General features: G+C 65.5%; 98 protein-coding genes and 1 riboswitch (2 of these 99 running past the window's edge). Of the genes, 54 read left to right on the top strand and 44 right to left on the bottom strand.

Annotation, left to right across the window (positions count from 1 at the left end; genetic code table 11):
- The 19 genes from Q4S41_RS12945 to Q4S41_RS12855 form a co-directional block, all read left to right on the top strand.
- Positions 1-57, top strand: the 3' portion of a protein-coding gene (locus Q4S41_RS12945) for a nucleotide-diphospho-sugar transferase (RefSeq protein WP_305031540.1). 981 nt of this gene lie to the left of the window's left edge; 57 of the gene's 1,038 nt are visible here — the last part of the coding sequence; the start codon falls outside the window, past its left edge; its stop codon occupies positions 55-57.
- Positions 54-1,328, top strand: coding sequence for a glycosyltransferase family 4 protein (locus Q4S41_RS12940; RefSeq protein ID WP_305031539.1), 1,275 nt, complete (start codon positions 54-56; stop codon positions 1,326-1,328). The genes Q4S41_RS12945 and Q4S41_RS12940 overlap by 4 nt, the downstream gene beginning before the upstream one ends.
- 40 nt (positions 1,329-1,368) lie before the next feature.
- Positions 1,369-2,208 carry a glycosyltransferase family 2 protein gene (locus Q4S41_RS12935; RefSeq protein ID WP_305031538.1) on the top strand — a complete coding sequence of 280 codons (840 nt, stop codon included), beginning with the start codon at positions 1,369-1,371 and terminating at the stop codon, positions 2,206-2,208.
- Between the two features lie 74 nt (positions 2,209-2,282).
- Positions 2,283-3,182: a hypothetical protein gene (locus Q4S41_RS12930; RefSeq protein WP_305031537.1), complete on the top strand. Its 900-nt coding sequence runs from the start codon at positions 2,283-2,285 to the stop codon at positions 3,180-3,182.
- A 767-nt stretch (positions 3,183-3,949) separates the two neighbouring features.
- Positions 3,950-6,985 (top strand): Ig-like domain-containing protein, encoded by a 3,036-nt coding sequence (locus Q4S41_RS12925; RefSeq protein WP_305031536.1) that lies wholly within the window; start codon positions 3,950-3,952, stop codon positions 6,983-6,985.
- Between the two features lie 501 nt (positions 6,986-7,486).
- A complete protein-coding gene (locus Q4S41_RS12920) occupies positions 7,487-8,884 on the top strand; it encodes an exopolysaccharide biosynthesis polyprenyl glycosylphosphotransferase (protein ID WP_305031535.1) in 1,398 nt (465 codons plus the stop codon).
- An 80-nt stretch (positions 8,885-8,964) separates the two neighbouring features.
- Positions 8,965-9,831, top strand: a complete 867-nt coding sequence (locus Q4S41_RS12915) for a WecB/TagA/CpsF family glycosyltransferase (protein WP_305031534.1) — start codon at positions 8,965-8,967, stop codon at positions 9,829-9,831.
- Positions 9,832-9,841: 10 nt separating this feature from the next.
- The gene (rfbF, locus tag Q4S41_RS12910; protein WP_369811296.1) at positions 9,842-10,762 is read left to right on the top strand and encodes a glucose-1-phosphate cytidylyltransferase; all 921 of its coding nucleotides are present in this window, start codon (positions 9,842-9,844) and stop codon (positions 10,760-10,762) included.
- A 67-nt stretch (positions 10,763-10,829) separates the two neighbouring features.
- The gene (locus Q4S41_RS12905) at positions 10,830-11,927 is read left to right on the top strand and encodes an NAD-dependent epimerase/dehydratase family protein (RefSeq protein WP_305031533.1); all 1,098 of its coding nucleotides are present in this window, start codon (positions 10,830-10,832) and stop codon (positions 11,925-11,927) included.
- A 69-nt stretch (positions 11,928-11,996) separates the two neighbouring features.
- Positions 11,997-12,584 carry a dTDP-4-dehydrorhamnose 3,5-epimerase gene (gene rfbC / locus Q4S41_RS12900; protein ID WP_305031532.1) on the top strand — a complete coding sequence of 196 codons (588 nt, stop codon included), beginning with the start codon at positions 11,997-11,999 and terminating at the stop codon, positions 12,582-12,584.
- A gap of 62 nt (positions 12,585-12,646) precedes the next feature.
- The gene (locus Q4S41_RS12895; RefSeq protein WP_305031531.1) at positions 12,647-13,297 is read left to right on the top strand and encodes a hypothetical protein; all 651 of its coding nucleotides are present in this window, start codon (positions 12,647-12,649) and stop codon (positions 13,295-13,297) included.
- Between the two features lie 87 nt (positions 13,298-13,384).
- On the top strand, positions 13,385-14,719 hold the full coding sequence (locus tag Q4S41_RS12890) for a class I SAM-dependent methyltransferase (protein WP_305031530.1): 1,335 nt from the start codon (positions 13,385-13,387) through the stop codon (positions 14,717-14,719).
- Between the two features lie 56 nt (positions 14,720-14,775).
- Positions 14,776-16,113: a DUF4910 domain-containing protein gene (locus tag Q4S41_RS12885; RefSeq protein WP_305031529.1), complete on the top strand. Its 1,338-nt coding sequence runs from the start codon at positions 14,776-14,778 to the stop codon at positions 16,111-16,113.
- A gap of 5 nt (positions 16,114-16,118) precedes the next feature.
- On the top strand, positions 16,119-17,492 hold the full coding sequence (locus Q4S41_RS12880; protein WP_305031528.1) for a glutamate-1-semialdehyde 2,1-aminomutase: 1,374 nt from the start codon (positions 16,119-16,121) through the stop codon (positions 17,490-17,492).
- A 62-nt stretch (positions 17,493-17,554) separates the two neighbouring features.
- Positions 17,555-18,358: a class I SAM-dependent methyltransferase gene (locus tag Q4S41_RS12875; RefSeq protein WP_305031527.1), complete on the top strand. Its 804-nt coding sequence runs from the start codon at positions 17,555-17,557 to the stop codon at positions 18,356-18,358.
- Positions 18,359-18,532: 174 nt separating this feature from the next.
- Entirely contained in the window at positions 18,533-19,642 is a 1,110-nt protein-coding gene (locus tag Q4S41_RS12870) for an ATP-grasp domain-containing protein (protein WP_305031526.1), read from the top strand.
- A 265-nt stretch (positions 19,643-19,907) separates the two neighbouring features.
- Positions 19,908-24,590, top strand: coding sequence for an InlB B-repeat-containing protein (locus Q4S41_RS12865; protein ID WP_305031525.1), 4,683 nt, complete (start codon positions 19,908-19,910; stop codon positions 24,588-24,590).
- A gap of 42 nt (positions 24,591-24,632) precedes the next feature.
- Positions 24,633-26,111 carry a DUF4886 domain-containing protein gene (locus Q4S41_RS12860; protein WP_305031524.1) on the top strand — a complete coding sequence of 493 codons (1,479 nt, stop codon included), beginning with the start codon at positions 24,633-24,635 and terminating at the stop codon, positions 26,109-26,111.
- A gap of 105 nt (positions 26,112-26,216) precedes the next feature.
- Positions 26,217-27,164: a GDP-L-fucose synthase family protein gene (locus tag Q4S41_RS12855; RefSeq protein ID WP_305031523.1), complete on the top strand. Its 948-nt coding sequence runs from the start codon at positions 26,217-26,219 to the stop codon at positions 27,162-27,164.
- 141 nt (positions 27,165-27,305) lie between these two features.
- On the opposite strand, the gene Q4S41_RS12850 is transcribed toward Q4S41_RS12855, so the two are convergent.
- The 4 genes from Q4S41_RS12850 to Q4S41_RS12835 form a co-directional block, all read right to left on the bottom strand.
- Positions 27,306-28,643: a T9SS type A sorting domain-containing protein gene (locus Q4S41_RS12850; protein ID WP_305031522.1), complete on the bottom strand. Its 1,338-nt coding sequence runs from the start codon at positions 28,641-28,643 to the stop codon at positions 27,306-27,308.
- A gap of 148 nt (positions 28,644-28,791) precedes the next feature.
- Positions 28,792-29,802: a glycosyltransferase gene (locus Q4S41_RS12845; protein ID WP_305031521.1), complete on the bottom strand. Its 1,011-nt coding sequence runs from the start codon at positions 29,800-29,802 to the stop codon at positions 28,792-28,794.
- Between the two features lie 27 nt (positions 29,803-29,829).
- The gene (locus tag Q4S41_RS12840; protein ID WP_305031520.1) at positions 29,830-31,059 is read right to left on the bottom strand and encodes a glycosyltransferase family 61 protein; all 1,230 of its coding nucleotides are present in this window, start codon (positions 31,057-31,059) and stop codon (positions 29,830-29,832) included.
- Between the two features lie 571 nt (positions 31,060-31,630).
- Positions 31,631-32,353 (bottom strand): LuxR C-terminal-related transcriptional regulator, encoded by a 723-nt coding sequence (locus Q4S41_RS12835; protein WP_305031519.1) that lies wholly within the window; start codon positions 32,351-32,353, stop codon positions 31,631-31,633.
- A 406-nt stretch (positions 32,354-32,759) separates the two neighbouring features.
- Between Q4S41_RS12835 and Q4S41_RS12830 the strand changes: the two genes are divergently transcribed.
- Positions 32,760-33,449 carry a universal stress protein gene (locus tag Q4S41_RS12830; protein WP_305031518.1) on the top strand — a complete coding sequence of 230 codons (690 nt, stop codon included), beginning with the start codon at positions 32,760-32,762 and terminating at the stop codon, positions 33,447-33,449.
- Here Q4S41_RS12830 and Q4S41_RS12825 read toward each other — a convergent pair.
- From Q4S41_RS12825 to Q4S41_RS12815, 3 genes are all read right to left on the bottom strand, one after another.
- Positions 33,446-34,153 (bottom strand): Crp/Fnr family transcriptional regulator, encoded by a 708-nt coding sequence (locus Q4S41_RS12825; RefSeq protein WP_305031517.1) that lies wholly within the window; start codon positions 34,151-34,153, stop codon positions 33,446-33,448. The genes Q4S41_RS12830 and Q4S41_RS12825 overlap by 4 nt on opposite strands.
- 120 nt (positions 34,154-34,273) lie before the next feature.
- On the bottom strand, positions 34,274-34,507 hold the full coding sequence (locus tag Q4S41_RS12820; protein ID WP_305031516.1) for a hypothetical protein: 234 nt from the start codon (positions 34,505-34,507) through the stop codon (positions 34,274-34,276).
- Positions 34,508-34,852: 345 nt separating this feature from the next.
- Complete coding sequence (locus Q4S41_RS12815) at positions 34,853-35,323, bottom strand: hypothetical protein (RefSeq protein WP_305031515.1); 471 nt, start codon at positions 35,321-35,323, stop codon at positions 34,853-34,855.
- Between the two features lie 771 nt (positions 35,324-36,094).
- On the opposite strand from Q4S41_RS12815, the gene Q4S41_RS12810 reads away from it, so the two are divergent.
- The 5 genes from Q4S41_RS12810 to Q4S41_RS12790 all read left to right on the top strand — a co-directional run bounded on the left by Q4S41_RS12810 (position 36,095) and on the right by Q4S41_RS12790 (position 40,500).
- A complete protein-coding gene (locus Q4S41_RS12810; RefSeq protein ID WP_305031514.1) occupies positions 36,095-37,540 on the top strand; it encodes a BON domain-containing protein in 1,446 nt (481 codons plus the stop codon).
- 39 nt (positions 37,541-37,579) lie between these two features.
- Complete coding sequence (locus tag Q4S41_RS12805; protein WP_305031513.1) at positions 37,580-38,404, top strand: universal stress protein; 825 nt, start codon at positions 37,580-37,582, stop codon at positions 38,402-38,404.
- A gap of 79 nt (positions 38,405-38,483) precedes the next feature.
- Positions 38,484-38,807: a phosphoribosylpyrophosphate synthetase gene (locus Q4S41_RS12800; protein ID WP_305031512.1), complete on the top strand. Its 324-nt coding sequence runs from the start codon at positions 38,484-38,486 to the stop codon at positions 38,805-38,807.
- Positions 38,808-38,865: 58 nt separating this feature from the next.
- Positions 38,866-39,624 (top strand): MlaE family ABC transporter permease, encoded by a 759-nt coding sequence (locus tag Q4S41_RS12795; RefSeq protein WP_305031511.1) that lies wholly within the window; start codon positions 38,866-38,868, stop codon positions 39,622-39,624.
- 168 nt (positions 39,625-39,792) lie between these two features.
- Positions 39,793-40,500, top strand: coding sequence for a phosphatase PAP2 family protein (locus Q4S41_RS12790; RefSeq protein WP_305031510.1), 708 nt, complete (start codon positions 39,793-39,795; stop codon positions 40,498-40,500).
- On the opposite strand, the gene mgtA is transcribed toward Q4S41_RS12790, so the two are convergent.
- The 3 genes from mgtA to Q4S41_RS12775 form a co-directional block, all read right to left on the bottom strand.
- A complete protein-coding gene (mgtA, locus tag Q4S41_RS12785; RefSeq protein WP_305031509.1) occupies positions 40,386-43,034 on the bottom strand; it encodes a magnesium-translocating P-type ATPase in 2,649 nt (882 codons plus the stop codon). The two genes, Q4S41_RS12790 and mgtA, sit on opposite strands and share 115 nt — an antisense overlap.
- Positions 43,035-43,069: 35 nt before the next feature.
- Positions 43,070-43,636: a hypothetical protein gene (locus Q4S41_RS12780; RefSeq protein WP_305031508.1), complete on the bottom strand. Its 567-nt coding sequence runs from the start codon at positions 43,634-43,636 to the stop codon at positions 43,070-43,072.
- A 110-nt stretch (positions 43,637-43,746) separates the two neighbouring features.
- Positions 43,747-44,595, bottom strand: a complete 849-nt coding sequence (locus Q4S41_RS12775; RefSeq protein ID WP_305031507.1) for a universal stress protein — start codon at positions 44,593-44,595, stop codon at positions 43,747-43,749.
- 490 nt (positions 44,596-45,085) lie between these two features.
- Between Q4S41_RS12775 and Q4S41_RS12770 the strand changes: the two genes are divergently transcribed.
- Entirely contained in the window at positions 45,086-46,873 is a 1,788-nt protein-coding gene (locus Q4S41_RS12770) for an SBBP repeat-containing protein (protein WP_305031506.1), read from the top strand.
- Positions 46,874-46,975: 102 nt separating this feature from the next.
- On the opposite strand, the gene Q4S41_RS12765 is transcribed toward Q4S41_RS12770, so the two are convergent.
- Positions 46,976-47,209 carry an erythromycin esterase family protein gene (locus Q4S41_RS12765; protein WP_369811299.1) on the bottom strand — a complete coding sequence of 78 codons (234 nt, stop codon included), beginning with the start codon at positions 47,207-47,209 and terminating at the stop codon, positions 46,976-46,978.
- Between the two features lie 191 nt (positions 47,210-47,400).
- Between Q4S41_RS12765 and Q4S41_RS12760 the strand changes: the two genes are divergently transcribed.
- The 11 genes from Q4S41_RS12760 (at position 47,401) to Q4S41_RS12710 (ending at position 57,123) form a co-directional block, all read left to right on the top strand.
- The gene (locus Q4S41_RS12760; RefSeq protein WP_305031505.1) at positions 47,401-48,036 is read left to right on the top strand and encodes a phosphoribosyltransferase; all 636 of its coding nucleotides are present in this window, start codon (positions 47,401-47,403) and stop codon (positions 48,034-48,036) included.
- Between the two features lie 255 nt (positions 48,037-48,291).
- Positions 48,292-48,705, top strand: a complete 414-nt coding sequence (locus Q4S41_RS12755; RefSeq protein WP_305031504.1) for a hypothetical protein — start codon at positions 48,292-48,294, stop codon at positions 48,703-48,705.
- 74 nt (positions 48,706-48,779) lie between these two features.
- Positions 48,780-49,607: a universal stress protein gene (locus tag Q4S41_RS12750; protein WP_305031503.1), complete on the top strand. Its 828-nt coding sequence runs from the start codon at positions 48,780-48,782 to the stop codon at positions 49,605-49,607.
- Between the two features lie 170 nt (positions 49,608-49,777).
- Entirely contained in the window at positions 49,778-50,533 is a 756-nt protein-coding gene (locus tag Q4S41_RS12745) for a porin family protein (protein WP_305031502.1), read from the top strand.
- A gap of 120 nt (positions 50,534-50,653) precedes the next feature.
- Positions 50,654-52,264, top strand: a complete 1,611-nt coding sequence (locus Q4S41_RS12740) for a sensor histidine kinase (protein ID WP_305031501.1) — start codon at positions 50,654-50,656, stop codon at positions 52,262-52,264.
- Entirely contained in the window at positions 52,242-52,376 is a 135-nt protein-coding gene (locus Q4S41_RS12735) for a hypothetical protein (protein WP_305031500.1), read from the top strand. Before Q4S41_RS12740 ends, Q4S41_RS12735 begins: the two co-directional genes overlap by 23 nt.
- Positions 52,377-52,508: 132 nt before the next feature.
- Positions 52,509-52,934, top strand: a complete 426-nt coding sequence (locus Q4S41_RS12730; RefSeq protein ID WP_305031499.1) for a Crp/Fnr family transcriptional regulator — start codon at positions 52,509-52,511, stop codon at positions 52,932-52,934.
- 155 nt (positions 52,935-53,089) lie between these two features.
- A complete protein-coding gene (locus Q4S41_RS12725) occupies positions 53,090-53,995 on the top strand; it encodes a coproporphyrinogen III oxidase (protein ID WP_305031498.1) in 906 nt (301 codons plus the stop codon).
- Positions 53,996-54,101: 106 nt separating this feature from the next.
- Positions 54,102-55,058, top strand: coding sequence for a 1-phosphofructokinase family hexose kinase (locus tag Q4S41_RS12720; protein WP_305031497.1), 957 nt, complete (start codon positions 54,102-54,104; stop codon positions 55,056-55,058).
- Positions 55,059-55,128: 70 nt separating this feature from the next.
- Positions 55,129-56,235 (top strand): alcohol dehydrogenase AdhP, encoded by a 1,107-nt coding sequence (gene adhP / locus Q4S41_RS12715; RefSeq protein WP_305031496.1) that lies wholly within the window; start codon positions 55,129-55,131, stop codon positions 56,233-56,235.
- A gap of 15 nt (positions 56,236-56,250) precedes the next feature.
- Positions 56,251-57,123, top strand: coding sequence for a universal stress protein (locus Q4S41_RS12710; RefSeq protein ID WP_305031495.1), 873 nt, complete (start codon positions 56,251-56,253; stop codon positions 57,121-57,123).
- A 74-nt stretch (positions 57,124-57,197) separates the two neighbouring features.
- Here Q4S41_RS12710 and Q4S41_RS12705 read toward each other — a convergent pair whose 3' ends face one another.
- The 15 genes from Q4S41_RS12705 to Q4S41_RS12635 form a co-directional block, all read right to left on the bottom strand.
- Positions 57,198-58,199, bottom strand: a complete 1,002-nt coding sequence (locus Q4S41_RS12705; protein ID WP_305031494.1) for an MlaD family protein — start codon at positions 58,197-58,199, stop codon at positions 57,198-57,200.
- 175 nt (positions 58,200-58,374) lie between these two features.
- The gene (locus Q4S41_RS12700; protein ID WP_305031493.1) at positions 58,375-59,160 is read right to left on the bottom strand and encodes an ABC transporter ATP-binding protein; all 786 of its coding nucleotides are present in this window, start codon (positions 59,158-59,160) and stop codon (positions 58,375-58,377) included.
- 12 nt (positions 59,161-59,172) lie between these two features.
- Positions 59,173-59,931, bottom strand: coding sequence for an MlaE family ABC transporter permease (locus Q4S41_RS12695; protein WP_305031492.1), 759 nt, complete (start codon positions 59,929-59,931; stop codon positions 59,173-59,175).
- A 165-nt stretch (positions 59,932-60,096) separates the two neighbouring features.
- Positions 60,097-62,502, bottom strand: coding sequence for a phosphoenolpyruvate synthase (gene ppsA, locus Q4S41_RS12690; protein WP_305031491.1), 2,406 nt, complete (start codon positions 62,500-62,502; stop codon positions 60,097-60,099).
- Between the two features lie 137 nt (positions 62,503-62,639).
- Positions 62,640-65,081: a cation-translocating P-type ATPase gene (locus Q4S41_RS12685; protein ID WP_305031490.1), complete on the bottom strand. Its 2,442-nt coding sequence runs from the start codon at positions 65,079-65,081 to the stop codon at positions 62,640-62,642.
- Between the two features lie 178 nt (positions 65,082-65,259).
- The gene (locus tag Q4S41_RS12680; protein WP_305031489.1) at positions 65,260-66,150 is read right to left on the bottom strand and encodes a universal stress protein; all 891 of its coding nucleotides are present in this window, start codon (positions 66,148-66,150) and stop codon (positions 65,260-65,262) included.
- A 26-nt stretch (positions 66,151-66,176) separates the two neighbouring features.
- Positions 66,177-67,037 carry a universal stress protein gene (locus tag Q4S41_RS12675; protein WP_305031488.1) on the bottom strand — a complete coding sequence of 287 codons (861 nt, stop codon included), beginning with the start codon at positions 67,035-67,037 and terminating at the stop codon, positions 66,177-66,179.
- Positions 67,038-67,097: 60 nt separating this feature from the next.
- Positions 67,098-67,922 (bottom strand): universal stress protein, encoded by an 825-nt coding sequence (locus Q4S41_RS12670; RefSeq protein ID WP_305031487.1) that lies wholly within the window; start codon positions 67,920-67,922, stop codon positions 67,098-67,100.
- 21 nt (positions 67,923-67,943) lie between these two features.
- A complete protein-coding gene (locus tag Q4S41_RS12665) occupies positions 67,944-68,165 on the bottom strand; it encodes a hypothetical protein (protein WP_305031486.1) in 222 nt (73 codons plus the stop codon).
- A 15-nt stretch (positions 68,166-68,180) separates the two neighbouring features.
- Positions 68,181-69,662, bottom strand: coding sequence for a BON domain-containing protein (locus Q4S41_RS12660; RefSeq protein ID WP_305031485.1), 1,482 nt, complete (start codon positions 69,660-69,662; stop codon positions 68,181-68,183).
- A 336-nt stretch (positions 69,663-69,998) separates the two neighbouring features.
- Positions 69,999-71,507 (bottom strand): L,D-transpeptidase family protein, encoded by a 1,509-nt coding sequence (locus Q4S41_RS12655; protein ID WP_305031484.1) that lies wholly within the window; start codon positions 71,505-71,507, stop codon positions 69,999-70,001.
- Positions 71,508-71,542: 35 nt separating this feature from the next.
- Positions 71,543-74,251: a cation-translocating P-type ATPase gene (locus tag Q4S41_RS12650; RefSeq protein WP_305031483.1), complete on the bottom strand. Its 2,709-nt coding sequence runs from the start codon at positions 74,249-74,251 to the stop codon at positions 71,543-71,545.
- Between the two features lie 21 nt (positions 74,252-74,272).
- Positions 74,273-75,289 carry a 2-hydroxyacid dehydrogenase gene (locus tag Q4S41_RS12645; RefSeq protein ID WP_305031482.1) on the bottom strand — a complete coding sequence of 339 codons (1,017 nt, stop codon included), beginning with the start codon at positions 75,287-75,289 and terminating at the stop codon, positions 74,273-74,275.
- Between the two features lie 243 nt (positions 75,290-75,532).
- Positions 75,533-77,044: an amidohydrolase family protein gene (locus tag Q4S41_RS12640; protein ID WP_305031481.1), complete on the bottom strand. Its 1,512-nt coding sequence runs from the start codon at positions 77,042-77,044 to the stop codon at positions 75,533-75,535.
- Positions 77,045-77,085: 41 nt separating this feature from the next.
- Positions 77,086-78,483 carry an MBL fold metallo-hydrolase RNA specificity domain-containing protein gene (locus tag Q4S41_RS12635; protein WP_305031480.1) on the bottom strand — a complete coding sequence of 466 codons (1,398 nt, stop codon included), beginning with the start codon at positions 78,481-78,483 and terminating at the stop codon, positions 77,086-77,088.
- A gap of 157 nt (positions 78,484-78,640) precedes the next feature.
- Here Q4S41_RS12635 and Q4S41_RS12630 point away from each other — a divergent pair, with 157 nt between their 5' ends.
- The 4 genes from Q4S41_RS12630 to Q4S41_RS12615 all read left to right on the top strand — a co-directional run bounded on the left by Q4S41_RS12630 (position 78,641) and on the right by Q4S41_RS12615 (position 83,259).
- Positions 78,641-79,459 (top strand): universal stress protein, encoded by an 819-nt coding sequence (locus Q4S41_RS12630; protein WP_305031479.1) that lies wholly within the window; start codon positions 78,641-78,643, stop codon positions 79,457-79,459.
- Positions 79,460-79,603: 144 nt separating this feature from the next.
- Positions 79,604-80,302, top strand: coding sequence for a glycosyltransferase family 2 protein (locus Q4S41_RS12625; RefSeq protein ID WP_305031478.1), 699 nt, complete (start codon positions 79,604-79,606; stop codon positions 80,300-80,302).
- A 145-nt stretch (positions 80,303-80,447) separates the two neighbouring features.
- Positions 80,448-81,905, top strand: a complete 1,458-nt coding sequence (locus Q4S41_RS12620; RefSeq protein WP_305031477.1) for a cellulose synthase family protein — start codon at positions 80,448-80,450, stop codon at positions 81,903-81,905.
- Positions 81,895-83,259: a glycosyltransferase 87 family protein gene (locus Q4S41_RS12615; protein WP_305031476.1), complete on the top strand. Its 1,365-nt coding sequence runs from the start codon at positions 81,895-81,897 to the stop codon at positions 83,257-83,259. The genes Q4S41_RS12620 and Q4S41_RS12615 overlap by 11 nt, the downstream gene beginning before the upstream one ends.
- Here Q4S41_RS12615 and Q4S41_RS12610 read toward each other — a convergent pair.
- The 6 genes from Q4S41_RS12610 to Q4S41_RS12585 all read right to left on the bottom strand — a co-directional run bounded on the left by Q4S41_RS12610 (position 83,222) and on the right by Q4S41_RS12585 (position 87,486).
- Positions 83,222-84,088, bottom strand: a complete 867-nt coding sequence (locus Q4S41_RS12610; protein ID WP_305031475.1) for a hypothetical protein — start codon at positions 84,086-84,088, stop codon at positions 83,222-83,224. The genes Q4S41_RS12615 and Q4S41_RS12610 overlap by 38 nt on opposite strands.
- Positions 84,089-84,249: 161 nt before the next feature.
- Positions 84,250-84,786, bottom strand: coding sequence for a rhodanese-like domain-containing protein (locus Q4S41_RS12605; RefSeq protein ID WP_305031474.1), 537 nt, complete (start codon positions 84,784-84,786; stop codon positions 84,250-84,252).
- Between the two features lie 41 nt (positions 84,787-84,827).
- Positions 84,828-85,160 carry an arsenosugar biosynthesis-associated peroxidase-like protein gene (locus Q4S41_RS12600; protein WP_305012396.1) on the bottom strand — a complete coding sequence of 111 codons (333 nt, stop codon included), beginning with the start codon at positions 85,158-85,160 and terminating at the stop codon, positions 84,828-84,830.
- Positions 85,161-85,333: 173 nt separating this feature from the next.
- A complete protein-coding gene (locus tag Q4S41_RS12595) occupies positions 85,334-85,873 on the bottom strand; it encodes a heme NO-binding domain-containing protein (protein ID WP_305031473.1) in 540 nt (179 codons plus the stop codon).
- Positions 85,874-86,009: 136 nt separating this feature from the next.
- A complete protein-coding gene (locus Q4S41_RS12590) occupies positions 86,010-86,918 on the bottom strand; it encodes an anti-sigma factor (RefSeq protein WP_305031472.1) in 909 nt (302 codons plus the stop codon).
- A gap of 7 nt (positions 86,919-86,925) precedes the next feature.
- A complete protein-coding gene (locus tag Q4S41_RS12585; protein WP_305012399.1) occupies positions 86,926-87,486 on the bottom strand; it encodes an RNA polymerase sigma factor in 561 nt (186 codons plus the stop codon).
- A 214-nt stretch (positions 87,487-87,700) separates the two neighbouring features.
- Between Q4S41_RS12585 and Q4S41_RS12580 the strand changes: the two genes are divergently transcribed.
- A complete protein-coding gene (locus Q4S41_RS12580) occupies positions 87,701-89,098 on the top strand; it encodes an NAD-dependent succinate-semialdehyde dehydrogenase (RefSeq protein ID WP_305031471.1) in 1,398 nt (465 codons plus the stop codon).
- 101 nt (positions 89,099-89,199) lie between these two features.
- On the opposite strand, the gene Q4S41_RS12575 is transcribed toward Q4S41_RS12580, so the two are convergent.
- Positions 89,200-89,553, bottom strand: coding sequence for a winged helix-turn-helix transcriptional regulator (locus Q4S41_RS12575; protein WP_305031470.1), 354 nt, complete (start codon positions 89,551-89,553; stop codon positions 89,200-89,202).
- A gap of 107 nt (positions 89,554-89,660) precedes the next feature.
- Between Q4S41_RS12575 and Q4S41_RS12570 the strand changes: the two genes are divergently transcribed.
- Positions 89,661-90,419 carry an SDR family NAD(P)-dependent oxidoreductase gene (locus Q4S41_RS12570; RefSeq protein ID WP_305031469.1) on the top strand — a complete coding sequence of 253 codons (759 nt, stop codon included), beginning with the start codon at positions 89,661-89,663 and terminating at the stop codon, positions 90,417-90,419.
- A 38-nt stretch (positions 90,420-90,457) separates the two neighbouring features.
- Positions 90,458-91,081 (top strand): NADPH-dependent F420 reductase, encoded by a 624-nt coding sequence (locus Q4S41_RS12565; RefSeq protein ID WP_305031468.1) that lies wholly within the window; start codon positions 90,458-90,460, stop codon positions 91,079-91,081.
- Between the two features lie 305 nt (positions 91,082-91,386).
- Here the strand turns inward: Q4S41_RS12565 and Q4S41_RS12560 are convergent, their stop codons facing one another.
- The 3 genes from Q4S41_RS12560 to Q4S41_RS12550 all read right to left on the bottom strand — a co-directional run bounded on the left by Q4S41_RS12560 (position 91,387) and on the right by Q4S41_RS12550 (position 94,505).
- Positions 91,387-92,154, bottom strand: coding sequence for a YdcF family protein (locus Q4S41_RS12560; RefSeq protein WP_305031467.1), 768 nt, complete (start codon positions 92,152-92,154; stop codon positions 91,387-91,389).
- Positions 92,155-92,331: 177 nt separating this feature from the next.
- Positions 92,332-92,688, bottom strand: a complete 357-nt coding sequence (locus Q4S41_RS12555) for a thioredoxin family protein (RefSeq protein WP_305031466.1) — start codon at positions 92,686-92,688, stop codon at positions 92,332-92,334.
- A 59-nt stretch (positions 92,689-92,747) separates the two neighbouring features.
- Positions 92,748-94,505, bottom strand: a complete 1,758-nt coding sequence (locus tag Q4S41_RS12550; protein WP_305031465.1) for a DUF885 domain-containing protein — start codon at positions 94,503-94,505, stop codon at positions 92,748-92,750.
- A 216-nt stretch (positions 94,506-94,721) separates the two neighbouring features.
- Between Q4S41_RS12550 and aspA the strand changes: the two genes are divergently transcribed.
- The 4 genes from aspA to Q4S41_RS12530 all read left to right on the top strand — a co-directional run bounded on the left by aspA (position 94,722) and on the right by Q4S41_RS12530 (position 98,541).
- On the top strand, positions 94,722-96,128 hold the full coding sequence (aspA, locus tag Q4S41_RS12545) for an aspartate ammonia-lyase (RefSeq protein WP_305031464.1): 1,407 nt from the start codon (positions 94,722-94,724) through the stop codon (positions 96,126-96,128).
- Positions 96,129-96,240: 112 nt separating this feature from the next.
- On the top strand, positions 96,241-97,113 hold the full coding sequence (locus tag Q4S41_RS12540; protein WP_305031463.1) for an alpha/beta hydrolase: 873 nt from the start codon (positions 96,241-96,243) through the stop codon (positions 97,111-97,113).
- Positions 97,114-97,185: 72 nt separating this feature from the next.
- On the top strand, positions 97,186-97,422 hold the full coding sequence (locus tag Q4S41_RS12535) for a hypothetical protein (protein ID WP_305031462.1): 237 nt from the start codon (positions 97,186-97,188) through the stop codon (positions 97,420-97,422).
- A 99-nt stretch (positions 97,423-97,521) separates the two neighbouring features.
- On the top strand, positions 97,522-98,541 hold the full coding sequence (locus Q4S41_RS12530) for an aldo/keto reductase (RefSeq protein ID WP_305031461.1): 1,020 nt from the start codon (positions 97,522-97,524) through the stop codon (positions 98,539-98,541).
- Positions 98,542-98,629: 88 nt separating this feature from the next.
- Here the strand turns inward: Q4S41_RS12530 and Q4S41_RS12525 are convergent, their stop codons facing one another.
- On the bottom strand, positions 98,630-99,355 hold the full coding sequence (locus tag Q4S41_RS12525; RefSeq protein WP_305031460.1) for a Bax inhibitor-1/YccA family protein: 726 nt from the start codon (positions 99,353-99,355) through the stop codon (positions 98,630-98,632).
- A gap of 115 nt (positions 99,356-99,470) precedes the next feature.
- Here Q4S41_RS12525 and Q4S41_RS12520 point away from each other — a divergent pair, with 115 nt between their 5' ends.
- On the top strand, positions 99,471-100,934 hold the full coding sequence (locus tag Q4S41_RS12520) for a DNA/RNA non-specific endonuclease (protein WP_305031459.1): 1,464 nt from the start codon (positions 99,471-99,473) through the stop codon (positions 100,932-100,934).
- 9 nt (positions 100,935-100,943) lie between these two features.
- Here Q4S41_RS12520 and Q4S41_RS12515 read toward each other — a convergent pair whose 3' ends face one another.
- The 6 genes from Q4S41_RS12515 to rsmA all read right to left on the bottom strand — a co-directional run bounded on the left by Q4S41_RS12515 (position 100,944) and on the right by rsmA (position 106,333).
- Complete coding sequence (locus tag Q4S41_RS12515; RefSeq protein ID WP_305031458.1) at positions 100,944-101,888, bottom strand: hypothetical protein; 945 nt, start codon at positions 101,886-101,888, stop codon at positions 100,944-100,946.
- Positions 101,889-102,020: 132 nt separating this feature from the next.
- Entirely contained in the window at positions 102,021-102,821 is an 801-nt protein-coding gene (locus Q4S41_RS12510) for an alpha/beta hydrolase family protein (protein WP_305031457.1), read from the bottom strand.
- Between the two features lie 133 nt (positions 102,822-102,954).
- Positions 102,955-103,794, bottom strand: a complete 840-nt coding sequence (locus tag Q4S41_RS24585) for a nuclease A inhibitor family protein (protein WP_369811294.1) — start codon at positions 103,792-103,794, stop codon at positions 102,955-102,957.
- A 154-nt stretch (positions 103,795-103,948) separates the two neighbouring features.
- Positions 103,949-104,425 carry a transcription elongation factor GreA gene (greA, locus tag Q4S41_RS12495; RefSeq protein WP_305031456.1) on the bottom strand — a complete coding sequence of 159 codons (477 nt, stop codon included), beginning with the start codon at positions 104,423-104,425 and terminating at the stop codon, positions 103,949-103,951.
- A 101-nt stretch (positions 104,426-104,526) separates the two neighbouring features.
- On the bottom strand, positions 104,527-105,492 hold the full coding sequence (locus tag Q4S41_RS12490; RefSeq protein ID WP_305031455.1) for an NAD(P)-dependent oxidoreductase: 966 nt from the start codon (positions 105,490-105,492) through the stop codon (positions 104,527-104,529).
- Between the two features lie 16 nt (positions 105,493-105,508).
- Positions 105,509-106,333: a 16S rRNA (adenine(1518)-N(6)/adenine(1519)-N(6))-dimethyltransferase RsmA gene (gene rsmA, locus Q4S41_RS12485; protein ID WP_305031454.1), complete on the bottom strand. Its 825-nt coding sequence runs from the start codon at positions 106,331-106,333 to the stop codon at positions 105,509-105,511.
- Positions 106,334-106,516: 183 nt separating this feature from the next.
- Positions 106,517-106,630: riboswitch (SAM riboswitch) on the top strand.
- A 321-nt stretch (positions 106,631-106,951) separates the two neighbouring features.
- Between rsmA and Q4S41_RS12480 the strand changes: the two genes are divergently transcribed.
- The 5 genes from Q4S41_RS12480 (at position 106,952) to Q4S41_RS12460 (ending at position 114,851) form a co-directional block, all read left to right on the top strand.
- Positions 106,952-107,689, top strand: coding sequence for a phosphoadenylyl-sulfate reductase (locus Q4S41_RS12480; protein ID WP_305031453.1), 738 nt, complete (start codon positions 106,952-106,954; stop codon positions 107,687-107,689).
- 96 nt (positions 107,690-107,785) lie between these two features.
- Positions 107,786-108,700 carry a sulfate adenylyltransferase subunit CysD gene (gene cysD, locus Q4S41_RS12475; protein WP_305031452.1) on the top strand — a complete coding sequence of 305 codons (915 nt, stop codon included), beginning with the start codon at positions 107,786-107,788 and terminating at the stop codon, positions 108,698-108,700.
- 161 nt (positions 108,701-108,861) lie between these two features.
- Positions 108,862-110,103: a sulfate adenylyltransferase subunit 1 gene (locus tag Q4S41_RS12470; protein WP_305031451.1), complete on the top strand. Its 1,242-nt coding sequence runs from the start codon at positions 108,862-108,864 to the stop codon at positions 110,101-110,103.
- Positions 110,104-110,379: 276 nt separating this feature from the next.
- Positions 110,380-113,271: a TonB-dependent receptor gene (locus Q4S41_RS12465; protein ID WP_305031450.1), complete on the top strand. Its 2,892-nt coding sequence runs from the start codon at positions 110,380-110,382 to the stop codon at positions 113,269-113,271.
- A 47-nt stretch (positions 113,272-113,318) separates the two neighbouring features.
- Positions 113,319-114,851 (top strand): TSUP family transporter, encoded by a 1,533-nt coding sequence (locus Q4S41_RS12460; RefSeq protein ID WP_305031449.1) that lies wholly within the window; start codon positions 113,319-113,321, stop codon positions 114,849-114,851.
- A gap of 123 nt (positions 114,852-114,974) precedes the next feature.
- Here the strand turns inward: Q4S41_RS12460 and Q4S41_RS12455 are convergent, their stop codons facing one another.
- On the bottom strand, positions 114,975-115,343 hold the 3' portion of the coding sequence (locus Q4S41_RS12455) for a hypothetical protein (RefSeq protein WP_305031448.1). It continues 72 nt past the right edge of the window; 369 of the gene's 441 nt are visible here — the last part of the coding sequence; its start codon lies beyond the right edge, outside the window; the stop codon is at positions 114,975-114,977.

The raw sequence follows: 115,343 nt of genomic DNA, 5'->3' as shown, positions 1-115,343 counted from the left end.
GCCAAGGCCACCATGTCCACCTCGTCCTTCGTCACTGTCGAAGCTGCTTCGAAATGAAAATCCTGCTTTCGGCTTATGCCTGCGACCCCACCCACGGCGGCGAAGGCGGCAATGGGTTCAACTGGGCGTGGGAAATGGCCAGCCTCGGCCACGAGGTGTGGTGCCTCACCACGCCCTGGGGCCAGGCCGCCATTCGGGCCGAAATGCGCGCCCGCGCCGCCAACCCCACCACCGGGCGCCTGCACTTTCTGTTTGTGAAGGTGCCGGGCTGGGTGGAATTCCTGTACCGCTGGCAATTTGGGGTGTACCTGCACTACATGGTGTGGCAGTACGAAGCCTGGCGGGTGGCGCGGCCCCTCGACCAGCGCGTGTGCTTCGATTTGGTGCACCACGTCACCTTCGGCAGCCTGCAGTTTGCCTCCTGGCTGTGGCGGCTGGGCCGGCCGCTGATTTTTGGGCCCGTGGGCGGCGGGCAGCGGGCCCCCTCGCTGCTGCGCTGCTACCTGCCCGATTGGTTCAAGACCGAAACCCTGCGCAACCTGGTGAGCTGGCTGCTGGTCACCTTCGACCCCAACGTGCGCCAGACCCTGCGCCACGCCGCCCTGGTATTTGCGGCCAACCGCGAAACCGCCCAGCTGGCCTGGCAATTGGGCGCCCGCCACGTGGAGCTGGCCATGAGCACGGCCCTGCCCCTGAGCTTTTTCCCCGACGAATACCCCGTGCGCGAGCCTCTGGCCGGCCGCGAGCTGCGCATCCTGTGGCTGGCCCGGCTGTTTCCGCGCAAGGGCCTGCACCTGGTGCTGGAGGCCCTTGGACAGGTGCACCCGCGGGTGAAGTTTCACCTCAACATCTACGGCGACGGGCCGGTGGCCCCGCTGCTGCCCGGCTGGATAGAAGCCGCCGGCCTGCAGGACCGCGTGACCTGGCACGGCAACGCGCCCTACGCCACCGTGCGCTCGGCCTTCCTGGCCCACGACCTGTTCATGCTCTGCAGCTTGCGCGACAGCTACGCCGCGCAGTACCTGGAATCGATGGCCATGGGCCTGCCCATTCTGACGCTGGACCACCACGGCGCCACCGATTTCATTCCCAACGAGGGCGGGGTGAAGGTGCCGGTGCAGTCGCCCGAGGCCACGGCCGCCGCCCTGGCCCGCGCCGTGGAGCACCTCTACGACCACCCCGCCGAGCTGGAAAACCTCGGCCGGGCCAGCTATGCCTACGCCCGCGAGCAAAGCTGGCCGGCGCTGGTGGCCCGCCTGCTGCTGCGTGCCGCCGAGGCCGCCCACGTGCTGTCGGACCTGGTACCGGTGCCCGCCGGGGCCGGGTAACTATTGATAATCAGCATTCCACTACTCCTAATCTACAGCTATGCTTTACGTTGTCATTCCCGTTTTCAACCGCTGGTCCTTCACGCAGGCCTGCCTGCAGTCGCTGCGGCAGCAAACGGTGCAGGACTTCCAGGTCGTTGTCGTCGATGATGGCTCGACCGACGGCACGGGCGAGCACCTGGCCCGCGAGTTTCCGGGGGTGCAGGTGCTGCCCGGCAGCGGTCAGCTCTTCTGGACGGCGGCCGTCAACCTGGGCATTCGCCACGCGCTGGCCCAGGGCGCCGACCGCATCATGACCCTCAACAACGACGTGGTGGCCCCGCCCGATTTCATTGAAAACGCCCTGCGCTGGGCCCGGCGCTACCCCAGCGCCCTGCTGGGGCCGGTGGAGCTGGACGCGGCCACCGGCCAGACCGTGTTTGGGGGCGAAACCTTCAATTTCCTGACGCACCAGCGCCACAGCCTGCTCCCCGCCCTGCCGCCCGAAGACCGGTGCGGGCTACACCCCGTCACCTACCTGCCCGGCCGCGGCCTGCTGATTCCGGCCGCGGTACTGCTCTCGCAGGGGCTGTTTGATGAGCGCCGCCTGCCCCACTACCTGGCCGACTACGACTTCACCAGCCAGGCCCGGCGGGCCGGGTTCCCGGTGTTCGTGAACTACGACACCCACCTGCTCACCTACCCCGACGACAGCGGCCAGGTCGAAACCCGGCGGCACCGCAGCCTGCGCGGCTACTACCAGCACCTGTTCGGCATTCGCGGCGGCGGCAACCTGGTCAATTTCACCCATTTCGCACTTAAAAACGCCCCGCTTTTTTTCCTGCCGTTCTTCCTGCTCAACGGCTATACGCGCCGCCTGCTGGGCTACTTTGTGCACTAAGCAGGTCAGTCAGCAGTAGTCCGTCCAATGGCCTGTTCACGTTGGCCCACAGCCCCATAGCCTCTACCCTCTTCATGGTCATTCTGGTAAAACGATTCGGGCAGCTGGGCAACCGGCTGTTTCTCTTTGCCCACCTCGTGGCCAACGCCGCCGAGTATGGCTACGCCGTGGCCAACCCCAGCTTTGCGGCCTACGCCCGGTTTTTCGTGGCTCCTTCCACCGATGACTTCGGCCCGTTGCCGGTGCGCCTGGCCATGCTGCCCCACCGGCGCCTGACCCGTATGCTGGAGCGCCTGCTGGGCCTGGTGCAACGGCCGCGGGTGTTTCGGTGGCTGGCCGCGCTGGGCCGCTGGCTGCCGGGACGGGCGCTGCTCCCGCAGCTGCTCTACCTCGACGACCGCGCCAACACCTTCGACCTGCGCTCGGCGCCCTACCTGGCGGCCGTGCGGCAGCGCACGGTGCTGCTGCACGGCTGGTGCTTCCGCGACCGGCCCAGCTTTGCGCGGCACGCCGGCCTTATCCGCCGGCTGTTTGCGCTGGTGCCGCCTCACCGCGCGGCGGTGGCGGCCGTGCTGGCCCGCTGCCGTGCCACCGCTGATGTGCTGGTGGGCGTGCACATCCGGCGCGGCGACTACGCCACCTTTGCCAACGGGCAGTACTTCTACAGCCCCGCCGTATATGCCGGCCAAATGCGTGCCCTGCAGGCGCAGTTTGCGCCCGGCCAGCGCGTGGAGTTTCTGCTGTGCTCCGATGAGGACCTGGACCTGGCCGACTTTGCCGGCCTGGCCGTGCACCGCGGCAGCGGGCATTTCGTGGAAGACCTGTACGCCTTGGCCGGCTGCGACTATTTGCTGGGGCCGCCCAGCTCCTACTCCATGTGGGCGTCGTTTTACGGCGAGGTACCGCTGTGCCACCTGCACCAGGCCGACCAGCGGGTGCGGCTGGCCGATTTTGCGGTTTTCCTCGACCAGTGAATGGGGCGCGGCAAGCTGCTCTGCATCAGGCCGCTCGCGCAGAACAGTTTTGAAGACCGGGCTGGCAGCCGCTTCTCATGTTTTTACTGGCTCAGCACCGCCAGCTCTGACGGCAATAACCTCGAAAAACAGGCTTCAATTCGCTGATATAGTGAGTTGAAGCCTTTCTTTTTTCATTTTTTTTGGGGCATTCCATCCATCAATAGGCGGCGGCCTAAGTGCCGCTAAATGAGGAGGTAAAGTAAAAATATTCTATTTCGATTTTCCATTGTTTGCATACTTCTATCATGAAACAAGTTCCTTGGGGTGAACCAAAACCGGTTTCGGATTGTAAATTTGCAACGAAGAGAAGGTCTTAATGTATCATTTTTACAAGATGAACATTAAGTGGGTTTCGAAGTTTATCGGTTTGACTCGCCTACTAAAGCGCGAATTCACCGGGAAACCAAGGACCAAAAACAGACGGCCAGGGGGCCGTCGGCCGAGGGTGTTGGAGTTGTGTTGTTGGAGTAAACGTCTGAACTACTTGCTAAAGTGAATTTCACAGGGTGATTTCCCGCGTTTATCGCGGTGAAAACCGAGGCCGTGCTGGCCGCATAACGCAGTCCGGAATGCGTTTGCAAACCCACGGCAGCCCATTGAACTTGCAGGTGCTGACATCGGCAACAATTGAACAAAAACAACCTGGGTGATTTCATTCATTGGCGGCGTTTTGCCGACTCCTGGGAGTCGAGCGCAGCGCTGTTGCTAAACCCAGAACCACCAGTTTGAAAGTTCAATCAAAGAATAATCGCATTTCGTCGCTGCTGCGTGCTGCTGGCCTGAGTCTGGCACTGGCACCGGCGCTGGCCCAGGCCCAGAACGTACCGAGTGTGACGTACCAGGGGCCCATTACCATTACCCAGGGCGGCACCTACACCGGCAACTACCGGAGCACCGATTCGAGCACGCCGGCCGTTACCATCGCCACGTCTTCGCCGGTGACGCTGCAGGGCTGCATCATCGTGGGGCCCGGCGATTTGATTCAGGCCAACGGCACGCCCGGCGACATTACGGTGCTCAACAGCCAGGCCTTCGGCACCACCCCCACGCAGGACAACCGCTACCGCGGGCGCTTCATTGCGGCCACCAATGCCAAGAACATCCGCGCCGAGAACAACTACCTGGAGCACACCACGGGCTTCACTATCTACCAGTTCAGCGGCGACGGCTCGGCCAGCCAGACGGTGCGCATCCTGCGCAACCGGGTGCTCGACATTGACGGACGCACCCGCAACGGCGGCACGCAGGGCGCCAACTTTGTGGGGCTCAACACGGTGCGCAACACCGCCAACATCGAAATTGCCTGGAACCAGGTGATTAACGAGCCCAACCAGTCGTCGGTAGAAGACAACATCAACTTCTACAACTCGGGCGGCACCTCGCAAAGCCCGGCCCTTGTGCACGACAACTACGTGCAGGGCGCTTACCCGTACCCGGCCACGTCCGGCACGTTTTCGGGCACGGGCATGACCACCGACGGCGACGGCGTGGCTTCGGCCAACCTGACGGCCTCTTTTGTCAATGCCTACAACAACCAGTTCATTTCGACCTGCAACGCGGGCATGAACATCGCGGCCGGCCACGACATCAGCTACTACAACAACCGCATCGTGACCAGCGCGATGCTGCCCGATGGCACGGCTCTGCCCGCCGTATACGCCGGCACGGCGGTGTTCAACGGCAACCAGGCCCCGTCGAGCATCTTCTACAACAACACCATCCACGACAACACCATTGGCTACCGCAGCCCGGGCTACAGCAACCCGTACGCCGACCGGCACGATGAATCGAACGGCGCCTGCTCCTCCTGCACCAACACCACGCACCTGCCCAACCCCATCACGGTGAGCGTGGAGCAGAACGAACTGACGCTCTGGCAGCAAAAGCTGACCCAGAACAACGTGACGCTTGGCCCGGGCGGCTCCGGCAGCGGCACCACCACGCCCACCAACACGCCGCCGACGGTGAGCCTGAGCGCGCCCTCGACGGGCACCGTGGGCACGGCCCTGACCCTGACGGCCACGGCCGCCGACGCCAACGGCACGGTGAGCAAGGTCGAGTTCTTCAGCGGCGCCACCAAGCTGGGCGAGGACCTGACCGCGCCTTACACGTATAGCTACACGCCCACCGCCGCCGGCACGCTCAGCCTCACGGCCCGCGCCACCGACAACGCCGGTGCCGCCACGACGTCGGCCCTCGTTAGCGTAACCGTAGGCACCAGCACTACTACGCCGCCCACCACCGTAGCCGGCGACCCAGCGAATTCGACCTTCTTCCGCGCCTTCAACCTGGGCGGCGCGGCGGCCACCATCGACGGCCGCAGCTGGGAGGCCAGCAGCGGCGCGGCCAACTTCAGCACCAACGCCTCCGGCTGGTCGAACCCCGGCGCTTCGCTGAACCCGGCCACTGACGCGGCCCGTGCGGGCATGATTACTTCGGCCCTGTTCGGCACCGGCCCGACCCTGGCGGTGAGCGGCGTGGCCAGCGGCACGTACTCGGTGTACCTGTACATTTGGGAGGATAACTCGCCTGAGACGTTGAACATCCAGCTCGAAGGCCAGACCGTGCGCACGGGCTACAGCACCGGCTCGGCCGGCCACTGGGAGCGGGTGGGCCCCTTCACGGCCAACGTGACCGACGGCACCATCAACGTGGGCACCACCGGCGGCAACGCCAACCTCTCGGGTCTTGAAATCTGGAAACAGAACAGCACCACGGCCCCGGCCAATACGCCGCCGACGGTGAGCCTGAGCGCGCCCTCGACGGGCACCGTGGGCACGGCCCTGACCCTGACGGCCACGGCCGCCGACGCCAACGGCACGGTGAGCAAGGTCGAGTTCTTCAGCGGCGCCACCAAGCTGGGCGAGGACCTGACCGCGCCTTACACGTATAGCTACACGCCCACCGCTGCCGGCACGCTCAGCCTCACGGCCCGCGCTACCGACAACGCCGGTGCGGCCACGACTTCGACGGCCGCGAACGTGACCGTGAGCGCGCCGGTGGCCACCAACCCGCTGGCCACCGGCCCGGCCAACGCCACTTTCTTCCGCGCCTTTAACCTGGGCGGCGCGGCGGCCACCATCGACGGCCGCAGCTGGGAGGCCAGCAGCGGCGCGGCCAACTTCAGCACCAACGCCTCGGCCTGGTCCAGCGCCTCGTCTACGCTCAACCCCAGTACCGACGCCGCTCGTGCGGGCATGATTCGCTCGGCCCTCTTTGGCACCGGCCCGACCCTGGCGGTGAGCGGCGTGGCCAGCGGCACGTACTCGGTGTACCTGTACATTTGGGAGGATAACTCGCCTGAGACGTTGAACATCCAGCTCGAAGGCCAGACCGTGCGCACGGGCTACAGCACCGGCTCGGCCGGCCACTGGGAGCGGGTGGGCCCCTTCACGGCCAACGTGACCGACGGCACCATCAACGTGGGCACCACCGGCGGCAACGCCAACCTCTCGGGTCTTGAAATCTGGAAGCATACCTCCACGGCCATGCGCGGCACTGCCCCGAGCACGAACGGCTTTGGCTTGTTCCCGGCCTCGGGACGCGCTGATGCGCAAGTGCAAATGGCCTCGGCCGCAACCGTGAAAGCGGGCCTGCGCCAGAGCAGCCGCCAGGCTACCCCGGCCCGGCGCCCGGGCATCGCCTTCGGGCCTGCTGCTCCCGGCCTGGCCGTGCTGACCGACAAACGGTCGGCCGGTGACTACCGCCCGACCTACCTGAACAGCTTGCCGTCAGGCAAGAACAATGGCTCGCTAATCTAGACGGCCACCCCCTCAAGCCCTTACTTCTTACCACTACACTGCTGAAAAAGCCTGGCCAGATTGGTCAGGCTTTTTTTATTGCCCCTGGCTGGTCTGCGGCCCAGCAGGCCCGCGCCAGGCGGGCCAAACCAGGGCACCGCATTAACTCAAATTCCATCCCGGGCGGCAGTGCCCGGCTGAAAACGATAAATAATCGGAACATCAGGCAAAGCGCGGCGGCAATCGAACGCAAAATTCAGACAGCCATTTTCGCAATAAAAGTAAAATTACTCCCGGGGTAGTACAATAAAAATAAGTTGTCATTAACCAAGTTGGAAATACCCTGACAAGCTGTACTGCGCCGAATATATAGTATTTTTCCTATCACTGGGTCTGGCCTCATAAACCTAAGTCAATTAAATCATTGATTAGTGGAAATGGCTTCCTTTCCTTCATCCCACATTCTCACAAAGCCCTGTTCGGCCGCTCCTTTCCTATGCCTCACTTCCACTCCTCAAGCTTATGGAACAATACGCGCACTACACCGACTCAAATCGGTTTATCCTGCCGGCGCTGGACATTGCCATCATCTTCGGGGCCTTCCGCCTGGCCAGCTTCCTGGTGTGGCACCACTGGGAATTCACGGGCTACGCGCCGTTTCTGTTCACCATTTTCGCCCTGCTCTGGTGGACGCTCTCGCGGCAATACGCCAATATTTTTCGCCTCGACCGCCTGATTAGCTACGCCGAGAAGCTGGGCTACCTGCTGCGCACGTTTCTGCTGCACGGCGGGCTGCTGCTGGGCGCGGCGCTGCTGTTCAACGTGCGGCAGTTTCCCTTTAAAGAGCTGCTGCTGGTGTACGGGCTGGCCGGCGTGGGCGTGGTGCTGGGGCGCTTTATGCTGGCGTTCTGCTACCGGGCCTACCAGCGCTACTTTGTCGAGCCCCACAGCCGCTTCGTGATAGTGGGCGCCAGCGAAAGCGGCCAGCGCCTCTACCACTTTCTGGCCGCCCACGACCCGACGGGCACCCAGTTCAAGGGCTTTTTTGCCGATGAGCCGGTGGCGCCGGCCCTGCGCCCCCTGGTGCGCGGCCCGGTGGCCGAAGTGAAGGCGTACTGCCAGCGCACGCCGGTGGATGAAATCTACTTCGCCCTGCCGTTCGACCACCACGAGCTCATCCGCGAGCTGTCGGACTTTGCCATCAACAACTTCCTCTCGTTTCGCATCGTGCCCGACTACCACGGCACCATGCGCCAGGACGTGAGCGTGTACCACTACGACCACCTGCCCGTGCTCACGGTGCGGCGCGAGCCGCTGGCCATCTGGACCAACCAGCTGCTCAAGCGCAGCTTCGACGTGGTGTTTTCGGGCCTGGTCATCGGGCTTTTGTTTCCGGTGCTGCTGCCGGTGCTGGCCCTGGTCATCAAGCTCGATTCGCGGGGGCCGGTGTTTTTCAAGCAGCTGCGGCCGGGACGGCGCAACCAGCTCTTTCCGTGCTACAAGCTGCGCACCATGCACACCGGCCACGGCCAGACCGAGCTGCAGGCCCGCAAGGGCGACCCCCGGGTGACGCGCGTGGGCTACTACCTGCGCAAATACAACCTCGACGAGCTGCCCCAATTCTTCAACGTGCTGCTGGGGCACATGTCGGTGGTGGGGCCGCGGCCCAACATGCTCTCGCAACTGCAGGAATACTCCAAGCGCATCAACACCTACCAGTGGCGCCACGCCGTCACGCCCGGCATCACGGGCTACGCCCAGGTGAACGGCTGCCGCGGCGAAACCCGCGCCCCCAACGCCATGGAAAAACGAGTTGAATACGACCTCAAGTACTTGGAAAACTGGTCGTTCATCCTCGATTTGAAAATCATCGGCCAAACCGTGGTCAACATGCTGCGCGGCGAAGAAAACGCCTACTGAGCCGGCGCCGAACCGGCGGCTTTCCCCCGCTGGGCTTTTACCCCCTCTCCCACCTGCCACCACCTTTTCACGCCTTTCCTATGTCAAGCCTGCTACTAAAACGCTCCTTGCTGGATGCCCGCATCTCGACCGGGGCCGTGCCGGATTTCATCGACGCCATTCTGAGGCTGGGCGCGGCCCGTACGTCGGCCTACGTGTGCTGCGCCAACGCCCACATGCTGGTGGAAGCCCACCAGAGCCTGGGGTTCCGCCGCATCCTCGACAAAGCCAGCGTGGTGACGCCCGACGGCAGCCCCGTGGCCGCCGCCCTGGGCTGGCTGCACGGCCGCCCGCAGCCCCGCGTGGCCGGCATGGATTTGCTGCCCGCGCTGCTGGCCGAGGCCGCCGTCCGGGGGCAGTCGGTGTACTTCTACGGCACCACCGTGGAGGTACTGGCGGCCATGGTGGCCCGGGCGCGCCGCGAGCTGCCCACGCTGCGGGTGGCCGGCTGGCAGGCCCCGCCCTTCCGCCCACTCACGCCGGCCGAGGACGAGTCGGCCGTGGCCGCCATCAATGCCGCCGACCCCGACCTGGTGTTTGTGGCGCTGGGCTGCCCCCGGCAGGAGCGCTGGATGGCCGAGCACCGCGGCCGGGTGCGGGCCTGCATGCTGGGCGTGGGCCAGGCCTTCCGGGTGTACGCCGGGCTGGAGCAACGCCTGCCGGAGTGGGCGCGCGGGCTGTGGCTGGAATGGGCCTTCCGCCTCTGGCTGGAGCCGCGCCGCCTGGCCCGGCGCTACCTCGTCACCAACACCTGGTTTGTGTGGCTGCTGGCCCGCCACCTGCTGGCCCGCTGGCAGGCCAAGGCCCAGCCAGTGCGGCTCGGCGGCCGCCGGGGTCTGCGCATGCACCTGCCCCACAACTCCTTGAAATCCCGGCGCACCGGCACCCTTTCCACCGTTCATTTCTAGCCATTTCAGTATGAAAGCAGTGATTCTGGCGGGGGGCTACGGCACCCGCATCAGCGAGGAAAGCGGGCTGCGGCCCAAGCCCATGGTCGAGATTGGCGGGCAGCCCATTCTGTGGCACATCCTAAAAATCTACGCCCACCACGGCATCACCGATTTTGTGATTTGCTGCGGCTACAAGGGCCACCTCATCAAGCAGTTTTTCGCCAACTACTTCCTGCACAACTCCGATGTGACGTTCCGCATGGACCGCAACGAGATGCAGGTGCGCTACCACCGCGCCGAGCCCTGGACCGTGACGCTGGTGGACACCGGCCAGGAAACCATGACCGGCGGCCGCCTGCGCCGCGTGCGCCGCTACCTGGACGAGGACGAAACCTTCTGCCTGACTTACGGCGACGGCGTGAGCGACGTCGACATTGCAGCCAGCATTGCCTTCCACCGGCAGCAGGGGCGGCTGGCCACCCTCACGGCCGTGCGCCAGCCGGGCCGCTTCGGGGTGTTCAACCTGGGCGAGGAGGACAGCCGGGTGAACAGCTTCAGCGAGAAGCCCGACGGCGGCCTGATGCCCTGGGTGAACGGCGGCTTTTTCGTGCTGGAGCCCGCCGTGCTCGACTACATCGCCGGCGACGCCACGGTGTGGGAGCGCGACCCGCTCGAACGCCTCGCCGCCGAGGGCCAGCTGGCCGCCTACCGCCACCTAGGCTTCTGGCAGCCGATGGACACACTGCGCGACCGCAACGTGCTGGAAGACCTCTGGCAGCGCGGCCAAGCCGCCTGGAAGGTGTGGGAACCCGCCCCCGAGGTGGCCCCCGAGCCCAGCAGCCCCGCCCTGGCGGCCTCCCGGCGCCGCCTGCCCACCCCGCTGGCGGGCGGCCGGCGCCTAGTGTTGCCCAGCCGCCAGGGGGCGAGCGTCGAAATCCCCACCGACTAAACTATTCGATTGCCTCACGGCTGCGCTTTTCTCACTGGGTGCCGCGGCGCCCCCTTTTCTCTGCGACATGGATTCTCCCCGCATTTTGATTACCGGCAACCTGGGCTACGTGGGCCCGGGCGTGGTGCGCCAGCTCCGGCAAGCCTTTCCCGACGCCGAGCTGATTGGCTACGACCTGGGTTTGTTTGCCCACTGCCTGACCGGCGTGAGCCGCCTGCCGGAAGTGTGCCTCGACCGCCAGGTGTTCGGCGACGTGCGCCACCTGCCCTCCGGCCTGCTGGCGGGCGTGAACGTGGTAGTGCACCTGGCCGCCATTTCCAACGACCCCATGGGCTCGGCCTACGAGGACGTGACCATGGCCATCAACCACGAGGCCAGCGTGCACCTGGCGCGGGTGGCCAAGGCGCACGGCGTGCGCTCGTTCGTGTTTGCCAGCTCGTGCAGCGTATACGGCCTGGGCGGCGACGAAAGCAAGACCGAGGACTCGGCTCTGCAGCCGCTCACGGCCTACGCCCGCTCGAAAGTGGCCACCGAGCGCGACCTGGCGCAGCTGGCCGACAGCCAGTTCCGGGTAACCTGCCTGCGCTTTGCCACCGCCTGCGGCTGGAGCGAGCGGCTGCGCCTCGACCTGGTGCTCAACGACTTCGTGGCCAGCGCCGTGGCCACGGGCGAAATCGTGATTCTGAGCGACGGCAAGCCCTGGCGGCCCCTCATTCACGTGCGCGACATGGCCCGCGCGGTGCTCTGGGCCACGGGGCGCACCTGCCAGCAGGGCGGCCCCTTCCTCTCGCTGAATGCGGGCAGCAACGACTGGAACTACCGGGTGCGCGAGCTGGCCGAGGCCGTGGCCCGCAACCGGACCGGAACCCGGGTCCGGCTCAGCCCGGCGGGGACCCCCGACCGGCGCTCTTACCGCGTCGATTTTGGCTTGTTCCGGCAATTGGCGCCGGAGCACCAGCCCCGGATGACGCTCGATGCCACCATCACCGAGCTCAGCGCCAAGCTGCTGGAAATGTGGTTCCACGACCCCGATTTCCGGACCTCGCGGCTGATGCGGCTGCGGGTGCTGGCGGCCCTGCGCGAGCAGGGCGAGCTCACCGCCGACCTGACCTGGACGCCGCTGCGCGAAACCGCCCCGCCCGCGGCGGCTCTGGTGCTGGCCTGATGGCTAGCCATTTACCCCCGCTTCATTGACAGTTCGCCGGTTCGGCGTCACTTGATTTCAGCCTTTGCCATGCACTTCACCGCTACCGAATTGCCGGGGGTTTTCCTCATCGACGTGGAACGCCTGGAGGACGAGCGGGGCTTTTTTGCCCGCACCTGGTGTGCCCGCGAGATGGCCCGGCACGGCGTGGAGCTGACCATGGTGCAGGGCAATGCATCGGTGAACCCGCGGCCGGGCACCCTGCGCGGGCTGCACTACCAGGCCGCGCCCCACGAAGAAACCAAGCTGGTGCGCTGCACCCGCGGGGCCATATTCGACGTGGTGGTGGACGTGCGGCCGGCCTCGCCCACCTGCGGGCAGTGGCTGGGCGTGGAGCTGCGGGCCGGCAGCTACCGGCAGCTGCTGGTGCCCGCCGGCTGCGCGCACGGTTTCCTCACGCTGGCCCCCAACACCGAGGTAACCTACCTGATGTCGGCCTGCTACGAGCCCGGCGCCGCGCGCGGCCTGCGCTGGAACGACCCCGCCATCGGCATTCGCTGGCCGCACTGGCCCGAGCTCATCTCGGCCAAAGACCTCAACTACCCCGACTGGCAGCCGCCCGCGGCAACGCCCCGGCTGCCCCCGGAGCCCGAGCGGCTGCGCAACAGCCTGCGCTAGCCGGCCGGCCCCACCGGCGCCGGCTTGTCTTCGAGTACCTGACCTTTTAACCCCTTTTGCTTATGAAAACGCTGCAATTCTGCTGGTTGGGCTTGGTGGGGATGGTCGCCACGGCCTGTGTGTCGGCGGGGCCGGCCATGTGGCAGGCGCCCTCGGCCGCCAATGCCAATCGCCTGCCGCCCCTGGAGGCGGTGACCGATATGGGCGAGCTGTACCTCACCGACGGCACGCAGCCCGACCAGCTGCTGCAGCTGTTCAGAAGCGAGCTGCACGGCAACCTGACCGAAACGGTCGGCCCCGACAAGTTCGGCTACGCCCGCCTGCAGGTGACGCAGGCCGCGGTGCGGCGCACCAGCCGGGCGCTGACAACCCTGCAGCTGGCTACGCTGCTCACGCCCAGCCTGTTTGGCGTGCCGCTCGAAACCTACCGCACCACCCTGACCGCGCAGCTGCAAATCCTGGATGCCGAAGGCAAACTGCTGGGCGAGTACGAGGGCCTGGGCGTGTCGCGGGTGCAGGTGGCCATGTTCAGCGGCTACTCCCAGCGCACGGCCCCCGCCCTCTCCGATGCCAATGCCCTGCGCGTGGCCCTGGCCCAGATTCGGGCGCAGGTCGACACAGCGGCCGGCCGGCTGCGGCCCCGGCTGCTGGCCGGCGGCGTGGTGCTGCCGGCCGAGCCCGCGGCCGCGCCGTCGGTGGCCACCAAACAATAGCCAGTCCTGCCCGCGCCCGGGCCAAGGGGGCCAAACCGCTTGGGGCCGGCGCTTTTTCCATTCGTTTCCTCACCCATCTACGCTGATATGAAGACCTTATTCTCCACCCCGAATTCCGCGCTGCCTGTTGCCGAAATCGCCGTAGAGGTGTCCGTTGCGCCCGCCGCGGCAGCGGCTGCCCCCTCCGGCTACTGCCGGTACTGCGGCACGCACCTGCGCCACACCTTTGTCGATTTGGGCACCTCGCCGCTGTGCCAGGACCACGTGCGGCCCGACCGGTTTGCCCACGCCGAAGCCTTCTACCCGCTGCATGCTTACGTGTGCGAAAAGTGCTTTCTGGTGCAGGTGGGCGAATTTGTGGGCCCGGACGAAGTGTTCCGGCAGGACTACGCGTACTTCTCCTCCTACTCGTCGTCGTGGCTGCAGCACGCCCGGCAGTACTGCGCCCTCGTCACCGAGCGGTTTGGCCTCGGCACCGACAGCCTGGTGATGGAAGTGGCCAGCAATGACGGCTACCTGCTGCAGTACTTTTTGGAAAAGAACATCCCGGTGCTCGGCATTGAGCCGGCCGGCAACGTGGCCGACGCGGCCGAGCAAAAAGGCGTGCCCACGCTGCGGCGCTTTTTTGGCAGTGCCACGGCCCGCGGGCTGGCCGAAAGCTGCGGGCAGGCCGACCTGCTCATCGGCAACAACGTGCTGGCCCACGTACCCGACCTCAACGATTTTGTGGCGGGCCTGCGCCTGGCCCTGAAGCCGGATGGCGTGGTCACGATGGAGTTTCCGCACCTGCTCCGGCTCATCGAGGGCTGCCAGTTCGACACCATTTACCACGAGCATTTCAGCTACTTCTCGTTCTGGACGGTGGAGCGCATTTTCGCCTACCACGGCCTCACCATTTTCGACGTGGAAGAGCTGCCCACCCACGGCGGCTCGCTGCGCATTTATGCCCGCCACGCGGCCGCCACCGCGCCGCGCCTGGCCCTGACCGACGCCGTGGCCGACCTGCGCCACCGCGAACTGACGGCCGGCGTGTGCAGCCTGGATTTCTACGCCGACTTTGCCGAGCAGGTGCGCGAAACCAAGCGCAAGCTCCTCGAATTCCTCATCGAGGCCAAGCGGGCCGGCAAGACGGTGGCCGGCTACGGCGCCCCCGGCAAGGGCAACACCCTGCTCAACTACTGCGGCATCCGCACTGATTTCGTGGACTATACGGTGGATTTGAACCCACACAAGCAGGGCAATTTCCTGCCTGGCACCCGCATTCCCATCCTCGCCCCGCAGCACATTCTGGAAACGCAGCCTGACTACCTGCTGATTCTGCCCTGGAACCTGCGCGCCGAAATCATGGAGCAGATGGCCGTCATCCGCGAGTGGGGCGGGCAGTTTGTGGTGCCCATTCCGAAACCACAGGTATTCGCTTAAGCTCTGCTAATCAGCTGTCTCACGTTTGCGCCCGTTCGCCTTTTGCCGCATTTGCCATGATTCCGCTTGCCGAAGTTCTTGCCCACCCGCCCGCCACCGCGCAAGCCGCCGCCATCAGTGGCGAGGACCTGCACGCGCTGGTGCGCCAGCTGTACCCCATTTGCCGCAGCATTACGGGCGATGGCGTGCGCCAGACGCTGGCCGTGCTGCAGGAATACCTGCCTGGCCTGGAGGTGCATGAGGTGCCTACCGGCACGCCCGTGCTCGACTGGCAGGTGCCGCGCGAGTGGAACATCCGCGACGCCTGGATTAAGGACCGGCGCGGCGAGCGGGTGGTGGATTTCCGGCAGCACAACCTGCACGTGCTGGGCTACAGCGTGCCGGTGCGCGGCACGTTCACGCTGGCGGAGCTGAAAAAGCACCTCTATACGCTGCCCGAGCAGCCGCATCTCATTCCCTACCGCACGGCCTACTACGCCGAAACCTGGGGCTTCTGCCTGGCACACGCGCAGCTGGAGGCCTTGCACGAGCCGGAGTACGAGGTGTGCATCGACAGCACCCTGGCGGCCGGCGCGCTCACCTACGGCGAGCTGCTGCTGCCCGGCGACACGGACGAAGAGGTGTTGATTTCAAGTCACATCTGCCACCCCTCGCTGGCCAACGACAACCTCTCGGGCATTGCGGTGGCCACGTTTCTGGCCCGGCACCTGCTGGGGCAGCCGCGCCGCTACAGCTACCGGTTTGTGTTTGCGCCCGGCACCATCGGGGCCATCACCTGGCTGAGCCAAAACGTCGGGGCGGTGGCCCGCATCCGGCACGGCTTGGTGCTGAGCTTGCTGGGCGAAACCGGCGCCTTCACCTTTAAGAAGTCGCGCCGCGGCACCGCCGAAATCGACCGCACCGTGGCGCTGGCCCTGCGCGAGGCGGCGGCCCCGCACCGCGTGGTCGACTTCGAGCCCTACGGCTACGACGAGCGGCAGTACTGCTCGCCGGGCTTCAACCTGCCGGTGGGCTGCCTCTCGCGCACGCCCTACGGCCAGTTTCCGGAGTACCACACCTCGGCCGACGACCTGGATTTTGTGCGGCCCGAGGCGCTGCTTGACTCCCTGCACCTAACCCAAGCGGTGATGCACATGCTGGAAGCCAACCACCGCTACCAGAACCTGAGCCCCTACGGCGAGCCCGAGCTGGGCCGGCGCGGCCTCTACGCCGCCGTGAGCGGCCGCCCTAATGCCGCCCGCGCACAGCTGGCCCTGCTCTGGGTGCTCAACCTCTCCGACGGGCAGCACAGCCTGCTCGACATCGCCGAGCGCGCGGGCCTGCCCTTCGCCCTGCTGCAGCACGCCGCCGAGCTGCTGCTGGCCCACGATTTACTCGCCCCATTAGCCGACTAAGCGCCATGACTGCTGTCTCTCCCCCCCCGCTCCACGCTTTGCCGGTTGAAAACCCGCCGCTGCTGACGCCCAACGACTTCGTGGGCTCGCGCCTGCTGCAGGAGCGCATGCACGCGGCCATCCCGGGCGGCAGCCACACCTATGCCAAGGGCGACGACCAGTTTCCGGAGTACATGGCCCCCTACTTGGTGCGCGGGCGCGGCTGCCGGGTGTGGGATGTCGATGAAAATGAGTTTATTGAATACGGCATGGGGCTGCGCTCCGTGACGCTGGGCCACGCCTACGGCCCGGTGGTGCACGCCGCCCAGCGGGCGATGACGCGCGGCACCAACCTGGGCCGGCCCACCACCCTGGAGCTAAGCACGGCCGAAGAGTTTCTGGCCTTCACGCAGGCCGGCGAGATGGTGAAGTTTGCTAAAAACGGCTCCGACGTGACCACGGCGGCCCTCAAGCTGGCCCGCGCCTACACCGGCCGCGACCTGGTGGCCTGCTGCGCCGACCACCCGTTTTTCTCCACCGACGACTGGTTTATGGGCACCACGCCGGTGGCGGCGGGCGTGCCGGCGGCCGTGCGCGCCCTCACGCTGCGCTTTCGCTACAACGACCTGGCCGGCGTGGAGCAGCTGTTTGCCGAGCACCCGCGCCAGCTGGCCGCCCTCATCCTGGAAGTGGAGCGCGATGTGCCGCCCGCGCCGGGCTTCCTGGCCGGCCTGCGCCGCCTCTGCGACCAGGAAGGCACGGTGCTCGTCTTCGACGAAATCATCACCGGGTTTCGCTGGCATCACGGCGGCGCCCAGGCCCTGCACGGCGTGCGCCCCGACCTGAGCACCTTCGCCAAGGCCCTGGGCAACGGCTTCGCCATTGCGGCCCTCACCGGCCGGCGCGAGCTGATGGAGCTGGGCGGCCTGCAGCACCAGCGCGAGCGGGTGTTCCTGCTCTCGACCACCTACGGAGCCGAAAGCCACGCCCTGGCCGTGGCCCGCGCCGTGATGCGCACCTATACCCTGGAGCCCGTGGTGGCCCACCTGCACGAGCAGGGCCGCCGCCTGCGCGAGGGCCTCGAAGCCGCCGCCCGCGACCAGGACGTGGCCCCCTATTTCCAAATTATGGGGCCGGCCTGCTGCCTGGCCTACGGCACCCGCGACGCCAACGGGCAGCCCTCGCAGGGCTTCCGGACGCTGTTTTTGCAGGAAACCCTGCGCCGGGGGCTGCTGCTGCCCTCTTTCGTCATCAGCTACGCGCACACGGCCAGCATCGTGGACCAGACGGTGGCCCGCGTGCACGAGGCCCTGGGCGTTTACCGCCGCGCCCTCACCGAGGGCCTCGACCACTACCTGCTGGGCCGCCCGGTGCAGCCTGTTTATCGGACCCACAACTAGCTCACTGTCAAATGAACCCATTCTTACAAAAGTCCTCCTGGCTTTCTGCGCCCTCCCTTGTCATGCACCGCTACATCGAGCGAATTATCCGTGTCAGCCGCCGGCTGCTGGACAACTACGCGGGCCTCCGCGAGCCGGAGGACAAAATCATTGCCGATTCGCAGGCCTTCTGGAACAACCTCTCGAACCAGGGGCGCGACGGCGGGCCGGCCCACTTCCGCGGCCAAAGCATCTTCGCCGACGACTCGCGCTGGGTGGGCCTGGGCCAGAACAGCCTGCGCATTTTTTACCGCCTGGCGGGCGAGGACTGGCTGGCGAAGAAGCCCCGCCGCATTCTGGACTGGGGCTGCGGCGGCGGCACCTGCGCGGTGCACTTCGCGCCCGGCGCGGCCTGCTACTACGGCGTCGACATCACCGAGGCCAGCCTGGCCGAATGCAACCGGCAGGTAGAGGCGCTGGGCCTGCACAATTTCAAGCCGGTGCTCTTCGCCGCGCCCGACCCCGAGCGCGTGGCCCGGCTCATTGATAAGCCCTGCGACCTGGTGCTCTCTACCTACGTGTTTGAGCTGCTGCCTTCGAAGGAATACGGCCGGCGCGTGCTGCGCACTATTCACGAGCTGCTGGCCGATGAAGGCCTGGCGTTCATTCAGATAAAGTACAGCACGCATAAGCTTAACAGCATGTCGTACCGCTGGGGCTACTCCAAAAACCTGGGCAACATGACCACCTACTTCATCGAGGAGTTCTGGACTATGGCCCGCGAGTGCGGCTTCGAGCCCCAGCTGCTGTACCTGGAGCCGGTGCAGCCCCTCAACAACGACCACCACTTCGCCTACTTCCTGATGGAGAAGGCGAAGAGCAGCTGAGCGCCATCAGAAGCTTCGCTACCGTTTCGTCAGGCTCCCCTCTCCTGTGGGAGAGGGGTCGGGGGTGAGGCGCCACGCCCGCCCGCCAACGAAGCGGTAGAGATGCTTCGACTGCGCTCAGCATGACGGTCTACTTCGTCAACAACTCACCCCAAAATTCCTACAATCCCACCCATGGAAAAGCTTATCGTACTGGTGCTGGAGGGCGACTACCGACTGACGGCGGCCGTGCTGTTTTGCCTGAGCCGCGACGAGCGGATGGTCGTGCACATGGTGTCGCGCGATGCCACGAGCCCGTTTCGCTACTCGCGCTACGTGCACTCGCACCACCGCCAGCCGCAGGGCGAGTTCGACGCCAACTTTGCAGAGTTTGTGCGGCAGGTAGCGGCGCGCACCCACGCCCAGGTGCTGCTGCCCATCGACGTGGAGGGCATGCGGTTCTGCATTGCCCACCAGCCGGCCCTGGAAACGGCGCTGCGCGTGCTGCCCCTGCCCAGCGCCCACGCCTACGAAATAGCGGCCGACAAAAGCTGGCTGGCCAGCTTCATGCGCCGCCACGACATTCCCGGCCCCCAAACCATCACCAACATCGGCCAGCACCTGCCCGAGCAGCTGGCCGCCCTCCGCTTCCCGGTGCTGCTGAAGCCCACGGGCGGCGAGGGCGGCCTCGGCATCGAGCTATTCCGGGAGGCCGGGCCGCTGCTCGAACGCATTGCCCACCTGCCGCCGGGCTGCAAATACATCATCCAGACCTACCTGGAGGGCTACGACATCGACTGCAACGTGCTGTATAAGGACGGCCGGCTGCTGGCCTACTCCGTGCAGCGCGGCCTGCTGCCGGCGGCCAATGCCTACGCGCCCACCCAAGCCATCGAATTTGTGGAAAACGACGCCGTGCTGGCCGTGGTCGACCGCCTGATGACGGCCCTGCACTGGAACGGCGTGGCCCACCTCGACTTGCGCTACGACGCCGCCAGCGGGGCCATCAACGTCATCGAAATCAACCCGCGCTTCTGGCTCACGGTGGTGGGCTCGGCCGTCACGGCCAAGGTCAATTTCCCGGTGCTGGCCTGCCTGGCAGCCCTCAACCAGCCGGTGGCCACGCCGCGCTTTGCGCTGGGCCGCTACATCCCTTTCAACAATTTCCTCAAGTACAAATACCTGTCGCGCCTGCGCGACAAGGTGAGCTTCACCTTCCGCAATACCAGCCTGCTGAACTTTCTGGGCGACCCGCTGCCCAAGCTTTTCTGCCTGCTCAACCGCCGGAGCGTGCGCATTGAATAAGCAGGCATCTCGCTCGATTTGTTCTGGCGGGCGCCTCCCCCCCCGGCCCCCTCTCCTCAGGGAGAGGGGGAGCCACGGCGGCGCGGGGTCTCCGGGTAGTCGGGACACAAGCCAGCCGGAAAGTGATTTTTTAAGCCTCCTGGCTCCCCCTCTCCTTTGGGAGAGGGGGCCGGGGGGTGAGGCGCCCGCCAGAACAAATCGAGCGAGATGCCACGCGCCGCAAGACGGCCCAATAGACCCATCCTTTTCCCTTTCCACTATCGCCATGAAAACGACGCTACTCCTTTTCCTGCTGTTCTTATTCAGTACTACTATGCGCGCCCAAACGCCGCCGGCGGGCTTTGTTTCCACCACCGTGTCGGCGGGCTGGGACGAGGCGGTGGGACTGACATTCAATAGCACGGGCAGCCGCATGTTTGTGTGGGAGCGGCCCGGCCGGGTGTGGACGGTGGCCAACGGCCAGCGCCAGCTGATGCTCGATATTTCGCCCGAAGTAGGCGCCTGGGAAGACCACGGCCTGCTGGGCTTCGCCCTCGACCCCAACTTCGACACCAACGGCTACTTCTACCTATTGTATGTAGTAGACCGCCACTACCTGCTCAACTTCGGCACGGCCAGCTACAGCGCCACCGCCAACGACTACTACAGCGCCACCATCGGGCGGCTCACGCGCTATACGGCCGTGCCCAGCGGCACGGGCTACACCGTGAACCCGGCCAGCCGGCTGGTGCTGCTGGGCGCCACCAAAACCACCGGCATCCCCTCCACCTTCGACGGCCACGTGACGGCCGCGCTGGCCTTTGGCACCGACGGCACGCTGCTCATCGCCACCGGCGACGGCGCCCACCCCTTCCAGGACATGGGCAACTACAACCTGAGCTACGCCGCCCAGGCCCTGGCCGACGGCATTATTACGGCCAAGGAAAACGTGGGCTCGCTGCGCGCCCAACTGGTGGACTGCCTGAACGGCAAGATTCTGCGCATCAACCCGGCCACCGGGGCCGGTGTGCCCAGCAACCCATTCTACGATGCGGCCAATCCCAGCGCGGCCCGTTCGCGGGTGTGGGCGCTGGGCTTCCGCAACCCCTTCCGGATGACGCTGAAGCCCGGCACCGGCAGCACCGACCCGGCGGCCGGCAACCCCGGCACCATCTACCTCGGCGACGTGGGCGCCGCCACCTGGGAGGAAGTGGACGTGATAGACCGGCCCCGCGTGAACTGCGGCTGGCCGTTGTTTGAGGGACTGACGCCGTTCACGGTGTTCCAAAACGCCAGCGTGGCCAACCTCGACGCGCCCAATCCGCTGTTTGGCACCGGCGGCTGCACGCAGCAGTATTTCACGTTCCAAAACCTGATAACGCAGGCCACGCCCACGGGCACGGCCACTTTTCCCAACCCCTGCAACGCGGCCCAGACGGTGCCAGCCAGCGTGCCCACTTTCGTGCACACCCGTCCGCTCATCGACTGGAACCACAACACCAGCGGACCGGCGCGCGCGGGCATTTTCAGCGGCGGCACGGCGGCCACGGTCAATATCGGGGCGGCGGGCTCGCCGGTGAGCGGGGCGCAGTTTGGGGGCAGCGCGGCCACGGGCGGTGTGTTTTACCCGTATGCCGACTGGCCGGCGCAGTACCGCAACACCTACTTTTTTGGCGACTACGTGGGCGGCTGGGTGCGCAGCCTGACGGTGAGCGGCACCAACCAGCCCAGCGCCGTGAACGACTTTGTGGGCAGCGGCGCGGTGCCGGTGGCCTTCGCCACCAGTCCTGGCGAAACGGGCTTGTTTTACGTCAACTTCTACCCTTCCGAGATTCGCAAAATCAGCTACGGTACCACCGGCACGCCGCCCGTGGCGGTGGCTTCGGTGAACAAAACCTTTGGGCCCAGTCCGCTGGCGGTGCAGTTTACGGGCAGTAATTCCACCGACCCGGCCGGCAGTTCGCTCACCTACTTGTGGAATTTTGGCGACGGCACCACCAGCTCTGCGGCCAACCCGGCGCACACCTTCACCACCCCAAATTCGGCTCCCGAAGCTTACACCGTGACCCTGACCGTGACCAACGGCCAGGGGCTGAGCAACCAGGCCACGGTGCTGGTGTCGGCCAACAACACGCCACCGCAGGTCACCATCACCAGCCCGGCCGCGGGCACCCTCTACCCGCTCACGGCCAACACCGTGTACCAACTTCGCGCCACCGTGACCGACGCCGAGCAGAGCGGCCACCTGCTTAGCTACCAGTGGCAAACCATTCTGCACCACCAGACGCACGAGCACCCCGACCCTATTGACACCACCCGCCAGACCAGCACCACCATTGTGCCCTACGGCTGCGGCACCGAAACCTACTACTACCGCATCCTGCTCACCGTCACCGATGCCGCGGGCCTGGCCACCACCCAGGAAGTGCGCCTCAACCCCGACTGCAACGCCACCAGCTTCACGCTTATAAATGCCGATACCGATACCGATATTCAGTCGCTGGTGAACGGCGCGGTACTCGACCTGGCCACGCTGCCCACCCGCAACCTGAATATCCGGGCCAATGCCAACCCGGCCACTACCGCCAGCGTGGTGTTCAGCCTGAGCGGCGCGGCCACCCAGGCCGCCACCGAAAACGTGGTGCCGTACGCCCTGTTTTCGGACGATGGTGGCAATTATTTCCCCTGGACGCCGCCCGTGGGCAGCTATGTGCTCACGGCCATGCCCTACTCGGCCTCGGGGGGCACCGGCACGCCCGGCCAGGCCCTGACCATTAGTTTTTCGGTGACGGACGGCGGGGCCACCGGGCCGTTCACGCTCAGCACCAGCACCGTGGGCAACGGCAGCGTGGCCGTGAGCCCCAGCCAGGCCACTTACCCCAATGGCACCAGCGTAACACTCACGGCCACCCCCGCGGCCGGCTACACCTTCAGCGGCTGGAGCGGGGCGGCTACGGGCAGCACTAACCCGCTTACCCTGACAATGAACGCCAACAAGGCCGTCACGGCCACGTTCACGGCCATTTCGACGGCGCAGAGCGTGGTGAGCTATACGCTGGTGAACGCCAGCACGGGGGCCGACATCCAGACCCTGGCTGCCGGGGCGGTGCTCAACCTGGCCACGCTGCCGAGCCGCAACCTGAACATTCGGGCCAATACCAACCCCGCCACCGTGGGCAGCGTGGTTTTTGCGCTGAGCGGTGCGGCCAGCCGCAGCCAGACCGAGTCGGTGGTGCCCTACGCGCTGTTTTCGGACGATGCGGCCGGCACTTACTACGCCTGGACGCCGGCCCTGGGCAGCTACACGCTGCTGGCCACGCCCTACACGGCGGGCGGCGGCACGGGCACGGCGGGCCCCCCCCTGAGCGTCGGCTTTAGTGTGATAGACCAGGCGGCGGGACCGTTCACGCTCACTACCAGCATAGTGGGCAATGGCAGCATCAGCAAAAACCCCAACCAAACCAGCTACGCCAGCGGCACGAGCGTGACGCTCACAGCCACGCCGGCTGCCGGCTACACCTTCAGCGGCTGGAGCGGCGATGCCACCGGCACCACCAACCCGCTGACCATCAGTATGACGGCCAATAAGGCCATCACAGCCACCTTCACGGCCGCCCCAACCCTCTACACCCTGTCGGTGAGCACCGTGGGCAGCGGCTCCGTGACCAAAAACCCGAATCAGACCAGCTACGCCAGCGGAACGACGGTGACGCTAACGGCCACGCCGGCTTCGGGCTACGCTTTCAGTGGGTGGAGCGGCGGGGCCACCGGCAGCACCAACCCACTGACCGTGACGATGACGGCCAACAAAACCATTACGGCCACCTTCACCGCGCTGCCAGCGCAGTACACCCTCACCACCACCGTGGCAGGCAGTGGCACCGTCACGAAAAACCCGAATCAGACCAGTTACGCCAGCGGTACAACCGTGACGCTCACGGCCACCCCGGCTTCGGGCTACGCTTTCAGTGGGTGGAGCGGCGGGGCCACCGGCAGTACCAATCCGCTGACCGTGACGATGACGGCCAACAAGGCCATCACGGCCACCTTCACGGCCACCACCGTGCGCTACACGCTCACGACGAGCGTGGTGGGCAGCGGCACCGTCACGAAAAACCCGAACGCCACCAATTACCTCAGCGGCAGCAGCGTCACGCTCACGGCCACGCCGGCGGCGGGCTTCCAGTTTGGGGGCTGGAGCGGCGCGGCCACCGGCACCACCAACCCGCTCACGGTGCTGATGACGGCCAACAAAACCATCACGGCCACCTTCACTGCGCAGCAGGTCACGGGCTTCGTGCTGGTGAACGCCGACACCGACCTCGACCTGCAGCCCTTGGCCAGCGGCGCCACGCTCAACCTGGCCACGCTGCCCACCCGCAACCTGGGCATTCGGGCCACCACCAACCCCGCCACCGTGGGCAGCGTGACCTTTAGCCTGACCGGGGCACAGGCCATGACGCACACCGAAAACCTGGTGCCCTACTCGCTGCTGGCCGATTCGGGCGGCGACTACCCGGCCTGGACGCCCCCCGTGGGCAGCTATACCCTGAAGGCCACGCCCTACTCGGGCGCCGATGCCTCGGGCACGGTGGGCACGGCGCTTAGCATCAGCTTCAGTGTGACCAGCGCGGCGGCGCGGCCGGCCGCCGGCGCGGCCCTGGCCACCGGCAGCACCCCGGTGCCCGCCGCGGCGCTGGCTCTCCAGACGCTGATTTACCCCAATCCCTCGCCCGACGGCCACTTCTGGCTGGTGCTGCCCGCCCACTGGCAGGGGCCGGTGCGCTATCGGGTGCTATCGGCGCTGGGGGCCACGGTGGCTTCCGGCGAGTTGGCAGCCAACGGCGGCAGTGGCCCGTTGCTGCTGGCGCCTCAAGGCATCACCACCGGATTTTACATGCTTTGGCTTGATTACCAAACTCCTGACCATCGTCCCGCCACGGCCCAGCTGCGGCTGCTGCGCGAGTAGCGCAGCGGCCCAGGATTTACGCTTTTCTCACGCTTTCCGCTTATGCTTTATTGGTTTCACTCTTTGCGCGCCGCCAGCCGGCGGCTCCTGCTGCGGGGCGGCCTGGCGGCGGCCGTGGCGGGCAGCTCTGCCGGTTTGGCGCAGGGCCAGGTGCGGGTATTGTTTGTGGGCAACAGCTACACGCTCGGAAATTTTGAGCCGGTGCTGACCTATAACCGGGCAAACGTCATCGACGAAAACGCCGGCTGGCCGTCCGGCGACCCGCGCTATGAAGACCCCGATGGCGGCCCGGCGGGCCCGTGGAGCGGCATTCCGGGCATTTTCAAAAAATTCACCACCCAGGCCGGCCTCAACTACGAGGTGCACCTCGAAGCCATCGGCGGGGCTATTCTGCAAGACCACCACACCCACGCCCTGGGCATCATCAGGCAAAGCCAGTGGGACCAGGTGGTGCTGCAGGAACGAAGCACGGTGCCCGTGCCGGTGGCACGGGGCGGCCAGCCGGCGCTGTTCAACGACTACGCTGCCCGGCTGGAGCAAGCCGTGCACATCGTCAATCCGGCCGCCCGGCTTTACTTATTCCAGACCTGGGCCCGCGCCGATTTTGTGGAATTCTCCAACCAACCCTACACGGGCTCTACCCTGGAGGTGATGACCCAGGACCTGCACGCTGCTTACTTCCAGCTGGCCGCCGCCAACGGCAACTTTGCGGCCGTGGCGCCGGTGGGCGACGCCTGGCTGCGGGCCATTCAGACCGGAGTGGCCCTGCGCGACCCTTTCAGCCCGCCGGCGGGCCGGCTCAACCTGTGGGCTTCCGACAACCACCACGCCAGCAAATGGGGCGCTTACCTGAGCGCCTGCGTGCTGTTTGGCCAACTCACCGGCCTCGACCCGCGCACGCTGGGCCCCGCCGAGCAGGCCGCCGTCGACCTCGACATTGCCCCGCCCCGGGCCGTGGCGCTGCAGGCCGTGGCGTACCAGCAACTCAGCGGCGGCACGCCGCTGCCGGTCGCGCTGGTGTCGGTGGCCGCCCAGCGCCTGGCCGCGGGCGTGCAGGTGCGCTGGGCCACGGCCAGCGAATCCAACAACGCCCGCTTCGAGGTGCAGCGCAGCGCCAACGGCAGCAGCTTTGCCACCGTGGCCACGGTGCCGGGCAAGGGCACCACCACGCAGCCCGCCACTTACGCCTGCCTCGACCAGCGCGCCCCGGCGGGCCAGCTCTACTACCGGCTGCGCCAGGTTGATTTCGATGGCACCGCCACGTTTTCGCCCGTGGTGGCCGTGGCCGAGGCCCCTCCCGAGCCAGCCCTATTTCCGAACCCGGCCCGGGAGCTGGTGGTGCTGGCCGGGCCGGCCGCCACGGCCTACCGCGTGCGCACGCCCCTGGGCCAGCTGGTGGCGCAGGGCCGCCTGGCCAACGGCACGGCCACCGTGCCGCTCGCGGGCCTGGCGCCGGGCTGCTACCTCATCGAATTGCAATCAGCCGACGGCTGGGTGGTGCGCCGGCTCGAAAAATACTGAAGCGCCGCCCGCCCGGCGAGGTAGCCCCACATCCGTCAACTTAAGCCGCTGCGCAAGCTGCTGGCTATTCCCGTTCATCTTTTCACCCCTAAAACCCTTACGAGCATGGAAAAGGACGCTAAAATTTACGTGGCCGGCCACCGCGGCATGGTGGGCTCGGCGCTGGTGCGGCGGCTCACGCAGGCCGGCTACCACAACCTGGTGACCCGCACGTTTCTGGAGCTGGACCTGCGCAATCAGGCCGACACCGCCGAGTTTTTTGCGCAGGAAAAGCCGGATTACGTGCTGCTGGCCGCTGCCCGGGTGGGCGGCATTGTGGCCAACAACACCTACCGGGCCGATTTTCTGCACGACAACCTGTTGATTCAGGACAACGTCATCAGCCTGAGCCACCGCTTCGGGGTGAAAAAGCTGCTGTTCCTGGGCTCCTCGTGCATCTACCCGCGCATGGCCCCGCAGCCCATCAAGGAAGAATACCTGCTTTCGGGCCCGCTGGAGCACACCAACGAGCCCTACGCCGTGGCCAAAATCGCGGGCATGAAGCTTTGCGAGGCCTACCACGACCAGTACGGCTGCCGCTTCATCAGCGTGATGCCCACCAACCTCTACGGCCCCGGCGACAACTACGACCTGCAAAACTCGCACGTGCTGCCCGCACTGCTGCGCAAGTTCCACGAAGCCCGCCTGCAAGGCCAGCCCGAGGTGGAAATCTGGGGCACCGGGGCTTGCTACCGCGAATTCCTGCACGTCGACGACCTGGCCGATGCCTGCCTGCACCTCATGCTGCACTACGAAGACGCGCTGCCCGTCAACATTGGCACGGGCAAGGACATTTCCATTGGCGACCTGGCCTGCCTGCTGCAGGAAATAACCGGCTACCAGGGCCGCATCCGCTTCGACGCCTCCAAGCCCGATGGCACCCCGCGCAAGCTGCTGGATGTGAGCCGCATGACGGCCATGGGCTGGCACTACCACACGGGGCTGCGCGAAGGCATCGCCGCCGTGTACGAGCAGGAATTCTGCTCCGCGCCCAACGTGCTGGTGGCCGCGTAGCCACCGGCGTGCGCCAGTCTGAAGCTGGCGGCGCAAGCAAAACCCCGGTAATGAGCGGCTGTATGGCCGCTCATTACCGGGGTTTTGCTTGCGGGGTGGTTGCCTGATTCAGCGCTGGGATTAGTAGGCAGACACTTTGGGCTAGGGCAACACAAAACGGCACGTAAAACGGCCTTCGCGGGTGGGCAGGTGTAGCACGTAAACGCCCGCCTGCAGGCCCGCCACCGGCACCGTGCCCGTCCCGGTGGCGCCCACGGGGTAGCGCCCGAGGCATTGCCCCAGCAGGTTGTAAAGCAGCACGGATTCGGTGCCGGTGAGTAGCCCCGAAAACGTGTATTGCACCTCTCCTGCCCCAGCCGGGTGCAGCCGCAAGGCCGCCGGCGCCGGGCTGCCCGCCACGGCCCGCACCGGCGAGTAGTGCGCGGTGCCATTGAAATCGAGCTGCCGCAGCCGGTAGTAGCGCGTGGGAGCGTCTGCGGCCGGGTCGGGGTCCGTAAATGCGTAGTCGTGCGGCGTGGTGCTGTTGCCCTGCCCGGGCACCCGGCCCATGAGGCTGAACTGTTGCCCGTCGAGGCTGCGCTGGATTTCGAACTCGCGGTTGTTGGTTTCGCTGGCGGTTTGCCAGCGCAGCAGCACGCGGCCATCGGCCAGGGCTTTGGCGCTGAAGGCCGCCAGCTCCACCGGTAGCGGAGCGGCCACCACCGAGAAATTCAGCGTGAGGCCGGCGCCGGCCACGCCGGCGCCGGCCGGGGCACTGAAGGGCGTGGCCGTGAGCGAGTAGGTGCCCGGCAAAAGCGGTTGGCCGAAATAATCACCCAACAGGTCGCTGAATAAGGCGTAGGGCGCCACGTTTTCCGTGGCCGTCCACACCACGGGGCCGCTGAGGCTGAAAACCACGCTGCCCGTGACGGCGGGGTTGGCATTGGCCCGAATGTTCAGCTGCTGGGTGGGCAGCGTATTCGTATTCAGCACCATGCCCGCCGTCAGGGCTTCTAAATCGAGGTCGGTGTCGGCATTGACCAAAGTAAACCCGGTCACGGCCAGGGCCGAATTCACTACCGAAAAGCTCAGGGTGAGCGGCGTGCCGGCGGGGCCGGTGCCGCCGCCCGCCGCGAAGGGCGTGGCCGTGAGCACGTAGCTGCCCAGCGGCGGCGTCCAAGCAAAGTAGTCGCCGCCGAAGTCCGAAAACAGCGCGTACGGCGCCAGGTTCTCGGTGGCCGCCTGGGCCTGGGCCCCGCTCAGGGCGAACGTGACGCTGCCCACCGGCGAGTCGACCTCGGCCCGGATGTTCAGGTTTTGCGTAGGCAATCCGTTCAAATCCAGCACCATGCCCGGCGTCAGCGTTATCAAATCGAGGTCGGTATCGGCATTCACCAGCACAAAGCCGGTGACCGTGGCTGCCTGGGCAGCGGCCCTGTTGGCCAGCAGCGGCCCCGCGCCGCACAGCACTAGCAGCAGCGCATAAAACTTAGTTTTCATAAATGGCGGATTTAGAAGTGAATAATTTGATGAATTTTCCTTCTGCGCTCTGCCTGCCACACCGCGCTTCCCTCCTTGGAAACGCCCTCCTCCTTCACTTGGCGCATGTTTTGAGCCCGTTTTTTCTGGCGGGCAAAGCCAGCGGCCTTCAGGCCGTGAATCCCACGGCGGCCGGCTCCGCGGCGGCCACCGCGCCGCTTGGCCGGGCCAGCGGGCCGCCCCGCGCCGCCCGCGCCTGAATGAGCCGCCGGCTGGCCAGAATGGCCGCCCGGTGCTGCCACACGAAGCGGTAGGCGCGCAGCGAGGCCCGCTCCGCCACCAGGGCGTAGAGCAGAATGCCCAGCTGCCGGGGCAGCGCCCGCAGCCAGTAGCCGGCCAGCTGCCGGCCCAGCGGGTTCTTGAGCAGCAGCAGCCACTGGTTTTTCACGGCATCGGCCTTGATGGCCCCGCTCAGGCGGCGGCGCAGGCGCCAGTCGGCGGGCCGGAACTGGCGGGGGTGCAGGGCGCAGCACGCGGGCTCAAACACGGTGCGCCAGCCGTAGAGCTGCCCGCGCCAGGCAATGTCCCAATCTTCCTTGTGGGCAAAAAACCGCTCGTCGAAAAACTGCCCTTCCACCCGCAAATCATCAATAAAAGCCCGGCGGTAGAGCGGCAGGGCCCCGTCGGCGCCGTCCACGGGGCCGGGCTCCAGCGGGGTTTCGTGCAGGAAGCGGCCGTGGTGGCGCAGGGCAAATCGGCCGTCGGGCAGGCGCACCAGGCCGGCGCTGTCGATGCGCGGCTGGGCGTCGGTGCTTTGCAGCAGCAGGCCGCACACCGTGCCGATGGCGGGGTCGGATTCCAGGGTTTCGAGGGCGCGGGCCAGGTAGTCGGGCTCCATCTCAATGTCGGGGTTCACGAGCAGCACGGCGGCCGAAGCGCTGCGGTCGAGGGCGTGGTTGTGGCCGCCGCAGAAGCCGGTGTTGCGCGGCAGCGGGTGCAGCTGCACGCGGGCGTCGCGGGCGGCCACGGCGGCCACCCGGGCGCAGGTGTCGTCGGCCGAGGCGTTGTCGACCACCCACACCTCGAAGTCCGAATACGTCTGGGCCAGCGCCGATGCCAGGCACGCGTCGATGACGTCGGCGCTGTTCCAGGTCACGATTGAGAGAACCACGTGCGGCATGAGGCAGGGGCTTAAAAGATTAATAGACTACACCTTGCCGGCCTGGCGCAGCATGCGGCGCACGGCGTTCAACAGCTGGCGGGGGTCCACAAACAGGTCGAGGTGCCGGGCGTGGTAGTAGGAAGTGCTGCGCTCGGAGTTGGGCCGGCAAGTGAGCCAGTGGTAGGGCAAGCCCACGCGGTAGGCCGTGTCCATCGACTCGGGCTCGACGAAGGTGTGCGGGTGCAATTCCAGCACCGGCGTGCCGGGCCGGGCAAACATCAGGTTGGCCATGCCCGCGCCCACCGTGGCCACAATGGCCTCGGCCCCGCTAAACAGCGCCACCTTTTCGATGAATGACAAGTCGCTGAGCACGTAGGTCTTGAAACCCAGCCCGGCGAGTATTTCCTCCGCCTCCGGCTCGTTGAGCACGCGCCGCATGCTGGCGTCGCGCCGGCTGATGTAGACCCGTGGCGCAAACCGATGCGTGCCGGCCGGCACCGGCAGGTAGGCCTGCTGCAAAAACGTGCGCACCCAGGGCGGCGAGTGCCGGCCCCCGCCCCGCACCGGCGAGGTCACTAGCAGGCGCTCGGCTTGCAGGTGGCGGTGGGTGGTCACGTCGATGATGCGTTCCTCGGCAATGCCCAGGTGCAGCAGCGAGTCGAGCACAAACCGGTTTTTCCGGTCGTACACCAGGAAGTAGTCGATTTCGTCGAACAGGCCTGCTTCGCGCAGCAGGTGCAGGCGCGGCAGCGAGTCGATGAGCCAGTGGTAGTAGTTGCCCATGGCCGCGCCCCCGCCCGAGAGCAAGCTCAGCACCGTGCCCGGCACCGGCACCGGCTCCAGGAAGTAGCGCTGGGCGAAGATGTTGTTGGCTTCGGGCGCGGTCAGCGTCCAGCCCAGCCGGTTGTGCTGAAACGACACGTCGCCCACCAGGTAGTTGTCGGGCGCAATCACGGCCACGCTGTCCCAGTTGTCGGCGTAGAGCCGGCCGCCCCGCAGCTCCAGCACGAAGGCTTCGGGCATGGCCTCCTCGGCGCGGGGCTTGCCGTGGGCGGTGCTTTCGTACACCGAAACCGCTTTATAAAAGCCCTCCGGGATAACCAGGCGCGAGGTGAAGGCCGGCACCACCGGGCGGTAGCGCACGGCCTCGGTGGTCTCGGCCAGCGCGCGGCTGCAACAGTGCACGCCCAGGGGGCGGTAGTGGTCGTTGTGGGGCAGCAGCTCGCGCAGCAGGCGGCCGGCGCGGCGCTGGGCGCGCCCCAGTATGTCGGGCATGGTAAGAAGCACAGGGAAAGGAAGTTGAGGTGGGCGGATAAATCCCCAGCAATCAAAAGCGAGGGTTCTTACACCCTGCCACGAAGGATGGCTGCACAAGCAGCCATTTGATTACCAATAGCTTACTTCAAATATTACAGATGACCTATACCCACAAAATGAGCAGCCTCACCAGTGAAATTGATATCGGTCATTTACAAGGCCTTACCCCCAACCCCATCTTTGTTTCATCACCCACAGGCACAGCCCCCGGCCCACCCGACGCCCCGGCGTTGGCCCCCGCCGCCGGAAACGGCGCCTGGCCGGCCGACTCGTTTTTTCCTGCCACACCCCCACCTTCACGCTCGCACCAAGCGCTTTCCTCCCACCAGTGCCCACCGCCAGCGGCGTAAAGCAGGGCGCCCCCCAGCTGCCCACCCCCACCCAGCGGCCTCACCTCCAGGGTAACGCGCTGGCCAACCCAACCGGCAGCTCCGCGCTGGCCCCTGCTTTTACAAAAAGGCCCATACGTTCTGTATGGGCCTTTTTTATGTGCGCGAGTAAAGGTTTTGCAGCGTTGGCCGGGTAGCTGCTACGCCAGCAGCTGCGCCAGGTCGGCATCGAGGGGGGCCAGGCGGCTGCCGTTGGCTTTCATCTTGCGCAGGATGTTGCGGCGGTGGGTTTTGACAGTGAAGTAGCTGATGAACAGGCTGTCGGCAATGGCCGCGGTGGTTTCGCCGGCCAGCATGCGCGCCAGAATTTCCTGCTCGCGGATGCTGAGCTCGTCGCCGGTGCGTTCCCGTTCGCCCTTGCGGGTGCGCAGCCACTGGGCAAAGTCGGGGTGGTCGAGGCTGAAGCGCACATCGGAAGACGTTTTGTGGCCCGTAATGTCGGTGAACAGGCTGCCCGTTATCAGCGGGTGACCGGTTTCGGAGTGGGCCAGCACGAAATTGTGGCGCAGCACCCGCCGGTAGTGCCCGTTGCGGCAGCGCAGGCGGTAGTCGATGCTGAAGCCGATGGGAAACGGCGGCCGGGCCGCCGCCGCCGGCTGCCCCGTGAGCTGCATAAACTCCATGGCCAGCTCCGAAGCCCGCGTCACCAGCGGCAGGTCGTCGGGGTGAATGGCATCGTAGAGCAGCGCCAGACTCATTTGTTCCGACGAATAGCCGAGCAGGGTTTCGGCCTGGGGGCTGGCGTAACAGCACCGCTGCTCCCACAGGTCGAAGGCCACCAGAAACTGGCTGGGGAGCAGGCAGCTGGCCAGCCGCAGGGCTTCCGGCGGCGCTGTGGTATCGGTTTCGAGCGTAGTGGACATGGCAAATAGGGTGGCTTCCAGTGAAAGGACAGCCGCACGGCCGGGCCCTCACGCCCTGGGCCGGCAGCGGGCAGCTCCGTAAAATTGGCGGCGCGGGCCCGCGGCCGCCATTGACCCGCGTCATTCCTAAAAGTGAGCCTGGTCATATCACTGGCACCATGCCGGCCACCCGCCCGGCACCGCGGTGGCGCGCTGCCCGTCCGCCGCCAACCGCGGCCGCCCGGCGAATTGACCAAGCTCATTTCCAGTATTATGCACGGTCATTTTGGCACTTCGCGCCCGTCAATACTTTTGCCAGCATCCTTCCCGGCCCGGCCCAATGCCGGCGGGCACCCATCACCCGTCAGGAGCCGCCCGGCAGGGCATCGCCCCGGGCACCGCTCTTCACATTCCCGTCCTTCGCCGCATGGATGCTTCCATTGTTATGCTCAGCCGTCCGCTCACCGACGCCGCCACGCAGTACGCGGCATCCCTGGCCCGGGTGTTGGCCGTGCGGCTGGTGCAGGCCCCGCCGGCCGGAGCGCCACCCGCCAGCCCGGCCCCGCCGGCGCACCAGCCGCTGCTGCTGGTGCTACCGGGCAGCGCCTCGGCCGAGCACCTGGCCGACGAGGCCCAGCGCACGCTCCGGGCCAGCGCGCTTCCGGTGCTGGTGGTGCCCTCGCCGGCAGCGGGCCGCATGCCGCCCCGCCGCATTGCCCTGGCGGCCGAGGGCGAGCCCTTTGTGCTGGGCACGGGCCTGCGCGCCCTCAACGCGCTGCTCCTCACGCTGCCCACGCGGCTCACGGTGCTGCATTCGCAACTGCCCCAGGGCCACTACTCCGCCGCCGATGCCCTGCACGCCGTGCAGGCGTGCGGGCTGGCCCTGCGCCACCTCACCATCGACGCCCGCGAGGTGCCCGCCCTCGACCCGGCGTCCGGCATTCTGGCGGGTGTGCAGGAGCTCGAAGCCGACCTGCTGGTGCTGCCCGTGCGGCCCCGCCGCCCGCACGGGCCGGCGTTTGCGGGCAGCGTGGTGGCCCGTGTGCTGGCGCGAAGCCCGGTGCCGGTGCTGCTGCTGCCCGTGGACACGCTGCGCGAAGGACGGTGGGCGGCTTAGTCGAAAAGGGTGGCGATTTCTACCAGTTTCACCGGTGCTAGAATGGTGATGGCGCTGCCCCGGGTGGTGAGAATGCCTTCGTTTTTGAACTCGGAGAGCATGCGCGTAGTGGTTTCCTTGGTGGTGCCCATCAGGGCGCCCAGGTCGTCGCGCGAGATGGCCAGCGTGAAGGGCTGCAGGTCGCCCTCGGTGCGGAAGGTGCGCATGAGCAGCAGCAGGGCTTCGGCCAGGCGCTCGCGCACGGGCTTGTAGGCCAGGTGCAGCATGCGGGCTTCGGCCTCGCTGAGCACCGTGGCCAGCAGTTGAATGAGGGCACCGGAAAAATTGGCGTTGGTGTTCAACTGCTGAAAAAAGTCCTGCTTCGGCACCAGGCACACGGTGCAGTCGTCGAGCGCCACCGCCGAGGCCGAGTGCGGCGTGCCCGTCACCAGCCCGCGGTAGCCGAGGGTGTCGCCGTTCCTGGCCAGCCGGATAATCTGCTCTTTGCCGTCGCCGCCGGTTTTGGTGACCTTGATTTTGCCGTCGTGCACGCAGTACAGGCCCAGCGAGCGGCTGCCTTCGCGGAAAATCACCTGCCCGGCGGCGTACTGCTGGCTGGTTTTGCCCAGCGAAATCATTTCCAGGTCGGCGTCGGCGCAGCAGCGGAGCAGCGAGTTGTGCTGGCTGGGGCAGCCCTGGCATTGCGGAGGTACGAATCGGTTCATAGCCAAAAGCCTAAAAAATGAAGTAAAGCAGCTGCCTGAGAAAACAGACAGCCTGATAACTCAATAGCCTATTTGCAGCCTTACCCCGGCCAGGCGCCTGCGCCCGGCGGGCCGGCCGCCTCAGGCCACTTGATAGAACTCCCGGAAGGCTTCGTCGCGGGACAACTCGCCGTTGAGGTAGCGCTGCAATAGCTCGTAGTCGCTGGGCAATACGGCCCGGCCGCCAAAGGCCCGGCAGAGTAGCTTGGTTTCGATTTCGTGCAGGCGCCGGGCGTAGGCCGCGGCTTCTTCCGGCGACTGGTGGGGGGCCGGTAAGTTGACTTGGAGCGAGGAACGAAGAAAAGCAAGTGCCATATTGTAGCCGATGAAAAAGTGGAAACGGGTTGTGCCCCTGGCCCAGCCGTCCGCAACAAGCCCTGGTGGCTCACAGTGGCCCGCAAAGGCCTAATTCGGGGCTGGAACTAGCGACCAGCTTATGTCGTCGTATGATTAAAGTTAAATTTTAAATATCCGTAGTTCTATCCAATCTTAGCGAATGGCGCATTTTACTATCCGAAGCAGCCCCGGCGTTAGCCAAACATATAGAAAATCTAATACTAAATTGGGCCGCCCGCTCCTCAGCCGGGTTCATTCGCCAACAAAAAGGCCCGGCTTGCATAGCCGGGCCTTTTTGTTGGCGAACAGTGGGGAGGGTATTGCTTAGTGGGAATACACCGAAGTGTAGGTTGAGACGCTGCCGTTCACGGCCGCGTCGGTGAAGCTCAGGCGCAGGCTGGCCGGCGTGAGTTCGGTGACGGCCAGCCGGCGGACCTGGCCGGGCAGGGTCACCGTAACGGAGTCGCTGGACGAATTGAGCTGCCAACGGCCCACCAGTGGGTTATTGGTGCCGCCTTTCAGCGCCGTATACACGCCATCGGCCTGGAAGGTGACCGATTGGTCGAGCGTGCCGGCGCTGACGTGCGAAAACAAGTCGGCCGACACGGTTTTGCCGCCGCTAACGGTGCTTACCGTCAGGCCGGTCTGGCGCCAGTTGCTGGCGGCCAGCTGCTCGGAGCGGGTGGCGTTGGCGGCTACGCTTTGGGGGGTGGGGGTTTCTTCGAGGTCTTTCTGGCAGGCGGGCAAACCGCATACGGCAGCCGCCAGGCCCAACATCAGGGTTACTTTCTTCATACAAACACGTTTGGGGGGTTCAACTTCACGCACCATTGCGTAGTTCTACTGCACTTACTCCTCTACACACTACTCTTCTCTAACTGCTCACCACGACCCACTACTTGTCGTCGGTCCCCCAACCAAGTCATGTATAGCAAGGTTCAGATTATCGCAAAAAAATCCTATTATTATAATTTTTAAATAAAAAAGTACTGTTTCTGGCTATCAATTACGCTGTTTCGGAAAAGCAATCGGTGTCCCAGTGCAATTGCAATATAGGCTTTGCGTTTTATATCCGCATTGCCTGCCTGCCCAGCTACCCTCGTACCAGCTTCCCCGGCATTTACCAGCGGTATGCCGGCCCCGGCACTTCAGGCGGCGCTACACGTCCCCCGGGTTGGTTATCGCCCCCAGCAAGGTCGCCCGCGGTTGAAGCAAGCGCGCGAAGGCCGCCGGGGCTGGCCGCTGGAGCCGGAACGGCCACGACATGACGACAATCAGGCGCTAACCTGATTGTGGGCAATGCGTTGGGGGGGCGAATCGCGGAAATTTACGCCATCCCGCTGGCTCACCGGCGCACATACGGCTCGTGTTGCAACCACCGCCATGGAAATTCTTTACGAAGCCTTCTTTAAGCTGCTGCTCGCCGTCGGGCTCATGGTCTTCCTGCCCGTGGTGCTGGCGTGGCTGGGCGAGCGACGGCGGTCCCGTTGGTAGCAGCCGGCCCCCTCGGCAGCAGCACCATGGCGTGCACGCAGCCTGTTTTTTTCTCACCCTCCCTCCCCGCTCATGGAAACCATTGAACACCCGACGCAAACTGCTGCGAATGAAAAAGTGGCAGACGCCGACATCACAGCGGCCATCGAAACGCTGTTTGAAACGCGGCGCGGCGTTTCGGCCCATCTCATCGACGTGGTGACCCACGACGGCGTGGTGGAGCTGACCGGCTTCACCGACAACCTGCTGGCCAGGCAGCGGGCCGAAGAAATTGCGCTGGCCGTGCGCGGGGTGCGCGCCGTGCTCAACGAAGTAGCCATTCGCACGCCGGAAATCTCCGATGCCGAGCTGCGCCGCCACGTGGGGCGCGCCCTGGCCCACGACCCCGCCACCAGCGACTATAACGTGACCTGCACCGTGGCCGACGGCGGCGTGACGGTGAGTGGCGCGGTGCAAAACTGGATGGAGAAACAGCTGGTGCTGCGCGTGTTGCGCGGCGTGCGCGGCGTGCACCGCCTCGACGTGACCGAGCTGCAGGTGCGCGGCGGCGAAAACCTGAATTCGGACGAGGAAATCACCACCGAAATTCGGGAACTGCTCGACTGGGACATTCGGGTGAACGGCGCGCTGGTGGACGTGCTCACCCAGCACCGGGCCGTGCGGCTGTCGGGCACCGTGGGCTCGGCCAGCGAGAAGGAACGGCTTATCAGCCTGGCGTATCAGGCCGGGGCCCGGCAGGTGGATGCGCACGATTTGTTTGTGGCCGACTGGGCGCTGGTGGGCGGCCTGCGGCGCGAAAAGTTCGCGGCCCGCGCCGACGAGGACATTGCCCAGGCCGTGCGCACCGCTTTCCGCTACGACCCGCGCGTGCGCTCCGCCGCGCCCGCCGTGCAGGTGTACCACGGCTACGTCACGCTTTCGGGCACCGTGGGCAACCTGCGCGCCAAGCTCGACGCTGAGCAGGACGCCCGCCACGTGGTAGGCGTGTGGGACGTACAGAACCGCCTGAAAGTGCGCCCGCCGCACACCCTTTTCGACCCCGAGATTCGCCAGAACATCAAGGACGCCCTGGCCCGGGACCCCTACCTGGCCGACTTTGGCCTGGGCGTGGTGGTGCTCAACGGCAAGGCCTATTTGGATGGCCACGTGGGCAACCACTTCGAGCAGGAACACGCCACCGACGTGGCCGCCGGCATTGGCGGGGTGGCCGAAGTGGCCAACCGCCTGGTGGTGGCGGGCACCACCTGCGCCACCGGGCTGCGCCTCCCGAACCCCGGCCCGGGGCGACGGCAGCCGGCCCCGCTCAACCCCGACCGGGCCCTGGCCGAGCGCATCCGGCGGCGCCTGCACTGGTCGGCCGAGCTCTACCACCAGGACGTGCACGTGAAGGCCGAGAACGAAGTGGTGACCCTGACGGGCACGGTCGACAGCTGGTTTGAGCGCGAACAGGCTGGGTTTGAGGCCTACGAGGCCGGCGCCTGCTTCGTGAACAACGACTTGCAGGTGCGCCCGGCGTAGCGGCGCGCCCGCTTTTTCAACCTCTAATGCTTCCTGATTATGTCGCCCTGCCTTGCAGTTCTGACCGATTTTTTCGCCGTTTCGAACCGGACGCTCTCCTACGCGGCCGGGCTGGCGGTGCCGCTGCGGGCGCACCTGCTGCTGGTGCACGTGCACCACGACGCCCTGCTGGCCCCCGAAGAATTCCGGGAACACCACACCTGGCGGGGTGAGCTGAAAACCTTTTACGCCCTGGAAAAGCTGGCCGCCGAGCAGCCGGTGCCCACCGAAGTCGACATCTCGAATGACGCCCTGGCCGATGCCGTGCGGGAAGTTGTCCGGGAGCGGGACCCGCTGCTATTGCTGCTGGGGCGCCCCGGCTACGAGGGCGCGCCGCCCGAGGTGCTCACGCGCACGGCCACGCGCCTGCTGCGGCACGTGCCGTTTCCGCTGCTGGTGGTGCCCGGCCCGGGCTGGGATAAATTTCCGCCCCGCCGCCTGCTGCTGGCCGTCGATGGCCACCATTTCCGCCTGGGCGTGCACCAAAGCGCGGTGCAACACCTGCTGGCGGCTACCGGCGGCACCCTCGACGTGGTGCACGTGACCGACGACGAGCACGCGCGGCCCGAGGTAGCCACCGTGCTGGAAACCATTGCCGAAAACGACCTGCCCGAAGCCCCCCTGACGGCCAGCCAGCTGCACGAGGTGTACCACCGCGATGTCCTGCGCGGCATTTTGGAAGAGGCGGCGCGGCAGGCAGCCGACCTGCTGGTGGTGGTGGCGCGGCGCCACAGCTTCCTGGGCAGCCTGTTCCACCGCAGCGTCACGGCCCGGCTCCTGCAGGAAAGCCCAATTCCCGTGCTGGTGCTGCCCGCCGAAGAATAGGATTCAGCTGAATGGGAAATTGGCCAAAACCGTAACGGCTACTTCATACATCGTTCCTATCCATTTATCACCCAATACCATGCAGCCTAAAACGTTTGATTCGGAAAGCGCGGCCCTGCGCGACCTGGCCCGGCGCGGCTACGTGCACGACTACAACCTGACCGGCGCCCAGCAGCCCAACCCCAACCTGGACATTCGGGTGAATCCGGCCCGCTTCCACATCCGCGAGGTGTACCGGTTCGAGGGCGATTCCAATCCGGCCGACGAGTGCGTGATTTACGCCATCGAGTCGGACAGCGCCGTAAAGGGCGTGCTCATCAACGGCTACGGCAGCGACGACGACGCCCGGGTATCGGAGCTGGTGCGCCTGCTCGCGCCGCCCGAAACCGCCGCAGCCCAATAGCCATTAAGCCCCCACCCACTGCCTTGACTGCCAACCGACCTGCCGCGGGCTTTCTGCCGTGAACGACAACTCGCTCCTGCCCCAAACCGGCCTGCTCACCCGCTTTGCCGGGCGGTTCTTCCGCGAGGCGTTTCGGGGGGCTTTTGAGTGGGGCGAGCTGGTGCGCCAGTGCTTTGCGGTGGGCTACCAGTCGCTGCTGCTGGTGGGCATCACAGCCTTCATCATGGGCCTGGTCATCACCATGCGGCTGCGGCCCGTCATGGTGCAGTTCGGGGCCGAGTCGTGGATTCCGTCCATGGTGGGCATCAGCATCATTCGCGAGATGGGGCCGCTCATCACGGGCCTGATGGTGGCCGGCAAGGTCAGCTCCAACATTGGGGCCGAGCTGGGCTCGATGCGCGTGACCGAGCAGATTGACGCCATGGAAGTATCGGGCGCCAACCCCTTCAAATACCTGGTGGTGACGCGGGTAGTGGCCGCCACGCTCATGGTGCCGGTGCTCTCGGTGCTGGCCGACGGCTTTAGCTTAACCGGGGCCTACCTGGGCATCAGCCTGCACGGCGACACCACGGTGGAGCTCTTTGCCAGCGACATTTTGAAGAAGCTCACCGTGGGCCACGTGCTGGAAGCCCTGGTCAAATCTGTCTTTTTCGGCTTCGCCATCGGGCTCATCGGCTGCTACAAAGGCTACTACGCCGTGGAAGGCACCGAAGGCGTGGGCCGGGCCGCCAACTCGGCCGTGGTGGTGGCCTCGCTGGTCGTCTTCGTGCTCGATTTGCTGACCGTGCAAGTCAGCACCATTCTGGGGATTAATTGAGGGGACTGGTCAAAAACTGCTTAGAACGGTCATGCTGAGCGGAGTCGAAGCATCTCTACTGCGCAACTAATTAATTTTAGTATTGCGGGAGAGATGCTTCGACTCCGCTCAGCATGACCGTTCCTTTTGGTACAGGCGTATAGTCAGAGCCATTCATAAACCACTGCTATGACGTCTACCTCCGCCCTTATTCAAAACGAACACCCAGCGCCCCGTTGGCTACCGCGCGCACCCCGCGCGGCCCTGAGGGGCCTGGGCTGGGCGCTGCCGTGGCTGGCCTGCCTCAAATTGGCTAAAGACATTCGTGACCCAAAAGGCTTTGCGCCCGACGAAAAGCTATTTGCCTGGCTGCAAGCCCACCGCAACCCGAAACTCGATAGGGCGGCAACCTGGCTTTCGCACGTGGGCGGCCCGGTGGGCATGGGTGCCGTGGGCCTGGGCCTGCTGGGCGGGCTGCTGCTGAATCGCCGCCGCTGGCAGGCCGGGCTGGTGGGCACCGGCATGGCCGGGGCGTGGCTGCTGGAGCTGGCCGGCAAAGCGCTGTTGCAGCGCACCCGCCCCCAGGAGTGGCGCCCGCTGATGAAATCCCCGATTCGGGCCACGGCCTACTCCTTCCCTAGCGGGCACGCCATTGCCTCGGCCGCGCTGGCTACCAGCGTGGTTTTGCTGCTCTGGCCTTCGCGCTGGCGCTGGCTGGCGGTGGGGCTGGGCGCGGGCTGGACGGGCACCATGGGCGCAGCGCGGGTGTACCTCGGCGCGCACTATCCGAGCGATGCGCTGGCCGGCTGGCTGGGTTCGGTGGGCTGGGTGATGGGCGTGTATGTGCTGGCTTTCCACCCCCCGCGCGTAGCCGCGCGCCGCGCATACCGCCGGTAAAACCACTGCTTCAGCGCCTCGGCGGCCAGCGCGTAGGTGGCCACGATGCCGAGAATGGCGCCGTACAAAGCCAGCGGCAGCGGCGCGAAACCCAGCACCCGCGCCAGCGGGCTCAGCGGCAGCAGCAGCACCGCCGCGCCCACGGCCGCCGTGCTCAGCAGCAGCCACTTGCCCGGCCGGCTGCGGTAGAAAACGCGCCGCGTGCGCACCACCAGCACGATGACGGAGGCCGAGAGCACCGACTCGACAAACCAGCCCGTGCGAAACAGCGTGGGCCCGGCCCCAAAGCCCCAGAGCAGCAGCCCGAAGCTCAGAAAATCGAACACCGAGCTGAGCAGGCCGAACGTGAGCATGAAGCGCCGGATGAAAGCCAGGTCCCAGCGGGCGGGCTGGCGCACGGCGGCCGGCTCCACGTTGTCCGACGAGATGGTCATTTCCGGCAGGTCGGTGAGCAGGTTGGTGAGCAGAATCTGGCCCGGCAGCAGCGGCAGAAACGCCAGAAACACCGACGCCCCGGCCATGCTTAGCATGTTGCCGAAGTTGGCGCTGGTGGCCATGAAGAGGTATTTCATGGTGTTGGCAAAAGTGCGTCGGCCCTCGCGCACGCCCTGTACCAATACTTTCAAATCGTGTTGCAAGAGCACAATATCGGCCGACTCCTTGGCCACATTCACGGCCGAATCGACGGAAATGCCCACGTCGGCCGCGTGCAGCGCGCTGGCGTCGTTGATGCCGTCGCCGAGGTAGCCCACCACGTAGCCGGCCTGCTGCAGGGCCCGAATCAGAGTTTCCTTCTGGTTGGGCTCGATTTCGGCAAACACGTGCACGCGGGCCACTTGGTGGCGCAGCGCCTCCGGGCTCAGCTGGCGCAGGGCCTCGCCGGTCAGCACCTCGCCGGCCCCGTTGATGTCCACGGTTTTGGCCACGGCGGCGGCCACCAGGGCGTTATCGCCGGTTATCATTTTCAGCTGAATGCCCAGTTCCTCCAGCTGGTCGAGGGTGTGGCGAATGCCTTCCTTGGGCGAATCGAACAGGGTGATGAAGCCCCGAAAGGTCATGCCCGTTTCGTCGGCCGCGCTGATATCGCGCCGGCCGCCGGTGGCCTTGATGGCCAGCCCCAGCGTGCGAAACCCCTGCGCGCTCAACTCCTCAAACCGGCGCTGAATCTCATCAGCATAGCCCGCCAACGGCTCGGGGGTGGGGCCGCCGGCATCGGCCCACTGGCACACGGCCAGCACGTTGGGTACGGCACCCTTGGTCACCATCAGGGGCTGGCCGTCGAGCTCGGTGAGGATGGTGAGGCGCTTGCGGATAAAGTCGTAGGGAATCTCGTCGAGGCGCGGGCAGGCGGCCACGTCGTCGGGCGCGAAGGCCAGGATGGCCGCATCGAGCGGGTTGCGGAAGCCCTGTTGCAACTGGGCGTTGATTTTGGCCAGCCGCTGCACCACCGGCGCAGGCTGCCCGTGCAGGTCGATGATGCGGGCCACGCGCACGGTGCCGTCGGTGAGGGTGCCGGTTTTGTCGGTGCAGAGCACGGTCATGCTGCCCAGGTTTTCAATCGAGGACAGCCGCTTCACCACTACCTGTTGCCGGGCCATGCGGCGCGCGCCCTGCGCCAGGTTGATGCTGATAATGGCCGGCAGCAGCTGCGGCGTGAGCCCCACGGCAATGGCTAGCGAAAACAAAAACGCTTCCAGCGCGGGCTTGTGCAGCAGCACGTTGCCGGCAAAAATGAGCAGCACCAGCACCAGCGTCAGCTCCAGCAGCAGGTAGCCAAACCGGCGGATGCCGCGCTCGAAATCGGTTTCCGGCGGGGCGGTTTCGAGGCGGGCGGCCAGGTGGCCCAGCTCGGTGGCGCGGCCGGTGCGCACCACCACGGCCGTGCCGCTGCCGCTCACCACGCTGGCGCCCAGCAGCAGCACGTTGGTACGGGCGGCCAGCGGGGCTTCGGCCGGCACGGGGCCGGGCTGCTTGGCCACCGGGAAAGTTTCGCCGGTGAGCGTGGCCTCGTTGAGAAATAGCTCGTTGCTGCTGAGCAACAGGCAGTCGGCGGGCACTAGGTCGCCGGCGCTGAGGCTGAGCACGTCGCCGGGCACCAGGGCCTCATCGGGCAGCGGCTGGGCACGGCCGTCGCGCCACACGCTCGTCTTCACCTGCACCAACGCCAGCAGCTGCTGCATGGCGGCCGAGGCGCCGTATTCTTGGCTGAAGCTGAGCACGCCGCTCACCAGAATAATCACCAGGATGATGCTGGCGTCCACCACGTCGCGCAGGAAGAACGACAGCCCGGCCGCGCCAATGAGAATAAGCGAAATCGGGCTCTGGAACTGCCGAAAAAACAAGCCCCACGCCGACGGGGCCGCGTGGGGCTTGAGGGTATTGGGGCCGGCGGTTTGCCGGATTTGCTGCGCTTCGGCGGTGGTCAGGCCGGCTTCGCGGGTGCGCAGCCGGGCCAGCACGTCGGCGCTGGGCAGCGCCCAGTAGGCCAGGAGGCCGTCATCAGCAGCCGAAGCCGGAGGGGGAAGCGAAGTCATAAATCGGAGGCCACAATGGCTGGCCAAAGACGCTACTATATCCGAATCCGGTTGTTCTTCACCACGCGGGTGATGCGGCCGTTTTCGTCGAGAAAGACCTTCTTGATTTCCTGGCCTTTCTGGATTTCCACCTTGTAGGCCACTTTGTCGTGGTCTTTGTGGATGGTGAATTTTTCCTTGTTGCCAATCACCTTCCAGTCGGGAAACTGCGTGGCGACGTTTTTCATGGCCTCGATGGGCAACGGCGTGTCTTTGAGCACCCGGCGCGAGCTAATCAAATTGCCATCCTGGTCGTAAACGGCGGTGTATTTCATGCCTTTGCTGCTGGCATTCACCTGGTAGTACTGCAGGTTGTCCTGGTTTCCGGTGGGCTTTGCCTCGGTGACTGACCATTCCTGGCCATACAAGGAGCCGGGAATGGCGGACATATCCTGGACAATGGAACCGGGAAAATCCTTCTCCAGCGCCGACATTACCTTCTGCGGCTCCTGGCCTTTTTTGACGTGGTGGATGGTGACGGTTTTGGCGGTGCCCGGGGCCTGGGCCCAGGCGGCGCCCAAGGACGCACTGGCGAACAACAGGGTAATCAGAGTCGTTTTCATGGTTATGAAAGAAGAATGGTGAGAAAAAGAGGAAGGAAAACGGCATCAGCAGGCGGGCGCCCGCGCCAGCCTGAGCCGGAAATGACTAAAAGCCGGCTTGGCCTGGAGCCTTACCACACAACGGGCAGCACCAGCACGGGCACGGGGCTGGTGCGCAGCAGCTCGGCCGTCACGTCGTGGTGAAACAGGCTGCCGGGGAAGGAATGGGGCCGGGGCATCACCACCAGCAGGTCGGCGTCCAGCTCCCGCACGGCGTGCAGCAGGCCGGCGGCCGGGGCAATCTCGCGCACGTCGTACACGCTGTTGCCATCGAGGGGGCCAAACAGGTTGGTTTGCCGCACGGCTTCCAGGGCCTCGGCGGCGCGGGAAGGGCCGTGGGCGTGAGCCGCCACGTGTACCACCGTGGTGGTGAGTGGCAGCCGGGCCAGCAGCGGGGCCAGGTTTTGGCAGGCGGCCGTCAGGGGCAGGGGTTCGCCGTCGGCCGCCACCACCGCGTGGCGCGGCAGCTCCGACCAAGGCCAGTCTTCGGGCACCAGCAGCACCGGTACGTGCGTTTCTTCCACCGCCGCCGCCGGGTGCGATTGCGTGAGCAGGTGCTCAAACCAGGCGTGGGCGTGGGCGCGGCCCAGCACTAGCAGCTGGGGGTAGCGGTGGGCCATCAGCCGGTGGAGCGCGGTGCCCAGCGGCGCGTCGGCCACTTCGGCTTCGGCCGGCACGGGCAGCTGCCGGGCCTCGTAGGTGAGCCGGCCCAGCACAGACGAGCGGCTGGCCGGTGGCCGCGAACGGAGCCGCGCGGCCACCGGCGCCAGCGGCGATTCGAGCAGCACCGGCACCTGGTCTTCAAGGACGTGCAGCAGCACCAGCTGGCCGTCTACCAGGTTGGCCAGGCGGGTGGCGTACGCCAGGGCGCCCTCGGCGGCGTCCGAAAAATCGGTCATTACCACAAACGTTGGTTGCATGGGGCCAGGAAAAAAAGGGTGCGCGAAGAGCCGCGGCGCTGCCTGAAGTGCGGCGGCCGGAACGACGCAAAGCTGCGCCGGCAGCGCGCCGGAAACTATGATTTGCATCAGCCGGCGGGCTAATCCTCAACAGGTGGCGCGGCATAGCCGCCGGCCCCGCCGTCTGCCCCACCCGAAAAAATGCCCCTAGCGCCCAGGTTACCGGCCCGGCGCAAACCCGCAAAGGTCACAATCAATTGATAGTCTGATTCTCATCATGGCGCGCCCCTGCTGCGTCGGCGTTCTTGCGCCTCTCAAAAAGCAGCATCCCCGCTTGCTTCCTGCCGGCCCGGCCGGCCAGCCAGCCCTGGCGGCCTGATTAATGGCTCTGCGCCCGGGCCCAGCTTATCCACTTCATACCCTGGGCCTATTTCGATGAAGGACAGCGCGCCACGCCTGAACGCGCCACTGTTAACTAGCTCACAACATTCACCTTACCCCCTTTCCGCTCATGCCTCACCTCTCCCCCCGCTGCCTACTGGCAGCTGCCGGCCTGTGCCTGCTTTGGCAGCCGGGCCGCGCCCAATCTTCGCAGCACCCGGCGGCGCCGCCCAGCCCCGCGCCTTCCACCTGCCTGATTCCCGAAACCTGGCTGGCCCACTACAACAGCGGTGTATCGGGGGATGACCGAGCCAGGGCAATAGTCGTGGACGAGCAAGGCGATGTTTACGTCACCGGCGCATCCGACAGCCGCCAAAACGAGCTGCATGATTTTGCCACCGTCAAGTACGACGCCCGCACCGGCCAGCAGCTGTGGGCCGCGCGCTACGCCGGCCCCGCCCACCAGGAAGACGTTGCCACGGCCATTGCCGTGGACAGAAACGGCAACGTCTACGTCACGGGCTATTCTTCCAACGGCAGCAACACTGACTACGTGACCATCAAATACAACGCCCAGACGGGCCAGCAACGCTGGCTGGCCCGCTACAACGGCCCGGCCAATGCCGACGACGAAGCCATTGGCCTGGCCGTGGATGCCGCCGGCGATGCCTACGTGACAGGCGCTTCGGTGGAGGGAACCGGCGGCGCTAACTACGTGACGCTGAAGTACGACGGACGCACCGGCCGGGCCAGCTGGCGCGCCAGCTACAACGGGCCCGCCAACCAGGCCGATACCCCCGTGGGCATCGCCCTCTCGCCAGCGGGCAGCGTGTACGTGACCGGGAGCTCCTACTGCGCCGCCGATTACGACTACGCCACCGTGCAGTACGACGGGCGCACGGGCCGCCAGCAGTGGGCCGCCCGCTTCGGCGGCACCAGCGGGCGCGACGACCGGGCCGCGGGCCTGGCCGTGGACGCGGCCGGCGATGTGTACGTCACCGGCAGCTCGGTGAACGCCGCCGGCAATGCCGATTATGCCACCGTGAAGTACGACGAGCGCACCGGCCAACCGCGCTGGGTGGCCCGCTACGCCGAAACGGCCACTTCCGCCGACGTCGCCACCGGCATTGCCGTGGACCAGGCCGGCAACGCCTACGTGACCGGCTCCTCCGATGGCCTCCGCGACCCGAATGCGCCTACCCCTTCCCCGCCCGGCTCTCCCCTTCCCGCCCCTAGCCCCCATTACGCCACTCTCAGGTACAGCGCGCGCACCGGGCAGCCGCGCTGGGTGGCCCGCTACTTTGGGGCCCAGGTGCAGGACGGTTTCATCACCGACACGAACGATATCCCCGTGGGCGTGGCGCTGGATGCCGCCGGCGATGTGTACGTCACCGGCACTTCGGATGTGCCCTTCCGCACCATCACTTCCACGCTGAAATACGACAAGCAAAGGGGCCGGGAATTGTGGCTGGCGCGCGGTTTTCACCAGGGCTACCGGTCCGTGACGGCGGTTGCGTTGGCCGTAAGTGCCCAGGGAGATGCCTACGTGACCGGCTTGTCCCTGAATACCGGCCCCGAGTACGTCGACTTCGGCACGGTGAAATACAGCCGCCACTCGGGCTGCCCCACTGCCACTCCCCGGCCCGGAACCAGCGCCCCGGTAGCCCTGGAAGCTTTTCCCAATCCGGCCACTGCCACTACAACCCTCCGTTTCCGGCAGCCGGCCACCGGGCCGGCGCAGGTGCAGGTTTACAACCAATACGGCACGCTGGTCGCCACGCCAACGACCGTGAGCACCGCCCCCGACGGCTGGCAAACCCTGACGCTGCCCACCGCCGCGCTGCCCAACGGCGTATACCTGTGCCGCCTGCTGCACGACCACCAGGTGGAGCAGTTGCGGCTGCAGGTGCAGCACTGAGCAATGACACAGTCCCGCGTAAGCGCGAGGCCTGTCGGCTTATGAAACCGACGAAAGCGCAGGCCGCCCCGGGGTGGCCTGCGCCGTTTATGGCCCGCCGGCCTACTCGCCCCAGGGATAAAGGTCGGGCGGCACGTTGGGTTGGGGCGCAGTGGGCAGCGGGTGCAGGGCCTGGGTACGGTCGAGGAAGAGAAAGGCGTCGTAGCGCTCGGGGATGAGCGAGGGCACGTAGTTGCCGAACTGCTCGAACTGCGGCCGGTACACCACCCCAATGGCGCGGTGGCCCACCGGCTGCTTCAAGTGCGGCAGGGTGCGCAGCTCGGCGGAAAGCAGCAGGGCGTTTTCGCCCTGGAGCTGCGCGTGCAGCTGGTGTTCCCAGAAGGGAGGCGCGCACGGCGCGGGGCATTTGTTTGAAGAGCCCGGCGCGCTGGAAGCCGTGGCCGCCGCCGCCGCCGACTGGTACCGGCGCTACCTCGGCTGAGCCGTTTGCCCACGCAACCGCCTTCGTTAACAAAACCGTTTTCGCCATGGAAGCCCCGTTTGCCAACCGCCAGATGGCCGCCCGACTGCTGGCCCAGCAGTTGCTGCACCTGCGCCGCCTGCCCGGCGTGGTGCTGGCCGTGCCCCGGGGGGCGTTGCCCATGGGTACGGTCATCGCCAGGGCCCTCGACTGGCCCCTGGACGTGGTGCTGACAAAGAAACTGGGCCATCCGCACAATCCCGAGTTCGCCATTGGGGCCGTGAGCGAGCAGGGCTACGTGCTCAGCCCCAACGTGGCCGTACCCGGCGCCTGGCTCACCGAGCGGGTGGCCGCTATTCAGGCCGAGCTGAAGACCCGGCGGCAGGCCTACCAAGGCCTGCGCCCGCCCCAGCCGCTGAACGGCCGCCCGGTGGTAGTGGTCGACGACGGCGCGGCCACCGGCCACACCCTGCTCGCCACCATCACGCTGGTGCGCCAGCAGCGGCCCCAGCGCATCATCGTGGCCGTGCCCGTCGCCTCGCCCGAGGCGCTGCGCCGCTTGCAGGCAGCCGCCGATGAGGTGGTGTGCCTGCTGGCGCCGCTGGATTTCCGGGCCGTGGGCCAGTACTACCAGGACTTCAGCGAGGTGACGGACGAAGAGGCGCTGGCGGTGTTCAGCCCTGCGCAGCACCCGGCATCCTGAGTCGCCGGGCGGGGTAACCTGATTAGAATCAGGGCTTCGGCTGATTGGCATCACCCCCCGGCGTTGTAGCCCCGGGCTACCTTTGTTTTGAGCACTCACTCCTGCTGCGGGCGAAAAGCTTTGGGCTTTGAGCCCGCAGCTTTGGGCGCGGTGCCTCCGAGGCTGTCGGCGGCTGATGTGCGGCCGCTTGGTCGCCCTCGCTGCCCGATTTACTGGCTTGCGCCGCCGCGGCTGGGCCCTTATCCATTTTTAGCCGTGTCAATCCCCTTTTCTTCAGTCGGCATCACCCCTGCGCAATGCCAGCGCTTCGTGCGCGAATTTGCCCAACGAGTGGTGGGCGATGCCCTGCTCGGCCGCGCCTTTCCCGCCCGGCCCCGTACGCCCCACGGCTCCGAGTACGCCTGGTGGGAGCAGGCGCTGGTGGGCGCGCACTACACCGGCCGGCCGCTGCACCGGGAAACCGCCCCGCTCTTCACCGCTTCGCAGATTGAGCGCTGGTGCAGCCTCTTGGAAACCAACCTGGACGAAGCCTTCGGCGAGGCCGCGGCTGGCGAAGCCAAGGGCCACGTGCTCAACCTGGCCACCATGCTGGCGCACTGGGAACTCAGCCAGCCGGCCGGTGGCCTGCGCCAGGGGCCGGTGGCGCCGCCGGCGCTGGCCGCGGCGTAGCCCCAGGGCTTCGAGGCCGCGTCTCATGCGTTCGGGCCCCGCCGGGGCTCGCTCCACTTCTTTTCTGCTTCCCAATGACTTCGCCCGCGCTCGTGGTGCTCACCGATTTTTTTGCGGACGAGCACGCCCTGGTGTACGCGGCCGGCCTGGCCGGGCACCTGCGGGCCCGGCTGGTGCTGCTGCACGTGCGCCAGGACGCCCTGCTGCTGCCCGACGAGTACCCCAACCGCCGCAGCCGGCGCACCGAGCGCCATACCCGCGCGGCCCTGCAGCAGCTGGCCCAGGCCCAGCTTGTGCCCACCGAAGTGGCCATTGCCGAGGAGTGGCTGCCCGAAGCCCTGGCGGCAGCGGCCCTGCAACACGACCCGCTGCTGCTGGTGCTGGGCCGCCCCGAGGCCGTGCCCATCGAAATCGTGACCAGTGCCGCGCTCGACCTGCTGCGCTACGTGTTTTGCCCGGTGCTGGTGGTGCCGGCCGGCGGGGCCGTCACCATTGCCCCGTGCTCCATGGCCCTGGCCGTGGACGGCGACGGGTTTGCCCTGGCCAACCCGCGCCGGCTGGCGGAGCTGCTCGACCGGCTGCAGGCCGGCATCACCTTGCTGCACGTGACGCACCGCAAAGACCCCGGCGCGGCGGCGGGCCACCGGGTTTTGTATGCCGTGCAGCACAGCGGCCTGCCCGCCCAGCCCGAAGGCCGCTGGCCCCACGTGGTGCGCCACCCCGATACCGCGGCGGGCATCTTGCGAGGCGCGGCCGAAACCAAGGCCGATGTGCTGGGGGTGGTGGCCCGGCGCCACAGCTTGCTGGCCAGTCTGTTTCACCGCAGCGTCACGGCCCAGCTCGTGGCCCTGAGCCCGCTCCCGCTGCTGCTGCTGCCGGCCTCCGCCGGCCAGCCGGGGTAGCCGCGCCCACCGGATTGGGGAGCTCCGCCTGACCGAAATCAGCTTCCGGCTTGAGCGGCATCATGGGGGCCGGTGGGGGCGGCGGGTAATTTTAAGCAGGCCCGGCACCCGCGCTTTTGGCCGGGCGGGGCGCTCCGGATTGCCAGTGCCGGGCCGCCCAAACGACCGGCGTGCCGCGCCGGGCCGGTGGCCGGCCCCGCTTTCGGGTGCTGGCGGGGGCCTGGCTCCTGCTGCTGGCCGCCTTGCCGGGGGCCGCGCAAGCCCCGGAAAAAGGCCCGGTGAAGCTGAGCCTGAAGGCCGGCGGCACCTACACCGGCCTCGCGGGCGATGACCTGAAGCAGCTTCTCGGCCCCGATTACACCACCCGCCTCGGCAACCGCTACCTGGCCTACCACGCGGGCGCGGCCCTGCGCATTCCCGTGTCCGGGCACGGCTCGGTGGCCCTGCAGCCCGAAGTGCTGCTCAACCTGCGCGGCTACCGCCTCACGGGGGAGCGCACCGCCGGGCTGGCCACGGGCGAAAAGCAGTGCTCCGTGAAGCAAACGCGGGTGCTGACCTACGCGGATGTGCCGGTGCTGGCGAATGTGAACGTGGCTGGTTGGTTTCTGGAATTCGGGCTCCAGTTTGGCTTCCTGGTGCACGCCAGGGCTGAAACGCAGACGACCACCAGCTACTCGACCGGGGTGCCGGACAAGGCCACGTTCGTGGCCAGCACCGACCGCGCCGACCTGAGCAGCTTCGACGTGGGCATCGTTGGCGGCGTGGGCTACCAGACGCTCAGCGGGCTCAGCCTCGGCCTGCGCCTCAACCGCGGGCTCACGCCCCTGCTCGACCCCGCCGGCGCGGCCTCCAAGCCTCGTGCCTACCACGACGCGCTGATGCTGCAGGTAGCGTATTTACTACCCTTCGACCGGGAGTTGCGCTAACCCATTCTGCTGGTGCTTCTTACCGGACATTAAAGGCCAGCGCCCTCAGCGGGGCGCTATGGCGACATTGCAATATTTGTGGTTATTGCAGAAAAGCAGCGTGAAAGCGTGCATCTGCCTATGCCGACCACCTTGTACCGCAACCCGCTCACGGATATTCTGTTCGAGCAGAGCAGGGAATTCATGGGCATCTACCACGTCGAACACGGCTGGTTTACGCACGTCAACACGGCGGGCTACCAGCTGCTGGGGTACCCCTCGGCCCAGGCCCTGTACGACGACCCGGTGCATACCCTGCGCACCCAGCAAATGACGCCCGCTGAATGGGACGGCCTGCGCGAGCGGGTGCTGCGCGACGGCCACTACGAATTTGAAGCCGAAATGCGGCGGCATGCGGGGCCGCCGTTCTGGGCCACCGTCGAACTCACGTTGCTCACCGTCGACCGTCAACACTATTTTCTCGTGCGCCTCACCAACACCGACCGCCTGCACACCGCCGAGCACCGCCTGGTGCAAAGCGTGGAGCAATTCGAGGCCGTGGTGAGCCACGCCACCATTGGCATCGTGATGTGCAACCAGGCCGGCGCCATTGTGCTGGCCAACAACAAGGCCCACGCCCTGTTTGGCTACCCCGACCATTCGTTGGTGGGCGTGCGCATCGAGGCGCTGGTGCCGACGGCGGTGCGCGGCTACCACGAGCAGCTGCGCGCTTCCTTCAACGCCCACCCCGCGGCGCGGGCCATGGGCCACAACCGCGACCTGCTGGCCCACCGCCGCGACGGCTCGGAGTTTCCGGTGGAGGTGAGCCTGAGCTATTTCCACCTCGACGAAGAGTTGTTCGTGGTGGCATACGTCATCGACATCACCTTCAAGAAAGACGCCGAGCGCGAGCTGCGCGCCCAGCACCAGCGCGTGGCCCGCCTCAACGCCGAGCTGGAGCAGAAGGTGGCCGACCGCACCCACGCCCTGGAAACCACCCTGGCCCAGCTGGAGCTGCGCAGCCAGGAGCTGAGCCAGGCCCTGGCCGCCGAGCGGGAGCTGGGCGAGCTGAAGTCGCGCTTCGTGAGCATGGCCTCGCACGAGTTTCGCACGCCGCTCACGGGCGTGCTCACTTCGGCCGCGCTCATTGAGAAATATACCGGGGCCGAGCAGCAGGACAAGCGCCAGCGCCACCTCGAGCGCATTCGCACCTCGGTGAAGCACCTGACCGATATTCTGGAAGAGTTTCTCTCGGTGGGCAAAATCGAGGAAGGCCGCCTCGAAGCCCACCCCACGCGCGTGGAGCTGCCCACCCTCCTGAGCGAAGCCCTGCAGGAAGCCGAGGGCCTGCGCAAGCCCGGCCAGCGGGTAGAACAGGATTTTCGGGCCGTGGAACCGCTGTGGCAGGACGCCTCGCTGCTGCGCAAGGTGCTGGTGAACCTGCTCGGCAATGCCTTTAAGTATTCGCCCGATAACACGGCCGTGGCGGTGCGCGCCACCACCCAGGACCAGTGGCTCACGCTGAGCGTGCAGGACCAGGGCATCGGCATTTCGGCCGAAGACCAGGAGCATTTGTTCGAGCGGTTTTTCCGGGCCCGCAACGCGGCCAACCTGCCCGGCACCGGCCTGGGGCTCTACATCGTGGCCCGCTACCTGGAGCTGCTGGGTGGCACCGTGAAGCTGCAGAGCGAGCTGGGCCGGGGCACCACCGTCACCATCACCCTCCCCTGTGGAAACCATTCTGCTGATTGATGACAGCGACCTGGTTCGCGAAAACACGGCCGAGGTTCTGGAGCGGGCCGGCTACGCGGTGCTGACGGCCGAAAACGGCAAAATCGGGGTCGAAAAAGCCCGCGCGGCTTAGCTACCTGCCGCTGCTGGAGCAGCGCCCGCACGCCGACCCAGCCGTGCTGCTCGACGACGCGGTGCTGCTCTCCATTCCGCAGGAAGACTTACGCAGCTGCTGCACCGGCCCCCGGCCGTGGGCGAGTAGTCTGTGCGCCTGCTGGCCGGCCGCGTGCACGAGCGCGAGCAGCAGCAGCTGGGCATGGCCTACAACTCGCTGCGCCGCCGCGTGGCCACCGCCCTGCTGCGCCTGCACGAGCAGGCGCCCGAGGCGGCCATTCAACTCTTGCGCGACGACCTGGCCGCCGTGGTGGGCAGCGCGCCGGAGTCGCTGATTCGGACGCTGAGCGAGTTCAAGCACAACGACCTGATTGAGCAAAACAACCAGATAATCAACATTTTGCAGACCGATAAACTACACCGGCACATTGGTAAACGGCAGCCTGGCCATCAGCAAGCGGTGCGGGTAGGTTTCAGAAACTGGCAATGGCGAATGTGGGCGGACCGGCCGCTCGAAGCCGCACCTGAGATATATCATGCGCTAAGCCAATATCAATCAGGGCGTACAGACCGGTGACCTAAGAGCTTTGCAGAGCTATTCAACAGGAGTTTCCGGGCAACGAGCCTTGAACAGTGGGCGTCGTGAGGGCCGCCACTCCAGCCGACTAGCATTTACGCGACACATCCACCGTAGCTGCTTGCGAGGCCATGAATGGCGAAGTTTTTTCCCCTGTGCACGTTGCGCCCCGCACCGAAGTGGAGGCGTGGATGCGCCAGTACCAGGACTGGCTTTGCCACCGGCTGGAAGCCGCCGATGGCAGCGGCACCCGGTTCAGCAGTGTAGAAAGCGCCTCCGAAAGCGGGGGGCTCACCTGCACCCGCGTGCTGCAGCAGGGCGCCGTGGTGGAGAAAGGCAGCGTGGTCTTCTCCTCCGTCCGGAACCAGATGAGCCGGCAGCCGGCCTCGGCCTCCACCAGCCCCAGCCCCCCCCGATTCGGCGCCAGCGTGCGGGTAGTGCAGCATCCGCGCAGCCCCATGGTGCCCATCTCGCACCTCAACCTGCGCTACGTGGAGGCCCGCAACGGGGACGCCTGGTTTGGCGGCGGCCTCGATTTAACCCCCATTTACGTGGACGAGCGCCAGGCCCGCTGGTTTCATGAACAGTTGGCCGAAGTGTGCCAGCAGCACGACCCGGGCTATTACGCGCGCTTCAAGCAGCGGGCCGATGAATACTTCTACCTGCCCCACCGCCGCGAAACGCGCGGCGTGGGCGGCCTCTGCTTCGACCGCCTCACCGTGGGCCGCGACGGGCTGTTTGAGGAGCTTTTCGCTTTTGTGCAAGACGTGGGCGAAGTCTACGGCCGCACCTACGGCACGCTGATGCGCCAAAACGCCGCCCTGCCCTACACCCCGCGCGAGCAGGCGTGGCAGCTCGTGCGGCGGGGCCGCTATGCCGAGTTCAGCTTACTCGTCGAACGGGCTGCCCTGGCCGGGGATGAAGCCGAACACCCCAACGCCCTCGGCCTGGGCCTGCCCCCGCAGGCAGCATGGCCGCCTACGGTGCCCGAACCCGACTCGCCCGAAGCCCATACCCAACGGCATCTTCGCCAGGGAATAGACTGGTTGAACGCCGCTTAGCTGCTCAGCGCGACCCGCCAGGCGCACGCCTTTGTGGCCGGGGCCTGATGCGCGGGCCCGCAGCGGCCCGGCGCCCCCAACCATTATCCATCCAAAAGCCAGCGCCATGTGTACCATCGCCACCCTAACTCTCAGCCCTGCCCTGGACAAAAGCACCCACGTGGCCGGCCTGGTGCCCGACCGGAAACTGCACTGCGCCCGGCCCACCGTCGACGCCGGCGGGGGCGGCATCAACGTGTCGCGCGGCCTGCGGCGGCTCGGCACCTTGTCGGTGGCGGTGTTTCCGGCCGGGGGGCCGGCGGGCCGCTGTTTGCAGGACTTGCTTGCCGCCGAGGGCATTGCCCACCGGGTGGTGCCCATTCAGGATGCAACGCGGGAAAATTTTGTGGTTCTTGACACCGCCACGCACCAACAGTACCGGTTTGGCATGCCGGCGGCCCGCCTCACCCCCGCCGAGCAGCACGAGGTGCTGGTGGCCTGCGCGCAGTTTGTGCGCCGGCCCGAACTGCTGGTGGTGAGCGGCAGCCTGCCGCCGGGTGTGTCGCCCACCTTTTTGGGCAAAGTGGTGCGCCAGGCCAGGCAGGCCGGCACCAAAGTCATCGTCGATACCTCGGGCCCGGCCCTGCGGCACGCCATTGAGGCCGGCGCCTACCTCATCAAGCCCAATTTGCGGGAGCTCAACGAACTCACCGGCGGGCCTGCGCTCGACCGGGCGGCCGTGCCCGGCGCGGCGCGCGAGCTGCTGAAGAACAGCAGTTGCGAAGCCGTGGTGGTGTCGTTGGGCCCGGACGGCGCCTGCCTCGTCACCCGCGACGGGGAGGACTTTGTGCCGGCCCCGCCCGTGACACGGCGCAGCACCGTGGGCGCCGGCGACAGCCTGGTGGCCGGCTTGGTGCACGCGCTGGCGCAGGGCCAAGGCCTGCCCGAAGCCGTGCGCCTGGGCGTGGCCTGCGGCACGGCCGCCACCCTGAACCCCGGCACCGAGCTGTTCCACCGCGCCGACGCGGAACGGCTCTACCAGAAGCTGCTCCAAACCATGCCGGCAGCCGGCGTAGCGGCATGAGCCACCCGAAGCCGGCCGAAAGCAAGTTCAACCCATCCCTTTTTTCACCTTTTCTGTCAAACCCTTCGCCATGATACCCACCACCATGAAAGCCGCCGTGTGCCACGGCTACGGCCAGCCCTTGCAAATTGAACAAGTCCCGGTGCCGGCGGTGCCGGCCGGCCGCATCCTCGTGCAAGTGGCCGCCTGCGGGGTGTGCCACACCGACTTGCACGCCATCAACGGCGACTGGCCGGTGAAGGCCGCGCTGCCCCTGATTCCGGGCCACGAGGGTGCGGGCACGGTGGTGGCCGTGGGCGCGGGCGTCGAGCACGTGAAAGTGGGCCACCGCGTGGGCGTGCCCTGGCTGCACACCACCTGCGGCCACTGCGAATACTGCCTCACGGGCTGGGAAACGCTGTGCCCGCAGCAGCAAAACACCGGCTACTCGGTGCCCGGCAGCTACGCCGAGTACATATTGGCCGACCCCAACTACGTGGGACTGCTGCCCGACAACCTCTCGTTTCAGGAGGCCGCGCCCATCCTGTGCGCGGGCGTCACGGTCTATAAAGGGCTGAAAGAAACCGAGGTGAAGCCGGGCCAGTGGGTGGTGATTTCGGGCGTGGGCGGGCTGGGCCACCTGGCCGTGCAATACGCCAAAGCCATGGGCATGCGCGTGGCCGCCGTCGACGTGCAGTCCGACAAGCTGCGCCTGGCGCAGGCCGTGGGTGCCGAAGTAGCCATAAATGCCTCGGAGGAAGACGCGGTGGCCGCCATTCAGCAGCGCATTGGCGGGGCGCACGGGGTGCTCATTACGGCGCCGTCGCAGCCGGCGTTTGCGCAGGGCGTGGGCATGCTGCGGCGCGGCGGCACGCTGGCGCTGGTGGGCCTGCCGCCCGGCGAGTTTCCGCTGAACATTTTCGAGGTGGTACTCACTCGCAAAACCGTGCGCGGCTCCATTGTGGGCACCCGGCAGGACCTCACCGAGAGCCTGGCCTTCGCCGCCACGGGCAAGGTGAAAGTGCACTACCGCTGCGAGCCCCTGGAAAATATCAACCAGGTGCTCGACGCCATGAAAGCCGGCACCATCGCGGGCCGCGTCGTGCTCGACCTGACCCTGCCCGCCCCTTCCAAGGCAGCAACGGCCGAAGCCCGACAACCCACCAAGCGTGCGCAAAACGAGCCCATTGCCATTTAATCGCCTTTTTCTGTCATGAAGAACATTCTTGTTCCCACCGATTTTTCGGCCGAATCCCACCATGCCTTTGAGGTAGCCGTGCGGCTGGCGGCGCGCACCGGCGGCCGGGTACTGCTGCTGCACGCCGTGGAGCTGCCCGAAACGGCCAACTTCAGCACCTACGGCGGCCCGGTAAATGGCTCGGAGCTGCCCAACAGCAATGGCAGCAGCCTGGACGACATCTTCGTCATCAAGCTCCTGGATATCACCAAACGTCGGCTGCACCGCCTCATAGCCGAAGCCGCCGCCCTCGCGCCCGGCGTGCCAGTGCAGGAGTTTGTGCAGGCCGCCCGCCTGAGCGAAGCCCTCACAAATATATTTGAGCACCAAGCCATTGATTTGGTGGCAATAGGCGCACAGGGCCACACCGCCACCGAACACTTTTTCTTCGGCTCGAATACCGAGCGGCTGGTGCGCACCGCTCCTTGCCCGGTGCTGGCAGTGAAGCATCCGGCCGGTGAATTTCACGTGCAGAAAATGGTGTTTCCCTCGGACTTCTCTTCCGAAACCGACCGTGCCGTGCCGGAGCTACGCCGCCTGCAGGCGCTGTTTCCTGAAGCCGTGTTGCACCTGTTGTGCGTGGTATCCGGAACGCGGCAGGAACCGGCTGCGCTGGAGCGGATGCTGGCTTTTGTCCAGCGCCATGAACTGGACCGTTATGAGATGCACGTGCGGCTTTCGGGTAGTCCCAGCGCCGGCATAACGGCATTTGCCCGGCAATTTCAGGCCGATTTGGTATTGCTCCCAACCCACGGCCGCACGGGACTGATCCGCTTCCTGCAAGCCAGCATTGCCGAAAATGTGGCTACGCACGCCTTCCCCCCAGTGCTAACATTTCAGATGGAATGACGCAAGCTCCACCGACGCAAAAAGGCCCGGAAACCGCCGTTTCCGGGCCTTTTTCGGCTTGGCGAGTGGGCCGGCTAGTCGGCATTGCGCCGGGCGACGGGGGCAGTGGCCGCCTTTTCGCGGGCCTGTTTTTTCTGCTGGCGGCGCAGGTAGCCGCGCAGCAGGAAGGTGTGCTGCAACGCGTCCATGCTGCGGCTGAAACCGGCCGTGCCTTGCTCCACGTGCTGCATGGTTTGGCGCAGCTGCCGGCTGGCGGCCGTGTCGGTGAGAATTGTATGCAGCGGGCCGGCCCCAATATTCAGCTGGGTTTTCAGGCCCGAAACCAGGGCGTTCAGGGTATCGGAGCTGCCGGCCAGGCGGCGCGAGACGTGCCCCAGCTGCCCGGCAAACGCGGTGTCGGTGAGCAGGTAGCCCAGCGGGCCCCGCCCCCGCCGCACGCCGCCGGTGAGGCCCGCCACATCCTGCGAGGCGGCGCTGAGCCGGGCGCTGGCCGTGGCGGCGTTGCGCAGGCTGCGGCGCAGGTTGTCGGCCAGGGCGCGGTCGTCGAGCAACTCCCACAGGGCATTGCTGCCGTTGAGCTTGCCGGTAATCTGGCGCAGGTCCTGGGTGATGCCAACCAGGTTTTTGTTCGATTTGTCGAAGGTGCCCAGCAGGTCATCTATGCCCACGGGGCGGCGGGTGCGCAGCTGGTCGCCGGGCTGCACGGGCGGGGCGGGGCCGGGCCGCGCCGCTAGGTTGATGATGGTATTGCCCACCAGCCCATCGGTGCCGATGGCGGCCACCGCGTTTTGGCGCACGAAGGGCTGGGCGTCGCGGTTCAGGTTGATGAATACGCGCACCGTACTGTCGTTGAGCAATTTAATTTGGCGAACGGTGCCTACCGTGATGCCACCCAGCCGCACATTATTACCGGTGAGCAGGCCCGACACGTTGCGAAAATCGGCCTGCACCACCAAGCTGCGGCTGAACAGGTTCTGCTGGCGCCCCAGCAGGTAGAGCGTGCCCAGCAGGCACACCAATCCCACGACCACGAACAGGCCCAGCTTCACATAATTTCCGGTCGGGCGTTCAGGCATGGGTTAAGCAATGAGCAATGAGCAATGAGCAATGAGCAATGAGCAATGAGCAATGAGCAAAAGGAACGTCATGCAGAGCGTAGCGAAGCATCTCGCGTGGGGTAGTAATTCAATCGTTAAAAAAGAATTAGTGATGGCAAGCGAGATGCTTCGCTACGCTCTGCATGACGTTCTCTCAAGCAAAAAACTCGCGCACTTTCGGATCTAGCTTATTGGCTAGCTCCTCATAAGTCCCCTTGGCGTAGCAGCGACCGTCCACGAGCAGCACCACGCGGTCGGCCACGAGGCGCACGCAGCTCATGTCGTGCGAAATGATGAGGGCCGAGGTGCGGTATTTCTGCTGCACCTCGCGGATGAGGTGGTCGATTTCACGGGCTGTCACGGGGTCGAGGCCGGTGGTGGGCTCGTCGTAGAGGATGATGTCGGGGCGCAGAATGAGGGTGCGGGCCAGCGCGATGCGCTTGCGCATGCCGCCCGAGAGTTCGGCCGGCATCATGTCGGCGGTGTGTTCCAGGCCCACGTCGGCCAGGGCCTGGCGCACCAGGGCGTCTTCCTCGGCCGGGCCGTGGTCCAGCCAGTGGCGGCGCAGCGGAAACAGCAAGTTGTCGCGCACGGTCATCGAGTCGTAGAGGGCGTTGCTTTGGAAGAGGAAGCCGACCTTGGCCCGCAGCCGGTCCATGGCTCCGTGGTCGAGGGTGGCCACGTCCTGGCCCAGCACCGTGATTTGGCCGGCATTGGGCGCCAGTAGGCCGATGATGCACTTGATGAGCACCGACTTGCCCGAGCCGGATTTGCCCAGCACCACCACGTTTTCGCCCCGGTGCAGGGCCAGCGAAAAGTCGCGCAGCACGTGGTTCTCACCAAACGACTTGCTGACGTGGTCCACCACGAGTACCGTTTCCGACGCCCCGGGCGGGGCGGCTACGCGGGGCATTTCCTGAATGATGGAGTCGGGTTGCATAGCCAATGAGCGTTAGTTAAGCCCCATCAAACCAGTTATTTGCACGGCCAGCAAGTCGAGCAGGAAAATGACCAGCGAGGCCACCACCACGGCCGAGTTGGCGGCCTGCCCCACGCCCTCGGTGCCCTTGTCGGAGAAATACCCTTTGTAGCAGCCGATGACGCCGATGGCAAAGCCAAAAAAGTAGGTCTTGATGAAGGCCGGCAGCACGTCGCCGAAGGAGAGCCCGCTCAGCACGTTGTTGGCAAAGAGCGCCAGCGTGGTGGTGCCCCGCATGTTGAGGCCCAGGTAGGAAGCGTACAATCCAATGGCATCGGCCAGCACCGTGAGCACCGGCAGCATGAGCGTGGTGGCCAGCACCCGCGTCACCACCAGGTACTTAAAGGGGTTGGTGCCCGAGACTTCCATGGCGTCAATCTGCTCGGTCACGCGCATCGAGCCCAGCTCGGCCCCGATGCTGGACCCGATTTTGCCCGCAAAAATCAGGGCCGTGATTATCGGCCCCATCTCCCGGATAATGGTCAGTCCCACCATCACCGGAATCCACGATTCGGCCCCGAACTGGGCCATGGTGGGCCGGCTTTGCAAGGTCAGCACCATGCCCATGATGAAGCCCGTGATGCCCACCATCGGCAGCGACTGGTAGCCCACCACGTAGCACTGGTGCAGCAGCTCGGCCACCTCATAGCGCGGCCGAAACCCCTCCCGAAAGAAGCGCCCCGCGAAGCTGGTCATCGCGCCGGTTTCAGCTAGAAGGGACTCGTCGGGCATGGGTGGAAGTGGGAAGTGAGATGGTGGGAAGTGAGAAAATGAACGTCATGCTGAGCGCAGCCGAAGCATCTCTACCTCGTGAGTAATCAACTTCGCTGCAACGAAGCGGTAGAGATGCTTCGGCTGCGCTCAGCATGACGTGCTTATAACTTCTCGCATCCTTTCCTACGGGTACTCATCCGCCACCACTTCCTCGGCGTGCACCATGTTGGCCATGCCTTTGAGCAGCGCGTCGGGCGTGAAGGAGATGCTGTCGATGCCCTGCTCGACCAAGAACTGGGCAAACTCCGGGTAGTCGCTCGGAGCCTGGCCGCAGAGGCCGATGGGCCGGCCGTGGGCCTTGGCGGCGCGTATCATCAGTTCCAGCAGCCGGGTCACGGCCTCGTTGCGCTCGTCGAAAAGCCCGCTCACGATGGCCGAGTCACGGTCCAAGCCCAGGGTGAGCTGGGTGAGGTCGTTCGAGCCGATGGAGAAGCCGTCGAACACCTGCGCGAACTCCTCGGCTAGGATGACGTTGCTCGGGATTTCGGCCATCACGTAGATTTCCAGGCCTTCCGCGCCCTGCTTCAGCCCGAAATCGGCCATGAGGTCGATGACTTGGCGGCCCTCGGCCACGGTGCGGCAGAAGGGCACCATCACCTTCACGTTGGTCAGGCCCATGTCGTGGCGTACGCGCTTCAGGGCCTCACATTCGAGCCGGAAGCCCTCGCGGTACTGCGGGCTGTAGTAGCGCGACGCGCCCCGGAAGCCCAGCATGGGGTTTTCCTCGGCCGGCTCGAACTGCCGCCCGCCCAGCAGGTTGGCGTACTCGTTGGTCTTGAAGTCGCTCAGGCGCACGATGACTTCGCGCGGATAAAACGCCGCCGCCACGAAGCCCAGGGCCTCGGCCAGCTTCTCGATGAAGTACTCGGGCTTACTGGGATAATGCTCAGTGAGGGCCGTGATTTCCGCGCGGGCGCGCGAGTCGGTGAGCTGGTCGAAGGCCACCAGGGCCATGGGGTGCACCCGAATGGCGTTGTTGATGATGAATTCCATGCGCAGCAGCCCCACGCCCTGGCTGGGGTAGCGGGCCAGTGTGAGGGCCCGGTCGGGGTCGGCGAGGATGAGCAGGGGCTTGGTGTGGGGCTGGGCCAGGTGCTCCAAATCCACCTCGGTTTCCTCAAAAGCCAGCTCGCCGTCGTAGATGTGGCCTTCGTCGCCCTCGGCGCATGAGACGGTGATGCGCTGGCCGTCCCGGATTTTCAGGGTCGCATCGAGCGTACCCACCACGGCCGAGAGGCCCAGCTCGCGCGCTACAATGGCGGCGTGGCTGGTGCGCCCGCCCTGGTTGGTGACGATGACGGCAGCCTTTTTGAGCACCGCGTTCCAGTCCGGGCTGGTGCTGTTGGTCACGAGGATGTCGCCGGGCTGCAGGCGGTGGCCGTCGGCCGGCGAGTCGATGAGGCGGGCCGTGCCGGTGGCAATCTGGCTGCCCACGGCCTTACCGGTGGCCAGCAGCGGGCCGCGCCCGGTGAGGTGGTACTCGTGCAGGCGCAGCGCCCGGCGGCCGTGGTGCACGGTTTCGGGCCGGGCCTGCACGATGTACAGCTCGTTGTTCAGGCCATCCTTGGCCCATTCGATGTCCATCGGCATGCCGTAGTGCTCCTCAATCTTCAGGCACCAGCGGCCCAGCAGCTCGGCTTCGGCGTCGCTGAGCACGAACTCGGCGCGGCGCCCGGCCGGGGTTTCGGTGTTTTTGGTGCCGGCGGCGCTGGCGCCGGGGCCGGTGGCGTAGCGCATGGTCAGGGCCTTGTCGCCGAGTTGCTTGCGCACCAGCGCCCGCTTGCCGTTGCGCAAGGCGGGCTTGAAGAGGTAGAACTCGTCGGGGTTCACGGCGCCCTGCACCACGTTTTCGCCCAGGCCCCAGCTGCCGGTGAGGTAGAGCAGGTTGTCGTGGCCGGTTTCGGGCTCGATGGTGAAGGCCACGCCGGCCGAGGCCAAATCCGACCGCACCATGGCTTGCACGCCCACCGAGAGAGCCACTTTCAGGTGCTCAAACCCGTTCTGCACCCGGTACTTGATGGCCCGGTCATTAAACAAGGAGAGAAAGCACTTGTGGCAGGCTTCCAGCACGCCGGCGGCGCTGCGCACGTCCAGAAAGGAGTCGTGCTGGCCAGCAAAGCTGGCCGTGGGCAGGTCCTCGGCCGTGGCGCTGCTGCGCACAGCTACCTGAATTTCGTGCTCGTAGCCGGCGCGCAGCTCATGGTAGGCATCGGTGATGGCCGTGGCCACCGGCGAAGGCAGCGCGGCCGCGCGCACCAGAGCCCGGGCCTGCGCCCCGATTTCGGGCAGGTTGGCGAACTCCTGGGTGTCGAGCTTCGCCAGCAGGGCCGTGAGCGGCTCGCGCAGGTGGTTTTCGTCCAGAAACAAGGCGTAGGCCTCGGCCGTGGTGGCAAACCCGTTCGGCACGTTGATGCCTTGGGCGCTGAGGCGGTTGAACATCTCGCCCAGGGAGGCGTTTTTGCCGCCTACCCGCGCCACCTGGCCGTTGTTCAGGTCTCGAAAAAACAGGACGAAGGGGTTGGCTGCCATGGCGCTAACGGGAGTTGAGAATGAGGTTGAAACAAAGCTAGAAACCCGCCGCACGGGCCGCACTGCGCGTTCTCAACCCCTGGCCTGATTAAAATCATGGCGTGGGACTGCGACCTCCCGGGCTGGCCCTCAAGGCACTACTCCCGCTTCAGCAGCTTGTAAACCTCCAGCCCGCCCGCGCCCAGCAGCGCGGCCAGCGCGCACCACCCCAGCGCCGCCGCCGGCACCGGCACGAAGACAAACAATTCCCGCGCCGCCGGCACGCCCAGCGCCCCGAGCAGCAGCGCCAGCGTAAGGCTCAGCATGAGCCAGAGCAGCCGGTTGGGCACCGCCAGGGTGCGCCACAGCGGCAGCGTGAACGAGCGGTTCACCAGCGTAAGCACCACGTTGCTGAGCACCAGCGTGGCAAACACCAGCGTGCGCACTTCCGCCGCGGGGCGGCCCAACCGCATGGCCGCGTAGTACACCGCCAGCACCGCCGCGGCAATGCCCAGCCCCTGCGCCAGGCTCCGGCCCAGCGCCGCGCCGCCCAGAAACGTGGCCGTGGGCACCCGGGGCGGGGCCAGCATCTGGTGGGTTTCGGCGGGCTCGTTTTCGAAAGCGATGGAGCAGGTCGGGCCCATCACCAGCTCCAGAAAAATGATGTGCACCGGGCCCAGCAGGTTGGCCAGGGGCCAGCCGGCCAGCAGCGGCACGGTTACCGTGAGGATGATGGGCAGGTGGATGGAAACGATGTAGGAAATGGCCTTGGTGAGGTTCTGGTAGATGCGCCGGCCCTCCGCCACGGCCGTTACCATGCTGGCGAGGTCGTCGTGCACCAGCACCAGCGAGGCGGCCTGGCGGGCCACTTCGGTGCCGCGCCCGCCCATTGCCACGCCGATGTGGGCGGCCTTCAGGGCGGGTGCGTCGTTTACGCCGTCGCCGGTCATGGCCACTACTTCGCCATTGGCTTTCAGGGCATTGACCACCCGCAGCTTGGCCTCCGGGAACATGCGGGCAAACACAGCCGTGCCCCCCACCCGCTGCCGCAGCGTGGCCGCGTCGAGGGCCAGCACGTCGGCGCCGGTGAGCAGGGTGTCGGCGCCGGGCAGGCCCACCTGCCGGGCAATGGCCTGGGCCGTTTCGGGAAAGTCGCCGGTTATCATCTTCACTTGAATACCGGCCTGGCCAAAAGCCTGAATCACCGCCGCAGCGTTGGCCTTGGGCGGGTTTTCTAGTGCCACCAGACCCAGAAACGACCAGGCAAAGTCGTCCTGCTGCGCCGGAAACCCCACTTCCGACGGGGCCGCGCCCCGGGCCACGCCCAGCACCCGGAAGCCCTGCGCCGAGAGTTTTCGGGTGAGGTCGCGCACCTGCCCGGCCACCGCCGGGGCCAGGTGGCACACGGCCACCACGTGCTCCACAGCGCCCTTTGCGGCTACCAGCAGCTGGCCGGTGGGCGCGCGGCGCACGTGCGTCATCATGGGCGGGGTGCCAGCCAACGGATACTCGTGCACCATGGGGTACACGGCGGCGACCACGGCCGGCGCGTGGGCAGCGCAGGCGGCGGCCAGGGCTTTTTCCATGGGGTCGAAGGGCTTGGTTTCGCTGGCCCAGTGGGCGTAGGTGAGCACGGCCACGGCCGAGGCGGGCAACGGCCCGGCCAAGGGCAGCAGCGTCCCGGCGGCGCCGTCGTACACCTGCTGCACCCGCATGCCGGGCTGGGTGATAGTACCGGTTTTATCGACGCAAATTACCGTGGCCGAGCCCAGGCTTTCCACGGTCTGGGGCTGTTTGGTGAGCACGCCGGCGCGGCTGAGGCGGGCCGCACCCAAAGCCATGAAGCTGCTGAACGCCACCGGAATTTCCTCGGGCAGGATGGACATGGCCAGCGTCAGGCCGTAGAGCAGGGCCGTGGCCCAGTCGCCCGAGCGGGCGAAGTTGATGCCCCACACCAGCGCAAACGCGCCCACGCCCGCCCACGCCATGCGGGTCACAAACCGGCTTACCTGCAGTTGCAACGGTGTTTTTTCGGTACCAATGGCGTCGAGGCTGCGCCCGATGCGGCCCAGTTCGGTGTGCTCGCCCACGGCGGTGAGGGTGAGCCAGGCGCTGCCCGACACCGCGCCGGTGCCGGCAAAAACGGGCTGGCCGGGCAGCTTGGCCACCGGCACGGCCTCGCCGGTGAGGATGGCCTCGTCGACGGCAAAATCGTTGGCGGCGTCCACGGTGCCGTCGGCGGGCAGGCGGCTGCCTTCTTCCACCAGCACGGCGTCGCCCACCACCAGGTCTTCCACGGGCACTTGCACCAGCGCGCCGTTGCGCCAGGCCTGGGCGCGGGGCTGGGTCAGTTCGCGCAGGGCGGCCAGGGCGCGGTCGCTGCGCACGCCCTGGTACACCGAAATGCCCGCCACCAGCAGCAGGGCCACCACCAGCGTGCTGCCTTCTTCCACCTGCCCCATGCAAAAATAGAGGGCGCAAGCGGCCAGCAGCAGCAAAAACATGGGCTCCGTGACGACCTCCCGCATCGTGCCCAGCCACCCCGCCCGGCCGGCCACGGCAAACACGTTGCGGCCGTGCGCGGCCCGGGAACGAGCCACGGCATCCGTTGTGGGAAGTCCTCTTTCAACCAGCGGCATGGAGTCCATGATTGCAGGGGGTGAGAAAAGTGACGTAGCGCGGACGTTTAGTCCGCGGCTCAGCACGCCATCCAAGCTGCGGGCGGCCCTAAAAGCGCACTCCTTTTCAACGGGCCAGGGCGCGGACTAAACGTCCGCGCTACTCCTGCTGGACGGCGGCGGCGTGCTCGGCCGCGGTGAGGCGGGGTTTCGATGAAGCGGTGGGCAGCACCAGCACCGGCACGGGGCAGTTCTCCAGCAACCGGGCCGTCACGCTGCGATGAAACAGGTCGCTCATGAAGCTGCGCTGGCGGCCCACCACCACCACTACGTCGGCCCGCGTTTCCTGCACGGCGGTGAGCAGGCCCTCGGCGTAGTCGCCGTCGCAGTAGCCGCGCAGCTCCGGCTTGCTGAACTCCAGCAGCGCGCTGCTGCGCACGGCGTGCAGGGCCGCGGCGCAGCCGTCGTCGTCCTCCACGCCGTCCGACACGTGGGCCACCAGCACCTCGGTGGCCAGCAGCGCCAGCGCCGGGCGCAGCGCCTCGGCCGCCGGGGCTAGCACGAACGGTTCGCGGTCGGCTCCAACCAGGAAGCGGCGGGGCGGCTTTCCGGCCGGGGCCGTGGTGGGCACGGCCAGCACCGGAAAGTGGCCGGCGCGCAGCAGCTCGGCGCACATGGCCGTCATGCCGGCAAAATCGGGGTGGTTTTCGTCGGGCTGGCCCAGCACGAACAGAGCCGGACCGTAGCGGGCGGCCAGCTCGCGGGCCACGTCGGGCAGCAGGTCGGTGGCCATTTCCACGCTGGCCGGCACGTGCAGGCCCTGGGCCAGCTCGCGCAGGGCGGCGGCCGTTTCGGTCTGGCCCTGCAGCTCCTGCCGGTGGTACTTCTCCCCCACTGCTCCCACCAGCTCGTAGGGGTCGAAGAGCGAGGCGCGGTTGACGTGCAGCAGCACCAGCTGCCCGTGCACGGCCTGGGCCAGGGTTTCGGCGTAGCGAATGGCGTGCCGGGCGGGCTCGTAAAAGCCCGAAAGAACGATGAGCGTGAGGGCCATGACGATGGATTATTAATGATTGATTATCAGCCCTCCAATAGCACCGGGCTGGGCGCGGTCAGATGGGCGGCCAGCAGCAGCACCGGCACATGGGTGTGGCGCAGCACGTGGTCAATCACGCTGCCGTCGAAGAGCTTGTGCATCACGCCGTGGTCCTGGTCGAGCAGGGCCAGCAGGTCGGCCTCCAGCTCGTCCACGGCATGCAGCACGCCGGTGGCGGGCCGCTCGCTCACCACTTTGTAGAGGCCGCACTGGGGCATCACGGCCGCCAGGCCACAGGCCTGGGCGGCGCGCAAGCCTTCCCACCCGCCCGTGCTTTCTTCGGGCGTCAACACCGTAACGGTCACCACGTCCAGCGCCAGCGCATCGAGCAGCGGGGCCACAGCCCGGGCCTGCGGCATCAGCCGAAACGGCCAGTCCTGCACGGCCAGGGCCAGCCGCTGGGGCAGGTGCAGGGCGCTGTCGGGCAGGTGTTCGGGCACGAGCAGCAGCGGGTAGCCGGTTTGGTGGGCCAGGGGTTGCGCGCGGTTGCCCAGCCATTCGCTGAGCCAGCCGCTGATAGCCGTGAGCCCGGCCACCACCAGCACGGGCCGGTACTTGTCCAGGGCCTCCTCGATGGCACCGGGCCAGTCGGCTTCCAGCACCTCGGCGGTGGCGGGCACGGGCATGGTGTCGGCCACCTGCTTCAGGTGGCGCTGGGTTTCGGGCACGTACCGGTCGTCGTGCATGGGCACCACCAAGCCGTACTCGGTGGCGATGGGCAGGAGAAAGTAGATGTGCACGAGATGCACTTCGGCTTTCAACGGCGCGGCCAGCACGGCGGCGTAGGCCCGGGCCCGCTCGGCGGCCAGCGAAAAATCGGTCAGAACAACAAGGTTGGGAGTCATGGCTTCAGGCGTTTGCAGTGGAAGGCCGCGGCCCGGCACTCGGGCAGCGCGCCGCTATAATCAGTCCCGGGCCGGCAGCAGCAGCACCGGAATGGGGCTTTCCTGGATGAGCTGGGCCGTGACGCTGCGGTGGAACAGGCTGCCGAGCAGGCTGTGGCGCCGCGCCACCACCACCAGCAGGTCGGCTTCCTGGCGGGCGGCTTCTTCCAGAATGCCCCCGGCAATGTGCTGGCGGCGCACCTCGTGCAAGCGGCCGGCGTCGGGCAGCTCGTCCACGATGTTGTTTTTCAGCAGGCGGTCGAGGATGGCCACGGCGTCGGGGCGGGCGCTGTCCTCGGCGGCGATGTGCACCACGTCGAGGGTGCCGTCGGTGGCTTGCAGCAGGCGCTGCACCACGCCCTGGTGGGGGTACAGGTGGAAGGGTTCCCCATCGACGGCCAGCAGCAGGCGGCGCGGCGGAAACGCGTCCCAGCCCACGGTGGGCACCACCAGCAGCGGGTGCGGCGCTTGGCGCAGCAGGTCCATGGCCGTGCTCACGATGATTTCTTCCGGGGCGTGGGCCAGGCCGGGGCGGCCCAGCACCAGCAGCAGCGGCTGGTGCCGGCGCACCACCTCCTGCACGGCTTCGGGCAGAAACTCCTCGGTGATGTCTACCTCGGCGGGCACGGGCTGGTTGGCGGCCAGCTTTTCCAGGGCGTGGCGCGTGTGCTGCGCGCCCGCGCGGGTGTGGCCGGCGTGGTATTCGGCCGGGGCCAGCAGGCCGTCGTGGCACACGTGCAGCAGCACGAGGTGGGCATTGAGGGGCACGGCCAGCCCGGCGGCGTACGAAAGCGCGCGGTTGGAAACGGCGAAGAAATCGGTCAGAACAACGAGGGAAGCACTCATGGCCAGCGGGGCATAAAAGGGTTAAGGCAAAAGGACAAGGGCCGGCGCCAGCAGCTTCTGGCCAGGGGCGGCGGCGGCAGGCGCCGGCGCAACGGGCTGCGGATAGTAGTCTTCCCAGTCGTCGAGGGCCATGGCGGCGTCGGCCTCCAGCGTGCGCTGGCGCGTGTCGGCGCTGACAAGCTGGGCAGCATCGTCAGCTCTTTGGAAAGAAGTAGAAAAGAGGGGCTGCGAAGGATATCTCATAGCTGGAATATTTATTTAAGAGGCCGCAACCAGGGGCGCACTCAGCGTCGGCGCCGCGCGCCAGACCCGCAGGTGGTTGTTCACGTCGCGGGCCCCCACCTCGTGGGCTTCGCGGGCAGCTTGCTGGCGCTCCAGCCACGAGTCGACCGTGCCGGTGAGCGTGACGCGGCCCCGGGCCACGGCCACTTCAATGGCCTGGTCGTGCAGCAGGGCCGACCAAGAATAGCGGGCGCGAATGTTCTCGGCCAGCTTGTCGTCCGGTACAGTCGCTTCAGCCACTGACAGGTCCCCGGTGAGGCCGCCGGCCAGGGCCTGGGCCGCCCGGTGGCCGTCGGGGTACACCGCTACCTGGTTTTCCACGTCCACTACCCCATTCACGCCCACGGCCACGTCGTAGACCTGCTCCTGCTCGAAGCGGTGGTTCACCCAGCCGTGCACGCTGGCCCGACCATTGAGCAGGCTGACGCTGAAGTGGTAGCTACTCAGGTAAGGGTCGCGGCGCAGGGCGGCGGCCACCCGCTGCCGCAGGTAGTCATCCGACCAGAACCGGCCATGGCTTACGGTGAGCTGGTTGTGCACCTCGCGCACGCCGGCCACGTGGCGGGCGTCGTGCTCGGCGCAGAGGCGGGCGCGGAGGTTGCCCACGGTCCCGCTCAGCGTCACGGCGCCCTTTTGCACCTGCACCAGCGGGTTCGCCTCCTGCAGGCGCGGGTCGCGCCGGAAAGTGTCGCGCACGGCTTTTTCAATGGCTTCATCGGTGCGCTCCAGGTCTTCTTCCCGCCCCAGCTCGGGGGCCAGCGCCCAGCGGGCCACAAACAGGTCGCGGCCGTCTACCCGGGCCGCCCCCAGCTCCAAAGCCAGGCCCTCGATGCGGTGCTTCACGGCCAGCGAGCCCACGGTGCCCGTCAGGTGCACCACCCGGTCGTTGGTGCGCACCTGGACCAGGCTTTTATTCACTCGCACGTCCCAGTCGAGCACCTCCAGCAGCTGAGCGGTAATGTCTGCGTCCGGCTTGGGCGGCCCGTCGCGGTTCACCCGCAGCTGGTCGGCCTGGATGTGGCGCACGCCGCGCACGCCTTCCACGGCGCGCAGGGCCAGCTGCTTTTCCGGCCACGAGCGCACCGTGCCCGTGAGCCAGACCGTGCCGCCCGACTCGTACACCCGCAGGTGGTAGTCGCGCACCACCGAGTCGTCGGCCAGGGCGTGCTCCACGTCGCGATGGAGCTGAGAATCGGGCACATCGTCGGCATTCACCACCAGCTCGTTCACCACGCCGCGCACGCCGCGCACGGCCATGGCAATTTCCTCGGCCCGGCGGCGCGCCAGCAGGCTGCCGGCCGCGCCGGTCAGCTCCACGATGCCCTCCTGGGTCGAGACCTCCATCAGATGCGAAGTCACGTCCTTGCTGGTGATAAAATGGCGTTCGACGGCAGCCGTAATTTCGGCATCGGCCCGCAGTTCCGCGCCGCTGCGCGAAGGACTTTCGAGGGTTTGCATCGCAGTAAGGAATTAGGGAGAATGGGAAAGGAAGAGCGCAGCTGGCCGCGGCCAATCGGCGCGCAGGCCAGAGCGGCTACCGGGCCTCGGGGCCGTGCGAGCGGCCGTGGTAGTAGGCGCTGGTGAGGGCCAGCACGGCCAGCAGCATCACCGAAAACATGAGAGAAGGCGTAATCATAATCTTGGTTAAAGGGCCCGCTACCGAAGCTTTGGGGAGTAAGGTGAACATCCCAAAATTCTCATTTTCCGGCCCGCAATCCTCTGACGGTGATTAGCTCGGCGCCTGATTTTCGTCAGGCCGGCTGGGGCTACTTCTACCCGGGTGCTCGGGCGCATTCAGGGCTTTGCTGCGGCGCCAAACAGCGCCCGGCGCACCCGCTCGTCGCGGTGGTACACGTCCGGAAAAAAGCGCAGCTGGCCGCCCTCGGCCACGCAGGTAGCGTAGCGCACGAACAGCGGCAGCGGGCGGGTGAGGCGCACGTCGCGCGGGGTTGGCTGGCGGGCGCACTCGGCCTCGCTGGGCAGCTGCACGGGGCGGCCTTCGCGGCGCAGCAGGTAGGCGGCCAGCGCCAGGGGCTCGGCCAGCCGGATGCAGCCGTGGCTGAGGGCGCGGACGGGCCGCTCAAAAAACTGCCGCGTGGGCGTGTCGTGCAAATACACCGAATACGGGTTGGCAAACCGAAACACCACGTTGCCCAGGGCATTTTCGCAGCCCGGCGCCTGCCGGATGGCGTAGGGAAAATGCGCCGCCGATACCGCCCCCCACCGCACGCTGAACGGGTCGCGCCAGCGGCCGCGCTCGTCGTACAGGGTTAGGTTATTCAGGGTCAGGTAGCCGGGATTTTCCCGCAGGCGCGGCAATATTTCTTTGGTGGCAATGGAGTGCGGCACGTGCCAGTCCGGGGCCAGGGTGAAGTACCGGATGACGCTGCTGAGCGTGGGGGTGGGCGTTTCGGGTTTGCCGATGATGACGCGGTGGCGCCGCCGCACCGAATCGTGCGCCACCACCTGCAGCTCATAAGCCGGCAGGTTGATGAAAATGTACTCCGCAGTGGGCGCCCAGGCCTCCCAGCGCCAGCGCTCCAGGGCCACGCCGGCCTGCTCGAAGCGGGCCTGGTACGGGGCGGCCGAGTCGGCCGGCACGGGCCGGGCCAGCCACTGCGCCAGCGCCCGCTGTAGCGCGCGGTACTCGCGGTTGGTGGGCTGGCCCGAGCGCATGGCGGCCACCACGCTGCCCCGGCTCAGGGCGGCCCTCAATTCTGTTACGGGCTGCCACTTCGCCCCTGCCCGGTCCCGCGCGGGCTCGTCGCGGGGGTGCAGCCGGCCGCGGTGCAGGTCGCGCATCAGGCGCAGTACCGCGTCGCTGAGCTGAATTTCCAGCCGGGCCCGCTGCCCGGCGCGCCGGTCCGGCGCGGCCGGCAAGGCCAACGAATCGCGCAAGTCCGCCAGGGCCGCCGGCACGTAGTCGGCCGGCAGGCCAAATTCCGCCGCGCGGCGCAGCTGCTGCCACGCCGCCGAGGCGGTCGCGGTGAGGCTGTCGGCCGTAGTCCAGACCGGCGCGCAGGCCGGACCGAACAGGGCGCGCACTTCCGGCCCGGCTTGCAGGCCCCGGCGCGCATCGGCGGCGCGGGCGCTGCCGGCGGCGCTGGTATCGAGCAAGGCCGCAATCAGCGCCGCAACCGGCACCTCCTGCGCAATAGGCTGGTGGATGCCCGGCACCTCCCGGCCCGGCGGGCCAGTAGCAGCCGGTTGGTCATTTGGCGCGGAGCTGCACCACGGCAGGGCCACGGCCAGGCCAAGGGCCAGGCATCGCCGCACAATAGCTAGGGTGGAGAACGTATTCACCGGAAAATCCTTTGGGCACAAGCCGGTAAACAGTGCTAAGAAAAGCGGTGGGGCCGAGCCGTTTTCGGCGGCCTGGCGGCGCCGTGGAGCCACCGCCCTGCCTGAATGAGCAGCACCGGCAGCAGGCCGCCGCCCGCAATCAGACCAATGGCGGTGGCGGGCAGGGGCACGATGCCGAGCACCGCCCGCAGGGCCGGCACCAGGTAGGAAACCAGCATCGCGGCACCGCACAGGGCCAGGGCGCCCCACACGTAAGGGTTACGCGTCACCTCGGAGCGGAGCAGCGTGCGGCGGTCGGCCGCGAAGTTGAACACGTGCAGCAGCTGGGCCAGCGCCATGCTGTAAAACAGCACATTGTTGCACACATCGGCGGGCAGCCCCAGCCCCCAGCGCGCGGAGCCGAACGCGCCCACGCCGCCCACGGTCAGGGCGGCGGCGTAGAGGGCCGCGCGGCGCCAGTCGGCAGCCCCGAGCAGCGGCTTTTTAGGCGAACGCGGCGGGCGCTGCATCAGGTGGTCGGCGCCGGGGCCGAGGGCCAGCGCCAGGGCCGGAAACACGTCGGTGAGCAGGTTCAAAAACAGGATTTGCAGCGGCCAGAGCGGCACAATGGGGTGCAGCAAAGCCACGATGGTCACAATCAATACCTCGCTCAGATTGCAGGATATGAGGTAGCTCAGGAAGGTGCGGATGTTTGCCAGAATGACGCGGCCCTGCGCAATGGCCACCACGATGGAGCCGAAAGCATCGTCCTGCAGCACGAGGTCGGCGGCTTCGGCGGCCACCTGGGTGCCGCGCTGGCCCATGGCAATGCCGATGTCGGCCCGGCGCAGGGCCGGCGCGTCGTTCACGCCGTCGCCGGTCATGCCCACTATGTGGCCGTGCTGCTGGTAGTAGGCAATGAGGTCGAGCTTCTGGGCCGGGCTCATGCGGGCAAATATCTGGGCCTGGTGCAGGCGCCGGCGGCCGGCCCCGTTGGGGTGGCGCAATAGGTCGGGCAGCTCGTCCCCGGTCACCACTTCGGCCTTGTCATTAGGGTTCAGCAGGCCCACCTGCAGGGCCACGGTGCGGGCCGTGGCGGGGTGGTCGCCGGTAGCGATGATGACCCGGATGCCGGCGGCCCGGCAGGCGGCCAGGGCCGGCGCCACTTCCAGCCGGGGCGGGTCGAGAAAGGCCACCAGGCCCACCCAATCCAGCTCGCGCACGAAGTCGGGGCCGGGATGCTCGGGCCATTCGGCGCTGGCGAAAGCCAGGGTGCGCAGCCCGCGCCCGGCCAGCCCTTCGGCCCGGGCCACCCAGGCGGCGCGGCCTTCCGCACTCAGCAGCTGCCGCTCGCCAGCGGCCGACCACTGGTAGCGGCAATGGGGCAGCACGGCCTCGGCAGCGCCCTTCACGGCCACCAGGCAGCGCCCGACGGCCAGCTGGTGCACCGTGCCCATCAGCCGGGTGTCGGAGCTGAAGGCCTGTTCGGCCAGGCGGGGCGCGGCGGTTTCCGCGTTGCTTAGGGTGGCGCCGGCCAGCTGCCAGAGGGCAATTTCGAGGGGGTCGCCGGTGGTGCGGCTGGGGTCGGTGGGATGGTAGGTGGCGTTGTTGCACAGCGCGGCCAGCAGCTGCAAATGCGCAAAGCCGGGACCGGCAAACACGCCGGGCGCGTCGGCAGTAGCGCTCAGGGCAAGGTCGCGTGCCTGGACTTCGGTGCAGCCCTCGGCCAGCCACACGGTGTGCGCCGCGATGTGGTTCTGGGTGAGCGTGCCGGTTTTATCGGTCACGATGACGCTGGTGCTGCCCAGGGTTTCCACGGCGGGCAGGCGCTTTACCAGCACCCGCTGCCGGGCCATGCGCAGCGTGCCCGCCGCCAGCGCCAGCGTGGCCACGATGGCCAGCCCTTCGGGAATGGCGGCCACGGCCAGCACAATGCCGGTTTTCACCACCTGCATCAGCGGCTGCTGGCCCTGCGCCCACACCAGCAGCACGTAGCCCAGCGTGAGCGCCCCGGTGAGCAGCAGGAGCTGCCGGGCCAGCGCGTCGAGCTTGGTTTCGAGGGGCGTGGGCGGGCGCTTGGTGGCCTGCACCAGCTGCGTGATGCGGCCCAGCTCGGTGCGCATGCCGGTGGCCACCACCACGGCGCGGCCGTTGCCGTCCACCACGGCCGTGCCCTTGAACACGCGCTGGCGCTGCTCGGCCAGCAGCGCCCCTGGAGCGGCCGGGCCGGGCGCCTTGCTGGCGGGCAGAGACTCGCCCGTCAGGGCCGATTCGTTGACTTGCAACTGGTGGGCGTCGAGCAGGTCGGCATCGGCGGGCACCACGTCGCCGCCTTCCAGCAGCAGCACGTCGCCGGGCACCAGGTCGGCGGCCGGCACCTGGCGGGGGTGGCCGTCGCGCAGGGCGCGCGCCTGGGGCACGTCGAGGGCGTGCAGGGCGTCCATGGAGGCGCGGGCCTGCCACTCCAGGGCAAAGCCAATGGCCGCGTTCAGCAGCACCACCGCCCCGATGGCGGCCGCCTCCAGGTAGTCGGCGCTGAAAGCCGACACGCCCGCCGCGCCCGCCAGTACCAGCACCGTAATGCTCTGAAACTGCCGCAGCGCCATGCGCAAAAGCGACTCGCGCGCGGCCGTGGCCAGCACGTTGGGACCGGTTTCCAGCAGGCGGCGCCGGGCGTCGGCCGTGGTCAGGCCCGCGGCGGCAGCGGGCGGCGCCACGGCCGGCCGCGCCGCTTCGAGTAGCACAGGCGCATGGAGGGGCAGCATGGCAGTAGGCATTTGGCGGGGCTAGATGACGGGTTGTGGCTCGCCGACAGCGCACAGCTCGTGCTCGGCGGGCCGGCCCTGCGCCCAGGCACTGAGGCTGTGAAAGGTGGCGTCGGCAATGTTGGTGAGGGCCTCGCGGGTGAGGTAGGCCTGGTGGCCGGTGAGCAGCACGTTGGAGAAGGTGAGCAGGCGGGCAAACGTGTCGTCGAGGAGCAGCTCCTGGCGGTGGTCGGCAAAAAAAAGGGCCTTCTCGTTTTCGTACACATCCAGCCCCAGAAAGCCCAGGCGGCCGCTTTTGAGGGCGCGCAGGGCGGCGGCCGTATCCAGCACGCCGCCGCGGCCGGTGTTGATGAGCATCGCGCCGCGCTTCATCTGGCGCAACAGCCGGTCGTCAATCAGGTGGTGGGTTTCGGCGGTGAGCGGGGTGTGCACGGAAATGATGTCGGCCTGCGCGCAGCACTCGGCCAGGGGCACGTAGCGCAGGCCGTACTTCTCGGTCAACTCGGGGTTGGGCTGCACATCCACGCCCAGCAGGCGGCAGCCGAAGCCGTGCAGGATGCGCGCCACCACGCCCCCAATGCGCCCCACGCCCAGAATGCCCACCGTTTTGCCGTGCAGGTCGAAGCCGATGAGGTGGTCGAGGCGGAAGTCGTTGGCCCGCAGCTGCTGGTCGGCCTGGCGCAGGTGGCGGCACAGGGCCAGCATGAGGGTCACGGCGTGCTCGGCCACGGCGTAGGGCGAGTATTCGGGCACGTTGGCCACGCACAGGCCCAGCCGGCGGGCGGCGGGGAGGTCCACGTTGTCGGTGCCGGTGGCACGCACGGCCACGTAGCGCACGCCCAGCTCGGCCAGCTGCTCCAGCACCGGGGCCGATACGTCGTCGCGCGTGAACACGCTCACCGCCAATGCGCCGTGCGCCAGGTGCGCAGTGTCGGCCGTGAGGGGCGTGTCGAGCAGCGTAAGCAGCTGCTGGCCCTGGTTGGCCCGCTTGAGAAAGTCCCGTTCGAAGTTCTGAACACTAAAAGCTGTGACGTTCATAAAGAGGCGGTTTGGCAAAGCGGCCACCCGGGCCTGATGGCCGAGACGGCAGGGTGAATAAGGTTTGAGGTGCTCGAAAGCCAACTCCTGCGCCACCAGCGGCGCGCAAGCCCGGCGGCCGACACGGCCAGCGCGGCCGGGCCGATGAGCCATGAGCATTTCGGATTCATTATGGAATGCTTTGATAATACTGCATTTGATTCCAATAGTGCGCCACCAGCCCAGCCCCAACCGGCCACCGTGCTAGTGGACAACGGCCGTAGCGTGGGCCGCGGCGTCCTCCATCGCGGCGGCTTGTTCGGCCTCCTTCACCAGCCCGGCCAGCGCGGGCAGGTCGAAGAGGCGGCCGCGCAGCACCACGGCCTGTATCAGGCGCAGGTTGTGGATGTCGTCGAGCGGGTTGCCGTTCAGCAGCACCGCATCGGCCAGGTAGCCGGCGTGAATGCGCCCGAGGTCGAAGCCGCGGCCGGTGGCCATGGCCGGGTTCACGGTGCCGGCGCGCAGGGCCTCGGCGGGCGTGAGGCCGATGGCCACGAGGCGTTCCAGCTCGTCGTGCAGGCTCCCGCCGTGGAACAGGTTGGGCGTGGCCGAGCCGGCGTCGGAGCCCGCCACCAGGCGCACACCCTGCCGGCCAAATGCGGCCACCATGCGGCGCTGCAACGAATCGATGGCCTGCAGCTGGGCCCGCCGGCTGTCGGTGAGGCGGGGCCGGACGCGGGCAGCCCGCTCCCACTGCTGGCGCACGGCGGCGGGCACCGAGCGAAAGCGCGGGTCTTCGGGGTCCGGGGCGCGCCGCAGGTCGAAGTCCTCCGCGCCCAGCGCGGGCACCACAAAGGCCCGGTACTGCACCAGCGCCTGGGCCAGCGCGGCGCAGCGCTCGGGGCTGAAGCTGGCCAGGATGTCGGGCTGCTGGGCTTTCACGCGGGCTTGCAGCGTGGCCAGGGGCCGGGGGCCGGCCAGGGCCTGGGCCCGGGCTTCCACCAGCTCGGCTTCGCGGCTGGAGCAGGCCAGCAGCAGCTTGTCGGGGTGGTCGATGCCGTTTTGGCCCGCCCCGATGGCGGCCAGCACGGGCACGGCTTCGGGCACGGGGCCGGCGAGGTGCACGCGCCCTTCCTGCGCGGCGGAGGCCACGCCCCAGAACGCGTCGTGCGAGAGCAGCGGCCCCGGCTGCAGGCTGCACCAGCCGGCCTTGATGAAGCCGGCGGCGCGGGCGCGGCCGGCGGCGCGCGAGGCGTTCAGGCCCAGGCCGGTGTGGCCATCGGCCGAGCCGTCGAGCACGGGGCCGGCCAGCTCGATGCGCGGCCCCGCGCGCTGGCCGGTTTCCAGGGCTACGTAGGTGCGCAGTAGGTCGTTGAGGGGCCGGGCCGTGGTCACGTCGCGGATGCTGGTGATGCCGTGGGCCACGTAGAGCGGCAGGGCCATGCGCTCGTCGGCGGCCGAGCCTAGGGCGTGGGTGTGGCCGTCCCAGAGGCCGGGCACGAGGTATTTGCCCTTACCGTCCACGGTCGGCACGCCCCGGCCGGCCGGCACCCATTTGCCCACCGAAACGATGAAGCCGTCGCGCATCACCACGTTCTGGTGGGGCTCAATTTCGCCCAGGTCCACGTTCACTACGCTCACATTGCTGATTACCAGCTCATCGACCATCGGGGACGCCACGGCCGGCGGAATAACCGGGTCCGGACGCTGGCCGGCGGCCCGGTGGCCGCAAAAGCTCAGCCCCAGCAGCAGCCCGACAAAAAGTTGTGTTTTCATGGCTAAGAAGTAGTTAGTTCAACCGGCTATTTATCTGACCATTACAACCCTTTAAAAAGACTGACGGTCTCCAGGTATTCGGGCACTTCCACGCAGGGCCAGTGCCGCTGGCGCAGGGTGGCGGCCAGGTCTTCGGCGGCGGGCGGCTCGCCGTGCACCACAAACGTGCGCTGCGGCGGGGCCTGAAACTGGTCGAGCCAGCGCAGCAGTTCCTGGCGGTCGGCGTGGGCCGAAAAGCCGTCGAGGTGCTCGACGTGGCAGCGCACGGGCACCAGGTCGCCGAACATTTTTATGGCTTTTTCACCGGCCAGCAGGCGGCGGCCGCGGGTGCCTTCGGCCTGGTAGCCGATGAGCAGCAGCGTGTCGGTGGGCCGGGGCAGGCGGTGGTGGAGGTGGTGCACAATGCGCCCGCCCGTGCACATTCCGCTGGCCGAGACGATGATGGCCAGCCCGGTTTTCTGGTTCAGGGCCTTGGACTGGGCCGCCTCGGCCACCAGGTGCAGGCCGGGGAAATCGAACACGTTGCCGTGGCCCAGGCGGTGCGCCGCCGGGTGCCGCGGAAACAGGTCGGCCACGCGCTGGGCCATGGGGCTGTCCACGTACACCGGCACGGGCGGGATGCGGCCGGCGGCCAGCAGCTTTTTCAGGTAGTAGAGCAGCGCCTGGGTGCGGCCCACGGCAAAGGCCGCGATGAGCAGCACGCCGCCCCGGTCCAGGGCCTCGTTCACGGTGCGGGCCAGCACGGTTTCCGGGTCGGGCAGGCGGGTGTTGCGGTCGCCGTAGGTCGATTCGACCAGCAGCACGTCGGCCTGGGTGACGCGGGCGGGGTCGTGCAGCACGGGGTTGTCGTAGCGGCCCAGGTCGCCCGAAAACACGAGGTGCCGGCGCTGGTGCGCGCCCTGCACGTCCATTTCCACCAGGGCCGAGCCCAGGATGTGGCCGGCTTCCCGGAACGTGAGCGTGAGGGCGCCGCCGAGCACGGCAAGCGGGGCCTCGTAGGCCACGCTTGCCACCAGCGCCAGCACCGCCTCCACGTCGGCCTGGGTGTATAGCGGCAGGGCCGGATGATGGCGGGAATAGCCTTTTTCGTTGGCGTAGGCGGCCTCCTCTTCCTGCAGCTTGGCCGAGTCGAGGAGCATGATGCTGAGCAGGTCGGCGGTGGCTTCGGTGCAAAAGATGCGGCCCCGAAAGCCGTCTTTCACCAGCTTGGGCAGGTAGCCGCTGTGGTCGATGTGGGCGTGCGTCAGCACCACGGCTTCGACCTCGGCCGGGGCCAGGGGCAGCTTTTCGCGGTTGCGCAGGCGCAGCTCCTTATAGCCCTGGAACAAGCCGCAATCGACCAGCACCTGGCGGCGCCGGCCGGGCTCCTCCAGCGTGAGCAGGTACTTGGAGCCCGTCACGCAGTGGGCCGCCCCGAGAAATTGCAGGTGGACGTTCATGGTCTTGGCACTGAGGCAAATTGCAGTGCAAGATGCCGGCCAAGGCCACCGGCAAAACATGAGCAAAATCACCTTTCGGCCTAATCTTGCGCAGGGCGCCCGTCCGCCCGAGGCGCGTGCTTTGTGCAGGGAACCAATTCCGTTTTTGCCTGCCTCCATGGACGCTTCGCTGCTCATCCTCACCGACTTTTTTCAGGCCGCCAACAAGGCCCTGGACTACGCCACCAACCTGGCCGGCCCGCTCAACGCGCGCCTGGTGCTGCTGCACGTGCGCCGCGATTCCATCCTCGACCCCGAGACGTTTACCGGCGGGCTTTCCAACCTGAGCCAGGAAGCCGTGGCCCTGGCCCTGAACAGCGTGGCCAGCAACCTGCCCGTGCCCGTGGTGGCCGAAGTGGGCCACGGCCGGGTGGCCTACGCCGTGGCCGACGCCGTGAGCCGCCACCACCCACTGCTGGTGGTGCTGGGCCGCCCCGACTACTCCGACACCCCCGACGAACTGGTCCAAACCACCTCGCTCGACCTGCTGCGCACGGCGCCCTACCCCATGCTGGTGGTGCCCCACGGCGTGGCCAGCACCGCCTTGCCCCGGCGCGTGCTGCTGGCCGTGGATGGGCACCCCTTCGCCCTCGGCGAGCATGCCGGTGCCATCCATCACCTGCTCGTAGCCCTGGGGGCGGAGGTCACCATTTTCCACGTCGTGCCCGATACCGGCCCCGACGAACTGCCGCCCCTGGTGCTCGATTCGGTCATGCGGACCGGGCTGGTGCTCGACCTGGCCCCGGCGCCGTGCCACACCGTGGTCAGCGCTCATGCCGCCACGGGCATTCTGGAGGCCGCCCAACCCGCCGATTACGACCTGGTGATGCTCATTGCCCGGCGGCGCAGCTTCATGGGCAGCCTTTTCCACCGCAGCGTCACGGCGCAGGTGCTGCTGCAGAGCAAGCTGCCGGTGCTGGTGCTGCCAGCGCAGTAGAAGAAACGAAACTGTCGGGGAAAAAGGCCGCCGTGCCGGGCCAGCCCGGTGCGGCTTTCCGGCGGCAGGGGCATCTTTGTGGTGCACATAGCGCCGGGCCCGCCTTTTCGTTTGGCGGCGCCGCGTCTTCGCACCGCCCATTTCATGCCTCAGCCCCGCATCAGCGTTATCATTCCGGCCCACAACGAAGCCGGCGCCATTGCCCTGGTGCTGAGTGAAATCCCGGCCGGCCTGGCGCAGGAAATCATTGTGGTCGACAATAATTCGACCGACGACACCGGCGCCATTGCCCGCGCCTGCGGGGCCACGGTGTTGCGCGAGCCCCGCCCCGGCTACGGCCACGCATGCCTGGCCGGCATGGCCCACGCCTTCGGCCGCCCGCAATCCGACTGGCCCGACATCGTCGTATTTCTCGACGGCGACCATTCCGATTACCCCGAACAAATGCCCGAATTACTGGCCCCGCTCCTGCGCGGGGAGGCCGACCTGGTCATTGGCTCGCGGGCCCTCGGCGAACGCGAAAAAGGCGCCCTGCTGCCCCAGCAGCGGTTCGGCAACTGGCTGGCGGCGCGGCTGCTCAACCTGCGCTACCAGGGCAATGTCACCGACCTGGGGCCGTTTCGGGCCGTCCTCGCCCCCGCCCTGCTGGCCATCGGCATGGATGACAAAACCTATGGCTGGACGGTGGAAATGCAGGTGAAAGCCTTTCGCCAAAACCTGCGCGTGGCCGAAGTGCCCGTGCGCTACCGCCGCCGCATTGGCACCAGCAAGGTGTCGGGCACGGTGCGGGGCACGCTGGGGGCCGGCTACAAAATTCTCTGGACCATCTTTCGGTATTGGTAATGCGCTTCATAAGTATCTGTCATCCTGAGCGCAGCGAAGGACCTTCTCACGTTCGAGTTAGTTTTTTCAACGGGATAAGGTCCTTCGCTGCGCTCCGGATGACAAGCGTTTTAATGTTGCCAATTTCTCCCCTCCTCGCTTGCTGATGCCGGTTCTGCCCATTTTGCTGGTGGTGGTTTACGGCCTGTGCCTGCTGTTTATTCTGGGGTTTAGCCTGGGCCAGTGGCAGCTCACGCGGCTGGCGCGGCGCGCCAACGCGGCCCCGCCGGCCCCGCTCCCGCCGGTGCCCGCCGCGTGGCCGCGCGTCACGGTGCAGCTGCCGCTTTACAATGAGCAGAACGTGGTAGAGCGCGTCATTGATGCCACCGCCGCCCTCGACTACCCGGCTGATTTGCTGCACATTCAGGTGCTCGATGACTCTACCGACGCCACCATTGGCCTGGCCGCCGCCCGCGTGGCCTACCACACCGCCCGGGGCCTGCGCATCAGCCACGTGCGCCGCCCCAGCCGCGAGGGCTACAAAGCCGGCGCCCTCCGCCACGGCCTGGAAGAAACCGACGGCGAATTCGTGGCCATTTTCGACGCCGATTTCGTGCCCGAAGCCGATTTCCTGCGGCGCACCATTCCGTATTTTTTGCAGGATGAAAAAATCGGCGTGGTGCAAACGCGCTGGGGCCACCTCAATGAGAACGAGTCCTTGCTCACGCGCCTGCAGGCCTTTGGGCTCGATGCCCACTTTCTCATCGAGCAGGTGGGCCGCACCTTTGCCGGCTTTTTCATCAATTTCAACGGCACCGGCGGCGTGTGGCGGCGCGCCTGTATCGACGATGCCGGCGGCTGGCACACCGACACCCTCACCGAAGACCTCGACCTGAGTTACCGCGCCCAGCTGCGCGGCTGGCGCTTCGTGTACCGCCCCGAAATAGTGGCACCCGCCGAGTTGCCGGCGGTGATGGACGCCCTCAAGTCGCAGCAGTTCCGCTGGACCAAGGGCGCGGCCGAAACCGCCCACAAGCACCTCGGCCCCATGTGGCGCTCCCGGCAGCCGCTGGCCGTGAAGCTGCAGGCCACCTTCCACCTGCTCAACAGCAGCGTCTACATCGTCATCATGCTCATGGCGTTGCTGAGCGTACCGCTGGTGTTCGTGCGGGCGCAGTTTCACGAATACAAGGTGGTTTTCCAGCTGGCATCGGTGTTTCTGGTGGGGTTCACGCCGCTCATCTACTACTACTATTCGGCCTGGCGCCTGGCCCACCCCGACAAGCCGCTGTGGCGCTACCCGGGCTTCTTCCTGCTGTTTCTGTCGGTGTCGATGGGCCTGGCCCTGCACAATGCCCGGGCCGTAATACTGGGCTGGCTGGGCCGCCGCACGCCCTTCGTGCGGACGCCCAAGGCTGGCACCGCGCCCGTGGCCCGGCGGCGGCGCTACCGCACGGGCGGCGTGGGCCCGCTGGTGGCGTTGGAGGGGTTGCTGGCGGCGTACTTTGCCTTTGGGCTGGGCGCGGGCATCTATTTTGATGATTTCGGGCTGCTGCCCTTTCACACCTTGCTCACGGTGGGGTTCGCAGCCATTTTCTACTATTCGGTGCGCCATGCCCGTTAAGCTTCCTTCGCTTTCGCAATGCGCGGCGCTGCTGCTGTCGGGCGCGGCCTACGCGGCGCTGGCCTACGCCACGCCACGGGTGCAATTTGGGCAGCTGGTGGGGCTGTTTGCGGTGGCGGGGCTGGCGTATTGGTGGCTGTTGCGCACGCGGCTGCCGCTGCGCTGGGGGCTGGGCGCGGCACTGATGTTCCGGCTGCTGTGGCTGCCCGCCATGCCCGCCCTGTCCGACGACCTTTACCGTTTCCGCTGGGACGGCCTGCTGGTGGCCAACGGCGTGAACCCCTTCCGTTTCCGGCCCGATGAGCTCATTGCCGACGGCGCCCGCACCGCCGTGCCCCGCGAAGCCGCCCGCGCCGCCGTGCTGCCCGAGTTGCAGCAGCTGTACCGGCAGCTCAACTCGCCGCACTACTACTCCGTGTATCCGCCCATCTGCCAGTTCGTATTCGGCACCGCCGCCAAGTTGTTTCCGACTTCCGATGCGGGTTTTGCGGCCTGCCTGCGCGTGGTTATTCTGGCGGCGGAAGTGGGCACGGCGTGGCTCCTGCTGGCCCTGCTGCCCGCGCTGGGCTGGCCGGCGCGCCGCGCGCTGAGCTACCTGCTGCACCCGCTGGTCGTGGTGGAGCTCACCGGCAACCTGCATTTTGAGGGGCTGGTGTTCGGCTTTATTCTGCTGGCAATTTGGCTCCTGAGCCGGCAGAAATGGGCCGGTTCGGCGGTGGCGCTGGGGCTGGGCGTGGCCACCAAGCTGCTGCCGCTGCTGGTGCTGCCGCTGCTGGTGCGGCGGCTGGGCGGGCGGCGCTTCGCGGCCTACGCGGCGCTGTGCCTGGGCACGGTGGCGCTGCTGTTCGGGCCGTTCTTATCGGTTGATTTATTTATCAATATCGCCCGCAGCCTCAAGCTTTACTTCCGCAGCTTCGAGTTTAATGCCAGCCTTTACTACCTGCTGCGGCCCATCGGCATCTGGCTCACCACCTACAACCAGATTGCCATTATCGGCCCTGGTCTGGCCATCCTGAGCGGGCTGGCGGGCCTGGCGCTGGCCTGGCGGGAGCGGCGCCGGGAGCTGGCTTCACTGGTACCGACGCTGCTGCTCATGCTCACGGCCTACTATGCGGCGGCCACCACCGTGCACCCCTGGTACCTCACGCTGCTGGTGGGCCTGAGCACGCTCACGCACTTTCGCTACGCCCGGGTGTGGGGCGGGCTGGCCGTCCTCTCCTACGCCGCCTACCAAACGTCCGCTTACTCCGAAAACCTTTGGCTGGTGGCGCTGGAATATGCGGGCACGTACGCCGTGCTGGCCTGGGAGCTGCGCGCTACTTGGGCCAGTAAGCGTACCGGCGCTGCGCTTTAAGCTGCAGGGTGCGGCCATCCCAGGTGGTTTGGCGCAGCAGCAGATTGGGGTATTCTGTGGCAAATAAATACGTATTCTCTTTGTCTGGCGCCAGTTGCACGGTCACGCGCCACGCGGCGGGGTTTAGTTTGTCGGCGGGCGCTTTGGCCGTGGTCAGGTGGGCCTGGTAGTACACGGGCGGCTTGGCGCGGTTGGTTTGCTGCAGGTCGAGCACCGTCAGGTCGAAGGCCGGTTTTTGGTCGAATTTCAGGCTGCGCAGGGTGTAGGGCAAGGCATCCTCCAGAAACACGTCGCGGCGCAGGTCGCGGCTGTTACTGCCCTCGCCGTCCCAGTACGAGTGGTACCACATTTCGAAGTTCACGCCGTCGTCGATGAGGGACTTGAACGTGTTGCCGCACCACTCCTGCGAGGAGGTGGTCATCTTATAAAGCGCCACGGGCTGGTCGCGCCGGAAAAAGAGCGACGTGAGGTAGTGGTACGGGTACTGGTCGGCCGGAATGGAACAAAACTGGTTGATTTTCATCACCGGAAACAAGTCATTCCGCTTGTAGTCGTCGGTTTTGACGTTGAATTCCTGGTTAAATTCCTCCTTCACCGTAATCATCGTGTACTCGAACGCGCGCTTCTTCTTGTAAATCACGCGCTCCGCATCGTAGGTCGCTACCTCGGCCAGGCCGTCTTCCCACAGCTTGTTCATGGCCCAGCCCTGGTCGAAGTAGGGCAGCACCGCCTGCAGCGCCTGCGCCGAGGCCGGCGCCCGCTTTTCCACTTTTTCCTTCGACGGGGCATTGCAGCCCAACAGCGTCGCGCTGAAAACCAATGGAAGCAAGGCTGTTCGAAGCGGGGAGCGAAGCATGTAAGGAAGTTGCATTGGCCGCAAATGTATCGGAAAGGCACCGTTTCATTTGGCTAATGCCGCGCGGCCGACAAATGCATACGCGAAAAAAGCCCCCCACAGATTGACCGCCGTCGTAAAAGTCCCCCTTGTGGCTACTTGTAAGCCTTACGCCCGCGCTTCAGCCACGGCCCCCACAGGGCCGAGTACGGGTGCACGTTGTGGGTGGGCCCGTCCGCATTCACCACCGGGTAGCCCTCGTTCACCCACTCGAACAAACCGCCGTACAGGTTGCGCACGTGGGCAAAACCCAGGGCCCGCAGCCGGTCGCCGAGCCGCTCGCTGCGGTAGCCCACCGAGCAGTACACCACCACCGGCCGGCTGCGGTCCACGCCCGCAAACTCGGCCGTGGGCACCGAATCGTAGGGCACCAGCTCGGCGCCGCGCAGGTGGCTCACGTTGTATTCGGCCGCGCTGCGGGCATCGAGCAGCAGCGGGGCCGTGGGCGAGTTGATTTCCTGCGCCAGCGTGGCCGGGGCCACTGTGGGCACCGTGTGCTTGTAGAGCAGCCGCAGCATGCTATCGTAGGCCGAGGACGAGCCGGCGGGGCGCCTGGCGTCGTCGGGGCTGCAGCTGCTCAGGCCAAACAGCCCCAGGCACAGGCACGAACAGGCAAAAAGGGGGAAATACATACCGAGAGGCGGCGGGGCCAGCACCGGCCCCGCCCGCCGGCTTACATGGACAGTTCTTTGGCTTTGTTCATCATCATGGTGGCGTGCACCAGGGTGGCTCCGCCCTTGATGGCGGCCCCCACGTGCACGGCTTCCATCATTTCGGCTTCGTCCACCCCTTTTTGCAACGCATCCGAAGTGTAAGCGTCGATGCAGTACGGGCACTGCACCACGTGGGCCACGGCCAAGGCAATCAGGGATTTTTCGCGCTCCGTGAGGGCGCCTTCCTTGAATACTTCGCCGTAATAGTCAAAGAACTTCTTGCCCATTTCGGGCTGCCAGTCGCTGATTTTACCAAATTTAGCCAGGTCGGCGGGGTTGTAGTAGGAGCTCATTGTTTGGAAGGTGGAATAACGTGAGTATTTGAAACAAAGTATAAAGAACGTCATGCTGAGCGAAGCCGAAGCATCTCTACCGCGGTGGTAATCCAATCGACTCAACGGAGCGGTAGAGATGCTTCGGCTTCGCTCAGCATGACGTGCTAATTTATTTCATATCCGAAACTACGCTAGCGGCGGCGCACGTGGATTCGCACCCGCTCGCCGTCTTCGGTAGTGGTGGGCTGCACGTCGATGCGGTCGGCTTCGTCGTAATAAGTAGCTAGGCCGCGCACAATGCCCACGGCCAGCCCGCCCATGCGGCGCGGCGACACGTAGTCAATATACAGCTCATTGGCGCTCAGGCGCGTAACATCAAGCACGGGCGGCGAATTCTCGGTGTGTTCCTGGCGCACCTGCTTGTGCATGGTCAGCTCGGTGTGCTCCAGCATGTCGAGCGTTTTCCATTCGGGCTTGAGGAGCTTCTGGTACATGTACATGAGGTCGGGCACGAGGTACTCGCCAAATTTCTCGTGTAGCTCCCCGGCCGGGATGCCGGTCATCTCGGCCGCGTGGCCCACCAGGGCGTAAATGTGCTCGTCGGGGTACACGGTTTTGTGGTCGAACTCGACATGCTCCAGGCCCGAAAGCTCCATGAGCTTCACCCACGTGCTGTGGTCGTATTGGGTTTGCACGTAGCGTTTTAGCAATGTAAGGATGGTGCCGTGCATAAACTAAACAGAGGTTGAGGTTGGGGCTGTTAAACAATTACCGCCCATCGGCCGGGCGGGCCAACGGGCGGTAACGGTTTGGCAGTTACGCGCGGGGCGGCAGACATGCTACCGCTCAGCCAGGCACATTGTTTCTTTAAATATTGCCAACTACCGTCATGGTGCTCAGCGTCGGATTCACACTGCCCCCTTCGGGCTCCACGGTCATGGCGAAGGTTTGGGCACTGGCAATGTCTTTCATCGGCTGCAGGCCCTGGCCCGAAGCCGTGCTGGCCGTGAGCACGCCGGCATCCACCGGCTTGCCTTTGTCGAGGGCCCAGAGCTGGTACTGCTTGCCGGCGGGCAGGGCCGGGAGGCTGCGCACATCTACGTACACTTTGTGAGTGGCGGCGTTGAAAAGCACGCGGGCGTGGGCCGTGGGGGCCGTTTTGGTACCAGCCAGCGCCACGGCTTTGAACTCGTCGTTGCGCAGCACCTGGTTTTCCTGGCGCAGCTCGCCCAGCTGCCGCTGCACCACCTGCGTGGTGGTGGCAAAGCGCGCCTGCTCGCTCTGCATGGCCACCAGCTCGGAGCTGGCATCTTTCCAGCGCGAATACAGCAAAGCATTAACGCCCAGGCTCAACAGCAGGGCCACCGAAGCAGCCATGGCCCACAGGGAGCGCGAAGCCGCGGGGGCCTCGGCTGCCGGGGTGAAGGGACGAACGGTGGCTTCACCAGCAGTGGGCTGGGCCGGGACGGCCGTGGCGCGGGGCGCCTGAGCGGCGGCATCAACGTCGGCACGCAAGGAGGCATTCGGCGTGACGGAGGGCGCCGCAATTTGGGCCATTACGTGGCCGAGCACCCGCTCGCGCAGGCCGGCCGGAGGCGTGATGGAATGGGCTTCGGCGTAAAAACCAAAAGCTTGCTGCACTTGGGCCAACTCCTCGCGAACCTCCGGGTGCCGGGCGGCTTCGGCTTCCACAGCAGCCTGCTCGGCCGGCGAAAGCTCTCCGAGAGCGTACTGCTCCAGGATGCCCGATTCTATATAGTCTTGGATGTTTTCCACGATTGAATTAGCGAATAAGTTTGCTGAGGACTTTGATGGCGGTGCGGGCACGGGTTTTCACCGTCCCCAAGGGGATGTTCAGCTCCTCCGCCACTTCACTTTGGGTGAAACCCTCGAAGTAGAGTAGGTCGATAATCTGCCGTTGTTCGGGAACCAGCTTTTGGGTGATTTCCTGCAGGCCGATGTGCTCGGGGCGGAAGGTCGTGGGCGCTGCTTGGCGTTGCGCGGTCAGACTATCATCCAGTCCCTGAGTGCGGCTACCTACGCGGTGCTGCCGTGAGCGGATTTTATCAATGCTCAGATTTCGGCAAATATTCAGCACCCAGGTGAAGAGGCGGCCCTTGCTGGCGTCGTAGCTGGCAAAGGCGTGCCAGATTTTGACCAGCGCTTCCTGCAGCACGTCCTCGGCTTCGTCTTCGGCCTTCACAATGCGGAAAATGACGCCGTAGAGCGCCGCCGAATATCGGTCGTAGAACAGCGTCATGGCCGATTCGTCGCGCGCCTGCAGGCGCCGGACGAGGTCCGCCTCGGCGGCGGGTGGGAGAGAGATTAAAGATGTATCGGACACGGGAGTGACTGAAAGTGAGAAATGAAGCCGGAACGGGCATCATGCAAAGCGCACGAAAATACGGCGGTGCCCGCCAATTGCCAGCGCCGTATACGGCCGCTGCCGTGTGCGTAACCGAACAAGCCGGCGCGGGGTTGAGTATGGGATAGAAAAAGAACGTTATACAGGAGCGCCCGGCCGCCCGCATAACTCCCCACCTCCCCTACCTCCCCCCATGCCCATCGAGTCCTTCAACCCCCACACCGGGCGCGTGCTGCGCCGTTTCACCGCCTTCAGCTGGGCCAAAACCGAGCGCATTCTCGGCCAGGCGCACCGCGCGGCGGCCGACTGGCGGGCCACCACCTTCGCCCACCGCGCCAGCGTATTGCGCCGGGCCGCCGCGCTGCTGCGCGAGCGCCAGGACGAGCTGGCCCGCCTTATGGCCCTGGAAATGGGCAAGCCCGTGACCGACGGCCGCGCCGAAGCTCTGAAGTGCGCCACCTGCTGCGACTTCTACGCCGAGCGCGCCGAGGGCTTTCTGGCCGACGAAGTGATTGAAACCGACGCCGGCCGCAGCTTTATCAGCTACCAGCCGCTGGGCGTGGTGCTGGCCATCATGCCCTGGAATTTTCCGTTGTGGCAGGTGGTGCGCTTCGCCGCCCCGGCCCTGATGGCCGGCAACGTGGGCCTGCTCAAGCACGCTTCCAACGTGCCGCAGTGCGCGCTGGCGCTGGAGAAAATATTTCACGACGCGGGGCTGCCGCTGGCTTGTTTCCGCACCTTGCTTATTGGCACTGAGCAGGTGGAAAAGCTGCTGGCCGACGACCGGGTGCGCGCCGCCACCCTCACCGGCAGCGAGGGTGCGGGCGCTACGGTGGGCGCCCTGGCCGGGCAGCACATCAAGAAAATGGTGCTGGAGCTGGGCGGGTCCGACCCATTCATTGTGCTGGCCGACGCCGACGTGGCCCTGGCCGCCAAAACCGCTGCCCAAAGCCGCATGATAAACAGCGGCCAAAGCTGCATCGCTGCCAAGCGCTTTATCGTGGAGAAGCCCGTGCTCAAGGATTTTCTCAACCAGCTGAAAACCCACCTCCTCGCCTTCCGCCCCGGCGACCCGCTCGACCCGGCCACGCAATACGGCCCCCTGGCCCGCCCCGACCTGGCCGACGAGCTCACCCAACAGGTGGAAGATTCCGTGGCGCAGGGTGCTAAAGTTGAACTCAACGGCGGCCAAGCCAAGCCCGGCACCGCCCTGTTCCGCCCCATGATTTTATCGAACGTTAAGCCCGGCCAGCGCGCTTACACCGAAGAATTTTTCGGGCCGGTGGCGCTGGTGCTCGAGGCCAAAAACGCCGACGACGCCGTGCGCCTGGCCAACGACTCCCGCTTCGGCCTGGGCGCGGCCGTGTGGACGGGCGATGCGAAGAAGGGCGAAGCAATGGCCCGCCGGATTGAAAGTGGCGCCGTATTCGTCAACGGGCTGGTGAAGTCGATGCCGGAGCTGCCCTTTGGCGGCGTGAAAAAGTCCGGCTATGGCCGGGAGCTTTCCTACCTCGGCATTCGGGAATTTGTAAACCAGAAGTCGATTTGGATTGGCAAAGAGGCCGGGGCTGAAGGCCGCAAGGTTGAGTGAGCAGTTGGGGGCAAGTGGTTGAGTTGCCTTCGCGCCCCTGTCGAACGGGGCGCTGGCCGGCGGTGGTCAGGTTCGTGCGGTGGCTGGAAAAACCTCACCAGCTACTTGCCGAATATATTCCGGTGATGTGCTAACCCCCACTCCGTCAGGGTATCGATGATTGTTTTGAGGGTTTTGCCGTGTTCCGTCAGCTCGTACTGCACCGTGATGGGCTGAGTATCCAGCACGGTGCGGATGACCAGCTGGTTGATTTCCAGCTCTTTTAGCTCCTTGCTTAGCATTTTATTGGAGATGCCGGGGATGTCCGTCAACATGTCCGAAAACCGGCGTTTGCTGTAGCAGCAGATAGAGGAAATGATGATGATTTTCCATTTCCCGTTCAGCACGTCCATGGAATCCTGGATGGCCCGCATGGCCCGTTTGTTTTCTTCGAATTGCTGAGGAATGCACTCCATTGTGTTACCAGGTTACCTCTGAGTTACTGTTACTTTTGGTTACAAAGTTGCCAAAGGGAACCTTGTAATCCTAGCTTTGCAGCTCAATTTTTCAACTAAATCAGAAAATGAGCAAGCTCCAGAACAAAGTCGCCATCGTGACCGGCGCCGCCAAAGGCATCGGCGCGGCCATTGCCACCCATTTTGCTGCCGAAGGGGCCCGCGTGGTGGTCAATTATGCCTCCAGCAAAGAAAGCGCCGACCATGTGGTACGCGCCATCGCGGCGGCCGGCGGCACGGCCATTGCCGTGCAGGCCGATGTATCGAACCCGGCCGATGTCGCACGCCTGTTTGCCGAAACCAACGCGGCGTTCGGCACCCTGGATATTTTGGTGAATAACGCGGTGTACCAGCAATTTCTGCCAATCGACCAGGCCTCGGCCGAAAAGTTTCATCAGCATTTCAACGTCAACGTGTTAGGGCCCGTCCTGACCATCCAGGCCGCCGTGAACCTGTTTGGCGGGAAGGGGGGCAACGTCATCAACATCAGCTCGGGGGCCAGCAAATCGCCGATGGCGGGCGTTTCGTTGTACTCGGCCACGAAGGCGGCCCTGGATGCCCTCACGGTTTCGTTATCGAAGGAGCTGGGGGCCAAAAACATTCGGGTCAATTCGATTTTGCCGGGCGCCACGGACACCGAAGGGGCAACGGCGGCGGGCGTCACGACGGGCAGTGACTACGAGAAAATGTTTGTGGCCAATACCCCCTTGGGGCGCCGGGGGCAGCCCGCCGACATTGCCAAAGCGGCCGTCTTCCTGGCGTCCGATGAAGCCGCCTGGATTACGGGTGAGCAAATTTCCGTGTCGGGCGGCATGTACGGTTTTTAAAAAGGTTAACCAGACGAGACCAGAAGGTCATTTTCACCATGAGTAAAGAAGAAACCACCCCAGCGAGCTACGCCATTATCGGCTTCGGCCCCATCGGCAAGGCCCTGGCCAAAGCGTTTGCCCGCAAGGGCGTCGAAGTAGCCGTGGCCACCACGCGCGCCCCGGAAAGCTTTGCCGCCGATGCCGCCGCCATCGGACCCGAAATTATTCCCGCCACCCTGGCGAAAGCCCTCGAAGCCGACGTTCTCTTTCTGGCGGTGCGTTTTGAAGTACACCCGGCGGTCGCCCAGGCGCGGCCGAGCTGGCAGGGGAAAACCATCGTCGATGTGACCAATGCCTACGGCGTACCCCTGGAGCGACTGGGCGGACGGTCGTCCGCCGAAGTCGTCGCGCAAGCTTTCACGGGGGGTAGCGTGGTAAAGGGCTTCAACCATTTGGGCGCGGCCATTCTGGGCCAAGACCCGGCTGTGCAGGGCGGCCGGCGCGTGGTGTTCCTGGCGAGCGACGAGGACGGCGCCGCCACGCAGATTGGGGCACTGGCCGAAAAGCTCGGTTTTTCACCGGTCAAGCTCGGCAGGCTTTCCGAAGGCGGCCTGCTGGTGCAGGCGCACGGCAACAGCTGGGGCCACCTGATATTCAAAGACCTGGTCAATTTCAAATGATGCGCCGGGCGCGCGAGCCTCGCTACGCGCCTGCTTCGCTGGCCAAGAAAACCACAGCCGGGCATTGGTAAACAAGCTGGGGAAAACCTCTCAGTTGGGAGGGGTTCCCCTGTTTATTTAACACCCTCCACGGAAGCCTACCTCAAAGGGGTGGCCAAAGCAACGACCGGCAGGCGGGGCTTCAACGCGGTTGCGCACTTCTGACAATCGACCTGCTGGGAAGTAGCGTGCGGTATTCCTCCATTCAGCCGGTAATACTGATTTGCCATCAACGTTCACCCCAACGCTAGTCCAACTACCCGACATTACAAATACCCCATTACCTTATACGTCAGCCAGCCGCTCACTTCGTGGATGAGCACGCTCAGGTTTTCCAGGGCGCTGGGGTTGGGCACGGCCCAATAGCCGGGCGACCAGCTGCGGTCGGCGCTGCGGTAGCCGGCCGGGAAGGCAATGGGCTGCAGGCCCACTTTGCGGAAGCAGGCCAGCGCGCGCCGCTCGTGGAAGGCGGAGGTGACCAGAATGAGCGTGTCGGTGCCCGGGTAGCGGGCCAGCAGGCGCTTGGTGTACAGGGCATTTTCGCGGGTGTTGCGGCTGCTGTCCTCCAGGATGATGGCCGAGTTGGGCACGCCGGCCAGGCGCAGCAAGGTGGCCAGGTCGGAGGCTTCGGTGTGGGCTTTTTGCAGCACGGCCCCCGAGCCGCCCGATACGATGATGCGACGCACCCGCCCGGCCCGGTACAGCCACAGGGCATTGGTGAGGCGGTCGGCGCCGGAGCCCAGGTAGGCCCGGTCGTGCGGCGACTTATCGACCTGGGTGATGCCGGTGAGCAGCACAGCGGCATCGGCGCGGGCGGGCAGGGCGGCCAGCGGCACGGTCGGCAATTCCCAGGCCAGCAGGGCCTCGTTGGTGAGGGCGGGGTTGGTGGCCAGCAGTGTGAGGGCGGCGGCCCCCATCAGCCATTGCCGCTGCCGGCGCGGCTGCCGGGCCAGCAGGGCGGCCAGCAGCAGGGCCAAAAGCCATACCGTGGGCAGTAAAACAAGGTCGAGGACCTTCGAGAGGATAAAAAACATGCCCAAAGGTAGGCTACCTGCGCGGCGGCCGTTCTTTGAGCACGGTTATAAACCGTCATGCTGAGCGCAGCCGAAGCGGCTCTACCGCAGCAGTAAAATGATTATGTTTCGCGGTAGAGATGCTTCGGCTGCGCTCAGCATGACGCACTAAAGACCTTGCATTCAGCCACTCACTGCTTATTCAGTGTGGGGCATGAAGGCGCGCAGGCGGTCAAGTTGGGCGCGCACTTCGGCTTCGGTGGTCAGGTTGTCGCACTCCAGCATACGGCCCTGGCAGTAGCTCACGAAGAAGGGCGCTACCTTTTGCTGCATCATCTTCTTGGCCACGGGGTTTTCGTCCGAGTTCAGGCGCACGAACAGGATGGATTCGTTGCCGGGGTCGTCCACGAATTTGGCGAAGGGCGGGGCCAGGGCCTGGCAAATGGCGCAATTCTCGGAGGTGAATTTGGCAAACACCTTCATGTGCTCGTGCGTGAGGCGGCGCAGGTGTTCGTCGTCGGTATCGACCACGTGTTTGCGTTCTTCTTCGGTCATGAGAAACGATTTTTAAACCGTCGCTTAAACTCCCAATATCCACCCAAGGTTGCCCCGGCCTACTTCCGCAGCATCAGCTCGCGGATGTACTTCACCGGCGCGCTGCCGTAGCTCAGGAAGTTTTCGTTGAAGGCTTTGAGGTCAAAATCCTTCCCTTCCTTTTTCTTCAGCTCCTCGCGCAGGGCGTAAATCTCGGTGTAACCCGTGAAGTAGCTGCTAAGCTGCACCTGGCTCAGGGTGGCGCGCAGCCACTTGCCGCGGGCCTCCGCTTCTTCCTGAAAGCCTTCGCGGCGCAGCAAACGCACCACCTCCTGCTCGCTCATGTTATCAACCTGAATGGCGTGGTCGATGACGGCGTTCAGCGTGGAGCGCATGTTCCATTTGTCCCACAGCAGCCACATTTCGTCGGAGTTGTTACCGTAGCCGTTTTCCAGCATCATGCGCTCGGCGTACACGGCCCAGCCCTCCACCATGGCCCCGTTGCCGAAGATGCTTTTCACCAGCGAGGGCGAGCGGTTGGCGTACACGAGCTGCGTGTAGTGGCCCGGAATGGCCTCGTGGATGTTGAGAATTTGCAGGGTGTAGTCGTTGTATTCGCGCAGGTAGCTTTCGGCCTGGGCGGGCGTCCACTCGGCCGGAATCGGCTCCACGTTGTAGTAGGTGTTGGCGCCCTTGTCGTAGGGCCCCGGGGCCGATACGCTGGCGCCCGCGCCGCTGCCGCGCATGTAAAGCGGGGTTTCGCGCACCACCAGCGGCTTGCCGGAGTCCTGGGTCAGCAGCTTTTTCTCATTCACAAACGCCACCAGCGTTGGAATCTGGCGCTTCACGGCATCCACGAAACCATCGCGCGGGGCGTGCTTTAAGGTGAGCTGGTTGATGACGGCCGTAATCAGGGCCAGGCTGTCGGCCGGAGCTTTCTGGCCGGGGAAGTACTTAAGGTAGAGGCGCGCGGCGCGGCGGCCCATGTCGTGCAGCAGGTCGGCCTTGTGCTGCTGGGCTTCCTGGTACAGCTCGGCCGCCGAAAAGCGCGACTGAATATCGTAGGCAAATTTCTGTTCAAACAGCTCCTTGCCGATACGGAACGGGCGGAACCGGCCCGCTGGTAGCACATCGCCTTCCAGAAATTCCATATACCCTTGCACGGCCGTGCGGGCGGCGGCCACGCGGTCCATCATCGTCTTTTTCTCGGCGGCGCTCAGACCCGACTTCATCACTGAATCAGCCAAAGCCTTGCCAAACACCGCCAGGCCACCGGCGCTCTGCTTGAGGGCCAGCGCGGTGTGTTCCTTGGTCGGGTTGCTGATATTGGCCTTCGCGGCGGCGTAATACTCGGGCGCGTGGCTGATTTTGTCGGAGATGTTGCGCAGGCGGCGGTCCAATCGGTAGTGGCGGCCGTTGAGCAAGTCGCCCACGGCGGCGCCGAGGTTGTAGCTGGCCGGGTTCCACTGCCAGCTTTTCAGGGTGTCGGCGTACCAGCGCTCGGCCCGCAGCTCGTTGCGGAGAAGGCGCAGGTCAATCTGGTTGTTGGGCGAGAGGCTGTCGAGGCCGAAGCCACCCAGTGCGGCCAGGTATTTCTGGGCGAAAGCGTCGTCACTTTGCCGTTGCGCCGCGTTGGGAATCAGCAGCAGCGAGTCGTAGCGGTGGTAGCCCTGGCTGCTGGCGTAGTCAGGGTTTTGCCGCCACAGCGCTTCGATAAACCGGTTTTTGAAGGCATCGAAGCGGGCGTCGGCGTTGGTACTGGCTTCGGTTTTGGTTTTATCGGCCTGAGAACAGCTGGCGAGGGCCAGGCCCAGCAGGGGCAGGTAGCGGAGTTTCATAAGGAAGGATTTACAGGATTAATTTCCCGCAGTGTGCGCAGTGGCATACGAACACCGCGGACACTGCGCCAACCACTGTGCACACTGCGGGAAATTGACATCGAACCAAAGCAAAGGAACACCCCAAACCGCTGCCCGTTGCAAAGCCCCGCCGTAGGTTTGTCCCGGCATTCGCCTAATCCGTAGAAGCTCCACCATTCCACCCAAAATTCCCGCATGAATTCTTCCCGCATCGAACACGATTTCCTCGGCGAACGCAGCCTGCCCGACACCGCCTACTACGGCATCCAGACACTGCGCGCCCTCGAAAACTTCGCCATCACCGGCATTCCGATTAAGAACGAGCCGCTCTTTGTGCAGGCCCTGGCCTACGTGAAAAAAGGCGCCGCCCTGGCCAACAAGGAGCTCGGCGTGCTGCCCGCCAACATTGCCGACGCTATTGCCGCCGCCTGCGACCGGGTGGCGGCTGGCGAGTTCGACAACCAGTTTCTGACCGACATGATTCAGGGCGGCGCGGGCACGTCGGTGAACATGAACGCCAACGAAGTCATCGCCAACGTGGCCCTCGAAATCATGGGCCACGCCAAAGGCGAGTACCAGTTCTGCCACCCCAACAACCACGTCAACTGCTCGCAAAGCACCAACGACGCCTACCCCACTGCTTTCCGCATCGCGCTCAACAACAAGCTGGTGGGCTACCGCGAAACGCTGAACGAGCTGGCTGACGCCTTCGCCCGGAAGGGCGAGGAATTCCGCGACATCCTCAAAATGGGCCGCACCCAGCTCCAAGACGCCGTGCCGATGAGCATGGGCGACGAATTCCGCGCCTTCGCCACCAACCTGCGCGAGGAGCTGCTGCGCATCGACGACTCGCGCCGCCTGATTGACGAAATCAACATGGGCGCCACGGCCATCGGCTCGCGCATCAACGCCCCCACCGGCTACCCCGAACTCGTGACCGAGCACCTGCGCGCCATCACCGGCCTCAACCTGAGCCTGGCCGGCGACTTGTTTGAAGCCACTTACGACACTGGCGCCTACGTGCAGCTCTCCGGCGTGCTGAAGCGCACGGCCGTGAAGCTCAGCAAAATCTGCAACGATTTGCGCCTGCTGTCGTCGGGCCCGCGCACGGGCATCAACGAAATCAACCTGCCGCCCCTGCAGCCGGGCTCCAGTATCATGCCCGGCAAGGTGAACCCCGTGGTGCCCGAAGTGGTGAACCAAACGGCTTTCTACGTCATCGGGGCCGACCTCACGGTGACCATGGCGGCCGAGGCCGGCCAGCTGCAGCTCAACGTGATGGAGCCGGTTATCAGCTTCGCGCTCTTCACCTCGATTTCGTACATGACCAACGCCTGCCGCACCCTGCGCGAGAAGTGCGTCATCGGCATCACGGCCAACAAGGAGCACGCCGAAAGCCTCGTGCGCAACAGCATCGGCATCGTCACGCAACTCAACCCGGTCATTGGCTACGAGGCCTCGGCCGAGATTGCCAAAGAGGCGCTGAAAACCGGCAAGTCGGTGCACGCCATTGCTGTGACGGAGCGCGGGCTTTTGACGCAGGAAAAGTGGGACGAAATTTTCACGTTCGAGAATCTGATTCGGCCGGTGTTCAAGCAGTAGTTACGAGTACCGTGAAGCGGTGCTTCGCCTTGCGTTAGAGCCAATCAGCAACAAAATGTTAACCTAACGCGAGGCGAAGCACCGCTTCGCGGTACTCTACTCGCCCGTTCTCATGCGCCCCCTTTTACTCCTCGCCTGCCTCCTCACTTTCTCCGCAGCCCGCGCCGCCAAAGTCGACACCCTGAGCATCCCCAGCGCGGCCATGCGCAAAACCTACCGCGCCGCCGTGGTGCTGCCGGCTTCTTACGCCAAGAACAAGAAGGCCAGCTACCCCGTGCTCTACCTGCTGCACGGCGCTTGGGGCCACTTCGACAACTGGCTGACTAAGACGCCCGACAAGCAGCTACTGCACCGCCTGGCCGATGAGTACAACCTGATTATCGTGACGCCCGAGGGCGAAACCTTCAGCTTCTACCTCGATAGTCCGGTGAAGGCCGACAGCCAGTTTGAAACCTACCTCACCAAGGAAGTCGTGCCGGCCATCGACCAAGCCTACCGCACCGTGCGTGACCGCAAGGGCCGCCTCATCACGGGCCTCTCGATGGGCGGCTTTGGGGCGCTATACCTCTCAGCCCGCCACCCCGATTTGTACGGCGCGGCCGGCAGCATGAGCGGCGCCCTGGAGCTGAGCAGCGCCAACCGCAAAGCCACGCCCGATGAAATTGCCTGGCGCAATAAAAACCTGACGCCCATCATCGGCTCGGAAGAGCAAAACCCCGCATTCTTCAGCACCAACTCGGTGATGAACATGGCCGACCAGATGCACAAAAACGGCTCGCCCCTCATCTTCGACTGCGGCGTGGACGACGGCCTCATCGAAATCAACCGCGAGATGCACCGCCGGCTGGTGTACAACCATACCCCACACGACTATACCGAGCGCCCCGGCGCCCACAACTGGGAGTACTGGCAAACTGCGCTGCCCTACCAGATGCTGTTTTTTGCGCAGGTGCTGCAGGCCAATGGCGTGGCGGTGCCACATTAAATCGGGCTTAAAATGCACCTTCCAGCGCCGGGCCGCCGTTTTAGCGGCAGTAACCTCCTCAGTTCCCCGCCCGTGTCCATTACCCTCCTTGTCTCAGGCCTGCTGCTGGCGCTACTCACTGGCTGCGGCCAGAAACCCGACGGCACGCCCTACGGTGTGAACCCCGATAAGCACCCCGATGGGCATTCCCTGGCCGCCGAGGACAGTATGCGTGTCAACCACGAAACCCGCGGCATGCCCAAGAGCGCCGAGGTCAACGCCATTAGCAACGGCGGCACGCAGGGGCAGGTGGGGCACCCGGGGCAGTAGGTGCAGGTGGGCAATTTAGGAAAAGGCCCGACGAAGGAACCGCCAACAATCCTGCAACAGACCGGTTCTACTCGGCACACTTTTCCTAAACACCTTTCCATGAAATACCACCTGCTGGGCCGCACCGGCCTGAAAGTTTCCGAGCTCTGCCTCGGCACCATGACGTTTGGCAGCGTCGGCGGCCGGTTTGCCGCCATCAACGGCGTTGACCAAGCCGGGGCCGATGCCCTGGTGAAGCGCGCCGTGGAAGCCGGCATCAACTTCATCGACACGGCCAATATTTACACCGAAGGCCAGTCGGAGGAAATCACCGGCCAGGCCATTCACAATCTCGGGCTGCGACGCGACTCGCTCATCCTGGCCACCAAGGTGCGCGGCAAGATGGGCGATGGCCCCAACGACGCCGGCCTCACCCGCCAGCACATCATGGCCCAGGTAGAGGCCAGCCTCAAGCGCCTGAAAACCGACTACATCGACCTCTACCAGACCCACTCCTACGACCCGCTCACGCCCTTCGAGGAAACCCTGCGCGCCCTCGACGACCTTGTGCGCCAGGGCAAAGTGCGCTACATCGGGGCCAGCAACGTGGCCGCCTGGCAGCTGATGAAGGCCCTCGGCATTTCGGAGCGCCAGCACCTGGAGCGCTACCAGAGCCTGCAGGCCTACTACACCATCGCGGGCCGCGACCTAGAGCGCGAGTTGGTGCCCCTGCTGCAAGACCAGCAGCTGGGCCTCATGGTATGGAGCCCCCTGGCGGGCGGCTTCCTCTCCGGCAAGTTCACCCGCGAAAACCCCACCGGTGAAGGCCGCCGCAGCAACTTCGATTTTCCGCCCGTGAATAAGGAGCTGGCCTTTGACATCATCGACAAGCTACGCCCCATGGCCGAGGCCAAAGGCACCACCGTGGCCGCCCTGGCGCTGGCCTGGCTGCTGCACCAGCCGGTGGTGAGCACCGTCATCATCGGCGCCAAAAAGATGGACCAGCTCGAAGACAACCTCAAAGCCGTGGACGTGCAGCTCACCCCCGACGAGCTGAAGCAGCTGGACGAGGTGAGCAAGCTGGCGCAAGAGTATCCCGGTTGGATGCTGAGCATGACCAGCGGCGACCGGCAGGCGTAAACCCGCGAAGGGCATGACATTCTAAAACAAAAAAGGCCCGCTGGAATGTCCAGCGGGCCTTTTTTGTGTCTGACAACTCAGCTACAGTCTACCGCCGACGGCCGAAAATGCGCAGCAAAAACAGGAACAGGTTCACGAAATCGAGGTACAGCGTGAGCGCGCCCATGATGGATGCTTTGTTGCTCACTTCCTCGCCTTCGGTTACGCCCAGCAGAGCCACGGCTTTCAGCTTCTGGGTGTCGTAGGCGGTGAGGGCTACGAAAAGCAGCACGCCAATGAAGGAAGTGATGGTTTCCAGCATGGAGTTGTTGAGAAAAATATTCACCACCATAGCCAGTACCAACCCAATGAGGGCCATGCTCAGCAGCTTGCCCCAGCCCGTGAGGTCGGCTTTGGTGAAATAGCCAAACAAACTCATAACACCGAACGTGGCGGCCGAAACGAAGAACGTGGAGGCGATAGACGCCGACGTATAGGCCAGGAACACGCAGCTCAGCGTCACGCCGTTGAGAATAGAGTAGCCTACGAAGGCCGCCTGCACCTTACCCAAGCTCCAGTCGAACAGGCGAGCCGACAGGAAACCAACCAGCAACAACTCAGCGACAATCAGGCCCAGAAATACGAAGCGCGTGCCAAACACAAACTCCATGAGCGCGGGCGACGACGCGGCAAACATGGCAATGCCGCCCGTCAGGCCCAGGCCAGCCGTCATCCAGCCGTAAACCTGGGTGAAAAAACTGGCTTGTACTTGGGCCGCTTCCTCGGCCGAGATGTAGACCGGTCTGGGCTCCGGGTTGAATTGGTTTTCTTCCATGAAAGAAGCAGAATGAAGGATTGGGGATGAGAATGAGGCGGCTAAGCTAAGCAGAAAGCAACACTCCGAAACCAAGGCGCTCACGCAGGCGCCCGAAGCCATATCTTCGCCCCCTATGCATATCCCGGCTTACCTCTCCACCGCTGCCTTGTTTGCCCTGCTGGCCTGCTCCCAGCAGTCGCCGGCTTCAGGCGAAACCCAAGTTTCTCAGGCGCCCGCCGCCCAGGTGCCGGCCGGCCAGCCGTTTCCTGAAACCTTCGAGGCCGGCAGCAAAGGCGCCTACGAAGAAGCCGATGAGCCGCTGGCCACCGGCCTCTGGCACTTCCAGGATGCCCTCATCGGCAGCAGCCCGCAGGACCACGCCAACGGCGCCCACGCGGCTCGCCTGCGCAACCTGGGCCGACTCTCGATGCGCTTCAACGCGGCGGCGGGTGTGCGCCGCATTCGCATTTCCGCCGCCGCTTATGGCTCCGACGGGCCCAGCACCTGGGAGCTGTGGCTGAGCCGCGACGGGGGCCGCACCTACAGCCGCACCGGCCAGCCGGTGGTCACGAGCGGGCCCGTCCTCACGGCGCACGTTTTCGCCGGTCTGGCCAACGAGCCGCTGCGGCTGGAAATCCGCAAAACCAGCGGCCCCGGCAACCGGCTTGACATCGACGACATCGTGCTTGAAACCGCTGCCGGCCCCGCCGCGGCCGTGGGCGGAGGCGTGACGGGCGGCTACTTCGAAACCCGCAACCAGCCGCAGCCGCCCCAAACCAGCCCGGCCCAGCAGCCTACCGTCGGCACGGGCACCGGCGTGGCTCAGGACCCCAACGACGCCAACCTGGCCCTGGGCAACCCCAGCGGCGCCACGTCCGACCCCGCCAACGCCAACAACTTCCTGCTGGTGCATCCCGAATTCACCATCGGCTACCACGCCGCGCGCGGCATCCCCACCTGGGTGAGCTGGCACTTAGATAAGGCCGACCTGGGCGAGGCGCCGCGCCAGAACAATTTCCGCCCCGACGCGGCCCTGCCCCGGCAGTTCTACCAGGTGACGCCCGCCAGCTACGCCCGCTCCGGTTTCGATAAAGGCCACAACTGCCCCAGCGGCGACCGCACCGCCGACCTCGACGCCAACGCCAACACCTTCCTGATGACCAACATGGTGCCCCAGGCGCCCAAAAACAACCAGCAAACCTGGGCCCACCTCGAAGAATACGGCCGCTCGCAAATTCAGCGCGGGCAGGAAATCTACGTCATCATGGGCAGCTACGGGCGCGGCGGCACCGGTGCCAACGGCTTCCTTCAAACCCTCGACCAGGGCCGCGTGACCGTGCCCGCCCGCATCTGGAAAATAATGGTGATTTTGCCCGACGGCCTCAACGACCTGAAGCGCATTGCTACCGACCCGGCCGTGCGCGTGCTGGCCATCGACACGCCCAACGACAACAACACCGTGAACCCCGACTGGCGGCAATACCTCACGTCGGTCGATAAAATCGAAGCCGCCACCGGCCTGGATTTGCTCAGCGCCCTGCCCCGCCCCGCCCAGGCCCGCCTCCAAAAGCTGGTAGACAGCGGCCGGGCCGAGTAACACCGCGGCTCAGAAGCGCCGCGTGAGCGACAGGCCGCTGCCCCCCGCCGGGCCGGGGAAGGTCACCACGCCCACGGTGGTTTTCTTCAAAGCCGCGTTGCGGTGGCTGATGAGATTCCAGGCGCTGAGGGCCAGCGTAGCGGTACCCATACCGATGTTGAGGTAGGAAATGGTGCGTTCGGTGCCGTAGGTGGTGCTCGGGCTCCAGTTGATGCCCTGCTGGTCGTTGGGCAGGCGCAGGGCGCCGGTCAGCAGCTGCCCGGTGCCACTCAGGATGCCGGCATAGGCGGCGCCCTTGCCAACCTCGGCACGGTTGAACTGGCTGGCATTGGCTGCGCCCAGCATCACGTTCACCCCGCCCCAAATGGCCGAACCCACGGCGTACGTTTTCACCTCGCCCTCGGTGGGCGGCGGGGGGCCGTAGGTGGGCTGAATGAGGGCGCACTCGGCGGTGGTAAGGCCGGAGGTTTTCACCCAATCGGCCAGCACGGGGGTACGCATGTTGGCAATCAGGTCGTATTTATGGGCGCGGTTGATGCTTTCGGCGGCGGGGCGGCCGGCGGTTTCGGCCACGAGGTAGCCCACGGCGCACAGGCGGCCGGCGCGGTCGATGAAGCAGGGCCGACGGCCTTCGGGGTGGTCGTAGTTGCGCGGAAACACCCCGGCCACCCAGTAGCGGTGCAGCAGGTCGAGCAACTGTCCGCGGCGCTGGGCCAGTGCGGGGCTCAGGCCGGTCGTGGAGTGCTGGCGCAATTGCTGCTCGGCGTAGGCAAGGTGGGCCTGCACGCGGGCGTCGTCGTTGGTGGCGGTGGTGGGCGCCTGGCCGGTGGCGGCCACGTAGCCGGCGTTGCCGACGAGCACATTCACTTGGTCGGTGGCCAGCGGCTCGGCGGGCTGGTGGTTGCAGGCATTTAGGCCGAAGCCGATGAACAGTAGTAAAAACAGCTTTTTCATGGTGAAGAAGGGTTGAAAGCAGGGCATTTCCTGTTTTCAGCCTGACCGACCTCGCCACCTCAAAGTTGCATTGCCTGCCCTAAGCTGCTTTTCCGGCCCGTCCACCAGCGTACGCCACAGCCTACGCCTGGCCTAGCCCCGTTTTCCCGCAGCCAGAAAGCGCGTCACCTCGCGCACGTACTTGTCGCCAAAGCTGACCTCGCTCAACACCACCATCCCTTGCAAATGCGTGCCCTCGAAGGCCAGCACCTGCCGCCGTTGTCGGCGCCGGGCGTCGCGCACCACGGCCACCGAGTCGGCCAGCGGGGTGTGCTTGTCGGCCGTGCCCCCAACCAGCAGCCACGGGCACCGGATGCGGGGCGCGTAGTGCGAATACGCAGCGGCTTCGGCGGGCAAACTCACCTGTTTCTGCCGGCTTTGCCACTGGTAAGCCACCAGGCATTGCGGGCTCGCCACGTAGCCTTCCGTCACCAGAAAGTCGCAGTGCGGGGCCGTGGCGGCCACTTCGCTGGCCATGATGCTGCCCATCGAGAAAGCCATGATGCCGGTGCGGTTGTGCGGGTAGCGCTGCCGCGCATCGGCCAGGGCCGCCGCCAAATCGACCGCAAACTCGTGGTAATAAAGCCGCTGGTTGTCGATGGCAAAGTCGGCGCTGTGTCCGAACCCCCGGTAATCGAACAGATACACCCGGTAGCCGGCCGCCGTCAGGGCCCGGGCCTGGTATAGCTCGTTCGACATGTTGCCGAAATCGCCGTATGCTACCACCATTGTGGTGCGGCGGTCCGCTACGCCCTGTGCTGGCTCAATCAGCCAGCCGGTTAGTTGCACATGGTCGGGCGTAGTCAGGGCCACGGTCTGGTAGCGCAGGCCCAGCGAGTCGGGGGTGGCTATCCAGTCGCGGCTGGGTTTCAGCGCCCAGGCCCACGAACTCATCGTCAAGAAGCAACCTATCAGTAAAAACCGACGCATAACCAGCACAAAAACAGGGGTGAAACACGGCCTTACAGACAGCATTTCACCCCCACCGTTGCAGCCCGCCCCTAAAAAGCCGGCTCGGAAGCTATTCTCACGTCTCCGTCAGCACCGTTTTGAAGCCGGCCAGGGTGCCGTCCATCGCCCGGCCCAGGGCGTAGGCGTGGATTTCGGGGCCCTTGCCCACGCGGTACACCTGCACGCCGTCCATGTCCTGCTTCATAAACATTTGCAGGGCCTTGTAGCGGTTGGCCAGCGCCACATCGTCCAGCACGCCATCGTCGGCCGTGTGGTTGCGCAGGAACTGGGTGAGCTCCACGGTTTCCACCTTGGCATCGGCGGGCTCGCCCAGCAGCTTGAGCAGCGCGGCGTTGCTGAGTTCGCCGCCCGGCGCGGCGTAGGCCACGGCTTCGAGCGGGGCGTCGGACTCGCTCAGGAAATGCAGGCCGGCCACCTGTTTTTGCAGCTCCGGTGGCACGGGCGCACCGGCGTCGGCGCCCGGTTTGGCCGCGCCCCGGGTTTCGCTCAGGCCGCTGCCGCCGTCCACTTTCGCGGCAATGGCGGCGGCCAGCTCCTGCATCCGGGCATCGGGCACTTTGATTTTGGGGTTGGTAAAGTTGATGTCCTGCACCGTTTGCATGGGTATCAGGTGGATGTGGGCATGCGGCACTTCCAGCCCAATTACGGCCACGCCCACGCGCTTGCAGGGCACGGCGGCTTTCAGCCCCTTGGCCACGCGTTGCGCAAACACGTGCAGGCTGGCCAGCTCATCGGCCGGCAGGTCGAAGATGTAGTCGATTTCCTGCTTGGGAATCACCAGCACGTGGCCTTCCACCAGGGGCGTGATGTCGAGAAACGCCAGGTGGCGGCCGTCTTCGGCTACTTTAAAAGCCGGCAGCTCGCCGGATACAATGCGGGAGAAAATCGAAGGCATGGGCGGGATAGTTGTCGGTTGTTCGTTGTCAGTTGTCAGGTCGCTGATGCAAATAAACGAGAACGTACGCCCCGGCATCGGCCATCGCCCAAAAAAGGAGAAAGGGCAGCACCTTGCGGCGCTGCCCTAACAATAGACAACGAGCAACTGATAACTACCGGCTAATTTCCAGAATCTGGAACTGCAGCTTGCCGGCAGGCACCGTGATTTCGGCCGTGTCGCCGGCCGATTTGCCCAGCAACCCTTTGCCAATGGGCGACTTCACCGAGATTTTGCCGGTGGCCAGGTTGGCTTCTTCCTCGGCCACCAGGGTGTAGTCGAGCACCATGTTGTTTTTCAGGTTTTTCAGCTTCACCTTGCTCATAATGAGCACCTTGCTGAAATCCATATTCGTCTCATCAATGAGGCGGGCGTTGCCCAGCACTTCTTCGAGCTTGGAAATTTTCAGCTCCAGCAGGCCCTGGGCGTCCTTGGCGGCGTCGTACTCGGCGTTCTCGCTCAGGTCGCCTTTGTCGCGGGCTTCGCGCAGGTCTTCGGCGGCTTTGGCGCGGCCCCGGATTTTGAGGTCCTGGAGCTCATCCTTCAGTTTTTGCAGGCCTTCGGGGGTGTAATAATTGATGGTGCTGGCCATGGGAGTAGATGCTTGACGGTTTGGCTAAAAAGCAAGGAGAACGGCTGGCACTGCCAACCGTTCTCCCTTCTTAGGTTCTGGACAAAGATACGCAAAACCAGTTAGCTCCCCACACCCGCCGTTTCGGCCCCGGCCCGAAATGCCCGAATTTTCTCCACCAGCACTTCGTTGATGCGGGCGTAACTCTCGTGCGTCCAGCCGCCCACGTGCGGCGTCAGCACCACGTTGGGCGCCTGCCGCAGGAAATCGAAATTGGCCTGCTGCGCCGCCGTAAGCGTGCCAAGCTTTTCGTTGTCGAGCACATCCAGCGCCGCACCGCGTACGTGCCCGGCTTGCAGCGCGCCCACCAGCGCCGCGTGGTCGAGCACCTCGCCCCGGGCCGTGTTCAGCAGCCAGATGGGTTTCGCAAAGCCCGCCAGCAGCGCCTCGTCCACAAAATGATGGTTGGCCGGCGAGTACGGAATGTGCAAACTCAGCACGTCGGCCCGGGTCTGCATCTCGGCTAAACTCACCAATTCCGCATTGCCATCGGTAGTGACCGCAGGGTCCACGTCGAGCGCCAGCACCGTGCAGCCGAACGCCCCCAGCCGCCGCGCAAACGCCCGGCCCATGTGCCCATAGCCGAGCAGCCCAATGGTTTTGCTCCCGATTTCCTCGCCCCGGTTGGCCTCGCGGTGCCACTCGCCGCGGCGCACCTCGCCATCGGCCCGCACAATGTTGCGGAGCAAGGCCAGCAATAGCCCCACCGCAAACTCGCCCACCGCGTCGCGGTTGCCCTCCGGCGCGTTAAGCAGCGCCACGCCGGCCGCGGCCATGGCGGCTTCGTCGATGTTGTCGGTGCCGGCGCCGGCGCGGGCCACGTAGCGCAGCTGCGGGCCGTGGGCCAGCAGAGCGGCCGTCACGCGCAGCTTACTGCGCACCACCAGTCCCTCGTAGGGCCGGGCGGCCAGCGCGGCGGGAATTTCCGCGGCCGTCAGGTCGGGCTGGTAGTCGGCCGCCACGCCGATGTCGGCCAGCAGCGGTAGCAGCGAAGGGTGCATTTCGTCGACGACGAGGCAGAGACTCATGGGTTTCTAGACGTATTTATTCCGCAATGTCGCTGGCATCCAAATCCGTCAGCACGGCGCCGCCGGCCTGGTGCTGGGCCACGCGCTGCGTGAGGCCCACAAACTCGGCCACGCCCAGCTGCTCGGCGCGCTTGTCAAAAACGGGGTCGGTGGTGGCCTCGGCGGGCATTCCGAAGGGCTTTAGGGCGTTGCGCAGCGTCTTGCGACGTGTCTGGAACGCCTGCTTCACCACCCGGAAAAACAGCTTCTCGTCGCAGTCCAAATGCAGCGTATCGTTGCGCGTCAGGCGCACCACGGCCGACTCCACCTTGGGCGGCGGGTTAAACACGTGCGGCGGCACCGTGAACAGGTACTCAATCTTATAATACGCCTGGAGCAGCACGCTCAGGATGCCGTAGGTTTTCGAGCCGGGCGGCTCGGCCAGGCGCTCGGCCACTTCCTTCTGAATCATGCCCACCACCTCGCGCACCTGCTGGCGGTTGTTGAGCACGGCGAAGAAAATCTGGCTGCTGATGTTGTAGGGGAAGTTGCCGATGATGGCCAGCGGCTGCCCGGGAAATAACTCCGCCAGGTTCTGCTTCAGGAAATCGGTGGCATAAATGCGCCCTTCCAACGCCGGATAGTGCTGCTTCAGGTACGCCACCGACTCGGTATCGATTTCGACCACGCTGGTTTGGTAAGCGGGGTTTTGGAGCAGGTATTGGGTGAGCACGCCCATGCCGGGGCCGATTTCGAGCACCGTCCGCACGGCGTCGGGCAGTTGGAGGGCGCCCACGATGTTGCGGGCAATGTTGGGGTCGGCCAGGAAGTGCTGACCAAGGTGTTTTTTGGGTCTGACCACAGAGAAGCGCGGCGGCGGCTAGGGACGCGGCGGCCCGGCAAAGGTAGTAGCCCCGCCGGGCGGGCCGTTATTGTACCCAAACTCAAAAAAACGTCATGCTCTGCATCTCCCAAACCCTGCATTTGTAATTACAAAATTTTGGCATTTACATTTGCCCCATCAATTCTTCCCGAAAAAGGATTGTTTTTATACAGAGGCGTGGAGAGACAGGCTCGACGAAACGCCGGCAACCCTCAGTGAACAACTGAAACGGTGCCAACCGAAGGTCCGCGACGCGAAGCCGCGGACATATAAAAACAAGTTGCCGTGGAAACCTCCAACAACGCCCGCCTGCATGCCTTCACCACCTTTGCCTTGTCGCAAGCGTGTTGTTGTATGCCGTGCCAGCCCGTCTGTACGACGACGGCAGCGGGTTGTTGGATGTAGTTCAACTCCCCCTCCGGCCGGTTTCGTAGCCCCGCGGTGCTGATTTCAGCACGCCCGGGCCGCACCACATTCTGACTGCTGCCGGCGCAGTCCGTTCCCGCGTTTGCACCACTCGGTTTGGTGCGCCGGGCTCCCCACTCCCATCGGTCTTTCGCCAACTCCCACCCGGGAAAGCCGCATCCGTTCCAAAGCATGCATGCCCCCACCGAGGCGCTGGTCGACGACCTGCGCCGCTACCTCGTGGGCCAGCCGGTGCCCGACACCCTGGCCCTGCTCGCCGACCACTTCGCCGGCCAAGCCTCGTTTTCAACGTCTTTCGGCATGGAAGACCAGATTATCACGCATTTCATTTTCGAAAACGACCTGCCCATCCGGGTGTTCACGCTCGATACCGGTCGCAATTTTCAGGAGACCTATTCAACCTGGAACAAGACCCTGCTGCGCTACGAAAAGCCCATTGAGGTATTTGCGCCGCAATATGCCAGCGTGGAAGAATTGATGCGGCAAAAAGGCCCCAACAGCTTCTACGAGAGCGTGGAGAACCGCAAGGAATGCTGCCACATCCGCAAGGTGGAGCCGTTGCGGCGGGCACTGGCGGGCCAGAAAATCTGGCTCACCGGCATCCGGGCCGAGCAGTCGGCCAACCGCCAGACCATGCACCCGGCCGAATGGGACGCCGGCCACCAGCTCATCAAGGTGCATCCACTCTTTGAATGGACTTGGGCACAGTGCCAGGATTTTGCGCAGGCCCACGGCATTCCGGTCAATCCGCTGCACCGGCAGGGGTTTGTAAGCATTGGCTGCGCGCCCTGCACCCGGGCCGTGGCCCCAGACGAGGACTTCCGCGCCGGCCGCTGGTGGTGGGAAGACCAAGCCGCCAAAGAGTGCGGCCTGCACGACACGGCCGCTGAAATCGTGGCTGAACGCTAGCCGGCCGGCCCGTCATGCTTCGCAGCGCGCTGCATGATGACCAAATCCCTTCAAGTTATTTCCAGTTATTTCCAGCGCTACTTATTTATCCTTCTGATGAGTTCAATTCCTCACCTAGACTACCTCGACCGGCTGGAAGCCGAAGCCATTCACATTCTGCGCGAAGTGGCCGGTCAATTCGAGCGGCCGGCGCTGCTGTTTTCGGGCGGCAAAGACTCCATTGTGCTGGTGCACTTGGCCAAGAAGGCCTTTCGGCCGGGCCGCTTCCCCTTCCCGCTGGTCCACATCGACACGGGTCACAACTTCCCCGAAGTGCTGGAATTCCGCGACCAGCTGGCCGCTGAGCTGGGCGAAAAGCTGGTGGTACGCTGCGTCGAGGACACGATTAAGAAGCAGAAGCTGCGTGATGCCACCGGCAAATTTCCCAGCCGCAACCCGCTTCAGACCTATACGCTGCTGGAGGTGATTGAGGAGTTTGAATTTGACGCCTGCATCGGCGGGGCGCGGCGCGACGAGGAGAAGGCCCGGGCCAAGGAGCGCATTTTCAGCATCCGCGACGAGTTTGGGCAGTGGGACCCCAAGCGCCAGCGCCCCGAGCTCTGGAACATCTACAACGGCCGCATTCAGAAGGGCGAAAACGTGCGCGTGTTCCCCATTTCGAACTGGACGGAGCTGGACGTGTGGCGCTACATCCAGCGCGAAAACATTGCTTTGCCGGCTATCTACTTTGGCCACCCGCGCACCTGCGTGGTGCTGCCCAGCGGCCAGCTTTTGGGTCTGAGCGAGCACCTGCATCTCGACGAAAACGACGAAATAGTAGAGCGCCAGGTGCGCTTCCGCACCGTGGGCGACTCGACCTGCACGGCCGCCGTGGAAAGCGACGCCGTGACCATCGATGACATCATTGCCGACCTGCTGTTAGCCAAAGTGAGCGAGCGCGGCGCCACCCGGCTCGACGACAACATCTCCGAAGCCGGCATGGAAGACCGCAAGCGCAACGGCTATTTCTAATCGAATTAAAATTATTGGCACGTCACGCTGAGCGCAGTCGAAGCATCTCTGCCGCTTCGTTGCAGCGAAGCCAGGACACTCACCGACAACTATTTACTTCCGCGGTAGAGATGCTTCGGCTGCGCTCGGCATGACGTTCTAAAAACTTGACCATACATAAAATGGACCTTCTCCGATTCATCACCTGCGGCAGCGTCGACGACGGCAAGAGCACGCTCATCGGGCGCCTGCTCTACGACAGCGACTCGGTGTCGCTCGACGTGCTAGCGGCCATCGAAAACCGACCGGCTGTGCACGGCGGCGTCGATTTGGCCTTGCTCACTGATGGCCTGCGGGCCGAGCGTGAGCAGGGCATTACCATTGATGTGGCGCACAAATACTTCACCACCCCGCGCCGCAAATTCATCATAACCGACGCGCCCGGCCACGTGCAATACACCCGGAACATGGTGACCGGCGCGAGCAACGCCGACCTCGCCATTGTACTGGTAGACGCCCGCCTGGGCGTGATTGAGCAAACCCGCCGCCATACGCTGGTGGCCGCGCTGCTGGGCATTCGGCACTTTGTGCTAGCCGTGAACAAGATGGACCTGGTGGGCAACGACGAGGCCGTTTTCAACCGCATCGTGGCCGAATATGCCACCGTGACGCGCCAGCTGCGCGTGTCCGATGCGGTGGCCATCCCGCTCAGCGCCCTGCACGGCGACAATGTGGTGCGCCGCTCCACCAAGCTGCCTTGGTACAGCGGCCCCAGCTTGCTCGAATATCTGGAGCAAATTGATGTGACCCAAGACGTGAGCGCCGACGAGCCCCGCTTCCAAGTGCAGTATGTGATTCGGCCCCAACAAGCTGATTTGCCCGATTACCGCGGCTATGCTGGCCGCATCCAGAGCGGTGTGTACCGCAAGGGCGACCGGGTGCGGGTGCTGCCCTCGGGCCTCGAAACCGAGATTGAAGCCTTGGAAGTGGGCCAGCAGGAAGTGGAAACGGCCGTGGCGCCGCAGGGCGTGGTCATCCGCCTGCGCGACGACGTGGACGTGAGCCGCGGCGATTCCATCATCGTGGCCAGCAGTACGCCCACCGTCACGCGCGCCCTCGAAGCCACCCTGTGCTGGATGGACGAGCGCACCTTGGAGGCGGGCCAGAAATTCCTGCTCCAGCACCACACCGCGCTGGTGAAAGCCTCCGTGTCGGCCCTACTCAGCAAAACCAGTGTGGAAACTCTGCACCGCTCCGCCGCCGAGTCGGCCCACCTGAACGACATCGTGCGGGTGCGCATCAAAACCGCCGTGCCGCTGGTGGTGGATGCCTACGCGAAGAATCGCACCACCGGCGCCTTCATCCTGCTCGACGAACAGACCGGCGCCACGCTGGCGGCCGGCATGATTGACGCCACCGAGTAGAACGCCCTGCCCGGCGCGGCCCAATTGCTTGGCAAGCCCCGCCCCTTTTGGTTACCCACTTCTTTCTGACCTATGAAAACGTGTTTCATCTCAAGACCGATTGCCCCTGCCAGCCTCACTGGCCGCTGTTGTTGAAGCTGCTCATTGCCTGTGGACACGCCGCATGCGGCGCGCCGAACCCTTGAAAAAATGCCGAATTCGTCGGCTCGGCAACTTCAATATTCCCCGCAATCACCTTCTGAGATGAAATTTTATACGCCTGCTTTTTGGCTGTTTATGCTTCTGCTGCTGGTCAGCACCACGGCCGCTTTTGCCCAAACCGAACTCATTGCCATCAGCGGCGAGGTGCGCGAAAAGGGCACCAACGAGCCCCTGCCCGGCGTGAGCGTGAGTGTAAAAGGCGCCACCGTAGGCACCCAGACCGATGCCGAGGGCAAGTTTGAGCTGCAAGCCAAGCTGCAGTACCCATTCGTACTGGTGTTCAACGCCATCGGGCACGATGCCCGCGAGATTGAAATAGCCCGCGGGAGCCGCCGCATTGCCGTGTCGCTCGACTCGCGCGAGATTATTACCAACGAAGTGGTAGTGTCGGCCTCGCGGGTGGAGGAAAGCCGGCTGAAGTCGCCGGTGGCCATTGAAAAGCTTGATATCCGAGCCATCAAGGAAACCCCCGCGCCTAGCTTTTACGATGCCTTGGAGAACGTGAAGGGCGTGCAGATGACCACCAGCAGCCTCACCTTTAAAGTGCCGAATACGCGCGGGTTCAATATCCCCAACAACTTCCGTTTCATGCAGTTGGTAGATGGCGTCGACATGCAGGCGGCCACGCTGGGCGTGCCGCTGGGCAACGCCATCGGGCCCACCGAACTCGACATTGCCAGCGTGGAAATTACGCCCGGCGCGGCCTCGGCGCTGTATGGCATGAATGCCATCAACGGCATGGCCAACCTCACCACCAAAAGCCCCTTCACCTACCAGGGCCTGAGCGTGTACCAGAAAGTGGGCGTGAACCACGTCGACGGCATCGACCGCAACCCGAGCGTGCTTAACGAAACGGCCGTGCGCTACGCCCAGGCGTTCAGCAACCGCCTCGCCTTCAAGGTGAACGGCAGCTTTATGCGCGGCACCGATTGGCTGGCCAACACCCAAACCGACCAGAACCCGCAAAACTTGGCTTCGGCCAACCCGCGCTTTCCGGACCTGAGCGGCGCGAATAACCCCGCCGCCGACCTCTGGAACCGCTACGGCGACGACAACGCCGGCAACGTGAGCATCCCCATCACCCTCAACGGCCGCACCGAAACCTTCAACGTGCGCCGGACCGGCTACTTCGAGCGCGACCTCACCAACCCCATCGTGCGCAACATCAAGGCCGACGCCAGCTTGCACTACAAGCTGCGCGACAACCTGGAGCTGAGCTACGGCTACCGCTTCGGGCTGATGGACGGCGTGTTTCAGCGCGGCAACAAGATTCAGCTCGACGGCGTGACCGTTCAAAACCACAAAGTGGAGCTGCGCGGCAAGGACTTTACCGCCCGCGCCTACATGCTGATTGAGAACACCGGCAATTCCTACAATCTCAATCCGCTGGCCCTCAACCTCGACCTGCAAAACGGCGCCACTGCGCTGTCGCCCGCCTCGGCTGCGGTGCGCAACAGTTGGGGCGACAAGTTTCAGACCTCCCTGCAAAGCCAGGTAAACCAAGGAGTGGCCCTGGCCGATGCCATGCGCCAGGCCCGCGCCGTGGCCGATGCCGGCCGCGCCACGCCCGGCACCGCCGCCTTCAACGACCTGAAAAACCAGATAATCCGCACCAACAACTGGGACAGCGGCGTGAACGTGCCGGGCGCGCCCATCCCCGGCGGCGCGGCCCTCATCCAGCGCAGCCACACCTACCACGCCGAGGGCACCTGGAGCCTGGGCGACCGTATCAAATTCGCCGATGTGCTCATCGGCGGCGATGCCCGCCTCTACGAAGTGCAGCCGGATGGCAACAATTTCGTGGATTTCAGCCGCCCGCTGGCCGAGCGGATTCAGCCCGGCGGCAACAATCAGTACTACAAGAAAGCGGGCGTTTTCGGCCAGGCCACCAAGCTGCTCCTCCAGGACAAGTTAAAGCTGACCGCCTCGCTGCGCGCCGACTACAACCCCGAATTCACGCCCAAAATCAACCCGCGCGTGGCCGCTGTGTACACCGTGGCCGGGAAGCACAACTTCCGCGCCTCCTATCAGAACGGCTGGCGTTTTCCCTCATTGTTCGAGGCGCTGTCCTTCGTGAACAACGGCAACGTGCGCCGCGTGGGCGGACTGGCCCGTGTGAACGAGGGCCTAAACTACCTCAACAACTCCTACACGCTGGCCAGCATCAGCACCTTCAACGCGGCGGTGAATGCCTACGTGGCGGCCAACGGCGGCACGGCGGCCCAGGCGGCCGTGCGCCCCGAGCTGCGCAGCCTGCTGGCCGTGGGCAACCTGCCCACCGAGCAGCCCGAGCAAATTAATGCCTACGAGGTGGGCTACCGCAGCGTATTGTTCGAGAACAAGCTGTCCATCGACGCCGATGCTTACTACAACATCTACTCCGGCTTCTTAGGCCAGGTGGAGGTGAGCGTGCCCAAAAACGCTGCCGGCCAGCAAGTAACTGTGGGTTCCGATGACGCCGTGCTGGCCGCGCTGAACAGCAACCGCTCGGCCCGCCAGGACCGGTACCGCGTGTACACCAACGCGTTGAACAAGTACAAAAGCTACGGCTCGACGCTGGGTTTGACCTACAATTTCTTCCAGAAATTCACCGTCGGCGGCAACGTGAACTACAACGTCATCACCACCAATTCGGCGTCCGACATCTTCGTCACGGGCTTCAACACGCCGCATTGGGCCACCAATGTGAGTTTCGGCAACCGCGAAGTGGTGCGCAACCTGGGTTTCAACGTGGTGTGGCGCCACCAAAGCACCTTCTACTGGGAAAGTCCGCTGGCCAACGGCCAGGTGCCCGCCTACCAAACCGTGGACGCCCAGGTAAACCTGCGCGTGCCCGCCCTTAAAACCACCATCAAAGTGGGCGGTGCCAACCTGCTGAATAATCGCTACATCCAGTACGCCGCCGGCCCCACCATCGGCGGGCTCTACTACGTGGCCCTCACCTTCGACAACACGGTCCTGCGCTAGTCGGCCACCCACGGCCTGAATTTTCCCGCTTGATTTCGCCGTAACTTATGGCCGTTGACCACATCGCCTTCCCCGCTTCCCGCGTGACCAACCCTCAAGCGCCGCCCACCGCCCCGCCCCAGACCAACGCCCTGTTTCCGGTTTTTCTAAACCTGGAGCAGTTCAACGTGCTGCTGGTCGGCGGCGGCAATGCGGGTCTGGAAATATTCACCGCCATTTTGCGCGACAGCCCCGCCACGCCTGTGATGGTGGTGGCTCCGCACATATTGCCCGCGCTGGCAGAGCTGGCCGCGCGCCACCCGCGGGTGCAGTTGCACGCCCGCCCCTATTCCGACGACGACCTCGACGACCAGGATTTTGTGTTCGTGGCCACCGACGACCCGGCCCTGAACCGCCACGTTAAAACCGCCGCCTCGGTCCGCCGCATCCTGACTAACGTGGCCGATACGCCCGACGAATGCGATTTCTACCTGTCGTCGGTGGTGCAGAAGGGCGACCTGAAAGTGGCCATTTCCACCAACGGCAAGGCGCCCACCGTGGGCCAGCGCCTGCGCGCCGTGCTGGAAGAAACCCTGCCCGGTGAGCTCCACACGCTGCTCCAAAACATGACCGTCATCCGGCGGCGGCTGGGCGGCGACTTTACCAGTAAAGTAAAAGCCCTCAATACCCTCACGGCCGAAATGGCCTACGGCCCGGCCTTTGAATCGCCAGCCACGGCTTACTGGCGGCGCATTGCCACGGGCGCGCTGGTCACGTTCGCGGGGTTCATTTTGCTCAACATCCTCTCCTATTATTTCACCTGGCAGCAGGCCTGGGGCGTCGTCAGTACTTCGGGCCTCTTCTACAAGTTCGTGGCGGTCGGCTTCATCGCCCAGTTGATTGACGGCATGCTCGGCATGGGCTACGGCGTGGTTTCGGCTATCAGTCTCATGTCGTTGGGCCTGAGCCCGGTATCGGTGAGCGCCAGCATCCACACGGCCGAGATGTTTGCCAGCGGCGCGTCGGGCTACAATCATTACCGCTTCGGCAACGTCAACAAAAAGCTGTTTCGGGTGCTGCTGCTGCCGGGCGTTCTCGGCTCGGTGAGCGGCGCCCTGCTGCTCTCTTACTTTGGCGAGCAATACGCCAATTACATCAAGCCCATTCTGGCCGCTTACCTGCTCATTCTGGGTTTGCGTATCATCAGCAAAGCCCTGCGCAAGCAAAAGGAAAAGCGCCGCAAAGTGAAGCACGCCGGCTGGCTGGCTGGCGCCGGCGGCTTCCTCGATTCGTTTGGCGGCGGCGGCTGGGGCCCGTTGGTTACCAGCACATTAATCACAAATGGGCGCACCCCGCGCTTCGTCATCGGCACGGTGAGCCTGGTCGAATTCTTCGTCACGTTTGCCAGCGCCCTCACCTTTTTCTCCCTTCTGGGCATCAAGCACTGGCAGATTGTGGCCGGCCTCATCGTGGGCGGCGTGGCGGCGGCCCCTCTCGCCGCCCGGCTGGCCGGCCGCATTCCCACCCGCTGGATGTTCCTCGGCGTGGGCCTGATGGTGATTGTGTGGAGCCTCTGGGCCCTGCGCAAGGTATTTTTCTGAGGAAAGCTACAACGCTTCAAACGCGCCAGCAGAAAACCAACCCCGGTTATATGGCCGGCGCTTTGGGCTTTTCCACTCTAACTACAACACCGAAACAACAGCCTGCTTTCACTGATTCTGAAGCTATTTCTGAACCCACATGGTATCAGTAATTACGAGGTCAGCGTTGTCACGATAGCATTTAAATAGGTAATAATCCGCCGTGCCGCCTAAAATCTCCGTGTGCAGGGGCACCGTTTTGCGCATGTGCTGAATGGAGTCCGGATACGGCTTGGTACTGCTGATGAGCCGCAAATCGTAGGCGCAGTCGCCGGTCCATTTCACCGCCAAGGTCGATACATCGCCGGTAAGTTCATCCCGCTCTATTTGCCGAGAATCGGTACGTTCAATCAGCGATGAAAAATGAAAGCCCTGCTCGTGATGCCGGAACTGAAAATGCCCGGTTTTGAACCGCTGGCACACCGCCTTTTCCGGGCTCCGATTACAAGTTGT

It is taken from the genome of Hymenobacter convexus, from assembly GCF_030580955.1.
In the GTDB taxonomy this organism is placed as follows: Bacteria; Bacteroidota; Bacteroidia; order Cytophagales; family Hymenobacteraceae; genus Hymenobacter.
Note: the sequence above shows the minus strand (reverse complement) of the source record. Positions and strands in the feature narration are given on the sequence as shown.

Bases quoted from the DNA above. Each gene is read 5' to 3' on its own strand.
- Q4S41_RS12915 (WP_305031534.1), top strand. From the start codon at position 8,965: ATGTCAAGCCTGCTACTAAAACGCTCCTTGCTGGATGCCCGCATCTCG.
- greA (WP_305031456.1), bottom strand. From the start codon at position 104,425: ATGGCCAGCACCATCAATTATTACACCCCCGAAGGCCTGCAAAAACTG.
- Q4S41_RS12575 (WP_305031470.1), bottom strand. From the start codon at position 89,553: ATGGAGTGCATTCCTCAGCAATTCGAAGAAAACAAACGGGCCATGCGG.
- Q4S41_RS12675 (WP_305031488.1), bottom strand. From the start codon at position 67,037: ATGACTCCCAACCTTGTTGTTCTGACCGATTTTTCGCTGGCCGCCGAG.
- Q4S41_RS12710 (WP_305031495.1), top strand. From the start codon at position 56,251: ATGAAGAACATTCTTGTTCCCACCGATTTTTCGGCCGAATCCCACCAT.
- Q4S41_RS12635 (WP_305031480.1), bottom strand. From the start codon at position 78,483: ATGAACGTCCACCTGCAATTTCTCGGGGCGGCCCACTGCGTGACGGGC.
- Q4S41_RS12670 (WP_305031487.1), bottom strand. From the start codon at position 67,922: ATGAGTGCTTCCCTCGTTGTTCTGACCGATTTCTTCGCCGTTTCCAAC.
- Q4S41_RS12760 (WP_305031505.1), top strand. From the start codon at position 47,401: ATGGAAGCCCCGTTTGCCAACCGCCAGATGGCCGCCCGACTGCTGGCC.
- Q4S41_RS12555 (WP_305031466.1), bottom strand. From the start codon at position 92,688: ATGACCGAAGAAGAACGCAAACACGTGGTCGATACCGACGACGAACAC.
- Q4S41_RS12470 (WP_305031451.1), top strand. From the start codon at position 108,862: ATGGACCTTCTCCGATTCATCACCTGCGGCAGCGTCGACGACGGCAAG.
- mgtA (WP_305031509.1), bottom strand. From the start codon at position 43,034: ATGACTTCGCTTCCCCCTCCGGCTTCGGCTGCTGATGACGGCCTCCTG.
- Q4S41_RS12870 (WP_305031526.1), top strand. From the start codon at position 18,533: ATGGAAAAGCTTATCGTACTGGTGCTGGAGGGCGACTACCGACTGACG.
- Q4S41_RS12605 (WP_305031474.1), bottom strand. From the start codon at position 84,786: ATGTATTTCCCCCTTTTTGCCTGTTCGTGCCTGTGCCTGGGGCTGTTT.
- Q4S41_RS12825 (WP_305031517.1), bottom strand. From the start codon at position 34,153: ATGAACCGATTCGTACCTCCGCAATGCCAGGGCTGCCCCAGCCAGCAC.
- Q4S41_RS12890 (WP_305031530.1), top strand. From the start codon at position 13,385: ATGAAGACCTTATTCTCCACCCCGAATTCCGCGCTGCCTGTTGCCGAA.
- Q4S41_RS12835 (WP_305031519.1), bottom strand. From the start codon at position 32,353: ATGTCCACTACGCTCGAAACCGATACCACAGCGCCGCCGGAAGCCCTG.
- rfbC (WP_305031532.1), top strand. From the start codon at position 11,997: ATGCACTTCACCGCTACCGAATTGCCGGGGGTTTTCCTCATCGACGTG.
- Q4S41_RS12650 (WP_305031483.1), bottom strand. From the start codon at position 74,251: ATGCTGCCCCTCCATGCGCCTGTGCTACTCGAAGCGGCGCGGCCGGCC.
- Q4S41_RS24585 (WP_369811294.1), bottom strand. From the start codon at position 103,794: ATGCCTTCGATTTTCTCCCGCATTGTATCCGGCGAGCTGCCGGCTTTT.
- ppsA (WP_305031491.1), bottom strand. From the start codon at position 62,502: ATGGCAGCCAACCCCTTCGTCCTGTTTTTTCGAGACCTGAACAACGGC.
- Q4S41_RS12750 (WP_305031503.1), top strand. From the start codon at position 48,780: ATGACTTCGCCCGCGCTCGTGGTGCTCACCGATTTTTTTGCGGACGAG.
- Q4S41_RS12740 (WP_305031501.1), top strand. From the start codon at position 50,654: ATGCCGACCACCTTGTACCGCAACCCGCTCACGGATATTCTGTTCGAG.
- Q4S41_RS12775 (WP_305031507.1), bottom strand. From the start codon at position 44,595: ATGCAACCAACGTTTGTGGTAATGACCGATTTTTCGGACGCCGCCGAG.
- adhP (WP_305031496.1), top strand. From the start codon at position 55,129: ATGATACCCACCACCATGAAAGCCGCCGTGTGCCACGGCTACGGCCAG.
- Q4S41_RS12625 (WP_305031478.1), top strand. From the start codon at position 79,604: ATGCCTCAGCCCCGCATCAGCGTTATCATTCCGGCCCACAACGAAGCC.
- Q4S41_RS12905 (WP_305031533.1), top strand. From the start codon at position 10,830: ATGGATTCTCCCCGCATTTTGATTACCGGCAACCTGGGCTACGTGGGC.
- Q4S41_RS12770 (WP_305031506.1), top strand. From the start codon at position 45,086: ATGCCTCACCTCTCCCCCCGCTGCCTACTGGCAGCTGCCGGCCTGTGC.
- Q4S41_RS12510 (WP_305031457.1), bottom strand. From the start codon at position 102,821: ATGAGTTCGTGGGCCTGGGCGCTGAAACCCAGCCGCGACTGGATAGCC.
- Q4S41_RS12515 (WP_305031458.1), bottom strand. From the start codon at position 101,888: ATGAAAAAGCTGTTTTTACTACTGTTCATCGGCTTCGGCCTAAATGCC.
- rfbF (WP_369811296.1), top strand. From the start codon at position 9,842: ATGAAAGCAGTGATTCTGGCGGGGGGCTACGGCACCCGCATCAGCGAG.
- Q4S41_RS12480 (WP_305031453.1), top strand. From the start codon at position 106,952: ATGCATGCCCCCACCGAGGCGCTGGTCGACGACCTGCGCCGCTACCTC.
- Q4S41_RS12830 (WP_305031518.1), top strand. From the start codon at position 32,760: ATGGATGCTTCCATTGTTATGCTCAGCCGTCCGCTCACCGACGCCGCC.
- aspA (WP_305031464.1), top strand. From the start codon at position 94,722: ATGAATTCTTCCCGCATCGAACACGATTTCCTCGGCGAACGCAGCCTG.
- Q4S41_RS12865 (WP_305031525.1), top strand. From the start codon at position 19,908: ATGAAAACGACGCTACTCCTTTTCCTGCTGTTCTTATTCAGTACTACT.
- Q4S41_RS12660 (WP_305031485.1), bottom strand. From the start codon at position 69,662: ATGCAAACCCTCGAAAGTCCTTCGCGCAGCGGCGCGGAACTGCGGGCC.
- Q4S41_RS12615 (WP_305031476.1), top strand. From the start codon at position 81,895: ATGCCCGTTAAGCTTCCTTCGCTTTCGCAATGCGCGGCGCTGCTGCTG.
- Q4S41_RS12540 (WP_305031463.1), top strand. From the start codon at position 96,241: ATGCGCCCCCTTTTACTCCTCGCCTGCCTCCTCACTTTCTCCGCAGCC.
- Q4S41_RS12465 (WP_305031450.1), top strand. From the start codon at position 110,380: ATGCTTCTGCTGCTGGTCAGCACCACGGCCGCTTTTGCCCAAACCGAA.
- Q4S41_RS12530 (WP_305031461.1), top strand. From the start codon at position 97,522: ATGAAATACCACCTGCTGGGCCGCACCGGCCTGAAAGTTTCCGAGCTC.
- Q4S41_RS12460 (WP_305031449.1), top strand. From the start codon at position 113,319: ATGGCCGTTGACCACATCGCCTTCCCCGCTTCCCGCGTGACCAACCCT.
- Q4S41_RS12595 (WP_305031473.1), bottom strand. From the start codon at position 85,873: ATGCACGGCACCATCCTTACATTGCTAAAACGCTACGTGCAAACCCAA.
- Q4S41_RS12885 (WP_305031529.1), top strand. From the start codon at position 14,776: ATGATTCCGCTTGCCGAAGTTCTTGCCCACCCGCCCGCCACCGCGCAA.
- Q4S41_RS12695 (WP_305031492.1), bottom strand. From the start codon at position 59,931: ATGCCCGACGAGTCCCTTCTAGCTGAAACCGGCGCGATGACCAGCTTC.
- Q4S41_RS12780 (WP_305031508.1), bottom strand. From the start codon at position 43,636: ATGAAAACGACTCTGATTACCCTGTTGTTCGCCAGTGCGTCCTTGGGC.
- Q4S41_RS12840 (WP_305031520.1), bottom strand. From the start codon at position 31,059: ATGCCCGACATACTGGGGCGCGCCCAGCGCCGCGCCGGCCGCCTGCTG.
- Q4S41_RS12895 (WP_305031531.1), top strand. From the start codon at position 12,647: ATGAAAACGCTGCAATTCTGCTGGTTGGGCTTGGTGGGGATGGTCGCC.
- Q4S41_RS12700 (WP_305031493.1), bottom strand. From the start codon at position 59,160: ATGCAACCCGACTCCATCATTCAGGAAATGCCCCGCGTAGCCGCCCCG.
- Q4S41_RS12850 (WP_305031522.1), bottom strand. From the start codon at position 28,643: ATGAAAACTAAGTTTTATGCGCTGCTGCTAGTGCTGTGCGGCGCGGGG.
- Q4S41_RS12665 (WP_305031486.1), bottom strand. From the start codon at position 68,165: ATGAGATATCCTTCGCAGCCCCTCTTTTCTACTTCTTTCCAAAGAGCT.
- Q4S41_RS12845 (WP_305031521.1), bottom strand. From the start codon at position 29,802: ATGCCGCACGTGGTTCTCTCAATCGTGACCTGGAACAGCGCCGACGTC.
- Q4S41_RS12570 (WP_305031469.1), top strand. From the start codon at position 89,661: ATGAGCAAGCTCCAGAACAAAGTCGCCATCGTGACCGGCGCCGCCAAA.
- Q4S41_RS12520 (WP_305031459.1), top strand. From the start codon at position 99,471: ATGCATATCCCGGCTTACCTCTCCACCGCTGCCTTGTTTGCCCTGCTG.
- Q4S41_RS12560 (WP_305031467.1), bottom strand. From the start codon at position 92,154: ATGTTTTTTATCCTCTCGAAGGTCCTCGACCTTGTTTTACTGCCCACG.
- Q4S41_RS12875 (WP_305031527.1), top strand. From the start codon at position 17,555: ATGCACCGCTACATCGAGCGAATTATCCGTGTCAGCCGCCGGCTGCTG.
- Q4S41_RS12860 (WP_305031524.1), top strand. From the start codon at position 24,633: ATGCTTTATTGGTTTCACTCTTTGCGCGCCGCCAGCCGGCGGCTCCTG.
- Q4S41_RS12680 (WP_305031489.1), bottom strand. From the start codon at position 66,150: ATGGCCCTCACGCTCATCGTTCTTTCGGGCTTTTACGAGCCCGCCCGG.
- Q4S41_RS12810 (WP_305031514.1), top strand. From the start codon at position 36,095: ATGGAAACCATTGAACACCCGACGCAAACTGCTGCGAATGAAAAAGTG.
- Q4S41_RS12815 (WP_305031515.1), bottom strand. From the start codon at position 35,323: ATGAAGAAAGTAACCCTGATGTTGGGCCTGGCGGCTGCCGTATGCGGT.
- Q4S41_RS12800 (WP_305031512.1), top strand. From the start codon at position 38,484: ATGCAGCCTAAAACGTTTGATTCGGAAAGCGCGGCCCTGCGCGACCTG.
- Q4S41_RS12855 (WP_305031523.1), top strand. From the start codon at position 26,217: ATGGAAAAGGACGCTAAAATTTACGTGGCCGGCCACCGCGGCATGGTG.
- Q4S41_RS12820 (WP_305031516.1), bottom strand. From the start codon at position 34,507: ATGGCACTTGCTTTTCTTCGTTCCTCGCTCCAAGTCAACTTACCGGCC.
- Q4S41_RS12645 (WP_305031482.1), bottom strand. From the start codon at position 75,289: ATGAACGTCACAGCTTTTAGTGTTCAGAACTTCGAACGGGACTTTCTC.
- Q4S41_RS12490 (WP_305031455.1), bottom strand. From the start codon at position 105,492: ATGAGTCTCTGCCTCGTCGTCGACGAAATGCACCCTTCGCTGCTACCG.
- Q4S41_RS12705 (WP_305031494.1), bottom strand. From the start codon at position 58,199: ATGCCTGAACGCCCGACCGGAAATTATGTGAAGCTGGGCCTGTTCGTG.
- Q4S41_RS12550 (WP_305031465.1), bottom strand. From the start codon at position 94,505: ATGAAACTCCGCTACCTGCCCCTGCTGGGCCTGGCCCTCGCCAGCTGT.
- Q4S41_RS12880 (WP_305031528.1), top strand. From the start codon at position 16,119: ATGACTGCTGTCTCTCCCCCCCCGCTCCACGCTTTGCCGGTTGAAAAC.
- Q4S41_RS12640 (WP_305031481.1), bottom strand. From the start codon at position 77,044: ATGAAAACACAACTTTTTGTCGGGCTGCTGCTGGGGCTGAGCTTTTGC.
- Q4S41_RS12940 (WP_305031539.1), top strand. From the start codon at position 54: ATGAAAATCCTGCTTTCGGCTTATGCCTGCGACCCCACCCACGGCGGC.
- Q4S41_RS12525 (WP_305031460.1), bottom strand. From the start codon at position 99,355: ATGGAAGAAAACCAATTCAACCCGGAGCCCAGACCGGTCTACATCTCG.
- Q4S41_RS12930 (WP_305031537.1), top strand. From the start codon at position 2,283: ATGGTCATTCTGGTAAAACGATTCGGGCAGCTGGGCAACCGGCTGTTT.
- Q4S41_RS12920 (WP_305031535.1), top strand. From the start codon at position 7,487: ATGGAACAATACGCGCACTACACCGACTCAAATCGGTTTATCCTGCCG.
- Q4S41_RS12600 (WP_305012396.1), bottom strand. From the start codon at position 85,160: ATGAGCTCCTACTACAACCCCGCCGACCTGGCTAAATTTGGTAAAATC.
- Q4S41_RS12935 (WP_305031538.1), top strand. From the start codon at position 1,369: ATGCTTTACGTTGTCATTCCCGTTTTCAACCGCTGGTCCTTCACGCAG.
- Q4S41_RS12580 (WP_305031471.1), top strand. From the start codon at position 87,701: ATGCCCATCGAGTCCTTCAACCCCCACACCGGGCGCGTGCTGCGCCGT.
- Q4S41_RS12790 (WP_305031510.1), top strand. From the start codon at position 39,793: ATGACGTCTACCTCCGCCCTTATTCAAAACGAACACCCAGCGCCCCGT.
- Q4S41_RS12565 (WP_305031468.1), top strand. From the start codon at position 90,458: ATGAGTAAAGAAGAAACCACCCCAGCGAGCTACGCCATTATCGGCTTC.
- Q4S41_RS12620 (WP_305031477.1), top strand. From the start codon at position 80,448: ATGCCGGTTCTGCCCATTTTGCTGGTGGTGGTTTACGGCCTGTGCCTG.
- cysD (WP_305031452.1), top strand. From the start codon at position 107,786: ATGAGTTCAATTCCTCACCTAGACTACCTCGACCGGCTGGAAGCCGAA.
- Q4S41_RS12630 (WP_305031479.1), top strand. From the start codon at position 78,641: ATGGACGCTTCGCTGCTCATCCTCACCGACTTTTTTCAGGCCGCCAAC.
- Q4S41_RS12805 (WP_305031513.1), top strand. From the start codon at position 37,580: ATGTCGCCCTGCCTTGCAGTTCTGACCGATTTTTTCGCCGTTTCGAAC.
- Q4S41_RS12720 (WP_305031497.1), top strand. From the start codon at position 54,102: ATGTGTACCATCGCCACCCTAACTCTCAGCCCTGCCCTGGACAAAAGC.